The sequence below is a fragment of the Paenibacillus sp. FSL R7-0128 genome, from assembly GCF_038002245.1.
In the GTDB taxonomy this organism is placed as follows: domain Bacteria; phylum Bacillota; class Bacilli; order Paenibacillales; family Paenibacillaceae; genus Paenibacillus_AQ; species Paenibacillus_AQ silagei.
Map to the genome: position 1 here is coordinate 922,744 of NZ_JBBOCD010000001.1, position 115,343 is coordinate 1,038,086.

Sequence of the window (115,343 nt, forward strand, 5' to 3'; positions counted from 1 at the left end):
ATCTGACTAAGCCCTTTGATCCGCTGGAGCTGACGGTCCGGGTCAGAGCCTTGCTGAAGCGCTCGGGAATCGGCAAGTCGCATACGATCCGTATCGGAGAGGTAACGCTGGACCGGCAGACCTACAAGGTGATGAACGGGACAGAAGCGCTGTCCCTGCCGCTTAAAGAGTTCGAGCTGCTGTATAAGCTGGCCGGAACACCGGGGCAGGTCTATACCCGCGAGCAGCTGATCGACCAGATCTGGGGCATTGATTACTCGGGGGATGACCGGACGATAGATGTACATATCAAGCGCCTGCGTGAACGGTTTGCGGCTTCGCCGGATTTTCGGATCGAGACGGTTCGCGGGCTGGGATACCGGATTGAGGTTACTGAATGATCAAGTCCTTATATACCCGTGTGGTCCTGACTTATCTGATCTCCGTAATTGGGGGGACAGTGATCTCCTTCAATCTGGCAATCTGGATATACAAAGATGAATTGAACGAGAACCTGCAGTTTCAATTGCTGCGCTTCGCACAAGATGTCGTACAGATCTATGATGCCTTTCCGCTGACGGAAGCTGACAAGTTCGTAAGCGGCATGAAGCAGCTTGAGACCTATCATGTGCGGATTTACGATGCGAACGGCGGGGTTCAGTCTTATGGCGGTCCAGAAGGAATGAAGCTGGAGACCGTGACTGAAGCGCAGGTGCAGCAGGTGCTGGCAGGCGGAATTGTGCAGGTCAATCCGTCAGGCATCTCCATCAGCCTGCTAGGGATGCAATTAACTACGGATACGGGAAAAAAAGCATTGTTCGTAGAGCCGGTCGGTCCCCCCTCCTCCGCTTTTGTGCTGAAATGGCTGGTGAATTTCGTGGTGTATTCGCTGGTCTCCGGGAGTCTCGTGATCTTGGTGGCGGCCATGTTCGTGGTCCGGCCGATTAAGAAGCTGACCAACGCGACGCGCAAGATCGCAGCCGGGGACTTCAACGTGAAGCTGAATATCAAGCAAAAGGGAGAGCTGGGCGCCCTCGCGCGCAGCTTCGAGGAGATGACGCATGATCTGCAGCAGCTGGAGCAGATGCGCCGTGACTTCGTGTCGAATGTATCTCATGAGGTGCAGTCGCCGCTGACCTCCATCTCCGGCTATGCCCTGGCGCTGAAGCAGATGAATATTCCTGAGAGCGAACGGGGCCGCTATATCGATATCATCATCGGGGAAGCCGAACGGATGTCCAAGATGAGCGACAGCCTGCTGAAGCTGAGTCTGCTTGAATCGCAGTCCCAGCAGCTCCGGTTCACCACCTTCAGCCTGGATGAACAGATCCGGCGCGTGATTGTTGCTCTTCAGCCGCAATGGTCGGCCCGGCGCATCAACTTCGATCTTCAGCTGACGGCTGCCACGCTCACGGCGGATTATGACCTGTTGAGCCAGGTATGGACGAACCTGCTGGGCAACAGCATTAAGTTCTCCGGGGATGGGGGAGTAATCAGTGTCCATACGAAGCAAGATAATAAAAGTGTAACGGTTCGTGTATCCGACACCGGCATCGGGATCGCTCCCGAGGACCAGAAGCGGATCTTCGAACGCTTCTTCAAGGCGGACCGCTCTCATAGCCGCAAGTATAACGGCAGCGGGATGGGGCTGGCCATCGTGAAGCAGATCGTCCTGCTTCATCAAGGCGACATCCGGGTCGAGAGTGAGCTAGGCGCAGGCACAAGCTTCATTGTAACGCTGCCGCTGAATACACCGGCAGATTAGATTATTACACCGTTCATCCTCCGTTCATATTACCGTCACGGAGAGTACATTTTCATTATATATACTATCCTTAGCACTTCATCAAGGCAGTACATCCGATTCATAAGGACAGGTGATTGTATAATGAAAAAAGGACTCAGAATCCTGCTTAAGTCTATAGCGGCATTGTTGATTGTGATCGTATTGTTTTTTGCCGTAGTATTTGTGGTCAATATCATCAGCAGCAAAGCGGAGCTGAAGAAGATTGATCAGTACGGGCAGCTTGTGCCAGTCGATGGCAAGAAGATGAATGTACTCATCCAGGGATCGGGTGAGGAGACCGTGGTGCTGCTGACGGGGTATGGCACCGGGGCACCGGCGCTTGATTTCAAACCGCTGGTAGACGAGCTGTCTCCTAACTACAAAGTAGTCGTGGTGGAGCCGTTCGGCTATGGCTTAAGTGACCGGACCGATAAGGAACGGACCTCGGACAATATCGTCAGTGAGATTCATGAAGCATTGCAGCAGCTTGGAATCAAGCGTTACACCCTCATGGGGCATTCCATCGCCGGAATCTACGGGCTGGATTATGTGAACAAGTATAAGGATGAAGTGACGGCCTTTGTGGGAATCGACAGCAGTGTGCCGAACCAAGGGGGCTTGGACGATGAAATACCGGTGGGAACGCTTAAGTTCCTCGACAAATCCGGCATTGTGAGATTGTTCCAAAAGATAGGCGGCGACCCGTATGCCGGGCTTTCGTTCGACGAGCATACCAAGCAGCAGATGAAGATGATCGCCACCAAGAACTCAAACAATGACACTGTCGTGAATGAGAGTAAGTATTTCAAGGAGAATTTCACAGCAGCCCAGGCGCTGACCTTCCCCAAAGAGCTTCCGCTGCTGCTCTTCGTACAGTCAAATAATACCGATGTTGAGGGCTGGATGCAGCTGCATGAGGAACAGGTGAAGGATTCCGTGTACGGTAAGCTGGTGCCGCTCAATGGCGGACATTATCTGCATCATACGCTGTCCAAAGAGATTGCCAAGGATTACAGAGAATTCATGGCAGGTGTGAAATGAGAGGAATCTGATTCCCGGCCAACTATCTGATACAATTGAACAAGAGCTCTTCGCAGCCGCAGGCTTCTATAATAGAAGCTTGCGGTTTGTTCCATTCCGGGGACACTCTGATTCAAACCTGAAGCACATGGGCTATTGTATATAGATTGCTATTACATAGGGAGGTATGCAAATGCTGAAATCATTACGGGCTATAGAGGCGTATCGTGAAGGAGAATGGCCTGCCGGAGAAGGCTATCCGTGGCTGGAGTACATCGTGCAGGCAGAGCAGACGATTGTGAACCTGGAGCGGGTAGAATCGCTGCAGTCGCTTGCGCAGCAGAATCCGGTGCTGGATTATGTAGAGCGGAGTCTGCGGGTGCTGGACAGTCTGCCGCTGTCGTATTGGATCAAGGAGCTGGCTGAGGAGACGCTGATCTGGTCGGAGACGGCTAAGGGCGGGACTCTCCGGCAGCGGCGGAGCTGGCAGGAAGAGGGTATTAATATTTTCGTTCATAATATCGGCTCCGCAGAATTGTACCGGAGGTATGCAGAAGGGATGAAGCAGGACGAGGCAGGCTCTGCGGAGAAGAGACGGGTCATACATACGCTGATCGAGACGCATGGGCTGATTGGACAGCAAATCCGCGGCGAGGTTCCGCCTTCCGTCAATCTTCCGTTGTCCGCACTGGTGGAGCAGGGACTGCTGGGCGCAGAGGAGCTGGAGCGGCTGCTGTTCGCACTGAATCACTGCATCATTGCTGCGGTATCCCCGGAGCTGTGGCAGGAGGTCCGCCTGCAGGTCATGGAGCTGATTGCTGTAATTGCTTCAGGGAATCTGCAGCCTGAAGTCCCGATGAAGGAACGTCTGCGGAGAATGCGCGCCGGGTCCATTGCGCAGGGGGAGGATTACGAGACGGAGTGGGACGGGTTGGTGCAGGAGGGCTTCCTCCCAGCTGCGCTGGAGCCGCTGCAGCCTGCCACCTTCTGGTATGTGGAATCGGCGCTCCAGACCTTCTCGCTGGAGCAGTTCCTGAAGGTCATGAGTCTGGTGGCCGGCAGCGGCCCGCTTCAGCTAAGCCATCTGAGCCATCTGAGCTTCGAGGCGGTCATGAACAGTATTCATTATGACTATAAGGGCAGCAAGAAGATCAACGTCTATAAGAAACGGATTATTGAGAAGTATCTCTCGGAGCTGGGCTGGGAGGAGATCTACAGCGGTGTGAAGCCTTCCGGCAGCAACCCGCATCTTACGCACAGGCTGCGGGGTAAGGAGCATCTGCCGGATACGCTGTTCTTCCAGTTCGAGTTCTCAGCGGCAGCGGAGAAGCTGATTGAGTTCTGTATGGAGGCCGAGAAGTCAGCGCTGTATGAACGGGCGGTCCTGCTGCTGTTCGACCTGTTCGATCTGCGGCGGGATGCTTTCGACCGCTTCCACAATGAGGATACGTACTTAAGCCAGATGAATGATACAGCTGACTATAAGGCAGTGATTCTGGACTACGTTACCGGAGGGAAGGTGCTGGACATCGGCCCCGGCGGCGGGGTGCTGCTCGATCTGATTGAGGAGCGGATGCCGGAGGTGGTGCCAGTGGGGATTGATATCGCAAGCAATGTGATCGAAGCGCTGCGGCAGCGCAAGCAGCGGGAGGACCGCCGCTGGGAGGTGCTCCAGGGCGATGCGCTGAACCTGAAGGATTACGTGGAGCCGGGCACGGTGGACACGGTGATTTTCTCATCGATTCTGCATGAGCTATACTCCTATGTGCCGCTGGACGGCCGGAAGTTCAATCATGGCACGGTGGCGGCAGCGCTGACCAGTGCCTTCGATGTACTGGCAGATGGCGGGACGATCATTATCCGCGACGGGATTATGAGCGAGCCGGAGGAGGAGCGGCGCAGAGTGCGGTTCCTGGAGGCGGACGGGATGGCGTGGCTGGAGCGGTACGCGAAGGATTTTGCCGGACGGAATATCCGTTATGAACAGCTGGGCGAATACGAGGTTCTGATGCCGGTAAACGATGCGATGGAATTCCTCTATACCTACACCTGGGGGGAGGAAGCCTACATTCATGAGGTTCAGGAACAGTTCGGCTACTTCACACCTTCGCAGTACACCGCATTCATTCAGCAGACGCTGGGGGACCGGGCCAAGATAGAGGTCTTGCGTCATTACCTGCAGGAGGGCTACACGGAGGCGCTGGAGAACAGAGTGGTTATGATGGACGATAACGGGCAGGCGGTGCCTTTGCCGGACAGCACCTGCTTTATTGTAATTCGTAAAGACGGTGGGAGGAATTCCGTGCTTGCTGGCAGGTAATGGGGATGTAGTGTTAAGTAACTTGCCTATACTCTAATGCTCAACGTTTGGCTATTGCACTTTGTGCAATAGATGTCTCTGAAATCGACGGGAAAGTAGCTTCTATTGCACTCTATACAATAGAATTCGCCGGAAATGGCCTTCTGGAGCCTAAATCCAGTAATCTACTGTATGAAATACAATAGAATGCGTTCTAGGGCAATATAGAGCGGAATCTATTGCAGAAAATGCAATCAGGGAACACAAGAACACAACGGAGTGGCCATCGCCGCGTCCACTCCAGTGCTGAAACCCATCTTATGTAATTAAAAGGCTGTCCCGCGTAGTCATATTCATGACTTATGGGACAGCCTTTTGAGTTATAAAGTATGGTTATACTTTGAACTTGCTCGGCGTTATTTAAGCGTGATGATCAGCTCGCTGATTTTGCCGCCTTGTACCTTGAATTCATGGGTGAACTGCTGCGGGGCGGGAACACGGTTCTTATTGAACTCCCCCTCCATCTCAGCGGTCACTGCAATGCGGCCCTGGATTTCTTCAATTTCCATAATAGTAAAGCGGACCTTAGCAGAGAATAGCTCGGATTCTGCCCAAGCCGCTATAGCCTCTGTGCCTTCGGCCGACTTCCCGTTATCCTTCACGGTAGCGCCGGGTGCGAACAATTCGATCAGAGCGTCAGGCTGGTATTGGTTCACTGCATTGTAGAAGTCCTGTACCTCAATTGGCAAGGTTACATGCTGATTCATGAATATCTGCCTCCTGTAAGTAGATTAGTGGGGAACGGCATGTCCACCGGAATGAGCCATTAGGCCACCGCTGAAGCGGCAGGTGCCGTGGTCATCCATACCCTAACTTAAACGTATCCGGGCAACCGTAAGCAGGAAAAAAGAATGGGGCGGGGTCCAGCCTACGGATAAAGCTGGTTCTGCCCGGTGAAGGGACTGGCGTCCTTTCGGAATTCTGAGGGCGAGCAGTTCATGACTTTGCGGAACACTTTGATGAAGTAGCTGACGTTGTCGAAGCCGACATCCATGGCAATATCGGAGATTTTGCGGTCTCCCTGCTTCAGCAGGGCTGCGGCCTGGCGGACCCGGTAGGAGTTGATGTAATCGACGGGCGTCTTGCGGGTCATGCTTTTGAAAAAACGGCAGAATTGCCCCTCGCTCATCGGAATCAGCCCCGACAGGTCACGGGTACGTATCGGCTCCTGGTAGTTGTCCTGGATATAGAGAATTACCCGCTTCAGGCGGTCAATCTTCGTGGGCTCCGCGCCTTCGGACTGGCTGTGGTTGACGAAGCGCCCCGGCTGCGCAATCTGCGAGAGCATAATCAGCAGGGTTCCTTTCATAAAAGCTTCGAATCCGGGCATTTGTTGCTCATACGCGTTCATCATCCGGTTCAGATGCTCCAGCAGCTCCGCCAGCCAGGGAACAGAAGGGGTGAGGTGGCGCGGAAAGCTCTGGCGTTTCTCCTGAAGCGGCAGAATAACACTCTGCTGGATGGTATCATATTGGGCGCTGGCCAGCAGGTCGGGGTGGAAGACAAGGGCGCAGAAGCGGCAGGGGGTCTCCGTAAGCGCGTATGCGGCATGGATATCCCCGGATTCAATGAACACGGCCTCACCGGGGCGAAGCGTGAAATAGTCGGTGTCCACCTGAAACAGAATCTCGCCTTCCAGCAGCAGGAAGAACTCGGCTTCCTCATGCCAGTGAGTGTCCAGGACATGTGCTCCGGCGGGAAGGTCGATCCAGTAGGCGGCCAGGGGGAACATGACATCCCCGTGTTCGCGGTCTTCTTTGAGCAAGCGCTGCGAGGTGCGGTCCATTAGGGGCCTCCTTGTCTGATGGCGTCAAAATAATGTTATAAATGAGCTATATATTATTAGTTTTGAGCTTTTATTATCGGTATAATGCAACTATATACACCAAATCGAAGGGTGGCAAGTGCACATATGAAATTTACAGACGGCTTATGGCTGGTTCGTGACGGAATTACAATCAATGGTGCAGTGCAGAACTATGTGGTAGAAAAAACGGAGGAAGGCCTGACCGCCATCACGCAGACGACTCCCATCACGGGACGTTCGGCGACACTCAACTCCACACTGCTGACGGTGAAATTCCATTCCCCGCTTCCGGGCGTGGTAGGCGTCAAAATTATTCATAACGACGGCGTGATTCCACGCGGACCTTCGTTTGAGCTGACAGAGGGAACCGGCGATCATGTGGAAATCGAGGAGACAGAGGCGCAGACGGTGCTGATCAGCGGCGGACTCCGCGTGGTCATCAACAAGGGCACACACTGGTCTGTGGACTTCTACCGCGGCGACGAGCGAATTACCGGCAGCGGTTACAAGTCAATGGCCTACATCACGGATCAGGACGGCAACACCTTCATGCGTGAAGAGCTGGACTTAGGCGTCGGCGAATTCGTGTATGGTCTGGGCGAACGCTTTACGGCTTTTGTCAAAAATGGCCAGGTGGTGGATCTGTGGAACAAAGACGGCGGTACAAGCTCCGAGCAGGCGTACAAAAACGTTCCGTTCTATGTGACGAGCAAGGGGTACGGTGTATTTGTGAATCAGCCGGAGCTGGTATCGTATGAGATTGCGTCTGAGAAGGTGAAGAAGGCCCAGTTCAGCGTAGCCGGAGAGAGCCTGGAATACTTCGTGATTGAGGGGCCGACGATTAAAGAGGTCATCACGAAATACACCTCCCTGACCGGCAAGCCTGCGCTGCCTCCGGCCTGGACCTTCGGCCTGTGGCTGACGACTTCGTTCACTACAGACTACGATGAAGCTACGGTGAACTCCTTCGTGGAAGGGATGGCGGAGCGCGATCTGCCGCTGCATGTGTTCCACTTCGACTGCTTCTGGATGCGCGAATATCAATGGACCGATTTCCAGTGGGATTCCCGTGTGTTCCCGGACCCGGTGGGCATGCTGAAGCGTCTGCATGACAAGGGGCTGAAGATCTGCGTATGGATCAACTCCTATATCGGACAGCGCTCCCCGTTGTTTGAAGAAGGCCGGAAGAATGGTTATCTGCTCAAAAAAGCCAACGGCGACGTCTATCAGACCGACCTCTGGCAAGCGGGTATGGGACTGGTCGACTTCACGAACCCTGCGGCTTGTGAATGGTATGCCGGTTACCTGCGTGACCTGGTGGATATGGGCGTAGACAGCTTCAAGACCGACTTCGGCGAACGGATTCCGACCGATGTGGTATACTTTGACGGCTCCGACCCTTACAAGATGCATAACTATTATACCCAGTTGTATAACAAGGTTGTATTCGAGGTGCTGGAAGAGAAGCTCGGCAAAAATGAAGCTGCCGTGTTCGCACGCTCCGCTACCGCTGGCGGCCAGCAGTTCCCGGTTCACTGGGGCGGCGATTGCTATGCCGACTATGAATCCATGGCAGAGAGCCTGCGCGGCGGCCTGTCGCTCGGCCTATCCGGCTTCGGCTTCTGGAGTCATGATATCGGCGGGTTCGAGAACACCGCTCCGGCGCATGTGTTCAAGCGCTGGCTGGCCTTCGGCCTGCTCTCCAGCCACAGCCGCCTGCACGGCAGCACCTCGTACCGTGTGCCTTGGGCGTATGACGATGAAGCCGTGGACGTTACCCGCTTCTTCACCAAGCTCAAGTGCAGCCTGATGCCGTACCTGTATGATGTAGCCGGACAGGCACATGAGCAGGGCTGGGCCTCGATGCGGGCCATGGTGATGGAGTTCCCGGAAGATCCGACCTGTGAGGTGCTGGACCGCCAGTACATGCTGGGCGATTCCCTGCTGGTCGCTCCGATCTTCCAGGAGAACGGCGAAGTGAAGTATTACCTGCCGGCCGGCCGTTGGACACACCTGTTAAGCGGTGAGACCGTACAGGGCGGAGCATGGCGCAAAGAGAAGCATGACTTCTTCAGTCTGCCGCTGTTCGTGCGTCAGAATTCCCTGCTTGCTGTGGGCAGCGAGGATAGCCGTCCGGATTATGATTTTGCCGACGGCGTGAAGTTCGGCCTGTACTCCCTGGAGGACGGGAAGTCTGCTGCGGCGACTGTGCGCGATATCCACGGCGCTCCTGAGCTGAAGGTAGAAGCTGTACGCAGCGGCAGTGCTGTAAAGGTAACTGTCGAAGGCAGCGGCAAAGCATTCACCCTGGCGGTGAAGGATCTCGGCGCTATCGCCTCCGTGGAAGGTGCGGAGCAGGTAGATGAGACTACAGTGAAAGTGGGCGCCGGTGAGAAGTCCGTAACGTTCACGATTACGCTGAAATAAGTGAACTATAGACGGAATTAACACACACGCAAGACTGAATTAACACATCCGCACGACTGAATTAACATAACTATAGACCGAATCAACACATCCGCACGACTGAATTAACATAACTATAGACGGAATCAACACATCCGCACGACTGAATTAACATAACTATAGACGGAATTAACACACGCAAGACGGAATTAACACAACTATAGACCGAATTAACACACCTGCACGCTGGCTTAGCCTATGGCTGTGCCCTTAAGTAACCAAGCTCTCTGATGACAGGGGACATTCGTCTCCTGGATCGGGGAGCTTTTTGGGGATTGGCGGCGGTGGGGGAGGATTGTTGCGCGCAATGGCGGACAATGGGCTAGATGTTGCAAGAAATACAACAATCCCCTCAGCAGGAGCAGGGCTATGGCGAATTGTTGTCAAAAATGCAGCATTTCAGCTTCCCTGAGCGAATCAGCGGCGAAATTCCTGCATTTGGTGCAACATTGCACCGAAATAGCGAGTTTCACAGGCAGCAGTGTTGCAGATAGTGCAACATTAGTGGTTTCGAACGAGCGCCAAAGGATTGCCAAAGGATTGCCAAAGGAGTGCTGAAGGAGTGCTGAAGGAGTTGCCCCAAGTTACTGTTAAGTTACTCGTATAGCGTCAGCCGTACCAGCCGCCGCAGCCCATCAGCCAGAGAAACAGCACCAGAATAAAGGAGTCGATGACTATGAACAATATTGAGGATAGCGGGACAGTGAACACTGGAGAGGAGGACTGGGGGAAGATGAGCAGTGTGGAAGAGAGTATCGGGAAGGCAGACTGCTCTAAGGAGAACGAGGAGAACAGTTCAAGCGGAGTGCTGAGCCAGCCGGAGTTCAGCTCGGCCACCGCGCTATCTACAGCCGCCAACTACATTATGAACGCGCCGGAGCCGTTCACCCATACGTACCGCACCTATATCCGGTTGCGGGAGAACGGGAGCCTGACGCTGAAGTTCTGGCACAGCAATGCTGTGGATTCGACCTGGGACCTGGGCGCGGATGCCATAGCCAGTGAACCGGGCGGCGAGTGGAGCATCGAGGCGGCATATCTCGCCGATGGCGGAGCGGCGCCGGACGGCAGCATTGTGCCGGGCTCGCAGGTGCCGGTTACCTTTGGCGGCGAATTGTCGCGGCGAGTGGAGCCGGGTGAGCAGTTCTGGAGCGACGAAGCGCTTCTGGAGCTGCCGGAGAATCACTTGTTGGCCTTCACCTGGACCTTGAAAACGGCTGGCGCAGGCAAGTCATTCCCCTTCAATGTGGAGGGAATGCTGGTCTCCGGCTACGATGCGCCGGGCACTTTGGCAGCTCAGGAGTCTGCGGCTGATTTCAGCGAATCGGACAAGCTGCAGGTCCTCCCAAGCTTCCTGGGCTACAAGAAGGATGTAACGAAGAAGCTGGTTTTTCTGGGTGACTCGATCACGCAAGGGGTGCGGACCGCTAAGGATCAATACACACACTGGGCGGCAAGAATTGCAGAGGGGCTGGGTATAGAGTATGGAGTGTGGAATATCGGCTCCGGCTGGGGCCGGGCCTACGATGTAGCCACGGACGGTCCCTGGTTGCATAAGGCACAGCAAGGTGATGAGGTGCTGATCGTGCTCGGCGTGAATGATCTGGATATCGGCCAGCGCACGGCAGAGGAATTGCTGGGGGACGTGGCGTACATCATCTCCCGGATCAAGGAAGCACAACCGGAGGCAGCGGTAATTCTCAGCACCGTGCCACCTTTCAATTTCGATGGCGAGCGTGAGACCCATTGGCGTAAAGTGAATGAATGTATCCGCATGAGTCCTCCGGCCGGAGTGGACCGCGTATTCGACATGGCCGCCGTCCTCTCAGTTCCGGCTCCTGCAGATTATCGGATCAAGCCGGAGTATATGAGCGACGAGTTCGACCCGCATCCGAACGGTGCGGCGGGCAAGGCAGTGGCGGCGGCTTTTCTGGCGTGGTACAGAGGTTAACGAAATTTAACAGCAAACGGACGCCAGCAGTTAGTAGAGCATCAGAATTAAACAAGTGAGTTCATTCCATAAATGAGGTAAGGGATGAAGCTACGAATGAGGTAAGGGATGAAGCTGCGTTCGTAGCGAAAAAACAGGGATAAGTGTATTCTGTGCAACTAAAAACAGTGAAACGGATGGACTTCCTCTTCTAATTGTATTTTGTGCAACTAGATTTGCCCGGATGGACGAAAATCCAGGTGTAGGGGCATTTTAATTGCACGAACTACATCTAAACGGAGATTTGACGGCACATCGGACGATTTAGTTGTACGAATTACAATTAAGCCTTCCCCCTTGCCCCCTAATTGGGGTGAAGTAACCACTCAGCAAGCCATTAGTTAAAGTGAATTTCACACGTTTAGAGCTGATGAGCTATTAGTAGAGCATCAGCTCTTCATCTGTGGATGGGTGAAGAGCCATGGAGGACTAAAAGGGTGAAGTAACCGGAGCAAATGTAGGCGAAAAACCGAACACAATGCACCGTCGCGAGGGAACACGGCCGAATGTAGGCGAAAAACCGAACACAATGCGCCGTCGTGAGGGAACACGGCCGAATGTAGGCGAAAAACCGAACACAATGCACCGCGGCGAGGGAACACGGCCGAATGTAGGCGAAAAAACGAACACATTCTCCCCCAGTAATCAGCATTCACATACCACCCAGACGGAGCTTAATGCTCCGCCTGATCCCGGTAGTCTTTCGGCGAATGGCCGGTGTGCTTCTTGAAAACCTTGCTGAAGTATTTGACGTCGTGGAAGCCGACCATTTCCGAGATCTGGGCTAGCTTGAGGCCCGGATTCTGCATCAGCAGCTTGGCCTTCTCGATGCGGACGCTGACAATGTAGTCGGAGAAGTTGATGCCGTATTCCTGCTTGAACCGGCGTGAGACATACTCGCGGCTGACCTGGAATTTGCCCGCCACCTCTTGTAGGGAGAGGTCGGAGGGGTAATTCTGCTCAATGTATTTTACGATCTCCGTCATCGGGTTCCGCTCTTTCTGCTGTCTGTCCGTGAGCGCCCGGGATAACTGCTGCATGAAGGCCAGGGACCAGTCGCGCCAGGCGAACAGCGAGAAGGAATATCCGCTGGGCTGCGGAGAGGGGTTCTGCTGGTCCCCTTGCTCAAGCTCAGCCAGCACGTTAGCCGCCTGGCTGCCAAGCGCTTCCCGGACCAGCCGGGAGCGAAGCAGCAGCGCATCGGCCTTCCAGTCGTTCAGCATCTGCGGGGTAACCACCCCCGGCGGCTCAGCTCCTGGGTCCAGTGCTGCGCTGCTGCGGTCAGGGCTTCGGCCGTCCCGCTGATGACTGCCATCCGCCAGTCCTCCTGGACATCGGCGAAGCTCAGCGGGACTGCGGTCTCCCGTTTATCGCGCCGCTTCCCGCCGGGTATCGTCCCCGGCTCCCTGCCCGTCACTGCGCCAGCACCATTGCCAGTCACCCACCCCGGCCCCGCACCTGCACCTGACTTCCGGCCAGTCACCTCGCCCGTTCCCGAGCCAGTCAATCCGCCTGTCGCCGCACCCGCACCTGACTTCCGGCCAGTCACCTCGCCCGTTCCCGAGCCAGTCAATCCGCCTGTCGCCACACCCGCACCTGACTTCCGGCCAGTCACCTCGCCCGTTCCCGAGCCAGTCAATCCGCCTGTCGCCGCACCCGCACCTGACTTCCGGCCTGTCACCTCGCCCGTTCCCGAGCCAGTCACTCCGCCTGTCACCGCACCCAAGCCTGGCTTCCCGCCCGTCATCACACCCACATCAGTCTCCCCGCCTGCCACCGAGCCCGCTCCCATGCTTGTCCCCGCGCCCGGCAGCGCCTCCGCACCCGCAAAATGGCAGTAATCCTCATGCCTGAGCAGATTCCGCAGCAGCAGGGCTTCGGCGGCTTCGGCGCGTCCCGCCGGCAGATGCGCGGGGAAAGCGCCCGGCGTGCTGATTCCGAAATGCATGCGGAATTGCAGCGTCAGGAAGATGCCCTGATTCATCCGGCTAATCAGCGAAGTGACGGATTCATGCGGCTCCCAGAGCAGGATGGCAATCTCCGGCGGCCCGCCCCAATAGCGGAAGGCGATGCCCGTGCCCTGCTGCTGCAAAAATTCGTTGCAGATGTTCACGATGGCATAGTAGAGCAGCTCGCTGTCACCGCCGAAGCGCCGCAGCAGCGGATTGTTGCCGCTGTCCGTCTGCACAAGGAGCAGACGCGAAATCTTAATGTCCGGCGGAATGATGCCGTCATGGATCAGGCGGCGCAGCGAGGCCTCGGCATTCACCTTGTCGTCGATCAATGCGGACAGCAGCTTCTCCCCGAAGATCGGCTTGATCTCATTCAGCCGGAGGTTCTGGTGCTGGCGGTGGCTGCGTTCCGCCTCCTCGGCCCGCCAGGCGGATACTGCTTTGGAGACCGCGCTGTTAATCATATCCGGATCAATCGGCTTCAGGATATAATCGATGCCGCCATGGCGGACGGTCTGGCGGACGAAGTCGAAGTCATTATGCCCGCTGACCACAATGAACTTGGTGCTGCCTGCGAATTCATCCACCCAGGTCATCAGCTCCAGGCCGCTCCCGGACTCCATCATCATATCCATAATGACCAGCGCTGGCTTCTCCTGGCGGATTAGACCGATGGCCTCATTGCCGTTACCCGCCTCCAGAATCTCCTCAATCTGATGGGCCTCCCAGTCCACCAGCAGGCGGACGGCCTTCCGGACTCTTGCTTCGTCATCTACAATCAGTGCCTTCATACCTGTTCACTCTCCACTACAATATCGATTTCCAGGCGGATGATTACCCCGCCTGTCTTCAGATTATCCACGGTCAGCAGGGCGTTATCGCCGCAAACCAGCCGCAGCCTGGCCAGCACATTGCCGAGGCCGATGCCCGCGCCCGGTGCATCGCGTCTGCTGGGGCTGTCCTGTCCGGCATTCTGCAGGAGCTCCCGTTCTTCAACGGTGCTGGACTGCTCCAGCTCCTTGCGCAGCGCCTCCAGCCGTCCTGCGGGAATCGGGAGGCCGTTGTTGGCGATGCTGATCTCCATCCGCTCCGGGGTTAGCCCGGCCACGTTAATCTCCATGTATCCGTCCTGGCGGTCAAGCTGGAAGCCGTGCTTGAAGTAATTCTCCACAATCGGCTGCAGAATCATCTTGGGCATCAGCGCCTGAAGCAGCGGCTCCTCCACTTCACAGCGGAAGCTGAACTTGTTCTCAAAACGCTCCTTCTGCAGCTGGATATACGCTTTGACATGATCCAGCTCATTCTGGACCGTCACCACCTTCTCATCATTGTACATGCTGTAGCGCATCATTTTGGCCAGAGCCGAGAGCAGGCCGTAGATCTGCGGCACCTTCAGCTCCAAGGCCAGCGTACCGATAATCTGGAGAGTGTTGTTCAGAAAATGCGGATTAATCTGGGACTGGAGCGCCCTCAGCTCATTGGTCCGGCTCGCCAGCTCCAGTCTGTACTCCCGCAGAATGAGATTGTTGATCGTGTCCATCATACTGCGGAAATGCTCGGTGACCACCCCGATCTCATCGTTGCCCGCCGGGCGGATCTCAATGTTGAGATTCCCGGTCTGGACCTGATTCATATACCGGGTCAGCTGCTTGATCGGCGCGGTAATCCGGAAGGAGACGAGGATCGTCAGAACAATGATCGTCACCAGCAGCAGCGCCAGCAGCAGGAGGTTGATCGCGGCGGCCTCCTTGGCTTCGCGGAACAGATAGGAGACGGGAATCTGCTTGACGAGCGTCCAGCCGAGGCCGATGCTGTCGATCTTTTGATAGATGAATACAGAGCTGTCCTGTTCAAAATAACCCTGCAACTGCGTACTGTCCGCAATCTGAGTGTTATACCAATCAGCATTCAGCGGCTTGCCGAGCAGCCCGGAATCATGGCTGTAGACCAGCCTGCCGCTGCTGTCCACCAGGTAGAGCTTCTCCTGATCCTGCTCGTACAGCTGGTCCACAATCTCACTGAGGGCAGCCAGCTTCACATCAATTGACAGATAGCCTAGCGCCTGCGAGGTAGGGATACGCTCAATTCTGCGGTGCAGCGTAAAGACCGGCTCCGGTATAAACTGCGTTAATGGCAGCCTTAGCCCGTAAGCGTTGCTCAGATGTGTACTCTGCACGCTTACCGGTGAGCTTCCGCTCAGACTGGACTGGTGGTAGGGTGCATTAGCCAGCCAGCGCTTGGGTGTTGTATTGTCGGTAATCAGCGTAGCCTTCGAGTCTTTCACACTGTATAAGTACACCTGTGAGAGGTGGGGCAGCGAGGTGGAGATATAGCTGAGCGAGTTATAGATGGCAATATCGGAGGACAGATCGTCGTACCCGGCTTCCAGCAGCCGGTAGAAATCGCCGTCGGAATACACGTTCAGCGATAGACGGTTGATCTCCTGCAGCAGACTGTTAATGTTCTTGTAGCCCTGATAGAGCAGATTCTTGTTCTCATCGACCGCCCGGTCCCGCAGCGACTTGGTGGTGTGGGAATAGCTGACATACATCGTAGCCATAATGCAGATTAAGGTGGGCACAAGCAGGAAGACAATCAGCTTCGTGCGGATACTGGTCCATTTCATGGGGCGGGTCACATCCAGGTCAATATTTTACACCCTAAAGATCACTTGCGTAGGTGTAAGAGGCTCTGCAAAAAACAGATAATATCTTTAGATCATAAACAAGTGAGTGAGTAAAAGAAAGGGGGGCCATACATGCGCGGCAATAAATTGTCCCAATTCGGTCAGCAGGTATTTTTCGTTGGCCCGGCATTATTGTTTTTTACCTTGATCATGATTGTTCCGTTTCTGATGGGGATGTACTACTCCTTCACGGACTGGAACGGCGTATCCGGTAATGTAAGCTGGGTCGGCTTTGAGAATTTTAAAAGTATTTTTACAAATGATCACGATTTCTGGTCATCCTTCTGGTTTACCGTGAGATTCACCGTGCTGGGTGTGATCTTGACTAACATAGTAGGCTTCTTCCTGGCCTATCTATTGACCAAACCCTTGAAGACACGCAATATGCTCCGGACCATTTTTTTCATGCCGAATGTGATCGGGGGCCTGCTGCTCGGGTTCATCTGGCAGTTCATCTTCATCAAAGGCTTCGCCACTATGGGCGATCTTACAGGCCTGTCCTTCTTCAACCTTCCCTGGCTCGGGGATGCGACCACCGGCTTCTGGGCAATTGTCATGGTCTTCATCTGGCAGTCCTCCGGCTATCTGATGGTCATCTACATCGCTTCGCTCAGCAACGTCTCCAAAGAGGTGCTCGAAGCTGCCGAGATTGACGGCGCCTCCCGGATGCAGGTGCTGCGTAACATCATCCTTCCGCTGATTATGCCTGCGGTTACGATTGGACTGTTCCTGGCGATCTCCTGGTCCTTCAAGATGTTCGACCTGAATCTATCGCTGACCAAAGGCGGACCGTTCAAATCTACGGAATCTGTAGCGATGAACATCTATAACGAAGCCTTCCTGAACAACCGTTATGGTCTGGGTACGGCGAAGGCGCTGTTATTCTTCCTCATTGTAGCGCTGATCACTGTCATTCAGGTTCGTATAACGAAGAGTAAGGAGGTAGAAGCTTAATGAATGCCAAGACCAAAAGCAGATGGAATATCGGCATTGAAGTGATGATGATCCTTCTGGCGCTTCTGTTCCTCTCTCCGTTCTACTTCCTGTTGGCGAATTCGGTGAAATCCTTCGGCGAGATTCTGAGCGACGCGGCCAGCTGGCCGCAGACCTTCATGTGGTCGAACTATGTGAATGCCTGGAAGCTGGCCCGGTTCTCCGAGGCCTTCCGCAACTCGCTGATTATTACGATCATCAGTGTAGCGCTGATCTCGCTGTTCAGTGCGATGGCGGCGTACCGCATGGTGCGTGCCAATAACCGGTTCAACCAGATTCTGCTGCTGCTGATGGTAGCGGCGATGGTGGTTCCATTCCAGACGATTATGATTCCGATCCTGAAGGTAGTGAACGTCCTGGGCGTGAATAACTCCTTCACAGGTCTCATTATCTCCCATCTGGGTCTCAGCATTCCGATGGCGATCTTCCTGTTCCACGGCTTCATCAAGTCTGTGCCGCTGGAGATTGAAGAGGCGGCCACGGTGGATGGCTGTAACCCGATCTCCGCGTTCTTCCGGATTGTATTGCCGCTGCTCAAGCCGATGCTGATGACCATTATCGTGCTCAATGCGCTGGGAATCTGGAATGACTATCTGCTGCCGTCTCTGATTCTTCAAGCACCTGGACTGCGGACGATTCCGCTGGCGACCTTCTCGTTCTTCGGCCAGTATACGAAGCAGTGGGATATGGCGCTTCCGGCACTGACCATCGGGATTGCCCCGATCGTCATCTTCTATCTGTTCATGCAGCGTTACATTGTTGAGGGAATAGCGGCTGGCTCGGTGAAGGGTTAATTCACCGGGCTCCCGTTCCACATAAGAAGCAGTTAAATTATTCAAGGGGGAAATATCTAATGAAGAAGAAACATTCTGCACTGATGATGTCATCCGTAATGCTAATGTCAGTAGTGCTCGCGGCTTGTGGCGGCAATGCCGATAAGTCTGCCTCAAATAATGCTTCTAATGGAAGCGCTGGCAACAGCGGCGCTGTGAAGACGGTTAAGATTTTCCAGTTCAAGACCGAGATCGTGGAAGGCCTGAATGAGCTGAAGGTGGAATTCGAGAAAGAGCATCCTAACATCAAGCTGGATATCCAGACGGTGGGCGGCGGCGCAGACTATGGTGCAGCGCTGAAGACCAAATTCGCTTCCGGCGATGCTCCTGATATTTTCAGTAACGGCGGGTATGCTGAAATGGCACTGTGGCAAGACAAACTCGAAGACCTGTCCGACCAGCCTTGGGTGAAGGATCTGATTCCACTTGCAGCAGAACCTATGACCAAGGACGGCAAAACCTACGGGATGCCAATGAACCTTGAAGGAATCGGTTATGTATACAACAAGGACCTGTTCGCCAAGGCCGGGATTACAGAGACGCCAAAAACCATTTCCCAGCTTGAAGAAGCAGCTAAAAAGCTGCAGGCGATTGGCGTAACTCCGTTCGGCAACGCTTATCAGGAATGGTGGCTGCTGGGGATTCAGGGAATTAGCGTAGCTTTTGCACAGCAGGATAATGTCGATGAATTCATCAAGGGCCTGAACGACGGAACCGCATCCATCGTAGGGAATGAGAAGTTCAAGGATTGGAGCAATCTGTTGAACCTGACGGTAAAATACGGCCAGAAGAATCCGCTTACCACGGATGCTAACACTCACCTGGCGCTGTTCGCCAAGGGCGAAACGGCTATGATGCAGGAAGGCAACTGGGCACAGACGCTGGTAGATAACATTACGCCGGACATGAACATCGGGATGTTCCCGATGCCAATCAACGATGATGCGGCGATGAACGATAAGCTGTCGGTGGGTGTTCCGGCGAACCTGGTGGTGAACAAGGAATCCGGCTCCAAGGAAGAAGCGAAGACGTTCCTGAACTGGCTGGTCACTTCGGATATGGGGAAAGAGTATATCGTGAAGAAATGGAAGTTCATTCCTGCACTGTCCACCATTCCGGCAACCCCTGAGGATATCGGTCTGCTGGGTGCGGATGTCTGGAATTATGTAAAAGAAGGCAAGGTCTACGGGCTGCAGGCATCCAAATTCCCTGATGGCGTTACACAGGAATTCGCCAGCTCCATTCAGGAATTGATTGCCGGCAAAGTGGATGAAGCCGGCTGGGAGAAGGGCATGCAGGCTGCCTGGGATAAGCTGAAGAAATAATCTGAAAGGGAACAGATTGGATAGAGTGGCTTGGCCGGGACGCTCATGCCCATCTCAGTGAATGAGGTGAGGCGGGGCGTCCTTTATGGTTTTCGGCTAACTGGTGATTGAGGTATACTCGAATCAAAGTCTTGTACATTACGATAAGAGGGAGCTGGGCACAATTCGGGAGCGGAATGATTACAGCAACGTGCAAATCGGTGTCGACTATTATCCTGAGCATTGGGACGAGTCCATGTGGGAGAAGGATATCAAATTAATGAAGGAAACCGGGGTCAAGGTTGTCCGGGTAGCGGAATTTGCCTGGAGCCGGCTGGAACCTTCGGACGGCAGCTTTGACTTCGCCTGGTTGGACCGGGCGCTGGATTTGTTCCATGCGTACGGGATTCAGATTGTGATCGGGACGCCTACAGCAACACCGCCGCGCTGGCTGACCTCCGCTTACCCGGATGTGTTGCCTGTACTCGCGGACGGCGGCGTCTTCCATCCGGGCGTGCGCGGCCACCGCTGTTATAACAGCGCTTCCCTGCGGAAACATGGCGGCCGGATTATTGAGGCGCTTGCCCGCCAGTACAGCAGCCACCCTGCAGTTATCGGCTGGCAGACGGATAACGAATTCAGTATGCTGGATTGCCGCTGTGACAGCTGCAACCTGGCGTTCCGGGACTGGGTTCAGCAGAAGTACGGGACGCTGGAACGGCTTAATTCGGAGTGGGGAACCGTGGTCTGGAGCGGAAGCTACAGCAGCTGGAGTGAACTGACAGTTCCTTATGGCGCTTCACCTTTTCAGAACCCTTCGCTGCTGCTGGACTTCCAGCGGTTCCAATGGGATTCAGTAATTGCCTTCCAGAAGTCGCAGATTGATGTGCTGCGGGCGATCTGCCCACATCACTTTATCACCCATAACTTTCACAGTTATCCGCAGCGGCTGGACATGCACGGGCTGGCAGAGGAGCTGGATGTGGCGGCCTTCGATTACTATCCGAATCCTTCGCCTAAGAAACAGGCCACTGCACCATACAGCGGGGCCTTATCCTTGGATCTGACCCGCGGGATTAAACGCCGGGGCTTCTGGATCATGGAGCAGCTTAGCGGCCCTCCGGGCTGCTGGTTCCCGATGTGGCGTACTCCGTATCCCGGCCTGATCCGTGCATATGCCTGGCAGGCGATTGCCAGAGGTGCGGATACCGTGGTGCATTTCCGCTGGAGAAGCGCAGCCGCCGGAGCAGAGCAGTTCTGGCACGGCCTCATCGACCACAGCAATGTGCCCGGGCGGAGATTTGCCGAATTCGGGCAGCTGTGCAGTGAGGTGAATGCTCTGGCTCCGCTGTTGGAAGGGACTGGGGTCATGAGTCAGACGGCTATCCTGTATTCGCACGAGCAGTTGGCTGCGCTGCGGATTCAGCCCCAGGCGGAGGGGCTGGACTATTATGATAACATCAAGCAATATCACCGGGCGTTAACCAAGCGGGGCATCAGTTGTGATGTGGTGGACTGGCGTCAGCCGCTGGAGGGCTACAAGCTGGTTATCGTCCCGAGCCTGTACCTGCATGATGAAGAGGCGGCACAGGCGCTGGAATCCTTTGCGGAAGGCGGCGGCACAGTCATTCTGATGAGCCGAAGCGGTGTGAAGAACATGAATAATATCTGTGTAATGCAGCCTCTTCCCGGGCTGTTCTCACGTGCGGCCGGCATAACGGTGGAGGAGTATGATCCGGTTGGAGACGAGGTTCATACGCTCCGTGATGCTGAAGGGAATCTGTATGCATGCAGCCATTGGTGCGACATTCTTTGTCTGGAGGGAGCGGAGCCGATCGCCTGGTATGAAGATGATTACTATGCCGGAGTTCCTGCGGCTACACTTAACCGCTTCGGGGCGGGCAAGGTATATTATATCGGAACCGATCCCGGGGAGGATTATTGGCTGAAGCTTTTGGGTGATATCGCGCTGGACGCAGGGCTTGAGCAGTTCGCGGAATTACCGGAGGGCGTTCAGGCCTTCAAGCGTACAGGAGAGAACCGGGAGCTGCTGTTCCTGCTGAACCTCAGCCGGACGGCTCAGAGCATCCGGCTGGAGAAGCACTACCGCAGCGCGCTAACCGGCGATCTGGAGACTGGAACCGTCATGCTTCCGCCTTATGCTGTTCAGATTCTGCAAGCTGTAAGCTCTGGCCTGCAGGAAGCTGGAGTCAGGCAGTAGGGTGACGTCTCTTCTCCTGCAGACGGGAGGCCAGGGAGACCACAGGAGCTTTCGGCTGTGGCTTCCGTCTCTCGGCCTGCTGCTTCTGCGCCGCCATAAGCTCTTCTTGGCGGAACCGGCTTAGGAGGTCATGGACAGTTCTGATTTCACTTGTACCGATAGCTATTTCTATGCCATCCGGATTACCGGGCAGCTGGAACTTCCACTTTTTGTTTTCCACTGCTCTCACTCCTAGCCATTTTTTAGTCGGGGTCTCGCATTCCTGTTATATTTCCATCATAAACGGTGTATCGGATCATGTATAATGAAGGGAAATGATGGAGGCCATCACTGCGGCTGATGGGTGATCCGGGGGGAGCGATACGGCGTGGATACGGGTCTTCTCAAAGTATTTCTGGCGGTTGCCGAAGAAGGAAGTATCTCTAAGGCAGCCCAAAGCCTGAACTATGTGCAGTCCAATGTAACGGCAAGAATCCAGCAGCTGGAGCAGGAGCTGAAGACTCCGCTGTTCTACCGGCATAGCCGGGGAATTACCTTGACCTCGGCCGGACGGACGTTCATGGAGTATACGGTCAAGATTCTTAATCTGCTGGATGAGGCGAAGCTGGCGGTGCTGGATTCGCCAGTGCCCACAGGCTTGATTACCATCGGCTCGGATACGACGGCGGCAGTGCGGCTGCCTGCTATCCTGTCCACTTACCGAGGATGCTACCCGGAGGTGGAGGTGCAGCTGCAGGTCGGACGGGCGGGGGAGCTGATCGAGTCGGTTCTGCAGCATCAAGTCCAGGGGGCCTTTAAGGACGGGCCGGTGGAGCACCCGGAGATTGTCCAGGAGCTGCTCATCCACGAACGGATCGGGCTGGTGATTCCCGATAGTATGGATTATCAGGGCATCCTCTCTGTTCATGACAAGACCCTGCTGATGCTGAATGCAGAATGCCTGTACCGGAACAAGCTGGAGAGCTGGCTGGCGGAAGAGGGCGGACGGCTGGGTAAGATGATGGAGTTCGGGACGATGGAGGGATTACTCGGCTGTGTAAGGGCGGGAATAGGGTATGCGGTGCTGCCGTTATCCTATTTCACCCGGATGAATGTCACGGAGGGGATAAGGATCTATCCGTTTCCCGAGAAGTATGCGGAGGTGCCGACGGTATTCATCCGGCGGCGTGACCTCTATATGACGAGCGCGTTCCGGGAGTTCATCGAAGAGCTGAAGGCAGGGCTGCCGGAAGCGGTGAGCGGGACAGACAGGATGCAGAACGGCAGCGGTCCTGTGGAGTAACGGGCAGCAGTGAAGTCATAAACGTAGGATAAGATCCTATATTCGTGTCGCAAAAGACGGATACCCCACTTAGGTGGATGGTATCCGTCTCTGTATGTTCAGGAGTTAGTTAGTGCAGCTTCCTGAACTGCTCCGGCGTAACCGCCGACTGCTTACGGAAGGTGGCTACGAAATGGCTGACATCGCGGAAGCCGACCAGCTGCGAGATGGCCTTAACGGTAAGCTGGGGATTCGCAACCAGCAGCTCTTTGCTCTTGCGGATGCGCAGCCGGACGAAATAAGCATAAGGCGATAGCCCGAAGGTCTGCAGGAACAGGCTGTTCAGATATCTGCCGGACACCTCAAGCCGGGAGGCGAGATCACTGAGGCCTACCTCGGGATCACCATAATGGCTGTCCATCCATTTCAGCAGCGGCTGAAGCTTGTCCACATTGCGGGAGATGGCCGTGTTGTTATGCAACTGCCCGTATTTGTTCAGGGTCAGCAGGAAACGGTAGGCATCGCTGGATTCCCCGAGACTGAACATGTCATTCGAAGTATCGTGGCGGTCCAGCATCTCCTTCAGCATCGAGCTCAGCGGCGCCCCGCTCTCCCAGCGGTAGAACAGGCTGGTGTTCATCCCGAGCGAATCCAGAATATGCCGGGCTGAGGTCCCGCCGAAGGTGAGATAATAGGTGCGCCAAGTCTCTGAGGAGAGTGCTTCATAGCGGTGCGGTGTCCCCGGCATCAGCAGAATGCCGCTGCCCTCGGTGAGGGTGAGCTTCTTGTTGTCGAAGTGGATCATCCCGCTGCCATGCGCCGTCTGCAGCCAGTGATAGGTGTGATAGCCTTGCGGCCGGGAGACTTGTTCCTGATCAGGGTTATACCCCATACTGTCGAGGGTGATGGGGAGCAGCTGGCCGCTCTCCTGGGCGAATACGATTCTGCGGACGGTATCCAGTGACATTCCGGTTCATCTCCTGGTGTTCCATATTATTATATTTCAATTCATTAATATTATATTTATAGCGATTGAGGTAGCGATTAAAATAAGAATATACTTATACTATAAAGGATGTGCGTAGCGTGATCAACGAGAAATTACCTAAGATCTGGTACGGTGGAGATTATAACCCGGAGCAATGGGAGGCCCCGGTCTGGGCGGAGGACGAGCGGATGTTCAAGCTCGCGGGCATAGACGTAGCAACCATTAATGTGTTCTCCTGGGCGCTGATTCAGCCGTCTGAGGATACGTACGATTTCAGTGGTCTGGATGAGTTAATCGACCGCTTATATAAGAACGGCACATATGTATGTCTGGCTACGGGTACCGGGGCACATCCGGCGTGGATGGCTCACCGCTATCCGGAGGTAACCCGCGTGGATGTTCAGGGCCGGAAGCGTAAATTCGGCGGTCGCCACAACTCCAACCCGAACAGCGCAGTCTACCGCAAATACGCGGCCCTGCTGGCCGGTAAGCTGGCTGAGCGCTATAAGGATCACCCGGGCCTGGTGGCCTGGCATATCTCCAATGAATACGGCGGATATGATTATTCCGAGCAGTCCGAGGCGGCTTTCCGCGTATGGTTGAAGGAACGTTACGGAACGCTGGATGCGCTCAACAAAGCCTGGAACACCCGGTTCTGGGGCCATACCTTCTATGACTGGGAGGAAATCGTTGTTCCGAATGAACTCAGTGAAGAGTGGGGCGGCAACCGGACCAACTTCCAGGGAATCTCTCTGGACTACCGGAGATTCATGTCGGATAGCCTGCTGGAATGTTACATTCTCGAATATAAGGCAATCAAGGAGCACAGCCAGGATATTCCGGTTACAACCAACATGATGGGTTTCTACCCGGAGCTGGATTATTTCAAATGGGCGAAATATCTGGATGTAATCTCTTGGGACAACTATCCGTCCTTGGACACGCCGGTCAGCCATACGGCGATGACACATGATCTTATGCGCGGCCTGAAGAACGGCCAGCCGTTCATGCTGATGGAGCAGACGCCAAGCCAGCAGAACTGGCAGCCGTACAATTCCCTGAAGCGTCCCGGCGTCATGCGCCTCTGGAGCTATCAGGCGGTAGCGCGCGGTGCTGACACCGTGCTGTTCTTCCAGCTGCGGCGGTCCATCGGCGCTTGCGAGAAATACCACGGAGCGGTCATTGAGCATGTAGGGCATGAGCATACCCGCGTATTCCGCGAATGTGCTGAGCTGGGCCGGGAGCTGGAGAGCTTGGGCAGCGAGCTGCTGGATGCACGCAGTGCGGCGCAGATCGGGATTATCTACGACTGGGAGAACCGCTGGGCGCTTGATCTCTCCAGCGGCCCGTCTGTGGCGCTTGATTATGTGAATGAGGTCCACAAATATTATGACGCGCTATATCAGCAGAATATCGAAGCAGATATGATCGGCGTCGAAGAGAATCTATCGAAATACAAGATTGTCATTGCACCGGTGCTGTATATGGTGAAGCCGGGCTTCGCCGAGAAGGTCGAAGCTTTCGTCCAGGCAGGCGGCACCTTCATTACGACGTATTTCAGCGGGATTGTTAATGAGAATGATCTGGTTACGGTTGGCGGGTATCCGGGAGAGCTGCGTAAGGTGCTGGGGATCTGGGCCGAGGAGATCGATGCCCTGCTGCCGGGCATGAGCAATGAAATCGTAATGAATAAGGAATGGGGGGCTCTGAACCGTTCTTATGCCTGCGGCCTGCTCTGCGACCTGATTCATCCCGAAGGCGCAGAGGTGCTCGCTCAGTATGGTGCGGATTTCTATAAAGGTATGCCTGCCCTAACGGTGAACAGCTTCGGCGCTGGTAAGGCTTATTATGTGGCCACCAGCCCGGATGAGGCCTTCCTGCGCGGCTTCCTGGCTAACCTGTGCGCCGATAACGGCATTGCGCCGCTGGTCAGCGCGCCGGAAGGTATTGAGTCCGTTCAGCGTGTGAAGGACGGCGTATCCTATCTGTTCCTGCTGAACCATTCAGCAGAGGAGCTTCGTGCGGATATCGGTACCCTAGAGCGGACCGATCTGCTTACCGGGAAGAAATTCAGCGGCTCCACTCCAGTTCCCGGGCGCGGAGTGCTGATTCTCTCAGACAAGCAGTAAGGCACGACAAAGCTGTCCCGAAGGCCGTTCATTAGACACGGCTGCTGGGACAGCTTTTTTTTAAACAGATTCTTAACGGGATTACCCTATTGAGTGAAGGAGCCGAAGTCCGTAATCTTCAAATCAACCGTGACATGAATAGGAGTCCGGCTGAACACCTCGTCCCAATGATCCTCCAGCTTGTTCCATAAGGCGGGTTCCTGGATGCTGAGTCTGGTGGAGAATCCGCCCACATCTGCTTTGTAATCCGACTGCAGCTTGTGAAGCATACTCTTCATCATCCCCTCCAGCCGCTCCTTGAACAGCTTCTCTGCTTTTTGGGGAAGATGGGTGGCCGCAGGGTATTCCTCTACGTTCCAGGTTTCGCTTAGCCTTCCTTCCGTTACAAGCTTGACGTCGAAGGACAGCTCGCCGCCGTCTGCTTTGGCAGTGATTTTACTCTTCATGGACTTGAGTTCATAGGTAATCGGCTCATTGCTCCAGTCGTAGGTCTTGATGACCCCGCTTTGCCCCCCGTTGGTCAGCCAGCTCAGACATTCGGTTTCCTCCTGATTCAGCGGGCCCACCCAGTGCCCGGTATCTCCCTTGATCACTCCGGCTCCCGAGAATTCTACCTCCCCATTCGCCGTTACCAGGTTCTGCAGTGCATAACTGCGTTTGGAGTGCATATTGGCATCCATTTTCGATAAAATAACAGGGTCCAGCACCTTGCTGGTTCTCTTCTGATTGCGCAGCATATCTCTGATGTGAAAGGCAGGAATTTCATTTTTTTGCTTCGCGACCATAGTGTCTGCTGCGCGGCCTTGGCTTAAGAACACCATCGTGCTGGGACGGATATCATTATCCCGAAGGACGAAATCCATTAACTGGTTTATCCTCTGCTGCTTGAGCAGCTCACTGGAGATCACTATAACCTTGAGGTGGTGGCCGATGATCGGCCGTTCACGCAGAATCGAATATTGACGGAAGATCTCCAGCACAGAATCTCCGGTTCCGGTTACATTCATATAGGGTGGACTGCTGCCGCTGCTGCCGCCTTGTTTATCTGTCCCTCCCACGGAGTTAGCCGGAACCATCTGCACAGTGGCGGTGATTTTATTCTTTTTATAATAAGTAGCGCCCTTGTCCTCCAGCTCCTGTTCTGTGGGCGAGAACTCTCCGACATCCAGAGCCAGCCCTGCGTATAGGGCCAGATCCTCAATCTCTTTACTGCTCCAGCAGGAGGTCAGTGTGGCAAGGATTAGCAGACTGCACAGCACCACCAGGATTCGTCTACACATGCTGCTTCAGCCCCTTCACCCGGATGAGCCAGACGACAGAGAGCAGGACAGGCACCAGCAGGAACAGCACCAACCCCATCTTGCCTATGGTATCTCCGAGTGCGAACAGATCGCCTAAGGATTTGGGCAGCATCGCCGAGATGAACAGCAGCGGAACCAACGCATAAATAATCGGGTGCACCTTAAGCTTGAAGATCTGTGAGAGACCCAGCGTGGACTGGAAAAAGAAGCTGCTGAAGTTGCAGAACATCTGCATCAGCCAGATGACCATGAACGGGAATTCCAGACGCTCGAAGAAAAATCCCGGCACCTCGAAGCTGCGCAATAGATCAATAGTGGGCCAGGTGCTGGTGATGGCGGAATCAATAGAGATGCCTCCGATCACTATAATGATGGTCAGGAAATAGATGGACAGCAGGATGGCCACGCCGCCAAGCATAGCTTTGACAGCCTTTTTGGGGTCCTCCATGAATGCCACAAGCGTCATAGTGACTTCACAGCCGGTGAATACAAGCACGGTGGATTTGAGCCCGGCGAATACGGGGGACCATCCCTTGCCGAGTACAGGACGCAGATTATCGATATCGAACATCCGCAGGCTGAGCACGAAGGAGATGAGCAGAATCATAATGCTGATCGGAAAAACAATGGTGTAGACACGGGCAATAGAGTTGATGCCTCCGTATACGAGGTAGGTGCTCAGCCAGAGAAAAGGAAGGATTACTGCCCAGATCGGAGTCCCCTCCAGCAGGAAGAACAGGGTAACCTCGGCCAGTGTACGGATCTCAAAGCCGGCGATAATGATGAAATACAGGATTAACAGCATGGACAGAATCCCGCCGATGAACCGGCCGGTCAGCAGCCTTGAGTACTGAAAGACGGTTTTTCCCGGAAATTGCTGGCTGATCTTCACCATAAGGAGGACAACCAGCATCACAATGGCCCCGCCGAGCAGGGTGGAGATCCAGCCATCCGGAGTTCCGACACTCTTGCTTACGCTGCGCGGCAGTGTGAGCACACCCGCGCCCAGCAAGGTATTGTTCAGGAAAATGGCCGTTTGTGTAGCCGTGATTTTATCATCCGTGCGTATGAACATACTGCATTCCTCCTTATACCAGGCGCGGTCATGATCTTCGTTTACTCTGCTTAGTCTTCATCATTTTCGGTCTGCGCTTCATCAGTGCCATAGGAGCGCGCAGGAACAGATCCTTCCAGTCACTGAGCCGGAAAGGGGAGAGCGGGGTCAGATAAGGCACTCCGAAGCTCTTGAGCTTGGTCAGGTGGCAGCAGATCAGCAGGAAGAACAGAATGGTCCCGTACATTCCCAGCACCGAGGCGAACAGCATACCGGCGAAGCGCAGCATCCGCAGGGTGATCCCGGCGCTGTACATCGGAATGGAGAAGGAGGAGATGGCAGTTACGGCCACCGTAATGACCAGGAACGGGCTGACGATCCCCGCCTGAACCGCTGCATCGCCGATGATCAGACCGCCGACGATGCCCATCGCCGGACCGATCGGCTTCGGCAGCCGGATGCCCGCTTCCCTAAGAATCTCGATGGCGACCTCCAGAATCAGCACCTCTATCAGAGAGGGAAAGGGCACACCCTGCCGGGTCTTAATGATCGTGATCGCCAGCTCTGTAGGAATCAGCCCCGGATGAAAGGAGATGAAAGAGATGTACAGGGCTGGAGCCATCAGGGCAAAGAAGGATGCTCCAAAACGCAGCAGCCGCAGAAGTGTTCCCGGCAGCCAGCGCTCATAATAGTCTTCCGGCGACTGCAGCAGCATGCTGAAGGTTACCGGTGCGATTAGTACAAAGGGTGTGCCGTCCAGCAGGATGGCAACCCGTCCTTCCAGCAGGGCACTGATCACTCTGTCCGGCCGTTCTGTATTCTGTAGCTGCTGGAACGGACTGAGATAATTATCCTCAATCAGCTGCTCGATGTAGCCGGATTCGGCCAGGAAATCCATATCGATTTTGCAGATGCGGTTCTTAATCTCCTCCAGCAGGTCGGGATTGACGATATCCTTCATGTAGGCCACAACGATCTCCCTTTCAATAGCGGTCCCTGCCCGGAAGGATACCATCTCAAGCTGATCGCTAAGGCCCTGGCGGCGCAAAATAGAGGTATTCTCGCTGAGCACCTCCGTGAAGCCCAGTCTGGGGCCGCGGAGCAGCGCTTCGGAGACCGGCTCGTCCGCCTGGCGGCTGGGAGCACCGGGCATCTCGATCAGGAGCCCGCAGCGCAGCCCTTCGATCAGGAGGGCGGCATGGCCGAAGAGGACAGACTTATTGAAGTCTCTGATATGCTCTTCCTCTCTAAGCTCGCTGAAGGGAAGACGATGCCCGGCCATTTCAACAGAAGACTGCGGACCGGGAGGCATCTCATGCATCAGGTATTGCATAACTTCCATACTGAGCAGCCGGTCACTCTGCATGCCGTCGACATGGATGACGACTCCTTGTGCACCTGTTTTCGCATTTGTGAATGCTCTGAAATGGACATCGCTGTTGTTGCCGATGCCGGATTTAACCGCCTGCAGGTCGGCTTGGAGATCACCGGTAAACCGGGCGGAGGATTCCTCTGGAGCCAGCGGCGGCGGCCCCTGCGCAGGAACGGTTCTTGCGCCGTACCCGATCTGGCCGCGTCCGCTGCCTACCAGCTTGTAGAGCGATTTATAGAGATAGGCCAGGAGCAGCGGAACAAGCATAGCCACACCCGCTTGGGCGAAGATTGCCCAGCCGGGTATATAGGAAAGAATCATACCGAACAGTGTAATCATCCCCAGCTTTTGAATTTGGGTATAACGGAGTACGAGTTTTCATCTTCATGCAGTTTTCCAAACTTTATCTAAATTTACTCGTAATTACCGAAAATAATTTGGTACGGTGGGTCCGGCTTATATGCTCCCCGGGTCCGGCAGCCCTGCCACGCGAAATAAGATATAATGCATAAAGTACAGGTTGTCCCATACATTTCGGAATGAAGCAGTCAGGAGAGAGGCGCAGCACATGAAGACTTTACTGGTCACAGGCTACCGGGCCCATGAGCTCGGCATTTATGACAGCAAGCATCAGGGCATTCCCTATATCAAAAAAGCACTCGCGAACCGGATCATTCCGCTGGTGGAGGAGGGACTGGAATGGGTCATTACTCCCGGGCAATATGGCGTTGATCTGTGGGCCTGCGAGGTGGTGCTGGAGCTGAAGCAGCAATACCCCGGGCTGAAGCTGGGCATTATTACGGCCCATGCCTCACCGGAGGAGAAGTGGAAGGAAGAGAAGCAGAATGAATACCGCCGCATTGTAGCCGGTGCTGACTACTACGGAGCCGTTAGCAATGCTCCCTATGACGGGAGCTGGCAGTTCAAGGCCAGAGATGATCTGCTGCTGCGTAAAAGTGACGGGATTCTGTTGTTCTACGACGAGGATGCGGCGGAGAGCAGTGCGAAGTTCACCAAAGAGCGGGTCGTGAAGCTGCATGCCGAAGGCGATTATGAGCTGCATCTGATGCATGCAGAGGAGATTCAGAGCATTGCCGATGAAGAGAACCGGCATGACTATGATTGAGAAGGGGGTGCGCAGCTGCGGGCTGCGCACCTGGAGCCTGTCCCATGTTGGCCTGAAGCGGGATCAGATGAAGCTGCGGAGTGAAGGCGGCTTGCGTACCTTATAGTTCTGCTCATAGGCGTAAGCCAGTCTGATAAGCACCGGTTCTTCATAGGCCCGGGCGGAGAAGGTTACGCCGAAGGGGGCACCGGCTGAGGTATAGCCTGACGGCACCACGATCGACGGATATCCGGCTCTTGAGGTAATCCGTGCGCCGAAGTCAGCGGGGAACAGCAGGGCATCAAGCTGATGTTCGCGCATAGTAGCGTCAATCCCCAGCTCCTTGCAGAGTCTGAGATCCGTCATGCGGTCACGCAAATATTGCGGCTCGGTGAAGGTGCCGGAGGTTGTTAATTCGGCATCGAGCAGGGTCGCTTGCCCGAACTTCAGCGTCTGGACCGGATGGGCATGATTGAAATCAATAATATCCTTCAAGGTACGCATCGGTGCCCCCGGGCCCAGGCGGGCCAGGTAGGCGTTCAGCGAGGTTTTGAATTCATTCAGCACCACGGATGAATAGCTGATCTCCCGCGCCGTTGTAATCTCGGCCGGATCGATAATGGTCGCCCCGAGCTCCCGCATTCTCTCCACAGAGGCATTGAACAGCGCAAGCTGCTCCTCCGTCAGCTCCTCGAAGTAATAATCGCGTGGAATTCCGATTCTTGCTCCCCGCAGACCGTCTGCATCCAGGAAAACCGTATAATCCTCATGAACCTTACCTCTGTTCGTACCCATAGCCGCATCTCCGGCATCCTGACCGAGCAGAGCGTTTAGGAGAAGGACGGCATCCCGGACCGTTCGTGCCATAGGCCCGGCGGTATCCTGCGTGCTGGAGAGCGGCAGAATACCGGAGCGGCTGATCAGCCCCACCGTGGGCTTAATACCGATAATAGAGCCAAGATTGCCGGGATTGAGGATGGAGCCGGAGGTCTCTGTTCCAACGGAGACAGTGCAGAAATTACAGGCCACCGCTACCGCAGACCCGGCGCTGGAGCCGCCTGTCGGCGTGGAGATGTTATAGGGGTTAAGCACCTGCCCGCCCCGGGAGCTGTAGCCGGAGGGCATGCCATTCGTCATGAAGTTGGCGAATTCCGTCATATTAGCCTTGCCCATAATGATAGCTCCGGCCTCGCGCAGCCTGCTGACGATGAAGGCATCCTCTCCGGCAAAAGAGTCCGCCAACGCGAGCGAGCCCGCACTGGTATGCATGTTATCCCCGGTATTAATGTTATCCTTCAATAGCACCGGTATGCCGTGCAGCGGTCCGCGCGGACCCTGAAGCTGGCGCTCTACGTCCAGGGATTCAGCGATGAACAGCGCATCCGGATTAATCTCCAGCACGGAATTGACGGTCAGGCCGCTTTTGTCATGATCCGCTATGCGCTCAAGGTACATCAGGACTAATTGTCTGGAAGTGATCTCCCCGAAATCCAGAGCGGCTTGAATGTCAGACAGGGTAGCCTCTACGATTTCAAAACTCATGCGGGTCCACGCTTCTTTCCCTTTAGGATTTATATAGATTGTTCTTGTAAGTTTTTCGGACCAGGAATGCGTGACTCCAAAGAATGTTTGGCCCTCCGGCCGCTGTTGTCCCCAGATTTCTTAATTTACACCGCTGTATGCGGTAGAAATCCGGTGACAAAGGCGGACGCTAACGCTCCTACAGTTCCAAAATTCTCTTCCGTCACTTTCCTTGTCCTTGTGTTTCCAAATTCAATCTATATATTGGTTTCTCCATATATAAGCACAGTTTTGCCTGTCTTCATAGCATTCTTTTAACACCCGGACGACCATGACTTTGGATGTAACTTTTAAACGGCTGATTAAAAGGGGTGCTCCTGTGGTTAAATACATCACAAGATTTAACAATACTACTTGCTAACATCACTAGGAGGAATCGAACTTGAAGAAATGGACTACGATATTTATGGGTGTTATGCTGACTGTTGCCTTGGCTGGCTGCGGCAATAATGAGGAGCTCAAACCATCGGAGGGCGCTGCAACAGCTGCACCTGCAGGAAGCGCGGCTCCGGAAGCCTCCGCATCGGCAGCGCCTGCTGAACAGACATCAGACGGCGTTCCAACGGTGGATGAATTGATTCAGAAGTCGGTTGCCGCATCGGGTGATCTGAAGAGCTTCGCGATGGAATCGCAGGTGAAGCAGAAGATCAATGTGAAGACGGCACAAGGGGACAATGCGCAAGATACCGATATGACCACGAAATCCAAGTTCATTAAGGAGCCGCTGATGATGCATCAGGAGGTGCAGATGAAGACGGCCCAGGGCGACCAGAAGATTGAGCAGTATGTGACTAAGGACGGCTTCTATTCCCAGGTGAACGGGCAATGGATGAAGATGCCTGCTACGATGGGTGAACAGGTCCTAGCTGCTATGCAGCAGTCCGCGAACCCTGAGAAGCAATTGGAGCAATTCAAGGCGCTTACCGAGAAGACAAAAATCACCGAGGAAGGCGATAGTTATCTGTTGTCTGCCGAGGTATCCGGCGATGACGTCAAGGAGCTGGCGAAGTCTTATATGAACCAGGGCGGCAGTGCCGATCCTCAGATGGCTGCCATGATGGAGCAGATGAATATCAAGAGCATGAATATCGCCTATGCGGTGGATAAGAAGACCTATTTCCCAACCCGTACAGATGTAACCATGGTCATGGATATGACCAGCAATGACCAGACGATATCGATTGATATGGATATGAAGGCGGCTATCAGCGATCACAACAAGGTCGACGAGATCAAGGTTCCGCAGGAAGCACTGGACGCGAAGGAAGTTGAAATGCCAACAACCCCGGCAGCTCCTACAACTCCGTAACAGGCTTACCGGGCTGAATAGAAGTGCAACACATGGAAACGGCGCTGCTGTCCTGATTAGGACGGCAGCGCCGTTTTTGGCGTGAATTGTTTTGGAGGGTGGTTTTATAAATTAAACGAGTTGCTCAGCATACCAAAGGCTGCACCGGCAATGACGGAGGTGATCAGCTTGTAGAAAATATATCCGGTCACAATGTTGGCGATGGCAATCGGGTATAAGGTGTCAATGCCCCGGCTGCCGCCGGTGTTCAGCGGATATTGGAACAAAGCCGTATTCATGCTGATGAAGACGAACAGGAAGGACAACGCCACCAGTGTGGTCGAGAAGGAGTACAAGCTGACAAGTAGTGTGAGAATCGCCAGCACCAGCAGCGCCACGGCCGGAACGAGCAGCGTTCCCATCCGGGTAATCAGCAATTTAAAATCGAAGCTGACCTTCTCCAGCCGGAGAACGGCATAAGTGGCTCCGCAAGCAACGGCCAGGCCAACCGCCGTCAATAACAGCGGCTTCAGGAAGCCGGGGCCGAAGATGGCCGAGACATCCCATTTGATGAACAGGGTGAGGAAATATAAGGCCGTTAACAACGCCGTAAGGCCCATGGTGATCAGGCTGTTAATGAAATGGGCCACAGGAATTTCCCTCATTGTACTGTACGGGCGGGTAAGGGCTCTCAGGTAAAAGCTCCAATATTGCTTGCCTACTGCCTGTGCCTGCTGTACACGTTCATCCTTGAGCAGATTATTGAACTGCTCGGATACCTTACGCTGGGGCTGCGGTTGCCCAGGTTGGTTGTTAGGTCCCTCAGGATTCGTGAAGGGTGTTCCGCCTTCCGGGTTGTTCATTGTGATTCCTCCTTGTGAAATATATGGAAAATGCCACTGGCTTTAGTATAAGGGGACTCAACGGGAAATTCTATAAATTTGCCGGAATATGCAGAAATTCATGCGAAAAAGCCCGTAAATCGTCGATAAACGTCGATTTACGGGCCGGGACCCATTCTATTCCTGTAATTCGTCTGCCACCCGGGCAAATCCCTCTTCAGCGAGATATTCCTCCGCTTCAGCGACCGTCTCGAAGGCCATCTCAAGCTGTAGTCCGGCATAGAGATACCACAGATCCTCCTCAAATCTCAGGCTCAGCGTATGCCCGTCCTCATTCTTCCACAGCGACTGCGCTTCAGCTCCGCCCGTCTGCACTTTTTTCTTTCTTTTGGAAGGGGCAGGGGCCTCGGGAATGTACATCAAGAGAGAAGTGATAGACGCATCCAGCAGCTCGCGCAGCGCAGCCTCCGAATAATCGCGGATATTGACCAGTCCCTTATCATCCGTCTCATAGCCCCGCAGCAGCCCGGCATAGACGAAGCCGTTCCCGTTCGGGTGAATATGCGAAGCCACGGTCTTCTTGTCGTGACGGCTCTGCTCCAGGTGATAATTCACCCGTCCCAGTGAGACCTTCCGCGCCTCCAGCTGGGGATAGGAATCAAGAATAGCTATTTTCTGTTCAAAAGTAAGCATATACAGCCTCCGGTTCACTTGAAATATAAAAATGTATAGGTTTCACGCTATACATTATCTTTCTATTTCTCGCTGAAACGGTACCGTCCTTTAAAAGGACGGCAATACCGTTTCCACTTGTAGTCAGTTGATTATACCACGCAGCGGGGTGCTGGACTATAACGCGCTTCCCCGGTTCATTACTCTGCCAGCGGGAGCCGCAGCACGAAGGTGCAGCCCTGCGGCGGATTGCTGCCCAGCTCCAGGCTGCCGCCCATGGCTTCGGCCAGCAGTCTGCTGAAGGTCAGGCCCAGCCCGAGTCCGCGAAGCAGGCTCTGCTTGCCCGAGCTGCGGTAGAAGGCTTCGAAGATCCGTTCCCGGCTGTCCGGGTGGATGCCCGGCCCGTTATCTGTAACGGAGATTTCGGCCTGCCCCTGCGGCGTAGCCGTAAGTTCAAGCTTCAATTGGAGATTGCAGTCCGGCGTCTTCGCCTGCAGACTGTTGCCCAGCAGATTCACAATAATCTGCTGGATGCGCAGCGGGTCTCCCCGCAGCACAAGCGGGTTCTCCGGCAGCAGCAGGATGGGCTTATTAACCTCCCCGTTCTGGGTCAGCATCCATTGATAGAGGATTTCCTCCAGCAGCGGGGCCGCTTCGAGCTTATCATGACGGACGGCAACCATGCCCGCTGTCAGCCCATTGTAGTCCAGCAGATCGGCGACCATATGCTGCAGCCGCCCGGTCTCAAGCAGAGCGATATCGAGGAATTCATTGGCCTCCTCGCCTTCGACAACGCCCTCGCGTACCGCATGGAGCAGTCCTTTGATTGAGGTGACCGGCGTCTTCAGCTCATGGGACACGCCGGCCAGCATGATGGCCCGCGACTGCTCGAACTGCTGCAGCTTGCCCGCCATCTCCTGGAAGGAGACGAGCAGCTCGTGAATCTCACGTTCTTTGGCCCCGGTCTCAAGCGCGATATTATATTGGCCGCTGCTGATCTGCGCGGCGGCGGCGGCCACCCGCTGAACCGGCTTGGCCAGCTTGATCGACAAGAGATAGATCGTCAGCCAGCTTAGGATAATCAGGAAGACGATGATAATCGAGAAGAAGGTGATCTCCTCTGTCGGAATATGACGCAGGGAGCGCTTGGACTGCATAACCAGCACCTGCCCCAGCGTGCCCTGGTCCCCCTGGATCTGTGCGGCGGCGGCCTTGTATTCAGAGGTTCGCGAATCGGTCAGGCTATCATTGAGCTTGTGTCGCATTTCCTCGTCTGTCATCGGGGGCTGGGAGTATAACAATTCGCCTTCAGGTCCGGTGATGATTACGCACATCTCCTCAGTGACCTTGAAGAAGCGTTTGCGGTCCTCTACCAGCCTATTCAGGCCCCCGGTAATCGCTAATTGACCGTCTGTATCCACGCTCCGGTCAGCGATCTCCTGCGCCAGCAAGCCGGTCGTCTGCATCCGGTTGCTCATCGCCTCCTGCTGCATCCACCAGAGGGTGAACAGCGCCGTCACCAGCAGCCCGATGCTGATGATCAGCAGATACCGCAGCGTCCAGTAAGTGAGAATGGAGGTAGTCTTCTTTTTCCTGCTGCTGTTCTTCTTACTCTTATTTATGTTGTCCATAATTGATAACCTGTTCCTCTCAGTGTGCGGATCTCGCCCTCGTCCTCCGGCCAGTGCGAGAGCGCCTGGCGCAGTCTTTTGATTGAGAGATCGACCGCCCGGTCGCTTCCGTCATAATCCATCTCCCACACATGCTCCAGGAGCTGGTCGCGGGTGCAAATCTGGTTCGGCCGCTCCGCCAGGAACAGCAGCACCGACATGTCGCGCGGACTAAGGCTGACCTCTGCCCCGTTCAGGAAGATGCTGCGGGCCGAGAAGTCGATGAACAGGCTGCCGTAATGGCGCTTGCGGCTGCCGTCCGACCACTGCGAGGGGCGGCGCAGCACCGCCTTCACCCTTGCAACCACTTCCTCTGGGATGAAGGGTTTCGACATATAGTCATCCGCCCCTCCGTCCAGACCCGCCAGCCGGTCCTTGATCCCGTCGCGGGCGGTGAGCATGATGACCGGGCAGCTGCTCCGCTCACGGATGAGCTGCAGCAGCTCGAAGCCGTCCATCGCCGGCAGCATGATATCGAGCAGGACCAGCGAGGGAGGCGCCTCCTCGAAGGCGTCCAGAGCACTCCGGCCGTCTGCGGCCCGGGTGACGTGAAAGCCTGCTTTTCGCAGATAGGCACTAAGCACCCGGGCGATGGCTTCTTCATCCTCTACGATTAGTATCGATTGCATGAGCTTCAGTCCCTTAACTAAAATTACGACAATTCTAACACATTTGCAGGCTAGTATGCTTTGACTTATTCCCGACATATTGCTTTGGTAGAATGAGATTCAGCTGGAACGAGCAGAGACAGAAAATGGAATGGAGGAGATCGTATGAAGAAGAGAACAGTCGCTATAACCGCAGCCATTGTAATTATTGCAGGAGCCATCACTGCCTTCATCTTAGTGAATAACAGCCTTGGCAATAAGGTGGAGATTGAATCGGTGATTCCTGAGCAGGCGCAGAACAGCGGAGCGCAGAAGGAAGGAACTGCCGATGCGGCGGCGGCCGCTGCTGCTGTAACGCCGGAGCAGTTGAACGGAACCTGGAACATTGCAGAGCCGTCCAAGGTCTACTGGTCCGTGACCACATCCAAAGAAACGGTTAACTTCGTAGATCCTTCCGTGAAGGGTACCTGGAAGGTGAATCTGGAGGATGCCTCCGCGATGACCGGCGAAGGGTCGGTCGACATGAGCGCGCTTGATTCGGGAACCGCCCAGCGGGACGAGCATGTCAAGGGAGCGGACTTCTTGTCCGTAGCGGAGTTCCCGGAGGCCACCTTCACGGTGAAGTCCTTCTCGGAGATGCCAAAGGAATGGACAGAGGGGACGGCGGTGCCGGTACAACTGCAGGGGACGCTGACCGTGAAAGGCATCGAGAAGGAAGTGACGTTCGACTCGCAGGCCGCATATAGCGGCGGAGAGCTTAAGCTGTCGGGTACGACTACCGTAACCTTCGAGGATTTTGGCCTCAGCAATCCGCATTCCATCGTGCTCAGTACCGAGAACAATCTTGAGGTGCGCCTGGAGCTAGTGCTTAAGAAATAATATAGGGTTGGGGATGACCCTCCCCGTCTGCTGCGGATTCGCGGCTGGCGGGGAGGGTTTTTGCTGTGACTGGGGCTGGGGCCAAGGCGGTGGGCCAGATGCGGATGTATGCGAAAAAGCGAACACATTGGGCTGGCGCGGGGTGTACGGCCGGAATGTAATCGAAAAACCGATTACATTGGGCTGGCGCGGGGCCTATGGCCGAAATGTAATCGAAAAACCGATTACATTGGGCCGGCGCAGGGCGTATGGCTGGAATGTAATCAAAAAACCGATTACATTGGGCCGGCGCAGGGCGAATGGCTGGAATGTAATCGAAAAACCGATTACATTGGGCTGGCGCAGGGCGTATGGCTGGAATGTAATCGAAAAACCGATTACATTGGGCTGGAGCGGGGTGTATGGCCGAAATGTAATCGAAAAACCGATTACATTGGGCTGTCGCAGGGCGTATGGCTGGAATATAATCGAAAAACCGATTACATTGTGCTGGCGCGTGGTGCGTGCTCCACAGCCCGTGACTTTTTAGAGAAATCCTGCAAGATGTGCAACAATCTATCCATGCAAGCGGTCGGTGAGAGAAGACTCTCAGAACTGGCGAGGGGGAGGCTGAGCATCGCCATGAAAGCATCTTTCACCCGGTAGGGTGTTTTTTTGTGACGGTACAAATCCCCGCCTTCAGGTTAAGTATAAGAGATACATAATTATTCAATAGGACCATCAGGTAAGGAAGGGAGCTAAGATACATGGATCGTAAGGCCAAAACTATACTGCAAAAATCGTTCTGGAGCGCCAGCGGCTGGAAGGGGACATACGGGCCTTTTTCCGGTGAAGAGTTCGACTATGCGAAGAGCAAGGGGGTCATGTTCGATCCCCTCACGATCACCCATGATGAGCTGGTGGAGAAGCTGCGGGTGCTGCACAGCGGGAGTGTGACCCGGGAGAAGGTGGCGGCGGCTTTTCTGCATAGCCTATCTACCCGGAAGGTTCATCTGCGGAGCGCCTTGTCCAGTTGGGCTTTGACTTCGGAGCTGGCTGCACATGCCTACGCCCAGCCCCCCGCCGAGCAGCCAAGGTATAGCAGTTGTGCTGCTTGTGATGCCAGGCACCTGATGTCTGATCAGCAGTACAACGCTGTGGATCTGAATGTGCTCAATTTCGAGCGGGTCAAATGGGGCGGCATCCGCCTTAATAAGCTGCTGTATTGCTGGCTCGATCTGGAGCTGTTCAGCCGGGAAGAGGAGATGGAGGCTGCTCCGCAGGATCTTCGTATTTTGCAGGATATGGCCGAAGCCGTGAAGCTATGCGGCAGCAAGGATGGTGCACGGAAGCTGGAGAAGCATTGGAAGGATATATTCCCCTCGAACCGGCATGAACGGGATGTGGTGATGGAGATCTGGGGATATGCTGGAATTCTGGTTCCGCAGGAGGAGCCGCGCCAGGGGCGGGGCGGAGACAATGATTTCAACGCTGTAGCCAACTGGCGCGGGGAGGACGGTTATTCGAAGGAACGCCTGAATGTGTTGTTCGGGCTGTAATACACACTTGTCTGGAGCTGGAGGGTCCTGCCGGTCGGCGGACATATACACACCAGGGAGATTTTGATAGAATCAGAGGGACCTGAGCTTCATTACGAGGAGGATATTACTATGGCAGAAGATAACGCTTACACGATAAAATGGGGCATTCTCAGCACAGGCTGGATCGCCCATCAGTTCGCCACGGATCTGGCCCACGCCAGCAATGGGGTGGCCTATGCAGTCGGCTCGCGCTCGCAGGAGAGCGCGGATAAATTCGCAGCCGATCACGACATTCCTGTCGCATACGCCACCTACGAAGAGCTGGTGAACGATCCTGATGTGGATGCCATCTATATTGGCACACCGCATCCGTTCCACCGGGAGAATGCGTTGCTGGCTTTGCGGGCGGGCAAGGCTGTGCTGTGCGAGAAGCCTTTTACCGTGAATAGTGCTGAACTGGAGGAAGTCGTGGCCTATGCCCGGGAGCATAAGCTGTTCCTCATGGAAGCGATGTGGAGCCGGTATATCCCGGCACATGTGAAGGTGAGGGAATGGCTGGCCGCCGGGCGCATCGGCGAGGTGAAGCTAGTGAAGGCGGACCTTGGGTTCCGTTCTGACTGGAACCCGGAAGGGCGTCTGCTGAATCCTGTCCTTGGCGGCGGTGCGCTGCTGGATGTCGGCATCTATCCGGTCTCCTTCACCTCGATGGTTCTCGGACCTCATCCAGAGTCGATCGCCAGCACCGTTCATATCGGGGAGACCGGCGTGGATGAGCACTTCTCGCTGCTGCTGTCCTACGGGAATGGCGTATCTGCTTCACTCCATGCCGGCATCCGCCTGAATCTGGACGATGAAGCCCATATCTATGGAACGGAAGGTCGTATCGTGGTCAATGGCACCCTGGTTAATCCGAAATCGGCCGAGCTCTACTTGAATGGCGAATTGGCGGAGAGGTTCGAAGATGGCCGCGCTTCGGTCGGATACTGCTTCGAGGCGGAAGAGGTAGGCCGTTGTCTTCAGGCCGGGCTTACCGAGAGCCCGGTGATGACGCTGGATGAATCCGTAGCCCTGATGAAGCTGCTGGATGAAGTCCGGGCGCAGTGGGGACTGAAGTATCCCGGCGAATAAGTGCGGGCAGGAAGCTTCCGGGAAGGGGGAGACCAAGTGACATTGACTGATGACCGTTATCAGGGCTGCCTGCAGGGGCTGGCCGCCGGGGATGCGCTGGGCACAACTGTAGAATTCCAGGCACCCGGAACCTTCAAGCCAATGACAGATATTGTCGGCGGCGGGGTATTCGCTCTGCAGCCGGGTCAGTGGACGGATGATACCTCGATGGCGCTCTGCTTGGCGGAGAGCCTGCTTGCAGTTCAGGCCTTCGATCCGGCGGATCAGATGCAGCGTTATGTGAAGTGGTACCGCGAAGGCGCGCTTAGCAGCACCGGCCGATGCTTCGATATCGGCAACGCAACGCGCGAAGCGCTGCACCGGTATGAAGCCAGCGGGGAGGCGTACAGCGGTTCAGAGGACCCGTTCTCTGCCGGGAACGGGTCGATTATGCGTCTGGCTCCGGTGGTGATGTACTACGCGAAGCAGCCCGCTGAGGCGATCCGCTATGCAGCAATGAGTTCAAGAACCACGCACGGGGCCGCCGAGTGTCTGGCTGCCTGCCGTCTGCTCGCGGCATATATTCTAGCCGGGCTGCACGGCTGGAGCAAGCAGGAGATGCTGGCGCCGGATGCCTTCCGCGAATGGCTGGATGAAGATACGCTGACGCCGCATATGCTGAATATCAAGCAAGGCTCCTACAAGCTGAAGGAGCCGCCGCAAATTCAAGGCTCGGGCTATGTCGTAGAGTCGCTGGAAGCGGCGCTATGGGCATTCCATAAGTCGGACAGCTTCGCAGAGGGCGCGCTGCTTGCCGTGAATCTCGGCAATGACGCCGACACCACCGGCGCCATCTACGGCCAGATCGCCGGAGCCTACTATGGCCTCAGCGGCATTCCGGCCGACTGGAGCGGCAAGCTGGCGTTGCGCGGGCTGATCAGCGATTACGCGGGGCGGCTGTTTATGGAGCGGGTGAAGTAAGCGGAGGTAGTTAAGCTGCATGTAGCAGGCGGGGCGTATGAGTCACAGGGCACCCCGCCTGTTTGTTGTGCAGGATGATGCGGAGTTTCGTGTGTGAACTCATGTGAACTATAGAAGTAGGTTATTGCATTAACGCGGTAATGTGCGAGGCGACGTTTGAAAGACATTCTGAGATAAGTGTATTCTGCACAATTAAAAACCGTGAAAAGGCAAGCATTCCTCGCCTAACTGTAGTCTGTACAACTAAATTTGCCTGAATGGTTGAGAACTGGGGTATGGAGGTATTTTAGATGTACGAAATACAGCTAAACTGCGATTCGATGGTACATCAGACGTTTTAGTTGTACAGATTGCACTTAAACTAATCGCTTGTACCTTAATGGAGGCATGAACGATGATATCAGGCAGATTCTGCACCCATCGCCGACTTCTACGCTTGAATTGAAAGTAGCTGATTGTATTTCCTGCAATAGAAAACTCATATTTGACCATGAAATGAGATTCTATTGTATTTCGTACAGTGGAATGCTGCGTATTGGGCGAAATGAGGCCTTTATTCAAAATTCAATTGTACCGAATACAATAGATTCTATTTCGATGCCCTTTTTACAGCATTCCATTGTACAAAATACAGTTACTACTGTTCCAGCGCCTACAGCATATGAGCGCCCCTTCGCTGAAAGATTCCACCAGATTTTCATCGGGACAATCCCGGAAAAAAGGAATGCCCTTCTCCTTATCCGCATAGAATCCATCCCACCATGCCCCCTCGTCCCGGAAAAGAGCGTCCAGCATCCTCAGTGTGTCCTCATGGCTATAAATCGTTTCATCGTTCATTCTTCTCAAGGTCTCCCTTCCTGTTAGCTTGCGGTAAACCCAAAGTACGATTATGAGATAATCCAAACAGTAACTCTCCTAAATTATGTTATAATATTCCGGAAATATGTTCTGTGCGGTTGGTAGGAGGGAACGGAGATTCTATGAGGGGGAGGGAAGTGTGTGCTATGGACGGCAAGTCTATCCAGTCTGCTGCTGAAGCCGGACAACCGGCAGCGACATAGCGAATTACTTCAGGAAATTGGCAGCTATATCAGCACGCACATTCTAAATCACCCGCTGCTTGCGGAGGATTGCGGGCATATCAGCATCCTGCTGGATGGATCAACGGCCTTGGGAATTGTGGACGACAGCTCGGATATAGACCTGATCCTGGTCTGCCGGGATGAATGCTATGAGCCGATTACGAGCCGTTTTGAACGGGCAGAGTTGATCCCGGAGAGAAGCAGCTTGTTTGTAGATGTGCATCTGCCCAGCGGCAAAACAGGACACTACACCCTGCTCACATTATCGGAGCTGGAGCAGGCGCTGGAAAAAGGGCAACTGGACTGGCTGTGGAATGCATCGGTCTCCTGTCTCTATCATGACCCCCTGGACCTGAAGGCATCGTTCGCGCAAGCGGTTCCGCTGCCTTCAGACCTTCTGCTGAGCCTGCGGAAGAAGACATACATAGACCTTCGGAGTGCTGCCAAAAGCCTGGATAATCCCGTGCGCCGGGGAGAGACTTTTCCGATTCTTTTTCAGGCGGTGGAGGTGTTCAAGCAGGCCTTACGCTGTGCTATCACAGTGGAGGGCCACCCCTATCCGTATGATAAATGGCTTGTACAGGTAGCAGAGCACCTTCCAGTGGGGAAAAGGGTGCTTGATTGTATGAAGGACTTCCAGCGATATCTCAAAGAGGATCTGTCCTATGCGCCAATGTATCAGGAGGATAACAGCTTTGTGAAAATGGAGAAGCGGGTCCGCGGGGTGCTGCTGGAGGAATTCCGCCTGCGCGGCGTAGATGAGCCTTGGCTGGTGGAATGGTGGAAGTACTTTGAGGAATGAATGGAATAAGAAGTCACGCTGGCGCAGACAATCCGCGCTGCCGAAGTTCGTCTACCAGACGATGATCCGTAAATGAAATCTTCAAGTTGCATTCTCCTGCAAGGTACAGTCTATAGATGAAAGGGGCTCAACCCATGTCCAAGAGCTTTGAAGTAACCCTCCAAAAAGTAGTCGATCACTCGTACTCTATTGAGATCGGTGAGCATCTGTTTGCCTCATTAGTTCGCGATTTGCAGCAGGGGCTGATTGAGGGAGTCAGCAAATATGCTATTATTACAGACTCTACGGTGGAGCCGTTATATGGCCGTCCTTTACTAGAGCTGTTACGTCATGAGGGATTCCAAGTGGAATTGTTCTCCTTTCCGGCGGGCGAGAGCTCGAAGACCCGTGAGACCAAAGCGCTGCTGGAGGACCAAATGCTAAGCCAAGCCTACGGCAGAGACTGTTGTATTATCGCGGTAGGGGGCGGAGCGGTGACTGATCTGGCAGGGTTTCTGGCAGGGACCTTTGGCCGGGGAGTGCCTTCCCTGAATTATGCTACCACCTTGCTGGCAGCAGCAGATGCCTCCGTTGGCGGCAAAACAGGCGTGAACACACCCGTCGCCACCAACCTGATCGGCGTCTTTCACCAGCCCCGTAAAGTATACATAGATTTGGCCGCTTGGCGCACACTTCCATCCCGTGAATTCAGAAGCGGTCTGGCCGAGACCATCAAGCACGCTTGCATGAGTGATGAGGAGTTCTTCAGCTATCTGGAAGCGAATATGAACAGAATTATTATGGGAGAAGGGGAGCTGATCCTGGATGCCGGGGTATGCGAGCAACTTGCGCTGACGAATTGCCGGATCAAATATGAAGTGGTAGAGCAGGACGAGCATGAAAGTAATCTGCGGCAGATTCTGAATCTGGGGCATACGGCAGGCCGGGCGCTTGAGGCGCTCAGTGGTTACCGGCTGCTGCATGGCGAGGCAGTTGCAGTGGGGCTGGTCATCCAGGCGAAGCTGGGGGTGAAATTTGGTTATATGACGGAAGAGCAGGCTAACCGTGTGGTGGCTTTGCTGAAGAAGGCAGGCCTGCCAACAGAGCTTCCAGAGTACATTTCAAACCGGGCACTAGTGGACAAGATGTACACAGACAAAAAAGTACGCAATGGCCGCATCCGCGTCGTCTTTCAGGACGGTATCGGGAGGATGAAGCGTTTTGCCGACGGTTCTTATTCTGTTCCGGTTGAAGAATCGGCAGTCATGAAGCTGCTAGAGGAGCTTCGCGTGAACCCGGCGACTTAAATGTTATATATTCTACCATAATATATATTTTTCTTTTAATTATGTGATATTATCTTCCGTATTTTTATTGACAAGTCTTTATATTTATCTATAATGATGTATAAGCGGTGGGCACACAGGCGATATAGTTGCTTTCAAGTCATATTTCATAACATAATCTATTGCAGCAAAGGTGTGATCGCTAATGATCGCTTCCGCCGGACAATGGAAACAGGATATTCTACGGATTTACAACGAAATCAACAAGAAGCTGTTCAACGCCGGCGTTAAGCAGCAGAAGGTCGACTTCGTGGGCAACAAGATTATTATTTTATCCATTAATAGCCGGGTGCCCGTACTTAAGGTGCTGGATACCCATGATCCTGCGGCAAGCCGCCAGATGAATCTGGTGCTGCATGAAGTATTCAAAGGTGAGATCAAACAGGCATTTCTGGATGAATTTCAAGTCAATATTAAGGCCGTTCTTAAAGATTATGATGTGGAGACCGAGTATTCCGGTACGATCATAATTTTGGAGAAGGACCTTGAGCATTATCTGAACGCTACGTTGGAACTCTGATCTTTCGGAGAGCCGGCCTGCCGTCAGTTTTCGGACATTTCCCTGCGGGGCTGTGTCCAGAACTGGCGGCTTTTTGTTTATCGTAACTATGCTATTACTTTCTTAAGGAGCTGATTCTATGAAAACCAAAATTGAGATTGCCGGTGTCAGCAAGTGGTTCCGCCGTGACGGGCAGGAGATTATGGCCATGCAGGAGACGAATCTCTCCATAGAACAAGGCAGATTTGTCAGTATTATCGGCCCCAGCGGCTGCGGCAAGTCCACGTTGTTCAATATTATCGCGGGCCTGATTCCGCCCTCCACCGGCCGTGTGCTTGCAGACGGAGAGGATATCGTAGGGAAGACCGGATATGTCGGGTATATGCTGCAAAAGGATATGCTGCTGCCCTGGAGGACGATACTGGACAACATTATTCTGGGTATGGAGATCCGCGGGGTGCCGCGCAAGGAAGCGGTAGCCCGGGCCAAGCCCCTGATGGACCGCTATGGACTGAAGGGCTTCGACGGCCATTACCCGGCAGAGCTGTCCGGCGGGATGCGCCAGCGGGCAGCGCTGCTCCGTACGCTGCTGTATGAGCGCGATATTATTTTGCTGGACGAGCCCTTTGGCGCACTGGATGCCCAGACCCGGCTGACTATGCAGAACTGGCTGCTGGAGCTCTGGGAAGACTTCCGCAAGACAGTGTTATTCGTCACCCATGATATTGATGAAGCCATCTATCTGTCTGACGACATCTATGTCTTCTCCGGGCGGCCGGGACGGATCATCTCCAAGATTTCTGTAGATATGCCGCGTCCAAGACACCAGGAGGATACGGTATCTGCTTCATTCATGGAGCTGAAAGCCCATTTGCTGAATCTGCTGTCAAGCGGGGATCAGGAGCCAGCCACCCGTATCTCTTAGAACTCATAAACTGTTGAAGGAGAGGACAACCATGGAGAGTGTACACAAGAAAGGCTATGTCATTCACAAGCTGGAAGCTGCCCCGGTCTATTCAGTCAAGCCGGACAAAATGCAGAAAGTGCCGGTCATCATTGATGAAGAAGCCGCCAGACGGCGGACGCGGCGGATCATCGGGATTGGACGGCTGTCTGTGGCGCTGCTGATCGTGCTCTGCTGGGAGCTGTTCACCCGGATCGGCTGGATGGACCCGTACTACTGGAGCAGCCCGCTGCGGATTATGAGCACAACCTGGACTCAGATGACAGAGGGGACGCTGCTGGAGGATATCGCTTATACCTCAAGCTCGACGATTCTCGGCTTCATCGGCGGAACGCTGATTGGCTCGTTGCTCGGTCTGTCCTTCTGGTGGTCCCGCAAATTTGCCGGCATCAGTGAACCGTTCCTGATCTTGCTCAACGCCATGCCGAAGCTGGCGCTTGCCCCGGTGCTGGTGATTCTGCTGGGCATTGGTTTCTTCTCGAAGGTGGCGCTAGCTTTTGCCATGACTGTGGTTGTGGCGGCCTTGTCGGCGCATAGCGGCGTGCAGAGTGTGGACAAGGACATGGAGAAGCTGATGTATTCGCTCGGGGCGAAGCGGCATCAGGTATTTACCAAAGTGGTCATTCCCTGGGCGATGCCCTGGATGATCAGCAGTCTGCGGATTAATATTGCCCTCTCGCTGGCCGGTGCGATTGTCGGAGAATTCATTGCTTCGAGCCATGGTATAGGCCGCATGGTCATCTACGCCGGTACTATTCTCGATATTAATCTGGTCTGGGTAGGAGTTGTCGTTCTGTCTGCGCTGTCGATGGTCATGTATGCGGGAGTGGTGCTGCTGGAGAAGTGGTTGTCTAAGGGATATGGGATGAAAAAGGCTTAAGAAGCAGGCAATCATTTCAACAAGATAGAGGAGAGAAGCCAATGAAGAATGTTACTACAATGAAGCTGTCGGCCGTCCTGCTGGCCTCTGTAATTCTGCTGTCCGGCTGCGGTGGTAAAGGCAATGCTGAAGTTGAAGCAGCCGCTGCCGGGAACGGTACGGAGAAGCTGAAGAAGCTGGTTATCGCCGAGCCGCTGCATTATACAGGTTATTTGCCGCTGTATGTGGCGCAGCGTGAGGGGTATTTTGCCGAGGAGGGTCTTGAGGTGGAGATGCTTCAGGCTGCGGGCGGCACGCATGTCACCTCGGTGGTCAGTGGGGATGCCTGGGCGGTCATCGGCGGGCCGGAGTCCAATGCGTTGGCGAATATCGGCAACTCAGACCCGATTGTCTCGGTCAGCAATGTGGTGAACCGGGCGAATGTCTATCTGATGGCCAAAAAAGGGACAGCCCCGGCAGGCAGCTCAGATGAGGAATTGGCAGCCTTCCTGAAGGGCAAGAAGCTGAATGCCGGACGGCATGGCGGAACGCCGAACCTGCTGACCCAATATCTGCTGCTGGAGCTTGGGCTTGATCCGCAGAAGGATGTGCGGCTGCTGGAGCCTGCGGATGGCTCCACGGTGGTGGCGATGGTTCAACAGGGGGCGGCGGATATTGCGAACGGCGCGGAGCCGCAGATCAGTGACGGGATGAGCAAGGGAGTGTGGGATGAACCTTTTTACAAGTTCCATGATCTGGGTGACTATGCTTACTCGGTGCTGAGCGTGAAGAAGTCTACCCTGGAGAAGGACCCGGAAACGGTACAGAAGGCGGTGAATGCTGTCGTCAAGGCACTGAAGGTGATTCAGGAGGATAAAGAGCTGGCGATGCGTGTTCTTAAGGCGGAATTCCCTACGCTCTCCGATGCTGCTGCCCAAGCTGCGCTTGACCGGGCGTATGACGACCAGCTCTGGAGTCCGGATGGAGTGATCTCGCAGGAGGCGCTGGATAAGGATATGGATGTGATGATCAAGACCGGCATCTACAAAGGCAAGTATACCTATGATGAGCTGGTCGATATGCAGTTTGTGAACCAAACAGCAGCGAAGTAAGCTGAGACCCGCAGGTCTTCAAAAATGAAAGAGGTGACCAAAATGGAGTTAACTGCCGATCTGATTATCCCTGATAAAACGGCGCTTATTATAGTAGATGTTCAGAATGATTATTGTCATGAGGAAGGCGCGCTGGCTTCAGGAGGCAATGATGTATCCGCTGTGCGGGAGATGATGCCGCAGCTCCACGGGCTGATTACGGCGGGGAGAACACAGGGAGTGCCGATCATTTACATCCAGACCTATCATGAAAAAGCGACGGACTCTCCGGTCTGGACTTCCCGCTCCGGGCGCGGCTCGCTGGGCGTCTGCCGCCGGGGGAGCTGGGGGGCTGAATTCTACGAGGTATCCCCGCTTCCGGAGGAGATTATTGTCAATAAGCACCGGTACAGCGCTTTTATTAACACCCGGCTTGATTCGGTGCTGCGTTCGCTGCGGATCGAAACCCTGATTATGACTGGAGTGAGCACCAATGTCTGTGTGGAGTCGACCGCAAGGGACGGGTTCATGATGGATTATCAGATTGTGATGGTTCAGGACGCCTGCGCCTCTTATTCCCGGGCGGCGCATGACATGACGCTGGAAAATATGAAGGGATACTTCGGCGTGGTTGCTTCAGCCGCAGAGATTGAAGCGGGCTGGAAGATCTGGAACCAGCCTGTGCTGCAGCAGCTGTCATGAGCCTCACGATGCCGTCACCGGAACGGGCTGTGAACCTCACGGCGGTTAAGGTGGTCATCTGTCTCGGGGCGTTCCTGTCCAATCTGTCCGCCGGGATGTTCAATATATCGCTGGTTGATATCTCGGCTGATCTCCAGATTCCTGTGGCCTCAGCACAGTGGGTGGTCAGTATCTATCTGCTGGTTATTTCGGTGCTGTTGCCTGTAATGGGGAGACTGGGGGACAAGTTCGGCCGCCGTAAGGTGCATAATCTGGGGCTGTTCGCCTTCGCAGCAGGGGCGCTGGGCTGCGCGCTCGCCCAGAATGAAGCGATGCTGCTGGGCTTCAGAGTCTTGCAGGGAGCGGGAGCCTCCATGTATCAGGCAACCAACATGGCCTTGATCGTCTCGCTCTTCCCGGCGGAGCAGCGGGGTCGGGCGCTGGGGCTGATGAGCACCTTCGTGGCTGCGGGTTCGATGGCAGGTCCGGCCTTAGGCGGCTTCCTGATCCAGTGGTTTGCCTGGGAGAGCAACTTCTGGCTTCTGGCTGTTGTGGCGGCGGCTGTGGCTATGCTCGCGCATAGGCTGATTCCCCGGGATACAGAGACCGCCGGAGGCCGGATGAATCTGGCCGGAGCAGCCTGGATGGCTGTCTGTCTTACTTCGCTGATGGTGGCCTTCGATCTCGGCAGCCGCTCCTCATTCCTGTCTGTACCCGTACTGCTGCTGCTCGCGGTCTCGGTAGGGCTGGCAGCGGGTTATACAGGATATGCCCGTTTCGCTCAGCGCAACTCCCCGCCCGCGGAGAACGGCTTCAGCCTGTTTACGGACCGGAGCTTTGCCGCGGGTATCGTGATTACGGTTATCACGTATATGGCCGCTTTTGCCGCACAACTGGCGTTGCCTTCGCTGCTGCGCCTATCCGGAGCTGAGCCTGCGTGGGTGGGGCTGATCATGATCGGCTATCCGCTGGCGCTGGTGGTAACTGCCCCTGTCAGCGGGAGTATCGCAGACCGCAAAGGACCGCTCGGCATTCTGGCCGCCGGCCTGCTGCTGATGAGTGTCACGCTGCTGGCGCTGGGCCTTGGCTCCCCTGCTTTGAGAACAGGTGCGATGGTGCTGCCGGTCGTGCTGCTAGGCTGTGCTATGGGAATGATTACTTCGCCTAACACAAGCATCGTTATGGGTTTGGCGGCAAAATCGCAGCTTGGCCGGGTCAGCAGTATACTGGCCTTATCCCGCAACATCGGAATGATGTTCGGAACGGCGGCCGGCGGTCTGATGATCAGTGGGGGGAACAGGCCGAACGGAAGCTATGTGGCGGTGTTCGTAGCCTGTGCTGCGGCAGTAGGTCTGTCTTCCGTCTGGCCGCTGTATTCCTTCCGGCACAGCAGTAAGCGCAAAAGCGCGGAGCATCTGCACATACCGTAATAGAGTAGAGTTTCAGGTGAGTTGAATCCCGCTCCCTCCATTCTGGGTAATATAGAGAAAGAGAGCTTAGGAGGGACGACATGGGCAATCCGTTGAAGGAATTCAAGAGCAGCATCGATGGGCTGAAGCAGTCACTGGACGGGGTAAAGCAATCCGTCGATGGACTGAAGGCGCCGGTGGATGAGTTCAAAGCGAATATGCAGGAGACGGTGGAGGCGGCGAAGCTGCGGAGTGACGGAGTGAAGTCGGAGCTTGGGAGGATGAAGCAGTCGGTCAAGGACACTCAGGGTGCTTGGCGAGGTGAAGGAGACGCTGAGCGCATCGGCGGAGGTGCTGTCTACCCGGAAGCGGTATCTCCGGCTGTTCAGCCGTAAGAAGGGACGTCTGATGGCCGCTAAGGGCCGCCGTTCGTGAACGATAACCACGCATCTCCACGCGTCAAAAGAAAACGCAAGAGTCAGGGCGGCATACATCCTGTGTGACTCTTGCGTTTTTGTGTTCCGTTTTGGGATTTTCGGTCCATGCGGACTGGAAGGCCGCTATTTTTGCTATTTGCGCTATTCCGGTAATCTATCCGGACTCAGAGGTCCTTAACCAACCTGTATCGCCTCATTTTCAGCGTCACCGCACCTTTTAACGGCTTCTCAGCCCGTGGCGGGCAGAAAAATTGTCTTTTTGACCAAATAGAGTCCTCACAGTCCGCGGAGCATCCAGTTGTCCGCCATCACGCTACAATTACGCCACCACAACGACATCATTCCGCACACCGCACACTGCACATTATCCCACACACCGCTCCACCACACCATTCTTTGATGCCACTCTGAAACGGTGCAACACCCGGCGATGACACCGCAGCCATCCCTCAGTGACCTGTAATCTCTGTATTCCGCACATCAAGGCGGCGTCAGGCTTAAGCTCTGGGCCGAATCGACCACAAACACAGGCAACGTCTGCACCCCAAGCTCCGTCTCCACCTCTCCGAATTCATTCGCGAACTGGCCGCTGACTGCGGCAGATCCGGTCATTAGCGGCACCTCGCCCTGAAGCAGCAGCTCACGTCCATTCGAACGCGCAACTGCTCTTCCGGCAGCATCAAAGTAAATATCGCAGGACAGCATCACCTTCTCGTAAGGAAACAGCTCAAGCTGTGTAGCATCTATAGGGGTGTAAGTGAACTCCTGATAGAGTTCCGAGAATTCATATGCCCCGTTCACTTGGCGGAAAATACCTGTTCTGCCGGCAGCACCATCGGCCAGATCCGTGTTCATTACGCGGATGGAGCCATCCTCCGCCATCAGCTCATAGCTGCTGCCTGTGAAGCTGAACAGCAGGGAGATTCCTTCCGGCCGGATGGTATAGCCTGTGAAGATGCTGCGTCCGTCAGCCTCACCGCCGTTAGCTACAACTACGGGTACTTCGGAGTAAGCAGACAACGCTTCGTCAAAAGAAAGAGCGCTCAGCATCCCCGAACCCGGGATCACCTCCCCGGTCCGGGTGGAGACCGTGCCGTCCCCGCTCATCTCGGCGTAGACCAGCTTGCCGCCAGCGTCTACTCCGGCTACAGCCACCTTGGCCCCGTACTTGTCAGTGACGGAGGCTGTAAGGGAATAGCTGCCCGGCACTTCTCCGCCCGGCAGCAGCCGGAGCGGCTCGGCCATATTCCAGGCAAGCGTTGCGGCAGCAGTCTCTCCGGAGGTGTCCTGCACCGGGGCCAGCTCCGCATAGAGCCTGATGGCATCCGCATACCGGCCGCCGCGCACATGGCGCGCGCCCTCGCGGAGCAGCCGGGCGATGCTGTTGTCGATCAGCTTCAGCACCTTGGAGCTGGTAATGCCGGCTGATGCCGCATAGCTGCGGTAGCGGGCGGCATGTCCGGCGAAGGCTGCGGTGAGGTCACCGTCCAGATCCTTGTTCAGGATGAGCGAAGCGCTCTCCTGAACCTGCTTGCTAAGCCAGGGTGCGGTATAGCTATGATTCTTATAAGCTTCTTCCATAGAGAGGGCGCTCTCCAGCATAGGCCCGAAGCTTCCGGCTGCGGCCAGAGCCTTGAGCCTCGCGGTATCATGGGCCTTGAAGCTCGAAGCCAATAACTCCTCTTTGGCCGCCACCCCTCCGTAATAGTCTGCCGGAATCTGCAGCAGGCTCCATTTGAGATTGTCCGTACTGTCGCTGCCTGTCCCCGAATCTGCCCCCTTAGACGAATCTGCGGCGAGTCCGGCCACATACTCCTCCTTGAACAGCCGGAACCCGGCTGTCATCTTGTCTGAGAGGCCTGAATCTGCCGAGAGCTGTCGATAATAGGCTTCATAGGGACCGCCTGGCGTCATATACTTGCTCTTCAGGCTGAGCAGGGAGGCGTAGCTCTCCATAAGCCCTGCGAAATCCTTCACCGTCAGCTGGTCCTCCAGCGTTAAGGACAGTCTGCTCAGACTCGTGCGGATGCTCGTAATAGGAGCCAGCTCTGTCAGTTTCGCCGAAATTTCTTTCTCTTTATATAGAATCGAATGATTGGCCGCTGCAAGACGGTACTTGTTCTCGGCAGCAATAAGCTCCCCGGCAGCGTACAATTCTCCAGCTTCTTGTACATCCTGAAGCTTATTCTTAATCCCCAGCGCCTTCTGTCCCAGCGGGAGCAGCATCAAAATACACAGAATAATCATAATATTCCGCAGGGTTATAGCCCGTATGATCGTCATATAATATAGCCCCTTTATTGATAGATAAGGATTAGAGCGGCAGTCGGCTTCTAACCTTATACTTCAGGGTCCCAGCGGTACTTAAGCTCACGGATCTCCTCCACCTTGACATCCAGGCCGTTCCACGGCTCATAGGGATTCGCGGCAATCAGTCTGGATAAGCGCAGGAACCGGTCCTTGGGCAGCTCCTGCACATAGCGGCCGATCATGCCGGAGTAGAGCAGCGCGTATCGCTTCATGCGGACCGCAGCACTGGCAACGGCGGTCATAATGACCAGCCCTTCATCCATTTCGAGAATCTGCACCTCGTAATTCTTGACATAGCGCAGGGTGCGGTCTTTGATCAGCTCAGGGCGGACCCTGGCGATCTCGCCGATATATTCTGCCAGCAGCGGCTCGAAGTCCTTCAGCAGCAGCTGCTCCAGCTCCAGCGTCATGTCCTTGCGCAGCTGGAAGCCGTGCAGCAGGGCGACACGCTGACGGGAGATCCGGTCTCCGCGCAGCAGCACGGAGATCTCACGCAGCTTCTCATAAGCGAGCACATCATTCTCGCGCAGTACCGTCACGGCTTCCTGGCGGTTCAGCTCCAGATCCTCCTTGATGCTGAAAATATTACGGCCAAGCAGTTTGTTCAGCGCATACAAATTTTCGTTCTGCCGTACTTTCCGCTGCGTATAGTAGACCAGTCCGGCTATTACGAGACCGCCTGCGCCGCACAGCACCATCTGCTGCAGATTCTGTCCGAAATAGATTCCGGCCAGGGTCAGCAGGAGGATAACGAGCAGCCGGGTCTGGACCTTGCGCCCGGCCTGGGACACTGCATGCTTCTCCACCGGAGTCAGTGAGGCGCGGCCGCAGCGGGTGCAGCGTTCCTCGCCCAGCGCGGTGTAACGGTGACAGCGGCGGCAGATGCGCAGCTTCTCGAAGGAGTAACGGGGGGCTTTGAAGGGACGGAAGATGACGGGTTTCTTTTTACTCACGGGCCGTATCCCCTCCGTTCAATGCAGCCAGCAGGCGCTCGTCGATATCCTCACGGGTGAGCGGCTTCCGCTGGCGGGAAGCATATAGAATGATCTGAATCACAGCATAGAGAAACGTTATCCCGAGTATGGCGTATGTAATCATGGAACTCTTCCTTTCTGCTCTGGTTACGGTCTTTTAATCAAATATTCAGGATTACGGCGTATACTTAGAATAGTCTATCCGGCTCAGGATGGCGATTGCTACTAGCGGAAGTGCCGGTCCAGCGGTCACTATGTTGAAGTTTACAAGGTTTAATTATATCATAATGGCATGCTATTGACAGAATTTAGCTATGCGTTACGGATCTGCCATATCCGCCTAATTTCACACAAGAGGAGCCCTATTTATGCTTCGTAACGAACGTAATTTCAGTAAGGCCAAGAATAGACTGCAGCGCATATTGCCTGTATTGCTCATGATTCTATGTATCACTGTATCTCCATATGCTGCTTCGAGAGCCAGCGCGGCTTCGGCCGCACCCTCACATATTGACGCTGTGCTGCTGATCGATGTCAGCAACTCGATGAACAAGAGCGACAAGAACAAGATCGCCAATGAAGCGATGAAGATGTTCATAGATATGCTGTCCACCCAAGGCGATAAGGTAGGCATTGTGGCCTACACCGATAAGGTGCAGCGCGAGAAGGCGCTGCTTGGCATCAAATCCGCCGGCGACAAGGAGGATCTGAAGAATTTCATCGACGGGCTAAGCCGCGGACCTTACACGGACCTGGCGGTCGGGATGGAAGAAGCGGTGAAGGTGCTGGAGAACGGCAGCGATCCCGGCCATGAGCCGATGATCGTCATGCTGGCCGACGGCAACAATGACCTGAATGAAGCCAGCGGCCGGAAGCAGTCCGATTCCGACAAGGAGCTGAAGGCGGCAGTAGAGGCTGCCAAGCAGAAGGGGTATCCCGTATATACCATAGGGCTGAATGCGGACGGCAAGCTGAACAAGAATATTCTGGCCGGACTGTCCAGCGAGACAGGCGGCAAGGCGTTCACTACGAATTCCGCGGATGATCTGCCGCAGATTCTCAGCGAGATTTTTGCCAGCCACTTAAAGCTGAAGGTGGTGCCGGTGCCGTCCATTACGGCAAACGGCGATTATCAGGAAGTTACAGTAGGTGTGCCCAATGGCAGCGTGCTTGAAGCGAATATCTCGATCATGTCCTCGAAGCCGGTGACGGCGAAGCTCAGTAATCCTGCGGGGAAGGAAGTAGCGATTCCCTCCGATAAAGTGCTGTTATCCAAGTCGTCCAGCTATACGCTGATCAAGCTTCTGTCGCCGGAGGAGGGAGACTGGAAGCTCCAGGTCAAGGGTGTGCCGAAGGATAAGATCGATATTAATCTGGTATTCAACTACGATCTGGAGCTGAAGCTGGATGCTCTGCCCTCCAAGTCTTACGGCAAAGGTGATACGGTGGATATCTCCTCGCATCTGTTCAGCAATGGAACAGAGGTAACAGAGAGCAGCCTGTACCAGGATATGAAGGCCGTGCTGCTGGCTACAGATAAGGACACCGGCCAAGTGCAGGAGATTCCGCTGGATAACTCGGGTGCCGAGTTCAAGGGTGCTTTTGAAATCAAGGATAATCATGAATACGAGCTGAAGGTCCGGGCCGAAGAGAGCAGCTTCTATCGGGAGAGCGATGTGCTGACCATCAATGCCAAGACCGGAACGGTGGCGACCACCCCGCCGTCAGCAGGCACTCCTGCGGGCGAAGAGCCTGCTGAGGAGAAGACCTCGAACACGCTGTACTATATCATCGGCGGCATTGTGCTGCTGCTGGCTGCTGCAGCCGCATTCTGGCTGCTGCGCAGTAAGGCGAACCGGGGGTTCGTCGGACAACTGGTGGTGGAAGTGGTGGACGGCAACACCGGAGAGAAAACCTATCCGCAGTACAAGAAGCTCGCCGCCTTCCGCGGCAAGTTCACTCTTCACCAGCTCCTGCAGCTTGCTCCCGAACTTAAGGAGAGCGAAAAGCTGGTCTTTACCCCGGGAACCCATGACCGGCTTCTGCTGCGCGGAGGCGAAGGGATCTCGGTGGAACGCTCGGGGCGTGCTGCTGATCCCTCGCGGGGCCTGGAGATGAAGAGCGGGGACCGGGTAACGGTCTCTCTGCAGACGGTAGACAAGACGATTCTATTGGAATATTTGATCTGATAAGCAGGCTAAGTGTATGCTCCCGAAGCGATCATGCGAAGTGATTCGGGATGTGTAGGCTATCACAACTTTTGGGGGAGAACCTATGAAACCGGTAGTAAGAGAACATATTCAACAGCTGGATGTATCGCTTGGCGGAGGAATCGTCAGCGACAAGATCAGAGTGGATACCATCGACAACCCGATCCTCATTATCGGGCTTGGCGGCACGGGCATCGATGCCCTGCTGCGGCTCAAATACCAGATTAACCGCCGCTTCAAGCTGCCTGAAGATCCGTTGTCCAAGAAGAAACGGGATAAGCCCGACAACGTGGAGTTCCTGGCGTTCGAGACCAATGAACAGGACCGCGGCAAAAAATACAAGGGCATCGGCCTCGACCCGCAGAATGAATTCGTTCTGCTGGCCAATGCCGAGATCGGCGGACTGCTGCAGAACCGCAGCATCCTGGATTCTTACATTACAGACTGGCTGTCGCCGGAGCTGAGCATCACAGACGGGATGAACGGAGCCGCCGGGGTGCGTCAGGCCGGACGTCTGCTGCTGTTCACGAAGATTAACCAGGTGGTTGCCGCCATCGACAAGAAGATCAAGACGCTGTCTGTCGGCACCAGCAAGAAGCTCATGGTCTTCCTGCTTACCGGTCTGTCCGGCGGAACCGGCAGCGGGGCGTTCCTGGATATTGCCTACATCGTGCGCGGCATTATTGAGCGTGACTACGGCGCAGCCGGGATAGACCGTGTCAATACGCTGGGCTATCTGTTCACACCGGACGTCAATCTGTCCAACAAGAGCCTCAGCGAGCATACCCGCGAATATATCCGCAAGAACGGGTATGCCGCGCTCAAAGAGCTGGACTACTGGATGAACGTGGACAGCCGGGGCGAACGCTTCCGCCAGAAGTACGGCAATATTCTGAGCGTCAACTCGCCGCTGCCGCCGTTCAATCTCTGTCATCTCATCTCCGCAACGAATACGGAAGGCAAGCTGCTGGAGAACGCCTACGATTACTGCATGAACGTGACGGCTGAGAATATCACCAACTTCATGGCCAGTGAAGAGAAGGCCTCCGGCGAGGAGTTTGCCATCCATGACTATATCAGCAACATCCGCACGAACATTGCCCAGATGAACAAGACCTATCCTGCCAACTATGAATACAACATTATCGGGGCATCCTCGGCCGTGCTGCCGATTGAGGAAATGACAACTTACCTGGCTTACCGTCTCTTCGACAAAATGGACAAGATGTTCCATCACGCCCCGAATCAGGAGGATGTGGAGAAGATGGCGCGCAAGCTCGGCATCGATCTTGATACGATGATCAAGACGTTCGAGTCCCGTGTGCCGGAGCCGCTGCCGGGTTATCAGAACAGCGAGCGCCTCAGCCATGCCAATGTCGTCAAGAATCAGGTCGTCAGCATGGATACGGAGCTGGAGCAGAACTTCCTGGCCCGTGCGCGTGAGGAATATATCAAATCCAAGAAGCAGCTTCCGGGTGAGATTGCCGGACGGTTCGGCGAAGAGCTGGAGCGCATCTTCCTGCATCCTGAGCAGGGGCCGTTCTATGTGTCGCGGCTGCTGTACACCGAGAAGGGCTTCTGCATCCTGAAGCTGATCCAGTCTTATATTGAAGCGCTGCGCGAGAGTCTCTTGCGCCTGCCGCGTGATATTGAGACCGCACAGGAGAGTGCAGAGGATAAGCTGGGCGATGCGCGGAGCGCTTTTGTGTCCAAAGAGAAGAAGAAGAACGCCTATATTGAAGCCAAAATCAATGAATACTGGCTGCATGCCGATGTGGAGCGCACCGAGCAGATGATCCAGTTCTATGAGGATCTGTATGAGCTGCTGAATGAAGAGAACAGCCGGATCTACGGTGTGTTCACCGAGATTCTGACCGCGCTCAGCTCGATCTTCGAGAAGAACGGCGACATTCTGATTAACGGCGAAGAGCAGGCCGACCACAAGGGCAACAAAACCTACTATTGGAATATCGTCAACGTGCCGGATATCTCGGCGACCATCTCCAAAATCATGGACCAGAAGGACGGCGATGATCTGATCCGTGACTTCACACGTGAGATGCTGAAGCATTCCGGGCGCTGGGTAAGGGAGCAGGAGATTGATATTGTCCGCTCCATATCCGAGTTCCTCAGCGACAAGTTCGGGGACCTCATTACCCGTTCGATGGAGGATTTCCTGGTGATGAAATACGGGCGCGAGGAACCGCTGGATAAGTTCGTGGAGCGGATTATTGCCGGGCGTCTGGATGAGGATGCGGTGCCGATTTTCCACCTCAGCAACAGCTCCGGCAGTCTGCACTTCCCGTCCTGGGGCTTCGTCTCTGTGCCGGTGAAAGCGCCGGGGATTCTGAAGGGTGTGCGGAATTATCAGAACAATGCACTCGGTAAATCGCAGTTCACGATCAAGGAGAGCGAGGTCAAGAACCGGATTTTCTGGCTGAATACACGCAACGGGGTGCCGCTGTTCGTCTATACGCCGCTGCGGGTGTACGAGGAGAACTACGAGCGGACCATTCTCGACAAGGAAGGCATCGGCCGCCATCTGGTGATGACCGATAAGGACAACTGGACCTATCTGCCTTCGCCGATCCCGGAGAAGTCCTGGGGCGATACGTATGCGAATCCGCGGGTCCGTGAGTACAATGCCAGGGTGCGGGCAGATTTCGGCCGGGCGCTGGAGTCCGGTGTGATCATAGAGAAGGGTGTGGACGAGAACACCAGCAGCCGCTTCTCCGTGATCTTCACGAAGCCGCTGGATCTGGGCAAGCTGCTGGGTGCTTATGATCTGCAGCTGGATGCGCCGCGTCCGAATCTGGGTGAAGTGCGCAAGGCCGCTGAGGAGCTCAAAGCACTCCGCACAGCAGGTATTGAACGTGAAGCCGTGAAGGATATCTTCGGCAGTATTAATCTGGAGCTGGCCCAGGAGAACCTGATCCGTTCCCCACAGCTCATTGCCCGTGTCCGTGAGGAGCTGGCGAAATACGATGCGCTGGCGGCCAAATCTGCGGAACTGGAAGCGCTGGTGCATCAGCATCTGGATGAAGACAAATGGCTGGACCAGTTCATTGAGGCGCTGTACACCGATACCATTACCAAAAAAGGCGCGCTCTATGTCTATGACCGTGACGAGGACGAGGATGCCTGGGAGCCGTTCGCGAATCTGATGAAGGAACGCAGCTATGTGGAGTATGCCGTCTACCGCCATTTCCGTGAGCTGGATGAGAAAAGCCGCAGTCTCCTGCTCCGCAAGGCAGCGCGCCGGGCCGGAGAAATGACGGCAGCTGAAGATGTAACTCCGCTGCTGTATAAGCTGGAAGGGATGTATGTCTCGTTCCTGGAGGCACGTGACGCTCTGGAATATGAGCGGGTAGAGCATGCCAACGGAGATGAAATGTACGGCTTCTACAAGAGCCTGACCGGCAAGCTTGGCAGCATCCGCAGAAAGCTGAAGTAGGCCTATGATCAGAGATCAGGCCTTACAATATGCTGAGCAATACGCTGCCCAGGAGGAAGCACAGCATAATAAGGGGGATGGGCGCAGCAGTATCCATTACCCTGCGCTGTTCCTGTTTCTGGGCGATAAGGTGACCCCGGCCATCGGTCCGGTGCTGGAACGCTGTCAGCGTAAATGGGACAATGTAGGCGGCGTGATGGCACTGCATGCCGGTTCGCATAACGGCAGCGGCAGTACGCAGGAGAAGGAGGGGGTCAAGGGGCGGATCGGCAGCGGTAACAGCAGTGTCCATGAACGCGTGATGCACATGACCCTGCCGGATACGGCAGGGCGTGATCCGCGTACGGTCCGGCGTGAGCTGTACCGTGAATTTCATGAGGATAGCCAGTATTTAGCCGGAATGAACCGGACGCTGCGTCAGTTAAGCAACAGCATAGCGGATTACGGGCGGCTGTATTCTTCTTTTGACGTCATCCATCTGTCTGTCATTACACGGGTCGATGACCCGCAGAATGTGCTGATGCCGGAGATCGTGCTGCTGGCCCGCGCCATTCTCAGCCAGTCGTTCAAATCGGTACAGATTGATCTGTACGCGCTGATTAACGAACGTGAGCAGGGGGATAACTTCGGCTATTCCAGCTCGGTCGGGCTGGCTTGTCTGCGTGAGCTGGACGGGATGCAGGCGGCGGATTATGCCTTAAGCGCTCCGCTGCTGGTGACGGAGGAAGGGCTGTCCATTCCCGTGACGCATGGTCCTTCTCCGCTGTTCGATTTGGTCTATCTGCTCTCCGACAAGAATGAGCGCGGACTGATGTCGGTCCATGGCATGGACGACAATTACGAGATTATCGCCCACATCAGCCTGCTGAAGAACCGGGTCCGGCCTGCGGCCGATCAGGCCTCCGGGCACGGCGGCTACAATAATATGACGTTCAAAAGCGGCATCCGCGGCAGCACAGGCAGACAAGGCTATGCGTCTGCCGGCTTCTCGGCGGTGCGGCGGCCGAACCGCCAGATTGCACTGGCGGTGCTGTACCATGCACTGCATTATCTGTCCGGGCGGCTGCGTGCAGGCCATACCCGGAGTCTTAAGGAGCGGCAGGCGATGCTTGGCCTTGGAGCCGATACCCTGCGGGACCGCGCGGCGGAATTGCTGCCGGAGCAGTCCGCTCTCGCCGAGATGACCGGGCTGATGAGCCACGGGCGTCCGTCCTATTCACAGCTGCGGATGCTCTCGCTGCGCGAGGCTGAGGAGCTGCTGTTCGGGGAAGGGGCGCAGGCTTACTTCCGCAGTAATTTTGCGGAGGTGTCTGCTCGTAGAGCTGCCGGGATTGATCCGGCCCGGGAGTGGGCCGGAGTGCTGGCTGCCGAGGAGGCGGGAGCCTCCCCGGTCACCTTCTACCAGCTGGCGGAATGGACCAGTGAGAAGACAGGTGAGGGAGGCAGCGTCCTGCAGGCCTTGCGCCAGCATATGGGCGGACTACGTTCCGCTCTGCTCTCCGGTCAGGAGGAGCTGGAGCGGCTCTATGCGGAGAGCGTGGAGCGCCAGCCGTTCCAGCGGGTGCCGCTGCTGGACAAACGGACGGTGCGCAATTTCATTCATTACCTGTTCGAGTCTGTCTACGGCAAGAAGTATGAGCTTCTGCTGCTGGAGAGCGAGCTGGCCCTCTGTCTCCGCTATGACGCTGCACTGGAGCAGCTGCATGCAGATAGCAAGACCAAGGTTGCGAAGATGGAAGCACTGGAGGAAGAGCTGCAGAGTGTCGCTCTGGCCAGCATCGGCCGCAGCAAGGAGACGGTAGATCAGAATATTATGGAGTACTACCGCACGGTGACGGATGAGGTCATGAAGGACATCGAAAACCGGCGCGGGGCGGGGATCTTCTTCAGCGAGCGGTTCATGGGCAGTCTCTCCGGGCTGCTGGTGAACGGAGGCGGCCAGGCGTTGGCTGAGCGGCTGATCGGGCTGTGCCGCCGGGAGCTGCTTACGGCGGGTCCGTTCACGCTCCCGTTCGAGGAGGAACTGCTGCGGCGCGCTAATGTTGCAGCCGCTTACGAGAACCGGGATATCGTCTCCAAGGAGGAGCTGTTCAAGCAGCTCTACCGCAGTCTGGAGGAGGAGGCGGCGATGAATGTTCGCCTGTTCGAGTATACGCAGGAGCACCGGCATGAGGAGAAGTACTTCTTCGGTGACAGCTCCTCCGAATTCCTCCGCTACGCCTTCAGCGCGGACGAGACCACCCGCATCTACCGGCTCGGCTTCGTGCATGAGCAGCGCCGCAGCGGCGTGGAAAAGCTTAACCTGATGGGCGGCTTCCACCTGGAGGACCTGCTCTACTACCGCAACGGTAAGGTCTATTACGAGACTTATGCCGGCAACGGATACCAGCTCCACGGTCTGGAAGAAGAGCAGCTGCCGGAGATGCGATGAGTAGGGAATAGATGGGATGAGTGCTGATGAGCAGAGCCGGGATGAGATGAGCGGAGTGCTGTGAGCGGAGACTAGATTAGATTAGATGAGTGGAGTGCTGATGAGCGGACTAGATTAGATGAGTGCTATGACAAACTATTATATTAGGTCAGACTATCACAACCATATTAGGTCAGGCTAACACAACCGCAGGATCTATAGTCCACGCGAGTTCGGCGGCTGACCATGTGCTGCTGAGAGTGGGCTGGATGGCGGGATGAGAGGGATAAATCCCTTTGGTGCTGGTGGAAGTGGGCTGGACGGCGGGATGAGAGGGATAAATCCCATTAATGCTGGTGGAAATGGGCCGGATGGCGGGAAAGAGAGGGATAAATCCCTTTAATGCTGGTGGAAATGGGCCGGATGGCGGGAAAAAGAGGGATAAATCCCTTTAATGTTGCTGAAAGTGGGCTGGATGGTGGAAAGAGAGGGATAAATCCCTTTAATGTTGCTGAAAGTGGGCCGGATGGTGGAAATAGAGGGATAAATCCCTTTAATGTTGCTGAAAGTGGGCCGGATGGTGGAAAGAGAGGGATAAATCCCTTTAATGTTGCTGAAAGTGGGCCGGATGGTGGAAACAGAGGGATAAATCCCTCTGGTGCTGACGTGTGTAAGTAATAGTGATCTCGATTTCGCCGTACGCGCGCCAGATGAGCACTAGTGCCCCTGATTTCAGCGAAAGTGTGCAAAACCACCAAATGATGAGCACTAGTGCCCCTGATTTCAGCGAAAGTGCGCCAAACCAGCAAATGAGGAGCATTAGTGCCCCTGATTTCACCGAAAGTAGGCCGAACCACCAAATGAGGAGCACTAGTGCCCCTGATTTCAGCGAAAGTGCGCCAAACCAGCAAATGAGGAGTATTAGTGCTCCTGAATTCTCCCGAAAGTGCGCCGAACCAGCAAATGAGGAGCACTAATGCCCCTGATTACAGGGGTGCGGCCGAAATCCGAGGGCTCACCATAATAATGCCCATGCTCCGGGTCCCGGACGCGGGTACGGGCCTACACTAACAGGCTTTGTAGGACAATTCTCATTCATTCTGCTGCCGGATGTGCAATAGAATGGAATGGGGAAGCGTGTGTTGATCAAGCTTTTCCCGGAAAGGATGAAATGCAATGCAGCGAAAAATCAATCTGCTCCTGCTGCTGTTCAGTCTGCTCGGCGCGGGTGTAGCGTTCGTGCTCGGTGAGCTGCTGCTGGACCGCAGGCCGTATGATTTACCTCAGATGGTGCTGGTCGGCATCTATTTTGCCCTCTTGGCCTTATGTGTTGGAATAGGCGCTCTGGTGGCAGAGACCCTCTCGCCGAGGCTGAACGGACAGTCCTGGAAGCTGCGTTACCTGGGGACCTCGTGGAAAATGTTCCCGCTCATGGTCGTGCTGCTGCTTGGCGTGGGCACGCTGACCGAGTTCGTGTACGAGCTGAACTTCGGCGGCAGCAAGCCGGTTAAGAATGTCGTCATGGTGATTGACGATTCCGGCAGCATGATGCAGAGCGATCCGTCAGACCGGCGCTACGCGGCGGCCAAGAATCTGGTGCAGCAGCTCAAAAAAGACAACAAAGTCGCTGTAGTCACCTTCAGCAACGAGGCTTCCGTGGTCCAGCCGCTGCTCCCGCTCTCCAAAGCGGCGAACCGCGAGAAGGTCATGGAGGTCATCAGCAGTCTGAAGACGACCGAAGGCGGAACGAACATCAGCGGCGCGCTGGCCGAAGCGATGAAGGTGATTCATGAAGACGGCGCGGACCGCGGGGCGATGGTTATTCTTTTATCCGACGGCGTCAGCCAGTTCAATACCTCTACGGAGCTGACAGACTATGTGGCGCGGGGAATTAAAGTAAATACGATCGGGCTGGCCCTGGATGATCCGTCCGGCGCAAGTCTGCTGCAGAATATCGCCAGCGGCACCGGCGGACAGTATTATGATGTGGCCGATGCGAACCGGCTTGGCGATGTATTCCAGCAGATTTATGACCGTCTGGGCGACCGGACACTGCTGACCGAGCGCAGCGACCAGACCGCGGACAGCCCTTATTATGCTGTGGTGCGTGTGCTGGCCTTGATGCTGCTCGGCACGGCGCTGGGTCTGGGCCTTGGCATTGTGTTCGATAACCGCCATCTGGCCCGGAGCTTCAGTATCGGGGGCGCGGTATCGGGACTTGTGGCGGGGCTGATTCTGGAATCGGGCCTGAACGGCGACACGCTCTGGGACCCTATGACCCGGCTGCTGGCGCTGCTCGTTCTGGCGGCTATTCTCACCTTGTTCACATATATCGTGCCTGTAGGGGAAGGGCGCCTGTCGCGCCGGGGAAGAGCTGCCGGAGCTGGTAATGCGCCTGCTGACAGTATTCATTCACCCCGCCGTAACCGCGGCAGTAAAGGGTTCTAAGCCAGATGCAGGGAAAGGGGCAGGTTGCCATGAAGTACGCCGAGGCAGACGCTGGAGCACCGGTGATTACCGAAGTTGTATCCAGAGTGGAGGACCGGTTCTGTACGCTGCGCTGGCGCTGGCCGGACGGTGTACAGGCGGTATATATTCATAAGGCCTCTGCGGAGGCACCGGACAGTCATGAGCATCCGCCTCCGGGCATGAAGCTCTATACGCGTGAAGAGTACAAAGCGAATAACGGGTACCGGGACCGGCTGGACGAGATCGGGATGGTGGCTTATACCATTTACGTGCGGCTTAGCGGGAATGGGGAGACGCTGCTGGTCCGCCAGCAGGATGGCGGTAACCGGGCGCTCGTCAGCGCGGGTAAAGCGAGGATCTACTACGCGGTCCAGCACAAAAAAGGGTTATTCAGCAAGCTGAAAACCGTGCAGATGACGATTACTGCCGAGGTGCCGGTGCCGAAGGAAGTGCTCTGCTACGTCAAAAAGCGGGATGCGCACCCATCCTCCAAGGAGGACGGTGCAAGGTTCCCGTTCGTCCAGGACTTCGCTCCCGGGCGCAACCAGCTCCCGCCGATTGAGGTCGGCAAAGACGACTTTATCCGTATTTTTTTCACCGATGGGCCTAAATACGGGGCGTATTATGAGCTGGTTCCCGAGTGAGCGGGAGCAGCATACCGGGTGCTGACACAACCCTGAGGAGGATGAGAGATGTCTTTTTTTAGCCGTTTCATGAAGAAGAATCAGCCCGCAGCGAGGCCGCTGTATTACGATATTGTATGCCCGTTCTGCTTCACGCGCTTTGAGCCGGAGGAAGTGGTGTTCCGGGCCATGCACAGCCGTGAGGATGATGAGAATTATGCGCTCGGTGAGGATGATCTGCTGAATAAATACCGGGAGCGCTTCGGCCTCGATACGGTAGATGATATGGAAGCGGTTCTGCATCCGGCGGATATCCCGGAGGAGTACCATCATTATACCGACAACGTGCTGACCGGGCTCACCGACCGCTATGGAGTGATGACCCGCAGACGGCTCTGTCCGTCCTGTCATAACGAGCTGCCTGTAACAGCCGGCAAGGTGCCTAGCAATATTATCTCGATTATCGGAGCTTCCCAGGTCGGGAAGTCTGTCTATATGACCTCGCTGATCCATACGCTCCAGCATACAACGGCAGGGCATTTCGACGCAGCCTGTATGCCGCTGAATGCCGAGATCAGCCGCAAATTCCGCACCCTGTATGAGGAGCCGCTGTTCGAGCGGGGGGATCTTCTGGCGTCTACCCAGAAGGAGAAGATGCAGGAGCCGTTTATTTTCCAGTTCGTGTTCAAGGATGAGTCCAAGCCTCCGCTGACGCTGGTGTTCTTCGATGTGGCCGGTGAAGGCATGGTCGATCAAGATTATCTGGGCTTGCACGGCCAGCATATCAAGAACTCCGCAGGGATTCTGTTCATGGTCGATCCGCTGCAGATCCGTTCGGTCCGGGAGAAGATCCGCATTAACTTCGGTGACCGCCCGGGAGAGTGGGTATCGCAGTATGATGAGCCGCGTGATGTGGTGCTGACTATGTTCGGTGATTTCATCGCTTATCAGGAGAAGAGCAAGACCGAGATTCCGACCGCAGTCGTCCTGGCCAAAAGCGATATGCTCCACTCCCTCAAGGATGAGGATGGCGACTACATCAAGTCGAACAGCAATGTGTTCAACAACTATGTGCACCGCAAAACGCTGAACCTGAACGAGTTCCACAACATCGACGGTGAAATACGGCGCTTTATTGAGAAGGTGGACCGGCCGTTCAAGGATACGATGGATGTGTATTTTGCCAATACGGGATATTTCGCCGTGTCTGCGCTGGGCAGCAATCCGGTCAATCAGAAGGTGGAAGGCGTAGTCAGTCCGATCCGGGTCGATGAGCCGTTCATCTGGCTGCTGCACAAGCTGAATTATATTGAGGGGAGCGACGGGCCGTGAACAGATTCTCAGGGTCCATGATCACCCAGCAGATGTATACCCGCGAGCGCCGGGGCGTATACCGGTCTACAGAGGGCTTCGATACGGTAGCGAAATCGGAGAGTCTCGATAATAATTTTGTCAAAAAAATTCTGCATCCCTTCTGCCTCTACGATGCCCCGGCTGAGCTTACGGCACGCGGCGAGAAGGATGAGGAGCTGTATCCGGCTGCGCTGCATCTGTTCCATACGGAGAGCAACGAGACAGTGATCGGAGAGAGCCGTTATCTGGCGGCGGATTTCACGGGTCAGCGGAGCGCTTTTTTTGCCCATAATTTCGTGGTGCCGCCTATCCGCTCCGAAGAGATTGTCGAGGGGTATGGAAGCTGGCTGCATGCGGGGTTTGCCCGGAGCTATGAGGGAGAGCCTGGCGGAACCCTGCCTGAGCTGGATTCGATTCCTGTGGCAACCCGCGAGCTGGACGAGCCGTCTGATCCGCGTACGGTGCTGTCAGGTCTAGGATTCACAGAAGAGCTGTTCAAGGCCCTGCTGCAGGCGGTGATGCTGTCCGTAGCCGGGAAGAAGAAAATCTATGTAGCGCTGGATGTGCCGATCAGTGAGTTGTCGCAGCGTGCGGCCCGGCTGACGGAGGTTCTCTTCGCTGCGCTGCCGTATGACTTCCGCCGCAGGCTGGGAGTGATCACGTATGCCAAGGAGCCGCAGAGCCGCAAATACATTCACCTGACCTTCGTGGAGAAGGGCTCTCTGCGTCCGGGCGACCGCAATATTGAGAAGGATTATATCTTCGATCTGGCCGGCGCAAGGTTCCTGAATACCGACTTCGGCGAGTCGCGGCAGATCTATGCCGATCTGGCCTGGAAGACGCTGGTGGAGAAGGGCGGAAGCCTCCGTGATTTCGCTAAGTTTGCCGACAGCCTGCTGCTCGGGGAGAGTGCGGAGCGTAAGCTGTCGCTGGCGCTCTACAATGAGCTGGCGGTCTTTTATGAAATCGAGCAAGGTAATGAAGCCCTATATACAGACAACAAGAACGCTATACTCGGCGGCCTGCTGTCCTATCTGAAGCCGGAGGGGAAGCTGGATTCGCGGGTGCGGCTGAATGATATGTTCCTGGAGCGGTTCGACCGCGAATATGATCTGATCCGTAAGAAGGGGATTCCGTCAACGGAGATCCTGGAACAGTTCAAGGCGTATTACGCGCTGCCGGGCCATAATTACCGGGTGAAGATCGTCGATTACTTCATCAACGGGATGCTGAACTGCCAGTCCGGGGGCCGGGAGGATGTGCTGGCGGCGGCTTACGGGATTATTGAGAGCGATGCGGAGCTTAGTGAGGCGTTCTTCAAAAAAGTGCTGTCCCAATCTCTCTTCCGCAGGGCGCTGTTCGAGCCGTATCTGGAATCCCGGCTGGCTGCCGCTGCCGGAACGGCGGATATCCTCCGCCTCGTGGGCCACTTCGGCCGGAGTCTTCCGGAGGTGCTTCAGCAGGCAGCGGTACGGGATACCTTCAAGGAATATCTGCTGGAGAAGCTGCAGCGGGAATCCGATCCGGTAGCGGCGGTAACGGCTGTTCATGAAGCGGTCCAGCAGGCAGAGAAGCAGCGCCGCAGAGGCGGCGTATACCCGGAGGCCTTGTCCGTTATGGAGGAGCTCGGCACGGTTGCTGACCGCTTCCTGCTGAACCGGCTCTCGCTGGACGAGCTGACGATGGAGCAGCTGCTGGAGATCTCGTTCCTGCGTTACCGGGATACGGCAGATTGGCAGCCGCCGCTCGATGCGATTGCGAAGCGCAAATCGAATGCGCTACGCGCAGCCTACCGCTGGTTCGGGGAGGAGTCGCCGGACGAGGAGATTTTTGCCGGACTGACGCCGCGTGAGCTGGACGATGTACAACTGCTCGGTGCGCGGTGGCTGAAGGAAGCGCGGAGCCTGGAGCCGTTCGACCGGCTGCCGCTGGCCTTTTATCACAGCAGTGAACGTGAAGGCGGGCCGCTGGATTATGATGCGCTGCTGGATCTGGTGGTCCGCAAGGCGGGCAATGATAAGGAGACGGTGTACCGGTTCCTGGACTGGTCACAGCATAGCTGGCTGTTCGCAAGCTCTGGCAAGAAGCTGTGGCCGAATTACAAGCGGGCCGTGCTGAGATACTTCCTGGAGAGCGACCGCGAGGCGTTCAAGAACCGGGAATTCCGCAAAAACCATCTCGACACAGCAACGCCTGCTATGCAGACTGTCTACAATGAAGCCCGCGCCCAGCTGGCTTCGCCGCTGGCGCGGTGGGTCAGCCGCAGCCGATTTCAAATCCTGATCTCAGGGAGCATCCTCGGGATCATTCTGATTGCGGCGGTTATCCTGCTGAGCCAGCTAGGGGGACGCGGCAAGGATACAGCTGCGCCGGTGGCCAGCCCCAGCCCGCTTCCGGCAGTGACCGGACAAGCCGCTGTAGCGGCCCCGGTCTCTGTCCGGCTTGTCGGCGGTGACGCGGGGACTGACGGGAATAGTAGCGGTGATGAGGGAAGCGGAGAAGCGGGTAAGAATAACGGCGTTAAGCTGTTGTTCAGCTTCACTGATGCTGCGGAATGCTCCGCCTTCAAGCCGGAGCGGATCGGCGTGGAGTCCGCCAGCGGCGTTACGGACTACGAGGTTAAGGCAACGGTTAGCAGTTGCCAGGGTGAAGCAGGCGCCGGAGTGGATGGCGATGCGAAGAGTGAAGCAGGAGCCGGAGTGGACGGCGATGCGAAGGGTGAGACAGGCGCCGGAGTGGACGGCGGTGCGAAGGGTGAAGCAGGCGCCGGAGTAGACGGCGGTGCGAAGGGTGAGGCAGGCGCTGGAGTAGACGGCGGTGCGAAGGGTGAGGCAGGCGCCGGAGTAGAAGGCGATGCGAAGGGTGAGGCAGGAGCCGGAGTAGACAGCGATGCGAAGGGTGAGGCAGGAGCCGGAGTAGACGGCGATGCGAAGGGTGAGGCAGGCGCCGGAGTAGACAGCGGCGCGGATAGTGGAGCTGCCGCCTCTCCAGCGGCGGCGGGGACTCCTCCGTCACGCGTCTACGAGGTGACGGTGGAGCTATCAGCAGGCGCGAAGCTGGCAGCAGGTGATATGATCACCGCCGGAAGATACTCGCTGAAGCTGGCGGCAGATCCGGGCAGCGCCCCGGAGGCCACAGCTACAGCCGCGCCTAGTGCGGAGCCGTCCGCTTCCGCAAGCCCGGAAGCGGACACGGACGCGGAATAACACAGCGGCAACAAGCAGGCTGCGTAAGCTTTTAACTAACGCGATCGGATAATGCAATCGACTGCCGCAATTGATTGCCGCTACCGACCAACACAATCGACTAATGCTACCGACTGATGCAATCGACCAACACAATCGACTAATGCTACCGACTCACTCAACTGACTGACGCTACCGAGTGTCGCTTTTAACTAACGCTATCTAGTAACGCTCCTTAGTCACTCAGCCGACTTATACAACTAACTGATGGTTTTGACTCGATACCAAGTGATGGTACTGAGTAGCATTGCTTACAGTGATAGGTGTACTCTATACAACTAAAAACAGTAAAAAGGAAGGCACACCTCTCCTAACTGTATTCTATACAACTAAATTTGCCCGAATGGGCCAAAAAGCGGATACGGAAGCATTTTAGATGCACGAAATACAGCTAAAAGTACATTTGTCAGTAAATCAGACGATTTAGTTGTACAGATTGCATTTAAGCATAACGTTTGGAGCTAGAACAGTACCTTAGTTAGTCGGGGTACGGCAGCTCCCCAGCAAGCTAGGGGATTAAATGAATGCTGATTAGTTAGGACCTGATGATCGACTTGCGGTAGCTGATCTGCTGTGGGCGCATACAGCGCGGCATGGTGGGCTGGTCAGAGCCTGGTGCATACTACTTTATGTAGTACAATGATTTGCGCTTCGGCAGGCTGATACGAGCATAAAGTAATTAGTTAAGTGTGTTAGTGTCCGAATGAAGCTGCTCGATTGCACTTTGTACACTAGAATGAGGCATATCGAGCCTAATATGGTGTTCTGTTGTATTCGGTACATTAGATTTTGGGAATTTGGCCCGGCGGAGGGTTATTTGCCACAATCGATTGTATAAAATGCAGCAGAATGCGTTATCGGCCGCTTTTACACGAATTCTAATGTACATAATACAATCGCCTGCTGCCGCTGTCTCCGCTAGTACCGCCAACGCCTTAATTAACAGCAGAAGAGTCACTCCATAGTCCTGAATAGTACGATGTGCCGGGGAAGCGGGCATGTGCTGTTCAGGATTTTTGTGCAGAATGAGCGGGACTCGAGTGGATGGAATAGAAATAGCTTGTCTATAGACATACAGGGGAATAGTAGATATGATTGTTTCAGAATATTAAAATTTAATAAGCTTTGGGAAAAGGTGCAGATTGCCTCAGAGGCCGTGCGCTGTCGCTAGCAGATGCTGGCAGGGCTATGTCTAATAGAGGAATCTGCTTAAAAGGGAAGCCCGGTGCAAGTCCGGCGCGGTCCCGCCACTGTAAATACGGAGCAACTCCTGAGGAGCCACTGTCCTGCTAACGGGATGGGAAGGCGGGGGAAGCGGTGAAGTATGAGCCAGGAGACCTGCCTTTTTCGTTGTTGTTTCTATTCTTCGGGGGTAAGAATGTGAAAGCAGATGCTGATATTGGCGAGGGCTGTATATGCTGTATTGTATGTAGTGTGGGAGAGTAATCGGCTCCTTCAGCCGCCCTGTATTGTATTCTTCCCCGGCCGCCCTGCACAGGGCGGTCTTTAGGTTGCCGCTCTATCTGCGGAGGAAGCAGGATTCATCCATTCTATTTCAGGAAAGAGGTTAGTTATGAAGAACCATTCTCTATCATCCAGGTTCACACGGCTGGGACTTGCTGTCATTATGCTGTTCGCACTGCTGGGAGCAGCCGTAGCCCCGGCAGGACAAGCTGCTGCTGCACAGGCAGGCGGGACTTCCGCACCCGCGGTATCCGCTCTGCCCGCAAGTGAGGCAGCCAGCGTAACTGCTGCGGTCTATGCCACTGCGGAGTTCATGCTGAAGAACGGAGTCCAGTCGGACTGGCAGGCGATTGGCCTTGCGCAAGCAGGCTACAAGGTTCCTGCCAGCTATCTGAAGGCGCTTGAAGGCAAGGTGGCTGAGGCTAAGGGTGTTTTTGCCAGAGCTACGGACTATGCCCGGATCACGCTCGCCGTTAAGGCACTTGGCGGCGACCCGGCGAATGTGGCAGGCTATAACCTGATTGAGAAGCTCTACAATCACGATGCAATTACCGGCCAGACGCTGAATAATCCGGTCTATGCACTGCTCGCTCTGGATTCCGGCAGCTATACAATCCCGGCAAATGCGAAATGGACACAGTCTAAGCTGCTGGCAGAGATTCTGGCGAAGCAGAACCCGGACGGAGGCTTTACTCTGACCACGGGTGCGAGTGATCCGGATATGACAGCGATGGTGCTGAACGCACTGGCTGGACATAAGCAGGAAGCGGCAGTGAATGCTGCCGGTCAGCGGGCGGCAGCCTGGCTGGCTAAGGCACAGGATAAGAACGGAGGATATGGCGACAGCAGCGAGAGTGTAGCTCAGGCCATCATCGGTCTGTCTGCCTTCGGCATTGATCCGGCGGGAGCAGAGTATACCAAAGGCCAAATCAATCTGGTCAGCAAGCTGCTGAGCTTCAGCGCTACAGGCGGCGGGTTCGCCCACACTGCGGGCGGCAGCTCCAATCCGCTCTCTACAGAGCAGGCACTGGAGGCTTTGGTAGCGTACAAGCTGTTTGGAACAGGCGGTAAGCTCTTTGATTTTAGCGGCACACCAGTGAAGAATCCTCAGGTAAGTGTCTCGGTTACAGTTGAAGGTCCGAATGGAACATTGGCTGAGGGCAGCGTATACGCCGGAAATGTGCTTACGGCACTGGATAAGACAGCAGCAGCCAAGCGCCTGGCTCTGGTCAATGAAGCAGGCAATTATGTGACGGGGATCGGCGGCGTGATTGCGGGTACTTTTGGCGGATATGATGGCTGGATGTATGTAGTCGCACGCGGCGGAGCATGGATCTATCCAAGTGTAGGGATGGGCGACTTCGCGCTGGAGGAGAATGACCGCGTTGTGATCTATTATGGCGGGGACAACACGCAGGTGGTTGATGCCGTAACCGTGACTCCCGGACAGCCGCAGCCTGGACAAGATCTGAAGGTGCAGGTAACCCAGAAGCAATGGGTCTGGAATGAGGCGACCTTCACCTCCGATCCGGTAACCTCACCGGCAGCAGGCGTACAGGTAACCATCGGCGGCAAAACAGCAGTTACAGATGCTGCGGGCGTGGCTGTTGTGGCCGGAGGACTGCCAGCAAATAAATATACCCTGACGGTTACGGGATATCTGAAGGATAAAACCCCGGCCATCGTGCGTCATACGGTCCCGGTAACGGTGGCTTCTGCGGCGGCGGACCGTCCGGCTTTTGGTGATGTGAAGTCGATCTCGCCTTGGGCGCTGGAGTCGGTATACACGGCGTATGACCGCAAGCTGATGAACGGTGTGAGTGAGAACAGCCTGCTGTTTGCACCGAAAAAGAATATTACCCGTGCTGAATTTGCAGCGCTGCTGCTGCGGTTAACCGGGAACGAGCCGTCTGCGGCGTCTTCTGCTGGGGCCTTCAGTGATGTTAAGGCCGGTACATGGTATTATGGAACAGTGAACCGGGCGAAGGAGCTAGGAATCATCAGCGGCGTAAGCGCCAAAACGTTCAACCCGGACGGGCTGGTTACGCGCCAGGATATGGCTGTGATGATGGTTAGAGCTTTTAAGCTGGATGCTACATCAGCCGGAGCAGGAGCAGGGGCTGGTAAATTCAGCGATGAAGATAAGATTAGCGACTATGCATTGTCCGCTGTCCGTACGGTGACGGGACTTGGATATATGAGCGGTACCGGCGGCGCATTCGAGCCTACTGCTGTGGTAACCCGTGAGATGGCTGCTGCTGTAGCGGTTAGATTGCCATAGTTGAGTAAGAGTAGGGGATGGTATAGTTTAGTTGAAATTTCCATTCCGCTGCAGGATGGGTGCTGTACGCTGGGGCGGACAATAAGTGGATAAATGACATCTAATTTGGCAGGATTTGCTGCAAAGCGGGAGTTAGTTGGAAAAACAACACTTATTCACGCCCGAAGCTCCCGTATGATGGGTTGTGGGCAGAATTAGATGCCTGAAATCCAACTAATTTCTATACAGGTGCGTAACAAGAATAATTAAGTGTAGAAAATCTAACTAACGCCCCCGTGCCGATGAGTAGTTGAGGCGTATAGGGTTGTTGAAGCGTTGCAGGCCCATTAGACAGGCGATTTTGCTTGGAATTAGTTCGGATATGTCTTGAAAAGTAAGCATAAGGTGTATGAAGGAACGGGGAACAGGCTGACTGGCCCCCGTTCTTTTCCCTTTTTGTGGAGGTGTGCAGGTAATGTTCTATCTAGTCAAAAGAGGCCGGGGAAGGCTGGCTCCGCTGCTTCTCCTGCTGATGGTATTGCTGCTCCCCGGCTGCTCCTCTGGGCAGCCGGATCAGGCAGGCGGCGGCCCGCAGCCGCCCGCCGGGACCCCGGCCGCGCAGACGCTGCGGCCTGGAGACGAAGCGGCTCCGCTGCCGGGAGCCGCTGAGGGCACTGCCGTACCATCCGCCCCTGCGGAAGGTACGGCAGCTCCGGCGTCGCCAGCCGCAGCGGCGACGCAGCCATCGGCGGGCGCGAGCGAGCCCGCCAAGCCGGCGTCGCCAGGCGCAGCGGCGACGCAGCCTTCGGCGGGCGCGAGCGAGCCCGCTAAGTCCCCGGCGTCGCCAGGCGCAGCGGCGACGCAGCCTTCGGCGGGCGCGAGCGAGCCCGCCAAGCCTGCGTCGCCAGGCGCCGCGGCGACGCAGCCATCGGCGGGCGCAAGCAAGCCCGCCAAGTCCCCGGCGGCCACACCCAAGCCGCCGACCCCCGCGCCCGCTCCGGCGGCTACGGCCAAGCCGCCAGCCGCCACGCCCAAGCCGGACAACGTAGTCACCCTCTCCATCACCGGAGATGAGGAGCATGGCGTGATTCTGGCTGCTGCCCAGTACGAGATCAAGAAGGGCGAGAGTGTGCTGGACCTGCTGAAGCGGATTACACGGGCGCAGAAGATCCAGATGGAATATCAGGGCAGCAAGGCGTTTGCTTACGTGGAAGGTATAGATAATTTGTACGAAGGTGATCACGGGGCAGAGAGCGGCTGGATGTACAAGGTGAATGGAGAATTTCCGTCCAAGGCTGCGGGTAGCTGGAGCGTCGAGCCCGGGGATACCATCGAGTGGCTGTATACGCTTGATCTAGGCAAAGACCTGGGGGCCAAAGCACCATGAGCAGCGGCTTCCGTTCCATGCATCCTGTAGTAGCCCTGCTGTATTATGCAGGGCTGCTGCTGTTCGCCCTGCTGGTCTTCCATCCGTTATTTCTGGCTACAGAGATAGCCGGACTGCTGGCACTGCTGCTGTTGCAGGGCCAAGGGCGGCTGCTGTTGCGCAGCTTGCCTTTTATGCTGCTGATGGCAGCTTCCGTGGCCTTGCTGAACCCGCTGTTCTCGCATAGAGGGGCGCATATTCTGTTCTACTGGCTGGATCAGCCTATTACATTGGAGGCTGTGCTGTACGGGCTGATGATGATGACTATGCTGCTTACTATTTTTATCTGGTTTATATCCTACAATTACACGGTGACTACAGATAAGTTCATGTACCTGTTCGCGGCGGCTGCGCCGAGAACGGCGCTGCTGACGCTGATGGCCATCCGGTTCGTGCCGCTGTTCCAGCGGCGGCTGCGCCAGATTACGCTGATCCAGCGTCTGCGCGGGGTAGATACCGGTACGGGAAGCCTCAAGAAAAGAATGACAGATGGAATGACGCTGCTCAAGGTGCTGCTGACCTGGTCGCTGGAAGAAGCCCTCCAGACTGGAGACTCCATGACAGCGCGTGGTTACGGCAGCACCAAACGTAGCACTTACACGATATACAAGGCCGATTTGCAGGATAAGCTGGTGATGCTGCTGTTAACCGTTAGCGGTGTGGTTACGCTGCTGTTCTGGGTGCAGGGCTACGGCAAGCTGGAGATCTATCCCCGGATGAGACCAGCGGACTTCGGCTGGCAGGAGGCCGTCATGTACGGGAGCTTCTGCCTGTTCGTGCTGATTCCTGCGGGACTGGAAGGAAAGGAGAAATGGTTATGGAGATCCTCAAAGCACAGCAATTATCCTTCCGATACCCTGAAGAAGACAGGGACACGCTCCATGAGCTATCGTTCGTCATAGAAGAGGGGGAATTTGTCGTGCTCTGCGGCCCGTCCGGCAGCGGCAAAACCACCCTGCTGCGTCATCTGAAGCGGGAGCTCACTCCGGTGGGTTCATCCAGCGGAACCTTGACCTACAAAGGGCAGCCTCTGTCCGGGCTTCCGGCAGCGGTGGCCGCCGGGGAGATCGGGATGGTCTTCCAGAACCCGGATGCACAGATCGTGATGGATACGGTCTGGCATGAGCTGGCCTTCTCCATGGAGAACCTGGGGCTGCCGCCTGCTGTCATGCGGACCCGGCTGGCGGAGATTTGCGGCTTGTTCGGGCTGGAGCCGCTGCTCTACCGTCCGGTTCATGAGCTGTCAGGCGGACAAAAGCAGCTCATGAACCTGGCCTCAGTGCTGCTGCTTCAGCCCAAGGTGCTGCTGCTGGATGAGCCAACCTCCCAGCTTGATCCTGTTGCTGCGCGGGAATTCATTATGGCGCTGCAGCGGCTTAACGAGGAAATGGCGGTCACAGTGATCATCAGCGAGCACCGGCTGGAGGAGGTGCTGCCGCTGGCCGATCGGGTGCTGATGCTGGAAGACGGTAAGCTGCTGGCCGATGCCGCCCCCCGCCTGTTCGCCCGGCAGACCGGCAGCGGAGCCTTGACTTCCGCTGGGCGTTACTTGCCAGCCGCCTCACGCCTGTACTTGTCGCTTGCTCCGGAAGCGGATTCCGCTGCGCCGGAGAATATTCCGCTGACCGTGCGTGAGGGCAGACGCTGGATACATTCCCTGATGGCAGGAACGGACGCTGCCGCAGGCGCTGAACTGGTTAATAACTTGAATAGTCCCGCCGCAGCGTCTCTCCTCACCTGCCGCGAAGTAACCTTCCGGTATGAGAAGGAGGGTCGGGAGGTCCTGAGGAAGCTCACGCTGACGCTTAAGCAGGGGGAGCTCCTGGCAGTCATGGGCGGAAACGGTGCGGGCAAGTCCACCCTGCTGCATGTGCTGAACGGGCTGATGAAGCCGCAGCGCGGCAAGATAGAGCTGGCCAAGGGCAAGACTACCGGTCTGCTGGCGCAGAATCCGCTGCTCTATTTCAGCTATGATACGGTGGCTGAGGAACTGCAGCATATGGGGAGCTACGCCGGGTTATCGCCTGAAGCAGCAGCAAGCGAGATTGAGGTTTTGCTTGAGGTATTCCAGCTCCGGGAGGTGCTGCAGAGTCATCCGCATGATCTCAGCGGAGGGCAGCAGCAGCAGACCGCGCTTGCCATGATGCTGCTGATGAAGCCGGATATTCTGCTGCTGGACGAGCCCACCAAGGGACTTGATCCGGCCGCCAAAGACAGGCTGGCCGCCCTGCTTCAGCAATTGCGCGGGCAGGGGATAAGTATCCTTATCGTAACGCATGATGTAGAGTTCGCGGCTAAGCATGCTTCGCGCTGCGCTCTCCTGTTTGACGGGGGGATTACGGCGGAAGGCACACCGGCGGAGTTCTTCAGCAGCAACTACTTCTATACCACGGCAGTCAACCGGATGGTGCGGGACTGGCTGCCGCAGGCATTGACAATAGAGGATGTGATTCGCACATGGCCCGCTTCCGCATACCGCTGCTAATTGCCCTGGGACTCTTCATCGCGGGGCTTGCGCTTACCGCAGCATTCACTGACCGGCATTATGTGCTGCTTAGCGTGGTGCTGCTGCTGGCAGCTCTCCTGCCGCTGTTCATCCGTCTGGAGCGCCGACCGCTCCAGTCCCGTGAACTTGTGCTGCTAGCGGTGTTGTCCGCTATTGCAGCTGTCAGCCGGATTCCTTTTGCCGCATTACCGGGGGTAAAGCCTGTGTCGGCCGTTGTCATCCTCTCCGCTTATGTCTTCGGGGCAGAGGCGGGATTCGTTATCGGAGCAGTCGCTGCGCTGGTCTCCAATATTTACTTCGGGCAAGGGCCCTGGACGCCATGGCAGATGTTCGCCTGGGGGATGACCGGACTTACAGCCGGGTGGCTACGGAGGAGCTGGCTATTGCGCCGGCGGGCCGGGCTGCTGGTTTTTGGCTTCATCTGGGGGTTCCTGTTCGGCTGGATTATGAATATCTGGGTCCTGCTAAGTCTGCCGGATGCCTTTAGCTGGCGGCTGGTTGCCGTTACGTTTGCCGCAAGCTTTTATTTCGATCTGGCCCATGCCTTGTCGAATGTATTCTTCTTAGCGGTGCTGGCCGGAGGCTGGACCAAGGTGCTGCAGAGATTCCGCAAGAAATATGGCTTGCTTCAAGAGTGAATAGAACTATAATTAATGGATAACGCTCTACCAAAACGATAATTTTCTTCTTTTTTCGACAAATTTCTTAGCAGGGCCATCAACAATTCGATGTTATTCTCCGATAAGTAAGGTTACAGCTAGATATCGAGAAGGCGGGATAACAGGAAATGAGACATCTGAAGATTAAGCATAAAATGATTGTACTGATCGCGGTGGTTATCCTGCTGCTGATCGGGATCGGAACAACAGGGATCCTGACGACAACCAGAATGGCTGACAGGTCTGAAGAGACATACAGGCAGAATCTGCAGCCGATTTATTTCGTAACGGAGATCCGCGGGAATAACCGGGCGATTGAGTCTTTTCTGCTGGAGGATCTGATTACAACGGATGACGCGAAGAAGCAGGAGCTGAAGGCGAGAATTCAGGAGAATATCCAGACGAACAATGAGCTGATGGCCGAACTGAGGAAGATTGAATTTAACAATGACAAGATTGCAGCCTATGTGAACGAATATACCCTGCTGCTGCCGGATTACCGCTCACAGCGTGACAATATTATCCATTTGGCCGATAACGATCTTAACGACGAAGGGTATCAGGTGTTCACGGGCCGGACCTTTAACGAGCTGCGTGACAAAATGGTCCGGCTGCTAGAAGAGACAGCGACGTTATTCATTCAGGATGCGTCTGCCCATAATACACGGACGGCTGACAGTGCCAAGAGCTCTGTTACGTTAAGCAGCGTTCTGATTGCGCTGGCCTTGCTGCTCAGTATTGTCCTGAGTGTGATCATCACCAGATTGATTACGAGACCGCTGAAGGAATTGCAGGGGCTGATGAAGCGGGCGGAAGAAGGGGACCTGACGGCCTCTGCCGCTTACCGGTCCAAGGATGAGATCGGCCAGATTAATACATCGTTCAATACCATGCTGGACGGGTTGAAAAATATGATGCGCGGCGTCTCGGAGAGTGCCGAGATTCTCTCGGCCTCCTCCCAGCAGATGAGCGCCAGTGCCGACCAGACCGCGCACGCCTCACAGATGATCGCTGAGACCTCAGGCGAGATCGCAGCCGGATTCGATGTGCAGGCGGAGAGCATTACCCTTACTACACAGTCTGTACGGACGATGTCCTATGAGATTGCCGAAGCCCGGTATAGCGGACAAGAAATGACCCGCCTGATGGAGCAGGCTGCCTCCTCCACGGAACGCGGTGTAGATGCAGTAGAACAGATTCTGGCCCAGATGCGGGAGATTGACTCCAGTGTCTCGGCGAGCCGCCAGATTGTCGGCAACCTGGGTAGCCTGTCCGAAGAGATTAACACCATCATTACAACCATTAATGAGATTGCGACCCAGACCAATCTGTTGTCCCTGAATGCTTCCATCGAAGCCGCCCGGGCAGGCGAGCATGGCCGTGGCTTCGCTGTAGTTGCCGGTGAGATCCGCAAGCTGGCGGAAGCTACCGGAACAAGCTCGCTGCAGATTACAGAGATCATTAACCATATCCGTCAGCAGACCGCCAGTGCTGTAGAATCGATGGAGCAAGGCTCCGGGATTGTCTCTCACGGTGTAGCACAGAGTGAGGTGGTATCCGAAGCCTTTACGGCGATCCAGACCTCCATTCAGGCCGCCAGTGAGCAGACAGAGCAGATTACACAGGTCATCGGCCATGTCGCGCAGGAATCGGAGGAAGTGGCCAGATCCATGTCAACGGTGAATGAAATCTCACGCAAAGGCGCCGCAGACGTTCAGGGCACCAGTGAAGCAAGCCTGGAGCAGCTGACCGCGATGGGAGAGATGTCCTCCTCTGCACAGTATCTGGCTACCCTGGCCGAGGACCTGCAGAAGCATCTGGCCCGGTTCCGGCTGTAACGGCTATAATAGACATCAGCCCGGCCCGATTCGGCCGAGGAACCCTGGAGATTCCCGGGCATCTTCGGCGGAGCCGGGCTTTTGAACGTATTATTATTAATCTCAAGGAGGCGGTCTCTATAATGAACACCCGAACATGGAAGCTGGCGATAGTTCCAGCCTTGTTAATGACACTTGCAGCTTGTAGCTCGAATCAGGCTAGTGCTCCGGCGGTTAGCCCCAGCCCACAGCCAACAGCGGCTCCTGTAGAAGCTTCTGCCCAGCCTACGGAAGGGCCAAAGGTTACACCGGCACCTGCTGAAGCTGCTGGGGTAACGGTAGGGGAAAGTAAACAGTATGAGAAAATAGCAATTTCCGACTGGAAGGACGATAGAACCGTTGTCGTGTCCAAGCAGAACGATAAGCTGGGGCCGATCAGCTCAGGAGAGCTGAAGGGTTCCTATCCGCAGAGCCTGTATTTCTTCCATCCGGATACCGGCGAATACGAAATGATTACAGAGAAGGCGAACATGATGCTGGGGGATGCCAAGCTATCCGCCAATCAGTTATTTCTGCTCTATAGTGAATTCTCCCTGGGTGATCCAGTCTACAATGTAATGGACCTGGGGTCCAAGAAGACGTTCACCATCAAGGGCGATGCCATTGCCGGAGCGATGGGGGCCGAGTGGGCGGATAAGGATACGGTAGTGGGTCCTGCATACAGCGGCGGTGCTTACACAGCGACGGCTACCTCAATGAAGATTGCCCCGGTGGAGGGACTAGGCGGGGAAGGTCTGATTGTTGTAAGACAAATCAAGGATAAGATCTATTACACCAGTAATTCGAAGGACTCACTGCATAGCTTGGACCTGAATACTAAGGTGAAGGCTGACTTGAATATTCCGGGTACCAGCAGCGTAATCCCTTCACCTGACGAAGAACAAATGCTGATCCTGCAATATAAGGAGACTACCCAGTCGCTGCTGCTCAGCGGCACAGACGGTAAGAATCCGCGGACCCTGGTGGAAGGCGCCGAGCTTGGGGCCGTCTCCTGGTCCCCGGATCAGCGGCTGATTGCCTATAGTGTAACTATTGAGGAGAACGGGACAACGAATAATACCTTATATGTCTACGATCTGTCTTCTGACAAGTCCGTCCAGATTGCGGAGAGCAATGGAACGATGACCACCTCATGGAGCCCCTCGGGCAAGCAGCTTGCGTATACAGAGCGGGATGACAGCGGGAGCAGCAGCAGTATAGTCCAGTTAAAGTAGAACAACAACATGATGGCAATCTTTAAAATTCAAAAAAGCGGTCCGCACCGGTAAATTTACCGGATACGGACCGCTTTTATTATAGATTACTAGAAGGAGCATAATGCTCCTCTGCTTCTTACATGCTAAGCATACCAGCCCCATACGAAGATGAACAGGGTGCCGAAGATGGTGACCAGAGCCACGAACATGGCGTATGCGATGTTGATATACAGTTCTTTTTTGGAATCGGCCGATTCTCCGATGTGCATGAACACAAACAGCTGCAAGGAGGCCTGGATCAGCGCTGTAACCAGCAGCACCACCATATTGGCACTGGAGGACAGGTCTCCGTAAATTACAATCAGTGCAGCGGCAGAGAGGACCAGAGAGGCTACATAACCCATCACATGCTTAATAGGGAATAGTTGCTTCATCATGTCACATCAGTCCTTTCAGGTAGACGAAGCTGAAGATAAAGATCCAGACCACGTCTAAGAAGTGCCAGAACAAGGAGAAGATGAACGTTTTGTTGGCGGTAGCGGGAGTAATGCCGCGCTTCCACAGCTGAATCATAATGCCAATTCCCCACAGCAGACCGAAGCTGACGTGAAGACCATGCGTTCCCAGTAGTATGAACAGACTGGAGAGGAAGCCGCTGGTCTGCAGCGTAGCTCCTTCATGTACATAAGTGAAGAACTCGTCGATTTCAATACCGACAAAAGCCAGACCCATCACCAGCGTAATCGCCATGAAGACCATCATGGCTTTCTTGTAGCCGTGCCGCATGGCATGGACAGCCAGACCGATGGTGAAGGAGCTCGACAGCAGGAGGAAGGTCTCCATCAGCACCGGGCCGATCTCGAACAGCTCGCTGCCGCTTGGTCCGCTGGCATAGCGGTTAACCATTACGAAATATACAGTGAACAGCGTAGCGAAGAGAGGGATCTCGGCTCCGAGAAAGACCCAGAAGCCGAAGATCTTGTTACTGTTCTCTTCCGTTGAATATTCGAGCGGCTTGGACGCATCTATTTTCATACAGTCTCACCCCGCATCAGTTTCTTTTCTGTAGCTGCAATCTCTTCTACAGGAATGTAGTAGCCCTGGTCCTTATCGAAGGACATGAAGGCCAGCACAACCAGGATTCCAATCCCCGAGACAATCGCCGGAATCCACATGCTGAAGACCAGGAAGAAGCCGAGGAAGAAGAAGACTACACCCAATATGAACGGCTTGCCGGTGTTGCTAGGCATATGAATCTTGGTGTATTTGGTCTCTGTGTACAGCGGAATATTATCGTGCTTCGCAGACCATAGAGCATCGCGCGTCTCAACCTTAGGCACAATCGCAAAGTTGTAGAGCGGGATCGGGCTGTGTGTAGCCCATTCGAGCGTCCGGCCATCCCAAGGATCGTTGGTTGTATCTCTCGGCATGTAACGGGTACTCCAGTAAATATTGTAGACCAGGATCACGAAGCCGATCGCGAGTCCGACGGCCCCGACGAAGCTCAGCATATTGAGCGGACCAAAGCCTGATTCCTTAGAATAAGTATACAGACGGCGTGTCATTCCCATCAGTCCCAGGAAGAACATTGGGAAGAAGGTTACGTTAAAGGAAATGATGATCCACCAGAAGGCATGCTTGCCCAGCCGTTCGTTCAGGCGGAAGCCGAACACTTTCGGGAACCAATAGTGGAAGCCGGCGATGACGGCGAACACGGCACCCGGAATCAGCACGTAGTGGAAATGCGCCACCAGGAACATCGTGTTGTGATACTGGTAATCGGCGCTGGCCATTGCCAGCATGACGCCCGTTACCCCGCCGATCGTGAAGATCGGGATAAAGGCCAGTGTGTACAGCATCGGGGTCGTGAAGGTAATCCTGCCCTTTCGCAGGGTGAATAGCCAGTTGAATATTTTGACCCCGGTAGGTACTGCTATGGCCATCGTTGTGATTGAGAAGAAGCTGTTGACCATGGCACCTTGACCCATTGTATAGAAATGGTGCGCCCATACAAGGAAGGACAGGAGCGAGATGATCAGCATGCTGAATACCATGGAGGTATAGCCGTACAGGTTCTTCTTCGAGAAGGTGGCGATAATCTCACTATAAATACCGAAGGCCGGAAGAATAACGATATAGACCTCCGGATGTCCCCAGACCCAGAACAGGTTGGCCCAGAGCATATCCATCCCGCCGTTGGCCATCGTGAAGAACTGGGAGCCGAAGAGGCGGTCGAACATCATCATCGCCAGCGCTACGGTAAGAACCGGGAAGGCGAAGACAATGATAACGTTGGTGATAAGTACGGACCAGGTGAACATCGGCATCTTCATCAGCGTCATGCCTGGTGCGCGCATTTTGAGAATCGTTACGATAAAGTTAACCCCGGTGATCAGCGTACCGATACCGGATATTTGCAGGGCCAGAGAGTAATAGTTGTTCCCTACGGTCGGGCTGAATTCAAGACTCGCCAGCGGGAAGTAGGCTGACCAGCCCGCATCCGGCGAGCCGCCGATGACGAAGGAAATGTTCAGCAGCATGGCGCCCATGAAGAAGAGCCAGAAGCTGACCGCGTTCAGCCGCGGGAAGGCAACGTCCCGTGCGCCGATCTGCAGCGGAATGATTACGTTCATCAGACCGATGATAAAAGGCATGGCCATGAAGAGAATCATGATCAGACCATGGGTGGTGAAGACCTCATTGTAATGCTGCGCATCGAGGAATTTCATTTCCGGCGCAGCCGTCTGCAGACGCATCATCATCGCATCTACACCGCCGCGGAACAGCATCAGCAGCGCCGCGAGGATGTACATGATCCCGATTTTTTTGTGGTCAACCGTGGTCAGCCATTCGCGCCACAGATAGCCCCATTTCTTGAAATAGGTAAGCCCTACGAGAATCCCGATGGTTGCCAGTGCAATACTGATCATGGCCCCGTATATCAAGGGTTCGCCGTGAACCTTAAATTTGTCCAAATCCATTAGGGTAGCTCCTTTCAGTGTGTTGCATTAAGCTCTTCAGAGAGCTAGTGTCCTTCATGTGTGCTTTCATCGACAGGGGAGCTTGGCAGCGGCTGATCGACTTCCGGATCAGGCTTGCTGTCGAATTCCGTTCCGCTGGACGGCTCGGGAGACGGATGAATTTCCTTGTTATCCTGATGCTCCGGATTGCCGTTGTCCATATCCATTTCCTTGCCGCCGCCGCTCATATGATCTCCGTGATTTCCCGGAGGAGGGCTGAACTCCAGATGGGTGGAGGAATACGTTTTGCGTCCGAGGTAATCCGTGGCCAGCAGGCCTTTGAATTCTTCCTCCGTCAGCTTAGGTGCAGTTTCCTTCACTTCCTTCACCCAGTCCTCGTAACCTTTGTTACTCAGAACAAGTGCTTCGAATTCCATGTGGGCGAAGCCTTTACCGCTGAAGTTAGCATTCTTTCCGATATAAGAGCCTTCCGTATCAGCGGAGAGATGAAGCGTTGTCAGCATGTCGCTCATGGCGTACTTTTGACCGGCAAGCTGTGGAATCCAAAGACTGGTAATGGTGCCGAATGAGTACATTCTGAATTCTACCGCACGATGCACCGGCATATTCACGTAGTTCACCGTCTCGATCCCTTCCTCAGGGTAGCTGAAATGCCATTTCCAGTTGGAGGAGGAAGCATAGATGACCAGCGGAGTCTGATCTTTATAATCCGCAGCCACATTCTCCACTTCGTTTGTCGTCTTGACGGTTACAACAGACAGGAAGGCTACGATAATGATCGGGATAATAATCCAGATCGCCTCAAGGACTACATTGCCTTCCTCGTGCTTTGGAATGTAACCCTCATTACTCTTCTTCGCACGGTATTTCACCAATACAAAGATGTATAGGATGTAGACAACTGCCAGAACACCAAGCATTACAATAATTGAGAGGATAATGGTGTCAGATAACGTTCTGGCAGACGGCCCCTTCGGGTTCAGAACAGCGATCGAGCTGCATCCCGGCAGGAGAAGGATCAGGCTTAGAAACAGAGCGTATAACGGTCCCTTTTTTTTCATATAGAACTCCTTCCTTCAATACTACTTTTCATTCGCCGTTCATTAACGGAAGTACATTGATCTGTATCTATAGTAAGAACTACTTACCCATAATGCAAAATACATATTTTGTATAAATATATAAAATAGACCTTAAAAATGGCGAACAAGTTAAATATGTGTGATCAAATTGTTACAACTCCCTAAGGGTATGATAAAGATCACTGTAGTGGCGCACTTTAGCTAATTTTAAGGTTGTTCAATTTTTGTTCAAAATTCCGATATTGTTATTAAATTTGTCACAATTATTCTGTGCCAAAAACCGCTGATTTAACCGTGTAACGCCTGCTGTGACAGCATTCGACGAGAATTGCGTGCTTTCTGAAAATAATGGCGAACCCTCATTTATCATTGCATAAGAGTAACAATTTCTTAGCTTGCGGTTACAATCTCTCAAATTACGTTGAAAGTATATATGATAAAGTGATAGACAAATATACATAGATTGGAGACTGCTGCTGTGCGCATCAAGAAAATTCTGCTCTTATTCATGTCTTTATTCCTAATTATGGGGCTTGTGCAGGTCCCGGCTAACGCTAAAGGTAATAGCACTATTCTTAAACTCGGAGTCAACGATAAATTAAGCAAGGTTGAAGCTGTATCCGTAAAAGGCACCTATTATGTACCGCTGCGCGCGCTTGCGGATGAGCTGAAATGGACCCTTACCGGCCTGACGGACGGGATTCACGTAGCCGGCGGGACAGGTTCGCTTACCCTGCTGAGCAAGGACGGAGGTGCGGTACTGAAGGATGGGACTGCCGTGCCTATGAGCACTTTCGTACAGGACGGCAAACTCATGGCTCCGCTGAAGCTCAGCGGTTACCTCGGGTATAGCATTTCCTATGCGGGAGATAAATATTTACTTCGTGTGAAGGACGGCTCGGCGCAGCTTACCGATGCAGCCTTCACCGATAAATATGCTGCCGAGCTGAAGCCGGAGGCTCCGGTAGCTCCAACGAATCCAGCGACTCCGGTTACACCAACTGAGCCGGGCAAGCCGGGCCGGACCGTATACCTGACCTTCGACGATGGCCCGTCAGCCACGACTGGCGACCTGCTGGACATCCTCCGTAAATATGACGTACAGGCAACCTTCTTCATGCTGGGGAACAACATGAATCAGCATCCCGCCCAGGTGAAGCGGACTGCGAAAGAAGGCCATGGCTTAGCGCTGCATGGCGTGACCCACCGCCAGGAGAAGTTCTATGCTTCACCGGCAGCGGCGCTTGCCGAGATGTCGGGGGCCAATGCGACACTGAAGAAGCTGACGGGAGCCAGCACCACCTTGATCCGTACGCCATACGGAAGCAAGCCGTATTTCACCAAGTCCTTCAGGGATAAAGTCCTGACGCAGGGATATCATCTCTGGGACTGGAACGTGGATTCCTATGACTGGAAATACAAACAGAACAGCGACAGAATCTATAACACCGTGATGGATCAGGTGAACAAGCTGAAGGCGTCCAAGACCAATCCGGTCATTCTGATGCATGACCAGAAGGCTACACTCAAGGTGCTGCCGCGTATTCTGGAGAAGCTGAAGAAGGATGGTTATACCTTCAAGCTCATTACGAAGGATATGGAGCCGCTCAATTTCTGGAAGGATAAACGCTGATCCGTAAGGGTTAATAGAGAAGAGCAAGCTGCAGGGTAACCTGCGGGCTTGCTCTTTTTTTGGCGAGAATCTATATGTTGTGGGGTTATTTGGCGTGCAGAGGTATAGAGAAATCACTGGTTCTGTCTACTTGTACAGATATTGCACCAGCATATGAACCAGCTCTGACTTCAGCCGGTCCACGGTGATCCGCTGGGGGGAGAAGGAGATGAAGTCGACAATAGCGCTCACAGACTCAAACACAATGATCGAAGCTGCCTCCGTATCCCCGGTCTTCAGCTCGTCTTGCCCCATCTGGAGATAGGTAAGCGTTTTGAGTCGGCCGGTCTCGTACTGGGCATCCATCAACTGTTTGATGGCCTCATCGCTGTGATACATAATGCTTAGATCCTTATGGTATCCGATAAAAGCCTTATGCGAGAGCAGAAGCGTGTCTATCAGATGCAGGATCAGGTCCGTACGTTCAATCGTATTGAAATTAATTTCTGACATTGAATCATCGATTCTGGCGAGCAGCTCATCCCCGTACATGTGGAGCACCTCAATGAATACGGCTCTTTTATCCACGAAATAGGAGTAGAAGCTCCCGGTCGAGACCCCGGCGGCGGCTGCAATCTCCTTGGTATTCGTCTGATAGAAGCCCTTGTCCGAGAATAGCTTCATCGCGGCCCGGATAATGGCTTCCTTGGTTCGTATACTGCGCTCCTGCTGCGGAGTTCTAATTTTGTCCTCTGTTCCACCCATATCGTAAGATCCCCCTCATAGTACAGATTTTAGTGGAGCGGTTTTGTGCTGTCAATAAAAGTTGAACCAAAGTTCATTTTTTTAATTGACAAATATGAACTTTGGTTCATATAATCTGAAATATGAACTTTATTTCATATTTCAGGAGATGATCAAGATGGGGATTGGAATGCGCAGAGCTTTATCCTTTACGGCGATTGTGCTGGGCTTTTTCATGGCGCTGCTGGATACGACCATTATTAATATTGCCCTGCCGGAGATGACCCGCCAGTTCGGGGGAAGTGTGTCGCAGGTATCCTGGGTGATGAACGGCTATAACCTGGCATTTGCCGTGTTCATCCTGACTGCCTCGCGTCTGGCCGACCAATTCGGACGGAAGAAGGTGTTTCTCATTGGCGTGGGGCTGTTCACACTGAGTTCCCTGCTGGCCGGACTCTCCACTTCCCTTGGCATGCTGATTCTGTTCAGGGTTATTCAAGGCTTGGCGGGAGCCGTTATTGTGCCGGTTACGATTCCGCTGAGCACCACCACCTTTCCCAAAGAAATGCACGGACTGATTATAGGCATATGGGGGGCCGTCTCGGGAGTGGCTGCTGCAAGCGGTCCGGCGCTTGGCGGAATATTGACACAGAAGCTGAGCTGGGAGTGGATTTTTTTTGTGAACGTACCGCTTGGGCTGCTGAGCATAGGGCTGACCGCTATATTCATTCAGGAATCACGGGATGATTCAGCAGGGCGATCCATAGATTACGGCGGAATCCTGGGGATAACGGTAGGGATGTTCTGCATTACATATGCTCTGATTAAAGTGCAGGATTACGGCTGGAGCTCGCGCCCGTTCCTGGGTCTGACGGCTGTGGGGCTGCTCTTTCTGGTGATCTTTTTTCTTACGCAGTATAAGGGGAAAGAACCGATGCTGCCTCTGTCCCTGCTGAAGATCAGAGCCTTCAACAGTAACTCGGTATCGATGATCGTGCTGGGGGCGGCGCTGATGAATATTTCGCTGCTGACCTCCTTTTACCTGACCCGGGTGATGGGGGTATCGGAGCTGAAGGCAGGGCTTGTCCTCTCAACCATGGCCTTAGGCTCCATCGCCAGCTCGGCTGTATCCGGGCCGCTGTCTGCGAAATATGGCAGCAGTCTGTTCGCCGTAGCGGGAATGGTGATGATTGGCGCTGCCACCTATTCCATGAGCGGGCTTGAGGCTGATTCTACGCTGGGTGCGGTGATGCTACGGCTTGCACTGACCGGCTTCGGCGTGGGGCTCTCAATGGCTCCTGTGATGTCATCGGCGATCCGGGTTGTTCCTGAAGACAAGGTCGGCATCGCCTCGGGGGTGACGAATATGGCGAAGGCGCTGGGAAGTGTGCTCGGTGTGGCCATCATCGTCACTGTGCTCCAGCACAATACAACCCGGGAGCTGAGCGCGGCGAATTCCGCAGGCACAGAGGCGGGGGCCGGGGTAATAAGACAACAGCAGGCGGCTGTGGATGCGTTCAGTCAGACCTATAAGTTCGCAGGCTACCTGCTGCTCCCGGGTATAGGCGCTGCCCTGTTCAGCGATGAACGCAGACAGCGGCGGAGCAGCAGTGTCCATGTTCAATAGAATAGTCCCACTAAGCAATCATAACCCCCAACTGTCCAACAGGCAGGGTGGGGGTTATTTGCGTGACATGCTGAAACTCTATAAGACACACTAAAGAATAACAAAAAGCAAAAAGAAGCGGGGGGAGAATTTGGAACTGGAGGAGCGGTAGCGTCCGCCTGAAAGCTTTCCACAGGAAAGCTCGCATCGGAAGCATAGGCTTAGTTTGGATTTCTACCGCGAAGAGCGGTTCGATCAAGAAATCGAAATACAACAGCGGCCGGAAGTCCAAATGTTCACCGCAGCGACGACCAGGCTTTGAATTCTAATCTTAAGTGCGTCTTTTATAGACAAAGTAAAAGTTAATGATTGACATTAATCCTCAACTGTATTAATAATAGTAGTACAGTTAACACAGTTGAACAGCCGGATCATAGATCCGAAGAAAGGAGGACTGTCATGTTCGAACTGGATGTGCGCAGCCGCAAGCCGATCTATGAGCAGCTCACCGACAAGGTCAAAGAGATGATTATGCATGGTATTCTGCGGGCGGATGAACAGCTGCCCTCGGTGAGGACTTTATCCTCGCAGCTCACAGTGAACCCGAATACGATCCAGAAGGCTTACAGGGAGCTGGAGCGGGAAGGGTACATCTATTCACAGCAGGGCAAGGGCAACTTCGTGGCCCCGCTGCAGCAGGGGCAGAATGAGAGCAAACGGGCGGAGCTGAAGGAAGAGCTGCTGCGTCTGATGGCAGAGGCGGTATACCTTGGTTTTACGGAAAGTGAAATGAGTGCGCTGTACCGCCAGGCGCTGGATAAGAGAAGAGAGGAGAACAGCCATGATTGAGATTCGCGGAGTCAGCAAGATTTTTCAGGAGGAAAAGGCTGTTGATAACATCTCGCTGACTGTACATAAAGGCGCTATTTACGGATTGCTGGGATCGAATGGGGCGGGCAAAACAACGCTGCTGAAGACGCTCGCCGGTATTTATCGTCCTGAGGCGGGGAGTGTCAAGCTCGCCGGGCAGCCGGTGTATGAGTCGCCGGAGGTGAAGCGCAGAATGATCTTCATGCCGGATAGTCCGTATTTCTTCGCGCAGGCAACCATTAAGAGTATGGCGGCATTCTACCGCTCTATATATCCGGGCTGGAGCCAGAAAAGGTACGAGGAGCTTGGGACGATGTTCCGGCTCGACACCCGGCGCAAGCTCAGCCGTTTCTCCAAGGGGATGCAACGCCAGGCTGCTGTCTGGCTGGCCCTCAGCTGCAAGCCGGATGTGCTGATCATGGACGAGCCCATCGACGGGCTGGACCCGGTGATGCGCCGGCAGATCAAGAATCTCCTGTTCCAGGAGGTCGCCGAGCGGGAGCTGACGGTGCTGATCTCCTCGCATAACCTGCGGGAGATTGAGGATTTATGCGACCATGTCGGCATTATGCATGAGGGACGGATGCTGGTCGAGAAGGATCTGGATGATCTGAAGGCGGACACGCATAAGATTCAGGTGGCTTTCCGCGACGAACGCCATGCGGCCGCACTGGATGCCAAGCTGCAGATTCTCCACCGGGAGCAGCGGGGAAGTGTCAGCCTGTATATTGTAAAAGGGGACCGGGAGCGGATCAGCCAGGCTTTTCATGTCTACGAGCCTTATGTATTTGATCTGCTGCCGCTGACGCTGGAGGAAATCTTTATTTATGAAATGGGGGATGCCGGTTATGACGCGCAGCCGATTATTCTTTAACAGCAGCATTATCCGCCAGAACCTGCGCCAGCATGGCTGGATTGGAATTTTATATACATTGCTCTTGTTGTTTGTTCTCCCGCTGGAGATGTTCATGGAGAGCAATCCGCTTGCGGAGCCAAATACAGTAGACAATCTGTTCAATATCGGTGGTGCGGATATCGCACCGTTCCTTATCGCTTTTCCGGTTGTGGCCGGATTGTTCCTGTTCCGTTATCTGCAGTCCAAAATGCCTTCGGATCTGTGGCACAGCCTCCCGCTGCGCCGCTCGCACCTGCTGGCTTCCCATACGGTAAGCGGATTGATCCTGCTGCTTGTGCCGGTCTGGCTTACGGCTGCGGTTACAGCTATCGTCCGCCCGCTGGACGGCAATATGTATATCTATCAAGGCGCGGATGTCTGGGAGTGGTGCCTGGTTATCAGTGTGCTGACGCTGTTTCTGTATGTCTTTACTATCTTTGTAGGTATTTGCACAGGACAGACCATTCTGCAGGGAATAGTGGTCTTCATTCTGTTAATTCTTCCAGCAGCACTGCTGCAATTTACCGACATGCACTTGAACAGATATCTGTACGGGTATCCGGAAGGGTCTAGCTTGTGGGGGACCCTGATAAACTGGGCGCCGTTACTGCGTATTATGAATATCTCCTATGAGCCTCTTAGTAATAAAGAGATATGGAGCTATATCCTCTTGTCTGCTGTGTTCATGGTATTGTCATTCGTGCTGTACCGTAAGCGCCACAGCGAAAAAGCCACTCAGGCGATGGCCTTCACCTACTTCAATCCGCTATTCAAAGGCGGTGTAATGCTCTGCAGCATGCTGCTGGCGAGCAGCTACTTCGGTAGCATCAGGCAGCAGCCCGGCTGGATTATCGGCAGCGCCATTGCCGGAGGGGTGATCGGCTATATCGTAGTTGAAATGATTCTCCGCAAAACCTGGCATATTCTGAACCGCAGAATGCCGCTGGAATTCGTGGTGTACGGTGTACTGCTGGGCCTGCTGCTCTATGTTCCCGTGTCCGAATTAACGGGTTATGAGAACCGGGTTCCGCGAAATGATAAAGTAACCGAAGTATTTGCCGGAGGGAATTACGGGGAATTAACCCGGAATCCGCAAGGAATCACTACCCGGGAAGAACGGGAGGATGAGATATTCTCCGCAGACCGGAAATACATCGAGGCTGTAACCGCCTTGCATCATGCTGTCGTAGCTTCGAAGCCGGACCAGCAGCATAATACCCGTCGGTATGATTATCGCGAGAGCAAGCGTTTCACGTTTGCTTACCGGCTGGAGAGCGGGCGGAAGCTGATGCGGACCTACATTATTCCGGCAGCGGGCTTTGAGCCGGAGCTGAAGGCGGTCATGGAGCATGCGGAATACAAACGTGACCGGTATCTTCTGTCCCGGATGGACGAGAACGTAGAGAGCTTCAGGCTAAGCAATTTGAACAAGGTCATAAGTATTTCTGACCCGCAGGATGTACAGGAGTTCAACGAAATTCTGAAACGGGAAATTCTTAATATGTCCTATGAAGATGAGGTCTCTGATCAACGGGCGAGAGCATCCATCAATTTGGTCTACAAGCCGGATTCGACCGATTATCAGCTATTCTATACGTATGAATGGCTTCCTTCCTTCAAGGAGATGACCGCTTGGCTGGAACAGAAGGGCTATGCCGGTAAAATCAAGCTTACCGCAGCAGATGTTTTGTCCGCAGAAATGTTCCGGGATATACACCAGAGTGCAATCCCTCAGGGTTTGATTTACGATCCTGACACCCGTCTGGAGTTGGCCCGCAGCGAGAAGCGGTCAGCGGTGGTTACAGATAAGACTCTGATTGATAGTATTCTGGAGCACCGGCGCGATTTCACCCGCGAAGAGGGCAGATATGTAGTGAAGATCGAGTATAAGGGCGGGACAGTTAATTACATTTCGCTGCATGAGCAAGATGTGGCACCGGCGCTTAAGGCCCTTCTTCCTTAGGTCATTGTCATACTATGTTAATCCTAGTCAGATTTAAGGCCCCCGCTCACGGAAATATTTCCTGTGCGGGGGCTTTGCTCTGCCGCATCCATGACGGCAGAAGAGGTTACAGCTGCTTCCGTTGCAAAATCTATTATTCGGATAGCGGTAGCAAGAGCGTCTGAGTGTCTTAACCTGCCTGCTTGGGTTATGCTTATATTATAGCAAGTAAGGGTTCAAATGGACCTGCCAGCTACGACAGCTAAGGAGGGAAGCCTTATGGAAGAGGTACGGGATCATCTGGATCATGGACTCCAGATTGTCTTCATCGGGTTCAACCCCAGCATCCGCTCCGGCGAGCTGGGTCATCATTATGCCAATCCGCGCAATAACTTCTGGCGCATACTGCATAAGTCCGGGCTGACGCCGCGGTTATACGAGGCCTCCCAGGACGGGGAACTGCTGAAGCTGGGATACGGCTTCACCAACATCGTTGCCCGCCCCACCGTAGGCGCTGAAGATATCACCCGGGAGGAGTACGCCAGGGGCCGTGAACTCCTGCGGGCCAAGCTGGAGGAATACCGCCCGGAGATTGCCTGCTTTGTCGGCAAGGGCGTGTACACAGAATTCAGCCGCAGAACTACAGCCTCATGGGGCTTCCAGGAAGGCATTGCTCCGGTGGTGGACGGAGTCCGCGAGTTCGTCGCCCCTTCCTCCAGCGGCCTGGTCCGCATGCCGATGCCAGAGATCATCGGAATCTACTCGCAGCTGCGTGACTTTACGGAGGAGCAGGAGCCTTAAGGCCGGAGAAGCCCGGCATATGGGTACGTGGGCTCGATGTATGTTAAAAACCGAACACAAAATAGGGACGGATGGGGGTGCGCGGCCCAATGTATGCCAAAAACCGAATACACTGGGCAGTACGGAGGCGCGTGGACCAGATATAGGCGAAAAACCGACCACATTGGGCAGTACGGAGGCGCGTGGACCAGATATAGGCGAAAAACCGACCACATTGGGCGTGACGGAGGCGCGTGGACCAGATATAGGCGAAAAACCGACCACATTGGGCGTGACGGAGGCGCGTGGACCAGATATAGGCGAAAAACCGACCACATTGGGCAGTACGGAGACACGTGGACCAAATATAGGCGAAAAACCGACCACATTGGGCAGTACGGAGGCGCCCGGTCCAAATGTAGGCAAAAAACCGAACACATTGGGCAGTACGGAGGCGCGTGGACCAAATATAGGCGAAAAACCGAACACATTGGGCAGGCGCCAAGGCGCGAGCTTGCGTAGGCAGGGTCTTTATTTCGTATACCGCTTAAACAGCGGAGAGGACGGAACGACCCGCGGAAAAGCGATAGCGTTCGCCTTTGTCTCCGGATTTTTACCGATTAGGGAAATAAATAAAATCTGGAGACAACAGCGATTGTAACAACGGTCCGTTCGTGGAGCGTCCACCCAAGCGTCTACGCTGATCCTGCTCACAAGTAAACGCCCAAGTAACCGTTTCATGTGTAACAACGGTCCGTTCGCGGAGTGTCCACCCAAAGCGCCTACGATGATCCTACTCCAAGTAAAAGGTTCTCCCAAGTAACCAATTCCGTTCACTCAGCGTCCACCCAAACTAAAAAGGCTGCCCCATCAGCCATTTCATGACCTTTGGGAGCAGCCCTTTTCATAATAGCAATAGCAGCCTGCCTACGTCTGGATCAGCAGCAGGATAATGGACGACAGGGAGAGGCAAATGCTGGCCAGATAGAGCACGCCGACCACTTGTCTCTGGTTCAGACCAGCCTTGAGCAGACGGTAATGAACCTGAGTGGCGTCCGCCTGATAGATGGCTTGTCCCTTCAGGAAGCGCCGGATGACGACAAAAATATTGTCGAAGATCGGTACGCCCAGCGCGAGAATCGGAATGAACAACGACAACACCGTTGCCTGCTTGAAGGCGCCGTCCAGCGCAATCACTGCCAGAATGAAGCCGAGGAAGGTGGCGCCGGCATCGCCCATGAAGATTTTGGCCGGAGCCCTGTTGAAGCGCAAGTACGCCAGGGTAACCCCGATCAGCGAAACTGCCATGAAGGCTGAAGTGGATTGGCCCATCGTAAGTGCGACTACGAACAGGGTTACTGCTGAGATCGCTGTAAGTCCGCCGGCCAGACCGTCCATGCCGTCCGAGAAATTAATGACCGTAGTGACGCCGAAGATCCAGATGATCGTCAGCAGGAACTGCAAAATGAACGGCAGTGAGATATAATCACCTGAGAACGGATTAATGAAGCCGGTAAACGCATTGCCGGAAAAGAACACCAGAACGGCGGCGGCAATCTGTACGATGAATTTGGGCAGGGCCGGGAAATCCTTGCCTTTGGTTTTGTACCAGTCATCGATGGTTCCTATAGTCAGCAGAAGCACACCGCCAATGAACAGGGCGAGCGTCTCCAGGGTGAATTCACGTGCGAAGAGCAGATATGTAATGAAAAAACCTACGAATATGGCATAGCTTGCCGTTAGCGGGATGGGTTCCCTATGGATTTTGCGTTCAACATCTTCCCTCGGCCTGTCCACGAAATCCAGCCGGAAAGCGAGCCTGCCCAGAGGAGGAATCAGCAGATAAACGATAAAAAATGACACGAGAAAAGCTAAACCGTATAAAATGACAATCACCCCGTTGATTTTTTTAAGGCCTATCCCAAATTATATCGCAGAAGGATGTATGTTGTCGAACTACATAAGCGAGATGGAGGAAAAGATGAAATACGAATGTATCCTATTTGATGCTGATGATACACTGTTCGATTATGGAATGGCCGAGAGCCACGCCTTGAGCCATGCCTTTGCCCACTTCGGGCTGCCGACAGGCGCGCAGGAGTATGCAGCCAGCTACCAGGAGATTAACCATGCCTTATGGAAGGATTTCGAGCAAGGCTTAATCACCTCTGCCGCCCTGCGGGTGGAACGGTTCAACCGCCTGTTTGCCGCCCGTCAGCTCACCTTCAAGCCGGAGGAATTCAGTGAAGCGTACCTGCGCTTTCTCGGGGAGGGTACCTTCCTGATTCAGGGGGCTGCCGAGCTCTGCGGTGAGCTTACCGGGTGCCGGCTGGCAGTGATTACGAACGGAATCAGCGATGTGCAGCATGCCCGGATTAAGGGTTCCCCGCTCAGCGAGGTATTCGAGGCGGTGATTGTATCGGAGGAGACGGGCTACCAGAAGCCGGAGACGGGGATTTTTGATTATGCTTTTGCTAAGCTTAAGCTGTCCGATAGACGCAAGGTGCTAATCGTCGGAGACTCCCTGACCTCGGATATCCGGGGCGGGAACAACTATGGCATCGATACATGCTGGTTCAATCCGCTGGGCAAGTCCGGTGATCCTGAGAACCTTCCTACCTATGAAATCCGCAGTCTGGACGAGCTGGTGGAGATCGTGAACCGCGCGTAAGCGGAATAAACGGCGGCAGGCAGGTTGAAAGTTTCGCTTCCGTGTTAAATATATAGGGACGCAAAGTTTCTACTATTTTAACAACAACATACGGGAGAGGATATTATGAAAAAAAAATGGCTGATTGCCGCGGTGGTCACCGGCATGACGGTAACAGGCTCGGCAGGAGTGTATGCGGGCACCAAGCTGCAGCAGATTAAGGCTTATCTGAACCATAGCCTGGGTATTGTGGTGGATGGTAATCCTTTTTGGATGAAAGACGGCAACGGCAAAACCCTGACTCCAATTACCTATGAAGGTCTCACCTACCTGCCGGTCCAATCGATCGCCACGGTGCTGAAGGTGCCTATCAATTATGACTCGGTCAACTATAAAGTGAGAATTGGAGAAGGCAGCGCAAATATTCCTGCTCCGACTCCTGCACCGGGAACCTCTACCGGCGGGGGGAATACAACTCCTGCTCCAGTAGTGGAGGGAACGGCCAGACCGGTTAATCTGCCTAAGGATTTTCCGATTCCCCAGGACGCCCTAATTGCGATTACTCTGGATACGGATGCTAACGGCCAGAAGAAGGTGGCGTTCACGTATTCCACGCAGGAGACACTGGAGATCATGGGCTTCGTGTACAGTGAATATGCGCGGATTAAAAATCTGGATAATGCCTCGGAGTCGGTATCCGCCAGCAATGTAAAAATTTCGGGCAGACTCGGCGGGACAAGTCCTGTATCCATTACAGGCAAAGCTTCCACGGCCCGGCCCGGCTTCAACCTCTTCACGATCACCTGGTCGGAGAGCTGATCTGAGCCAGTACAGTTAAGCTGCTATGCAGGCTTGGCTAACCTAAAAAGAAACTCCGGCTTGTAAGTCAGCCGGAGTTTCTTCATGTGCAATTCAGCTGAACTAATTCACTAAGTCAATAACGTTAGACTTGCGGGCGGGTGTCCAGCGGCTTCAGGTGGGCCTCAATCTGTTCGCGCTTTGCTTCCAGGAACGGCGGCAGGGCCAGCGCCTCGCCCAGATGCTCGACTTCCTCATCTGTGGCGAAGCCCGGTCCGTCCGTTGCCAGCTCGAACAGAATACCGTTCGGCTCGCGGAAGTACAGGGAGCGGAAGTAGAAGCGGTCCACAAAGCCCGAGTTCGGGAGCTGTACGCTGCGGATGCGTTCAATCCACTGCTTCAGCTCCTCTTCGTTATCGACACGGAAGGCTACATGATGCACGCCGCCCCGTCCCAGGCGCTCCTGCGGAAGATCGCTGCGCTCCTCCAGATGGATCTCCGTACCGGAGCCGCCTTCACCGGTCTCGAACACGAGGATATCCGGCTGGCCCGCTACCGGAGAAGGATAACTGCCTGCGCGGCGGAAGCCGAGCAGGTCCTCCAGAATCAGGGCCGTATGCTCAGCGGTCTCGACGGTCAGATGTGCCGGTCCCAGTCCGACAATGGCATACTCGGCAGGAACCGGGCTCTTGGCCCACGGCTTGCCGCCGGGCATGCCCTCGTTATGCTCATCTGAGACGAGGATGAGGCGCTGGCCCTCATGGTCGGTGAAGGCCAGCGTCTTCCGGCCGCCGCGCTCGGTGATTTCCTCATGCTCTACACCGAACACCGTGAAGCGCTGTGTCCAGAAGAGCAGGGCATCATCCCCGGGAACACGCAGGGAGAGTGCGGAGATGCTGTTGTTGCCGTCGCGGTTACGCCCTGCGTTAGGCAGCTCGAAGAAGGTAAGCTCCGTGCCGGGATTCCCGGTCTCATCCCCGTAGAACAGGTGATAGACAGATACATCATCCTGGTTGACGGTCTTCTTAATCAAGCGGAGTCCGAGCACTTCTGTATAGAATTTGTAGTTTTCCGGTGCTTTTGCGGTAATGGCAGATACATGGTGAAGTCCTTTTAATGTTAAACTCATGGGAATACCTCCTGAAATTTAGGTTGTTGGTTATATAAAAGCCGCAAATTACTTATTAATATTAAGTTACTATAATTTTAATAGTAAATGAGTAATTTTGCAAGGTGTATTTCAAGGATGGTATTTATTATTCAGGAAAGCGGGGTTAATCATGCACACCAGATCAAGTCTGATGAAGCAACTGGAGAGGATGGGGATCGATCCGCAGGGGACACTGCTGGTCCATTCCTCGCTCAAAAGCATCGGTGAAGTGGAAGGGGGAGCGGATACCGTACTGGATGTTCTCTCTGAATATATGAAGGAGGGACTGCTGGTCCTGCCCACGCATACCTGGTCTTATATCGACGGGCAGAATCCGCGCTTCTCTGTGCTGGAGTCGCCCGCCTGCGTAGGGATTCTGCCGGAGCTGTTCCGCAAGCGGCCGGGCGTGATCCGTTCCTGGCATCCTACGCATTCGGTGGCGGCGCTAGGCAGGGATGCGGCGGTGTTCACGGCCGGAGATGAGCGCTGGGATACGCCCTGTGCACGCGGTTCGGTCTATGGCAAGCTGCTGGACCGGGAAGCGGAGATTATGCTGCTTGGTGTGGATCTGCGGAGAAATACATTCATTCACGGCATTGAAGAGTGGGTGGATATTCCCGGCCGGATGACGGACGGGCATGAGGCGCTCTGTACCGTGACGCCTGAAGGCAGGGAGATCGCGGTGCCTTCGCGCAGACACTGCGGACTGTCCTGGTCGCAGCATTTCTGGAAGGTGGAATCCGTGCTGGAGGACGGCGGGGCGCTGCGCAGGGGCAGCTTCGGCGATGCGGCGGTTATGCTCTGCGGCACTGTAGAGACTACGCGTATCTTGAGTGATATGCTCAGAGAGAACCCGGATCTGTTCTCGGATAACGAGCCTTTATACGGGGAGAATGCGCCTGAGGCGCTGCCGAAGACGAAGCGGGGTCAACCTGTAGAGGCAGTGCAGGAGCATACCAAGAGTTAACCCAGGCCGGATATTTACGGGTCTCTGGCAGGTTTCTATCAATGTATGGTATATTATTCTCACAAAAACATAGTAAGGAGATTGGAAATGACAAAAACTTTGATCTTTGGTCACAAAAACCCGGATACAGATACGATCTGCTCGGCCATTGCTTATGCGGCACTGAAGAAGGAACTGGGCTGGGATGCTGAGCCGGTCCGGCTTGGAGACATCAGCGGAGAGACTCAGTTCGCCCTCGATCACTTCGGGGTAGAAGCGCCGCGTCTGGTGGAGAACGTTGCTGCAGAAGCTGAACAAGTGATTCTGGTTGACCATAATGAACGCCAGCAAAGTGCGAATGATATCGATCAGGTCCGTGTGGTTGAGGTGATTGATCATCACCGGATTGCGAACTTCGAGACTGCTTATCCGCTATATTACCGGGCTGAGCCAGTCGGCTGTACGGCTACCATTCTGAACAAGCTGTACAAAGAGAATGGCGTGGCCATTCCCAAGAACATCGCCGGTCTGATGCTGTCCGCTATCATTTCCGATTCCTTGCTGTTCAAATCGCCGACCTGCACGGAGCAGGATGTGGCTGCTGCGCGTGAGCTGGCCGTCATTGCCGGAGTGGATGCCGAGAGCTATGGCCTGGACATGCTCAAAGCCGGTGCAGACCTGAGCGACAAGAGCATTGCCCAACTGATCTCTCTGGATGCCAAGGAATTCAAAATGGGTGAATATAAGGTGGAGATTGCCCAGGTTAACGCTGTGGATGTGAATGATGTCCTGTCCAAGCAGCCGGAGCTGGAAGCGGCGCTTACCGCGATTATTGATGACAAGGGACTGGATCTGTTCCTGTTCGTGGTTACCGACATCCTGAACAACGATTCTGTGGGCCTCGCCCTGGGACGCGTAGCCGGCGCTGTGGAGCAGGCTTACAATGTGAAGCTGGATGATAACAAGGCTGTGCTGAAGGGTGTAGTGTCCCGTAAATCTCAGATTGTACCGGTTCTTACCGAGACGATCGCCAAGCTGTAATTGCTGCTTCCGGGTGTGCCCGGAGTAAGAAGGTTGTCCCGTGACCGGCTGTGCCTTTTCCTCAGGAAAAAAGTACAGCCGGTTTTATTTTACAATTCACAGCAACTCCTTGCCGCCTGAAGGGTATAAACAGCATAGGACATTATAGAGGGGGACGGGAATAATGGGGAAGATGCGCAAGCTGGCGATTTCAACAATGTGCCTGATGATGGTCTCGGGAGGAGGCCTGCTGTATGCTGCTGCCGGCAAAACAGATCTCTCATTCTATGTAAATAATATGCTGCTTAAGCAGTCTGCACTATCCTCGGATGGCGGGGTCTATGTGCCTGTGGAACAGCTTTCCGAGAATATGCAGGCGATTGTATCGGTGGACGACTCAGCAGGGACGGTCAAGATCTACAAGCCTAATGTGAATACGGTGCTGCTGGATGAGTCGGGCAAGATTTTCGGCAAAGTCAGAATGGACACCAGCAATACCTTCTCTGCCCTGGTGCAGGTGGATGATCTCAAAACAGATATCTCCGATCTGAAAATCACCATTACAGACCCGGCAGGCAAGACGGATGTTGTGGATAACCAGCCGATTACAGAGAAGAAGGACAGCTTCTGGTTCAAATCGGCAGCGTATAATTATAAGGTTACCGACAAAGGGAACTACATGATCCAGGTGTATTTTAAGGATGCTGCGTCCAAGAAATGGTTCATCGTTTCTGAACTGCAGATATCGACCACTTCATAATAAACCTCAGGAGGCGGTTCCATTGATTACAATCTATCCTGCTGCGTCTGCGCACCAGTTCGATCACGGCTGGCTGAAGGGCAGTCATGTATTCTCCTTCGGGGATTTCTATGATCCGGACAATACGGCCTTTGGGCCGATGCGCGTCTGTAACGATGATACGATCGCTCCGGGAAAAGGCTTCGGCGCCCATCCGCACAGTGACATGGAGATTGTCTCGATTGTGCTGTCCGGCGTGCTTCGTCATGAGGACAACCTCGGCAATGTCGCGCAGACGTCCTTCGGCGGCATCCAGCGGATGTCGGCAGGGACCGGCGCGATTCATACGGAGCATAACCCTTCGGACAGTGAGCCGGTCCGCCTGCTTCAGCTATGGTTCATGCCCAAGGCCCGGGGGACGGCTCCCTCTTATGCAACCGGACGCTTCGATCCGGCCAAGCTTGAAGGAAGGCTGCTTCCGGTAGTAGCCTCCGAAGCCTCTGACGAAATTGTCGGTATAGCCCAGGACATGACCATTTATCTCGGGAAGGCCGAGGCGGGAGGGCAACTGGATTTCCGGCAGGAGCCGGGGCGGCGCAGCTTTGTATATCTGGTTGAAGGGCAGCTTACCCTGAACGGGGATGATGTGCTGAAGCCGGGTGATTCGGCAAGAATCGAGGACATAGCGCAGCTGGAGCTGAAGGCTGATGAGAATATACTGGTCATGGTGATTGATCTGCCGTAATGAGCGGCGGGATTCAGACATGAAGGAGGAGCTTGAATGGCAGAACAGGAGAGAGTGCTGGTGAAGCATTCCGTAACCGGACGCATGCTTGTGAACAGCATGGAGGGAGTAGGGTATACCTTCGATAAGCAGGGCGGGCTGACCTTAATCACTCTGACGGATGTGGCTGCAGATAAGGGCGCTGCGGTGGTGGAGCTGAAGGCGGAGCTTAATGTATTCCGCTTCGAGGAGCCTGCGGACGGGCCGGTCATCAAGCATTGGTACTACGTTGGAGATCAGCCTGTAACCTATGATGCGGACTCCGGGCGCTTAACGATAGCCGTGCAGTCCGAAATCGAATACCGGCCAGATCAATACTGGGCCTGATGGGGATAGAATTGTGAGAAATGTAGCAGTGCTCACCATGGATAATAAGGAAAATAGAACCAGGAATAATTTTGCATGAATGAAAGGCGGAGACCCATGGGAGCACTGCACATGAATACGGCAGCGATGAATTATGGAAGCAGGGAATCTTATTTTGACGGGAAGCTTATTGAGTACATTGGGTGGTGCCTCGCTGGCTGGCTGGTTACGGTCTGTACCTTCGGCATCTGCTATCCCTGGTCTGTGGTCATGCTCTACCGCTGGAAGGTCGAGCATACCGTGGTGGAAGGGCAGCGCCTGCGGTTCGACGGTACAGCCGTCAGCCTGTTCGGACAATGGATCAAGTGGTTCCTGCTGACGGTGATTACGATTGGGATCTACGGCTTCTGGGTGGTTATTAAGCTGGAGCAGTGGAGAACGAAGCACACCCACTTCCAATAAGAAGCTGCATGCTTCGAGTATACGCAGGATGCGAAGAAGAGCCATTCTCCGGTTATGGAGGATGGCTCTTTTGCATGGATTTTGGAGCAAGACTAATCTGTGCAACCGGCTTGCAGGCTGCTTATTGTACTTTTTGCGGCTCGGGATAAGTAACCCCAAGGGTATCAACGGTGACCTTCTTCATTACCGGCGGCTGATCCGGACGGTCATTCTTGCCACGCGGCAGACTGACGATCGCCTGGACCGCTTCGAGTCCTTCGGTAACCTTGCCGAAGGCGGCGTAATCGCCGTCCAGGCTTGGATAAGCAGCGGCCATAATGAAGAACTGGGAGCCTGCAGAGTTCATATCCTTGCTTCTCGCCATGGACAACACGCCTTCTGTATGCAACAGATTGTTGGTGAAGCCGTTGTTATTGAATTCTCCGGCAATGCTGTAGTCTGGTCCGCCCATTCCTGTGCCATCCGGGTCCCCGCCCTGGATCATGAAGCCCGGAATGACCCGGTGGAAGATGGTTCCGTCGTAGAAGCCCTTCTGGATCAATGAAATGAAGTTGTTGACCGTATTGGGGGCAACCTCGGGATACAGCTCGGCCTTAATAACAGCGCCGTTATCCATCTCGATCGTAACCACCGGATGGCTGGCTGTGGCTGAACGCACGCCTTCTGTAGCGGCGGCGCTCTCCTGCGGTGCTGCTGTAGCCTCACTGCCTGCTCCGGAGCTGCTGTTACCATTACCGGCGGCATTATTATTCACTGGCTTATTGCCGCAGCCCGCCAGAATGACGAGCATCAGGCACATCACCGCAAGCAGGATGACGGGTTTTCTTGTGATAGACTTCACTTCAGTATCTCTCCTTTTATCCTTTTGTCCTTAAATAATCTGGTGCATTCACCTCTGTATCATACCTTCTTTGTCCTGCTTCTGGCAAAGCCTGCTTCCGCGCCCTGCCGGATTCCGCTACTTTGGTGCGGGCTGCTCCTTGGCGGAAGCGAGCGTCGTTCCTTCGGGAACCGGCAGTAAGGCGCTTTTGGAGACGCCGATAAGCTGGGAGCTGTAGATCCCGCTGTGCCCGGAGAACAGATAACTGATGATGCAGGCGATGAACATATAGACCGCTCCGCCGGAGCCGAACAGCTCGATGCCCATTATGAAGCAGGCAAGCGGTGTATTGGTTGCTCCGCAGAAGACAGCGATGAAGCCAAGTGAGGCCAGAAAAGGCCCATATAGATGAAGCACTCCGGCCAGGCTGCTCCCCAAGGAAGCTCCAATCGCGAATAGCGGCGTCACTTCGCCGCCCTGGAAGCCGGTCCCCAGGGTGAAGGCGGTGAAGATCAGCTTCCACAGAAAGGCGAAGGGCGATACGCCGTCTTCGAAGGAGCTGCTGATCAGCGGAAGGCCCAGCCCCAGATAGTCCCGGGAACCTGCTATGTAGACCAGGGCGATAATGATCAGCCCGCCGGCGGCGCTTTTGAGCATGGGATTACGGATTAGGGCGGTGAAGGTCCGCTTCAGATAATGGGTAAGCTCACTGAACAGCAGGCTGCACAGGCCGAAGAGGATGGAGGCGAATATAACCTTGACCAGCACCAGCGCATCCATAGCGGGGAAGACATCCACCTGATAGTGGATATGGTGAACGCCCCACAAGCGGGAGGCTACCAGATCACCGGTGAAGCTGGCGGCAAAACAGGGCAGCAGCGCCTTATGGCTGATCAGCCCGATGGCGATGACCTCCAGGCCGAACACCGTTCCGGCCAGCGGAGTGCCGAAGATGGAGCCGAAGCCGCCGCTGATGCCGCACATCAGCAGGATTCGGCGGTCCAGCGGACCGATTCTGAGCCAGCGTCCGAGTGCGTCGGCCAGACTGCCGCCCATCTGCACAGCCGTGCCTTCGCGTCCGGCCGAGCCGCCGAAGAGATGGGTAATCAGTGTCCCGCCAAGGACCAGCGGGGCCATGCGCAGCGGAATCGCTTCATTGCCCTGGCGGATCTGCTCCAGGATCAGATTGTTACCCTTCAGGCTGCTCTTGCCGTAACGCATATACATTCCGCTGACGAGCGCGCCTCCCGCGGGAAGCAGGAAGAGCAGCCAGGCATGCTCCAGCCTTACCTGGGTGACTGCGTTCAGACTGGCCAGGAACAAGGCCGAGGCACTTCCTGCCAGCAGCCCGACCAGTCCCCCCAGGATCACCCATTTGACGAATGTACTCCAGAGCGCAAGCTGGCTCTGGCGCGCTGCAAGTGCTGCCCACCGTTCATACTTCCTCTTCATTATAGCTAACGCCCCCCCGACCCGAAATAAATACTACCCTGAAATCAAAACAAACTCCTACCAGCGTAGTTAATCACTGGTAGGAGTCATTAGCCCCGAAGGGCGGTTATGGCGAACTCCATCGCCGCAACTGAATGAAACTATCGTATGCCGAATGTCTCCAAAAGTCAATATGAACCTGGACCTTGGGTGAACGCCCCGGCAGGACCGCTTAGCCGTGTCTACTCGTCACCGTTCGAGCCGTTCAGCACATCGGTTCCGGGCATAGCATCCGGGTCCGGGGAGGCCGGGTCAATGCTACTGCCGGGAACCAGCTCATCCGCATCCGGGACATCCTCCAACGGAGCGGCTTCCTCCGCTTCTCCTGCCACCTCTTCCTCCGTATCCGCATAATCAATGACGCTGCCGGTTAATCCGGCTGCACCGGCCGTGTATATAGCATCCGACTCCAGCAGCTCATCCCGCTGCGGACCGGGGGTGGCGGAAGAGGGAGCGGGGCGGTCTGCGCGCGGTCCAAGACCGGCGTCCGGCACATTCAGGCCGATATCGGCTGCTAGAATAGGATCGCTCTCCAGCGCCGGATCCGAGCCGTCATCCACTACACCGTCGAAATCGATCGGTGTGAAGTGAGCAGGGTCATGACTGGCCAGTGCAGATTCCAGCGGACGGTTCCCGGCGCCTACAGTTTCCTCACTGGGGCTTGGCTCAGTAATCGTGCCAAGCGGACGCAATTCTTCCAGCGGGATATCCTGCTCCGGGGAGACACCGCCCATTTTGGTATAGCGCTCATATGCAAAGTCGGCTTCCGTCTTATTGAATTCGTTACCCATCGTGAATCAGCTCCCTTGTCCCTTGTTGTAAGTCTTCTTCATCTTATAGTACAACTATACCCGATTAAGCAGCGGCGAATCTGCCCGGCATCCAGGCTGCCCATCTGATTAATATATTCATTTCTCCGGCAGAATAACCGGAATAGATGAATTAACCGAGCCGTTTCGAGGTTATTTGCAGTCTGATGGCAGGTATTGTGCAAACGTTGTCGAAAATAAGAATCATATGGACTATATAAATACAACTAAGGATTCACTGAGGTGCCACAATGAAGTTAGCATCAACCAAAACAGCCGCAGTCTTTATTATGCTGCTGCTTGTAATAACCATCATTCCGGCGGGGATCGCCATAGAATGGGATGCACATACAGAAGCGGAAATTCCGGCCTGGGAGCTGAAGTGGGAAACGGCCGGGAATAGCGGCATAGAAGCTGTAATGGCAGGGCCAGCCGCCGGATGGACATGGGTGCGGGCCAGGGAGGCCAGGCCCCTTGCGCCACCAGGCACCCCTTCCGTCTGGATGCGGATTACCTTGCCCCCTGCGGGAGCAACTCCCGCTATTCTGATCGATAGAGTATTTGGCGACAACCTGAAAGCATATATAGACAACCGGCTAATCTACGATTCCAGCGGGGATGTGGAATATAGCGGCAACAAGGTGCTGATTCCATTACCGGCACAAGACAGTGCACAGCCGCTCTATCTGTGGAATGCGGGCAGCGGGGAGTTTGGAATCGAGGGGGACATAAGGGTCGGCAGCTATAATCAGCTGCTGTCCTTTTATGTGAAGCAGGATCTGGTGGACGTTGTGCTCGGAGCCGCCATGATCTTCATGGCCGGAGCGTTATTGATCTGCCTGCTGTTCCTTAAGCCCGAATTTTTCTACAGCGGTTTCTTTCTGGCCCTTGTCATCCTGTCCTTTGGAGTGTTGCTGCTGACGTACTCCCCGTTTCTAACGCTGTTTCTAAGCCGGGGAGATCGTCTGAGGCAGATCAGCTTCGATTTGGCCCTGTTCACCATTATGCCGGCGTTCACGCTTTATTTTGAGCAGCTATTCGGACCGGGCAAGCGGGGATTCACTACCCGGGTGCGTAAATTTCAGCTGGCCTATTCCCTGTTCTGTACCGCAGCGCTTATTCTGAATGCCGCAGTGTCCTTCCGGCTGGATGCGCTGTATTCTATTCTGACTATTAACGCAACCGGTGTACTAATGATGGCCCAGCTTATCTACCTGCTGTATCTGGCATTTTCTTATGCCCGCAGAGGCAATTCAGATGCCACCCTGTTCACGGGCGGCTTCTCTGTATTTGCCGTGGTCTCGGTGGCGGAGCTGCTGCGTTACTTCATTTCAATGGAGAGGTATCATCTGTACTGGTGGAAATGGGGCATGGTGGTATTCATTCTTTCCCTGATTGCTATTCTGGGGAAACGGTTTGCGGGAAGCCATGAGAAGGCGCTGGAATACGCCAGGGAGCTGGAGAAGTTCAATAATGAGCTGCAGCGTTCGGAGAAAATGGAGATTATCAGTGAGCTGGCCGCCTCGGTAGCCCATGAGGTGCGTAATCCGCTCCAGGTCACACGCGGGTTCCTGCAGATTCTGGGGGAGCGCTCCGGCAACAAGGAGAAGGAATATCTGAAGATGGCTGTGGGAGAGCTGGACCGGGCCTCGGTAATCATTACTGATTTCCTTACCTTTGCCAAGCCGGGCTTGGATATCGTGGATGTATTCGAAGTCTCGGGGGAGCTGAAGCATGTGTCGGGAATCCTGCTGCCGCTGGCTAATCTGCAGGGAGGTTCGATAGAGCTGCGTCTGCAGCAGGAGCTTCAAGTGACGGGCAGCCCGGCCAAATTCAAACAGGCGTTCATTAATCTGATCAAGAACAGCATTGAGTCACTGCAGGAGGAGGGGGAGGTTGTCGTAACAGCCTGGAGGACAGGCAACTGGGTAATCATCAGCGTGAAGGATAACGGCGAGGGAATGAAGGTTAGCGAACTGGCCCGTCTGGGCGAGCCGTATTACTCCAATAAGACCAAGGGGACGGGGCTCGGCCTCATGGTCACCTTCCGTATTATTGAAGCGATGAACGGCACGATTGAGTTCCACAGCCGCAAGGGCGAAGGAACCGAGGTGCTTATTAAATTGCCGGCCTCCAGCATGAATTAGAAATTTTTTTTGTTTATTCCGTTTTTTTGAAGGGATGGGCAGAGCATGGGGCGAAATATTAACACTACAGAACTTTGCTTCTAAAACTTTCCTCTGAGGTGCTTGCATGTCTTTGATGGTCAAAAGTTTACATACAGCGTTAGTATTGTTTCTGCTTTGCCTAACCTGCGGAAGCCTCCTGGTATCCGCGCAAAGCGCTTCCCCCGCCGGTGAGATCAGACATTGGCAGATGAAGTGGCAGGAGGGGACGGATGATGACGGACTCCAGGCTCCGGTAACGGAAGACCAAGGGTGGATCGATGTGGAGGCGAAGGCCGAGATGCCGCACAAGCCTTCCGGGGTATCCTCCGCCTGGACCAAGATTACTTTGCCCTCCTATCATTACGTGTCCCCCTCGGTCTATATTCAGACGATCTATGCGCTGCATGTGAAGGTGTATGTGGAGGACCGGCTGGTTTTTGAAGGGGACCGCGGCTTCATTATGGATAACTATTCCTTGCTTGTGCCTCTGGATATGCGGGATAACGGAAAGACGCTCTATATCTGGACGCAGACGCTCCAGGACCGGATCGGAATCAAAGAGCAGGTTGTGCTCGGTGAGCACAGTCTTCTAATCAAGGACTATATTAAGAACGGACTCATAGATGTGATTCTGGGCGGTGCTTTTATCTTCGTGGCAGCGGTGCTGTTTGTATGCGCATTTTTCCTGAACAAGGAGTATTTCCCCGTGACGTCTTCGCTGTCTGTTGTTATCGCCTCTACCGGTGTGCTGTCTGTGACCTACTCTCCCTTCACGTATACCTTCTACAGCTATTTGGGCGGGCTCAGTGTATTTTTGTTCGATGTGGCGCTGTTGTCCCTGTTACCCGCACTGACCTTCCTGTTCGAGAAAATATTCGGCGTGGGCAAATACGGCATCATCCGCAGGTTCCGCAAATTCCAGATGGTCTATTCCTTATTCTGCTGTGTCCTCCTCATTATAAATGCACTCTCCGGGGGCCGGTATCTGAAATTCTATTATTTCATCTCCACCAATATTGTCGGCATTATTATGATTCTTCAATTCATTCTGCTGATCGGTTGCGTCATCGTGTTCTCCCTGAAGCGCAATAAGGATGCGATCATCTTCGCCTGCGGCTTCGGTACGGCTGCCCTTACCGGGGTGTTGGAGCTGATGTGGTATTATTTCAAACGCGGAAATTATGATCTCTTCTACTGGAAGTGGGCGCTGGTTGTGTTCATTCTCTCGCTGATTGTAATTCTGGGACGGCGGCTGGCGCAGAACCACAGCCAAGTGGTGAAATATTCGCAGGAGCTGGAGCTGTTCAACAACGAACTGCAGCGTTCAGAGAAAATGGAGATTATCAGCGAATTGGCAGCATCGGTAGCCCATGAGGTGCGTAACCCGCTCCAGGTGACCCGGGGGTTTCTCCAGCTGCTCAGCGAGAAGTCGAGCGGGGACGAGCAGAAATACCTGTCCATGGCGCTCAGTGAGCTGGACCGGGCGGCGAGTATTATCACCGATTTTCTGACCTTTGCCAAGCCGGAATTTGAACAGGTCTCCCTGCTCTATGTGAATGAAGAGTTCATGCATATCCAGAGCATCCTGCTGCCTTTATGCCATTTGAACGGGGGCAAAATGATTCTGGAGGTGGAAGACGGCCTGCGGGTCAAAGGGAATTCCTCGAAGTTCAAGCAAGCGATGATTAATATCATCAAGAACAGCATTGAATCCCTGGGGGAGGAAGGCACGATTCATCTGCTGGCGTACAGCCGGGGGGATAAGGTGCATATTCATATTAAGGATAACGGGGCAGGAATGGAACCGGCCGTGCTTAGCCGTCTGGGCGAGCCGTATTTCTCCTCCAACAAGACGAAGGGCACGGGGCTCGGGCTGATGGTTACCTTCCGTATTATTGAAGCGATGGAGGGCGAAATTCGTTTTATGAGCAAAAAAGGAGCCGGAACCGAGTCCATCACCATTCTGCCGCGTGCAGAAGGGCCGGACGATTCCAACTCCCGATAATAGGTTGACTTGAATATGCTACCAGGTTCCCATTGGGGTGATACGTGTCTTCATTACATCGGAAGAAGGGCTTGGGGGAATGACCAGGTAGAATTCATTAGAGCCTTCCTCTACGGTCTTCAGTGTAATGTTGTCAGGAAGGTTGATGCCCAGCGCTTCCTGGAGCGCTGCCTTCGGATCTGCAAGCAGTCTTTGTTTGAAAGCCGGATCTTCCCACGCCTTCTGAATCACCTGATTCTTAAGAACTCCTACTGACAATACAATCACCCTTTCAAATTGGTTATAATTGCCTTTTTAGTATAGCATAGGCCATTATATAATTCTATTGCTATTTGAATAAATTATGAGAGATTCGAGTGCGAAGACAGCCAGTAATCCAGCCCCCCGCCCAGCAGCAATTGCTTCTGCGCTTCAATGGCTGCGGCGATTTGCTGCAGGTTCTGCACGAGCACGAGATGGAAGGACACCAGCAAGGGCAGCTGTAAGCTGGCCTCCTCCAGGATGAGTTGGTTGGCTTGGGCAGTCGCAGCATATCCGGTAAGTCCGCCTGCTACATAGATGAAGTCCTTCACTGTTGATTCGGTCAGTGGTTCTCCTGCGGCCATCCCGGTACTGGAGCGTACCAGTGACAACAGGCAGTTATAGCTGCTGTCCTCCAGATCCTGCTCCCAATCTTCGTAGTCGTCGAGCAACTGCAGGGTCAACAGCACAGTGTGGATCATCTCTTCGGCCTCGGGAATGGAGGAGGACTGGCCGGAGAGCAGCAGTGCGGCCGTGCTGCTGAGCTTAAGCGGGCTGGCCTTATGGGAGATACGGATGCGGTCATTCAGGAAGTAATCGCTGCCGGCTTCACCGCTCACGCTGTCTGCCCACTCGCTGATGTAACGGCTGAAGCAGGGCCAGAAGGGAGAGTCCGCCGGGAACAGCGGAAGGTAGGTAGCCAGAAACTCGACATAGAGCAGATTGGCAAGTGGCAGCGCTTCCGCAGCCGAGGCCTCCGGGCTGTCTATCAGATCATCCTGGAGGAAGAAGTAGAGCATGAGGAAGATGTTACCTGCGGACATCCTGCGGGCCACTTCAGGACTCAGGCCACAAGGGTCCTGGAGCCAGAAGGGCAGCAGGTAACAGATGTAATTCTTGTGGCTGTCCGGGTGGAACACGTTGAACTGATTGAGATACGACAGGCCGCGGGCATTAAGCGGCTCTGGAAACGCAGAGATCACCCTGCGGTTCTCCTCAAAGACCACACGGAGCTCGTCCTCATAAGCATGAAGCCAATCCATAGGCATATCTCCTGTCAATTATGTATTTTATTTAAAATATTAGGTAAAAAGTGGTTATATGATCACATTATAATCCTGCGAATGACCTATTTCAATCCAAATTTTGTTGCTGTGCAGCGCAGGATCGCCGGGACGAGCAGGAGTGTACCTGATTTCACCGGTTGATGGCTAATGTATGCGTATTAAACCGACCACAATGGGACCCGGGGGCAGCACGTAGGCCAAATGTAATCGAAAAACCGACCATATTGAGCCTGACGGAGGCGTGTGGTCCCAATGTAATCGAAAAACCGACCATATTGGGCCTGACGGAGGCGTGTGGCCCGAATGTATGCGGAAAAACATTCTTTCAAAATCTTTCTATATCACAAAAAAACCTCCCTTTGGGAAATGGAGCTTCTGCACAACCATTTCAAAGGAGAGGTTTCTATTGTACGTTCTAGTGTGTTCTTCCGTAGTGTAATTTACCGAACTGCCTCTGCATCCAGCTTTGCGGCAAGTGCGGTATATTCCCCGCGCAGGCGGACCAGCTTCGAGACACTGCGCTCCAGGCCGCCCGGCCGGTTGCGCCGGGTCCAGAGCTGGCGGTACTGGTGGAGCAGCAGATCCAGGTCATGGATCTGCGCCTGTACCAGCGCTGCCTGGGGCTGCGAATCTGCGGCGGCGAGCTGCTGCTTAAGCCGGGTAAGCTGCACGGCATGCTTTACGAAGTGAATGCCGCTGCGCAGTTCTTCTATGACCAATCCGGCGTCGCTGCATTCCAGAACGGGCTGCTCAAGCCTGGCTTCAAGGCCAAGAATGTATTGCTCCAGCTGGTCGAGCTGTTCTACAGGCAGCTTCACAGCCAGCTGCACATGCTCCAGATGGCTGCGCAGCAGCATAGACATCTCCGTGTCATTCGGGCGGACCGTGCCCGACTCCAGCTTGTAGTAGTTGCCCAGATCCAGCAACAATTGCCCGATGGTTCCTGAGCGGTCTTGGAAGACCGCCGTGTTCAGATAATGCGCCACATCCGCCTCCAGATTCCCCTCTACATTCCAGGCAAGCGCTGCCCCGTAGGCGAATCCGGCATAGCTGACCGGCAAATGCTGCCAGTGGCCGAAATCGCCCCAGTCGGTTATCAGGTAGCCGACAGCGCCGTTTCTCTTGCCATGCAACGCAGCGCTGCGCAGATTGGCGAGCATGTTGTCGGTCCTGCCGGTGAGCGAGTTCCAGGAACTGGTTCCCGGACAGACATAGAACGGGATGCCTGCCTCCTTGAATTTGCGGGTATCCGCTTCAAAAGGATGAGCCGCGCTGTATCCCCACTCCATGGCGATGATATCCTTCGGCAGCCGTGGGATCAGCTCGGGATGCTGGATGATGATATCGCCCCAGAATTGCATGGTTTTGCCGCGCTGTTTGACCAGTCCGTGAATCTTCTGCAGGAAGGAGAGATACAGCTCGCCTTTGCCGGAAGACTCCGCCAGCGCCTGGCTTGCGCCAAGTCCCAGTTCATAAGTCTCATCACAGCCGACATTGAACATCTCTGAGCTGAAGTAGGGAAGGAGGTCATCGTACATCGTGCCCAGGAGCTGCAATACCTCAGGGTCTTCTGTATGGAAGGTTCCGGGATGCATAAATAATCCTTCCGGGTATAAATCGCTATCATACATCTGATCCGGGAGCATGAAGCCTGCGGGGATCTCTGCCAGATGGTTGAACTCCGGCCGGGTCAGCCAGCCTTCCATATGGCCGAAGCTGTTTTGATTAGGCACCAGCTCAATGTACCGCTCGCGGCAGTAGGCATCCAGCAGCAGGATTTCATCGCCGGTAACCGGAGTTTCCAGCTCCCATACCTGCGGGAAAGACTCATAAGCAAACGGAGCTCCTTCTATATATAGCTGCAGCTGATTCAGCTTGAGGTCCGCCATGAGATCAATGATCCGGTACAGGGTATCCAGCGTGGGGATTTTGTTGCGGCTGATATCAAGCATGAGCCCTCTGGCCGCGAAATCCGGCTGATCGCGGATATGCAGATAAGGCAGTGTCCGGCCGTACTGCTGCAGGAGCTGCTTCAGCGTCACGGCTGCATAATAAGCGCCTTGCGGGGAACCGTAAGCGGCAATTAGGCCTTCTTCGTTAATGTGCAGCTCATAAGCTCCTTCTGTAAGCTGTGCGTTATAGCGGAAGGTGCAAGCCGGAACTGTGGCAGACCGCTGCCCTATGGACAGAGGCAGACTGAGACGGACCACCTCGGAAGCGGTCTGTTGAAGCCTGCGGGCTGCGGGAAGGGCGGACAACTGGTCCTCACCGGTCAGCACAATGCTGCCCCGGGATGGAAGGTGGAACTGTCCTGCGGATACCGTGAGCATATGCGGCCGGGGAAAAAGCTGTAAGTGAACAACATCAGACATAGCGTGGACACCTCTTATTCATGTAGAATATGATCATCTTCATTATCAACATATCACTCCTGAACACATGGAGGAATGCAGTGTATGCCCAAGCTCATGGATTATATGATCAGCCCGTATCCAGTAAGAATTATTGATCCGAAGGTGGAGGCCGCCAGGCTGCGCCTGAAGTCGATCCGTGTCGGGCAAGCCGGCCATCTGCCGGGAAGAACGCTGTTTCGTTCGGGCGTCACCTTTGAACACTGGGCACTTGTATATATAGTCGCAGGAGGCGGAACTTATACGGAGAACGGAGGACCAGAGCAGCAGGTCCATGAGGGAAGCCTGTTTTTTTTCAGACCCGGTTATAGCTACAGCTTCGGACCGCCCCCAGGCGGGTATTGGGATGAATATTATATTAATTTCAGCGGAAGCCGTGTCACCGAATGGCTGGAAGCCGGAATGATTGCGGGTGGAGAGGTAACCCGGGGGGATAAGGCGGAAGGGCTGAAAGCGTCCTTTGAAAAGGTTCTGGCGTACATGGCCGGAGATGTTCCCGGTGATGCGGACCGGGCTGCGCTGCTGCTGGAGGAGATGCTGCTGGAATGCTCGCTGCAGCTCCAGGGCAGCCGCCGCCCGTGGCAGCAGGAAGCCATGCCGCTGATCCGGGAGGCGCTGAATGCCTGCATCTATGAGCAGCCGGATCTGCCGGGGATGGCCGAGCGCCTGCACCTGTCCATGTCTACACTCCGCCGCACCGTGCGGCGGAGCAGCGGGTATCCCCTGCATGAATATATCCACCGGCTGAAGATGGCTGAGGCCAAGCATTTGCTGCTGAATACCTCCCTGCAGGTGCAGGAGATAGCGGGAATGCTTCATTATAGGGATAGTTTTTATTTTTCAAGGCTATTCAAGAAATATATGGGCCTCTCCCCGCAGACCTGCCGCAATCATCTGTGACATAATAAACGACATAATTCTACTTTTTATCTTAAAAGAGCCTCGGAATAATGTCGTTTTTTGCAGATTTTTGTTGACACGCAGAAAAAAACAGTGCTATGCTCTAGATAATATTAGCAGTTCTAGAATAGTTCTTCTAGACTATGCCGGAGATGAGACTATTGAGAGAGTATTACTGCATCAGTTGCCGCAGTCTCCATAAGGTGGTAGGACCTAATCATACCTTGCGTATTTTGTCCACCGGGTATCATATCGTTGGCGAACAGCGCTATCAAATTTGTATATGTAATAATGCCAAGCTGGAGCAAGCTGTGACGGCGGTGACTGAATAGACTGTGCCGGGTGTACTCACCGGATAACCGAAGACTTCTCTTTTGAAGAGCCTGTCCCTGGAGGGAGAGGCTCTTTGTCATGCCCGAAGCCGGACTGGATAATTTTGCATACGCTATCATTCGAGGAGCTGGATAGAGTTGGTTAATTTTTCATGAAAAAAGAATAATTATACCCATTTTATTTTCAAAGTAAACGCTATCATTAGAAATCGAAACTTGTTATTGTGATTTTTCTCATGTATGATGCTTTTAAACATAGCTTAGAATAAACTCGAATTTTCCACAAACTGGAGAATAGGGTGGTGGGATGAACATTAAATTAACAGTCGAAGACCGTACGATCGCCTTTTTCAGAATCTTTTCTTTGTCCCTCACATCGTTTATGTACCTCATG

Annotated in this window: 92 protein-coding genes and 2 riboswitches (1 of these 94 running past the window's edge); of the genes, 60 read left to right on the plus strand and 32 right to left on the minus strand. The window is 54.6% G+C overall.

Features of this window, described 5'->3' with window-relative positions; genetic code table 11:
• From NST26_RS03820 to NST26_RS03835, 4 genes are all read left to right on the plus strand, one after another.
• Positions 1-380: the 3' portion of a response regulator transcription factor gene (locus NST26_RS03820; protein WP_036731256.1), read on the plus strand. It extends 295 nt beyond the left edge of the window; only the last 380 of its 675 coding nucleotides appear in the window; the start codon falls outside the window, past its left edge; it ends in the stop codon at positions 378-380.
• Positions 377-1,744 carry a sensor histidine kinase gene (locus NST26_RS03825; RefSeq protein ID WP_340978586.1) on the plus strand — a complete coding sequence of 456 codons (1,368 nt, stop codon included), beginning with the start codon at positions 377-379 and terminating at the stop codon, positions 1,742-1,744. The genes NST26_RS03820 and NST26_RS03825 overlap by 4 nt, the downstream gene beginning before the upstream one ends.
• Positions 1,745-1,867: 123 nt before the next feature.
• Complete coding sequence (locus tag NST26_RS03830) at positions 1,868-2,806, plus strand: alpha/beta hydrolase (protein ID WP_339253735.1); 939 nt, start codon at positions 1,868-1,870, stop codon at positions 2,804-2,806.
• 172 nt (positions 2,807-2,978) lie between these two features.
• Positions 2,979-5,105, plus strand: a complete 2,127-nt coding sequence (locus tag NST26_RS03835) for a class I SAM-dependent methyltransferase (protein WP_340978589.1) — start codon at positions 2,979-2,981, stop codon at positions 5,103-5,105.
• A gap of 395 nt (positions 5,106-5,500) precedes the next feature.
• Here the strand turns inward: NST26_RS03835 and NST26_RS03840 are convergent, their stop codons facing one another.
• Together NST26_RS03840 and NST26_RS03845 are read right to left on the minus strand one after the other, a co-directional pair.
• On the minus strand, positions 5,501-5,851 hold the full coding sequence (locus NST26_RS03840; RefSeq protein WP_339253739.1) for a nuclear transport factor 2 family protein: 351 nt from the start codon (positions 5,849-5,851) through the stop codon (positions 5,501-5,503).
• A gap of 161 nt (positions 5,852-6,012) precedes the next feature.
• On the minus strand, positions 6,013-6,930 hold the full coding sequence (locus NST26_RS03845; protein WP_340978590.1) for an AraC family transcriptional regulator: 918 nt from the start codon (positions 6,928-6,930) through the stop codon (positions 6,013-6,015).
• Between the two features lie 126 nt (positions 6,931-7,056).
• Between NST26_RS03845 and yicI the strand changes: the two genes are divergently transcribed.
• Both yicI and NST26_RS03855 read left to right on the plus strand, forming a co-directional pair.
• Positions 7,057-9,378 carry an alpha-xylosidase gene (gene yicI, locus NST26_RS03850; protein WP_340978591.1) on the plus strand — a complete coding sequence of 774 codons (2,322 nt, stop codon included), beginning with the start codon at positions 7,057-7,059 and terminating at the stop codon, positions 9,376-9,378.
• Positions 9,379-10,093: 715 nt separating this feature from the next.
• A complete protein-coding gene (locus NST26_RS03855) occupies positions 10,094-11,368 on the plus strand; it encodes an SGNH/GDSL hydrolase family protein (RefSeq protein WP_340978592.1) in 1,275 nt (424 codons plus the stop codon).
• A 713-nt stretch (positions 11,369-12,081) separates the two neighbouring features.
• Here NST26_RS03855 and NST26_RS03860 read toward each other — a convergent pair.
• From NST26_RS03860 to NST26_RS03870, 3 genes are read right to left on the minus strand one after another with little or no spacing between them, the layout of a single operon-like run.
• Entirely contained in the window at positions 12,082-12,630 is a 549-nt protein-coding gene (locus NST26_RS03860; protein ID WP_340978594.1) for an AraC family transcriptional regulator, read from the minus strand.
• Positions 12,624-14,150, minus strand: coding sequence for a response regulator (locus NST26_RS03865; RefSeq protein ID WP_340978595.1), 1,527 nt, complete (start codon positions 14,148-14,150; stop codon positions 12,624-12,626). The genes NST26_RS03860 and NST26_RS03865 overlap by 7 nt, the downstream gene beginning before the upstream one ends.
• Positions 14,147-15,985, minus strand: coding sequence for a sensor histidine kinase (locus tag NST26_RS03870; protein WP_340978596.1), 1,839 nt, complete (start codon positions 15,983-15,985; stop codon positions 14,147-14,149). The genes NST26_RS03865 and NST26_RS03870 overlap by 4 nt, the downstream gene beginning before the upstream one ends.
• Before the next feature lie 132 nt (positions 15,986-16,117).
• Here NST26_RS03870 and NST26_RS03875 point away from each other — a divergent pair, with 132 nt between their 5' ends.
• The 4 genes from NST26_RS03875 to NST26_RS03890 all read left to right on the plus strand — a co-directional run bounded on the left by NST26_RS03875 (position 16,118) and on the right by NST26_RS03890 (position 21,396).
• Positions 16,118-16,999: a carbohydrate ABC transporter permease gene (locus NST26_RS03875; RefSeq protein ID WP_076078881.1), complete on the plus strand. Its 882-nt coding sequence runs from the start codon at positions 16,118-16,120 to the stop codon at positions 16,997-16,999.
• Complete coding sequence (locus tag NST26_RS03880) at positions 16,999-17,832, plus strand: carbohydrate ABC transporter permease (RefSeq protein WP_209877114.1); 834 nt, start codon at positions 16,999-17,001, stop codon at positions 17,830-17,832. The genes NST26_RS03875 and NST26_RS03880 overlap by 1 nt, the downstream gene beginning before the upstream one ends.
• 59 nt (positions 17,833-17,891) lie before the next feature.
• Positions 17,892-19,196, plus strand: a complete 1,305-nt coding sequence (locus tag NST26_RS03885) for an ABC transporter substrate-binding protein (protein WP_036731279.1) — start codon at positions 17,892-17,894, stop codon at positions 19,194-19,196.
• Positions 19,197-19,299: 103 nt separating this feature from the next.
• Positions 19,300-21,396, plus strand: coding sequence for a beta-galactosidase (locus tag NST26_RS03890; RefSeq protein ID WP_340978598.1), 2,097 nt, complete (start codon positions 19,300-19,302; stop codon positions 21,394-21,396).
• Here the strand turns inward: NST26_RS03890 and NST26_RS03895 are convergent.
• On the minus strand, positions 21,386-21,616 hold the full coding sequence (locus NST26_RS03895) for a hypothetical protein (protein ID WP_036731282.1): 231 nt from the start codon (positions 21,614-21,616) through the stop codon (positions 21,386-21,388). The two genes, NST26_RS03890 and NST26_RS03895, sit on opposite strands and share 11 nt — an antisense overlap.
• A gap of 147 nt (positions 21,617-21,763) precedes the next feature.
• Here NST26_RS03895 and NST26_RS03900 point away from each other — a divergent pair, with 147 nt between their 5' ends.
• A complete protein-coding gene (locus tag NST26_RS03900; protein ID WP_340978599.1) occupies positions 21,764-22,678 on the plus strand; it encodes a LysR family transcriptional regulator in 915 nt (304 codons plus the stop codon).
• Between the two features lie 109 nt (positions 22,679-22,787).
• Here the strand turns inward: NST26_RS03900 and NST26_RS03905 are convergent, their stop codons facing one another.
• On the minus strand, positions 22,788-23,624 hold the full coding sequence (locus tag NST26_RS03905) for an AraC family transcriptional regulator (protein WP_209877119.1): 837 nt from the start codon (positions 23,622-23,624) through the stop codon (positions 22,788-22,790).
• A gap of 119 nt (positions 23,625-23,743) precedes the next feature.
• On the opposite strand from NST26_RS03905, the gene NST26_RS03910 reads away from it, so the two are divergent.
• Positions 23,744-25,774, plus strand: a complete 2,031-nt coding sequence (locus NST26_RS03910) for a beta-galactosidase (protein WP_340978600.1) — start codon at positions 23,744-23,746, stop codon at positions 25,772-25,774.
• An 86-nt stretch (positions 25,775-25,860) separates the two neighbouring features.
• Here NST26_RS03910 and NST26_RS03915 read toward each other — a convergent pair whose 3' ends face one another.
• The 3 genes from NST26_RS03915 to NST26_RS03925 are packed head-to-tail and all read right to left on the minus strand — an operon-like array spanning position 25,861 to position 29,831.
• On the minus strand, positions 25,861-27,054 hold the full coding sequence (locus tag NST26_RS03915) for a Ger(x)C family spore germination protein (protein WP_340978601.1): 1,194 nt from the start codon (positions 27,052-27,054) through the stop codon (positions 25,861-25,863).
• On the minus strand, positions 27,047-28,150 hold the full coding sequence (locus NST26_RS03920; RefSeq protein ID WP_340978602.1) for a GerAB/ArcD/ProY family transporter: 1,104 nt from the start codon (positions 28,148-28,150) through the stop codon (positions 27,047-27,049). Before NST26_RS03920 ends, NST26_RS03915 begins: the two co-directional genes overlap by 8 nt.
• A 28-nt stretch (positions 28,151-28,178) precedes the next feature.
• The gene (locus NST26_RS03925) at positions 28,179-29,831 is read right to left on the minus strand and encodes a spore germination protein (protein ID WP_340980792.1); all 1,653 of its coding nucleotides are present in this window, start codon (positions 29,829-29,831) and stop codon (positions 28,179-28,181) included.
• 238 nt (positions 29,832-30,069) lie between these two features.
• Here NST26_RS03925 and NST26_RS03930 point away from each other — a divergent pair, with 238 nt between their 5' ends.
• Positions 30,070-30,627, plus strand: coding sequence for a DUF1273 domain-containing protein (locus NST26_RS03930; RefSeq protein WP_036731292.1), 558 nt, complete (start codon positions 30,070-30,072; stop codon positions 30,625-30,627).
• A gap of 63 nt (positions 30,628-30,690) precedes the next feature.
• Here NST26_RS03930 and NST26_RS03935 read toward each other — a convergent pair whose 3' ends face one another.
• Entirely contained in the window at positions 30,691-32,148 is a 1,458-nt protein-coding gene (locus tag NST26_RS03935) for an amidase family protein (RefSeq protein WP_340978605.1), read from the minus strand.
• A 421-nt stretch (positions 32,149-32,569) separates the two neighbouring features.
• Between NST26_RS03935 and NST26_RS03940 the strand changes: the two genes are divergently transcribed.
• Complete coding sequence (locus NST26_RS03940; protein ID WP_340978606.1) at positions 32,570-33,496, plus strand: DUF6612 family protein; 927 nt, start codon at positions 32,570-32,572, stop codon at positions 33,494-33,496.
• Positions 33,497-33,600: 104 nt separating this feature from the next.
• On the opposite strand, the gene NST26_RS03945 is transcribed toward NST26_RS03940, so the two are convergent.
• The 4 genes from NST26_RS03945 to NST26_RS03960 all read right to left on the minus strand — a co-directional run bounded on the left by NST26_RS03945 (position 33,601) and on the right by NST26_RS03960 (position 37,288).
• Entirely contained in the window at positions 33,601-34,338 is a 738-nt protein-coding gene (locus NST26_RS03945; RefSeq protein WP_340978607.1) for a hypothetical protein, read from the minus strand.
• A 156-nt stretch (positions 34,339-34,494) separates the two neighbouring features.
• The gene (locus NST26_RS03950) at positions 34,495-35,010 is read right to left on the minus strand and encodes a hypothetical protein (RefSeq protein ID WP_340978609.1); all 516 of its coding nucleotides are present in this window, start codon (positions 35,008-35,010) and stop codon (positions 34,495-34,497) included.
• Between the two features lie 179 nt (positions 35,011-35,189).
• On the minus strand, positions 35,190-36,620 hold the full coding sequence (locus NST26_RS03955) for a HAMP domain-containing sensor histidine kinase (protein ID WP_340978610.1): 1,431 nt from the start codon (positions 36,618-36,620) through the stop codon (positions 35,190-35,192).
• A complete protein-coding gene (locus NST26_RS03960; protein WP_339253781.1) occupies positions 36,608-37,288 on the minus strand; it encodes a response regulator transcription factor in 681 nt (226 codons plus the stop codon). The genes NST26_RS03955 and NST26_RS03960 overlap by 13 nt, the downstream gene beginning before the upstream one ends.
• 144 nt (positions 37,289-37,432) lie before the next feature.
• On the opposite strand from NST26_RS03960, the gene NST26_RS03965 reads away from it, so the two are divergent.
• The 5 genes from NST26_RS03965 (at position 37,433) to NST26_RS03985 (ending at position 41,754) form a co-directional block, all read left to right on the plus strand.
• Entirely contained in the window at positions 37,433-38,146 is a 714-nt protein-coding gene (locus NST26_RS03965) for a YceI family protein (protein WP_339253783.1), read from the plus strand.
• 108 nt (positions 38,147-38,254) lie between these two features.
• Complete coding sequence (locus NST26_RS03970; protein ID WP_340978611.1) at positions 38,255-38,791, plus strand: hypothetical protein; 537 nt, start codon at positions 38,255-38,257, stop codon at positions 38,789-38,791.
• A gap of 101 nt (positions 38,792-38,892) precedes the next feature.
• Entirely contained in the window at positions 38,893-39,684 is a 792-nt protein-coding gene (locus tag NST26_RS03975) for a hypothetical protein (RefSeq protein WP_339253787.1), read from the plus strand.
• A 111-nt stretch (positions 39,685-39,795) separates the two neighbouring features.
• Positions 39,796-40,794 carry a Gfo/Idh/MocA family protein gene (locus tag NST26_RS03980; protein WP_340978613.1) on the plus strand — a complete coding sequence of 333 codons (999 nt, stop codon included), beginning with the start codon at positions 39,796-39,798 and terminating at the stop codon, positions 40,792-40,794.
• 36 nt (positions 40,795-40,830) lie between these two features.
• Positions 40,831-41,754, plus strand: a complete 924-nt coding sequence (locus NST26_RS03985; RefSeq protein WP_340978614.1) for an ADP-ribosylglycohydrolase family protein — start codon at positions 40,831-40,833, stop codon at positions 41,752-41,754.
• 606 nt (positions 41,755-42,360) lie between these two features.
• Here NST26_RS03985 and NST26_RS03990 read toward each other — a convergent pair.
• Complete coding sequence (locus NST26_RS03990) at positions 42,361-42,591, minus strand: hypothetical protein (protein WP_340978615.1); 231 nt, start codon at positions 42,589-42,591, stop codon at positions 42,361-42,363.
• A 162-nt stretch (positions 42,592-42,753) separates the two neighbouring features.
• Between NST26_RS03990 and NST26_RS03995 the strand changes: the two genes are divergently transcribed.
• The 9 genes from NST26_RS03995 (at position 42,754) to NST26_RS04035 (ending at position 50,861) form a co-directional block, all read left to right on the plus strand.
• Positions 42,754-43,638, plus strand: a complete 885-nt coding sequence (locus NST26_RS03995; RefSeq protein WP_340978616.1) for a hypothetical protein — start codon at positions 42,754-42,756, stop codon at positions 43,636-43,638.
• A gap of 134 nt (positions 43,639-43,772) precedes the next feature.
• Positions 43,773-44,924, plus strand: coding sequence for a 3-dehydroquinate synthase (aroB, locus tag NST26_RS04000; protein WP_340978617.1), 1,152 nt, complete (start codon positions 43,773-43,775; stop codon positions 44,922-44,924).
• A 184-nt stretch (positions 44,925-45,108) separates the two neighbouring features.
• Positions 45,109-45,483 (plus strand): Na-translocating system protein MpsC family protein, encoded by a 375-nt coding sequence (locus NST26_RS04005; RefSeq protein WP_340978618.1) that lies wholly within the window; start codon positions 45,109-45,111, stop codon positions 45,481-45,483.
• A gap of 118 nt (positions 45,484-45,601) precedes the next feature.
• Positions 45,602-46,387, plus strand: a complete 786-nt coding sequence (locus NST26_RS04010) for an ABC transporter ATP-binding protein (RefSeq protein ID WP_036731326.1) — start codon at positions 45,602-45,604, stop codon at positions 46,385-46,387.
• Positions 46,388-46,496: 109 nt separating this feature from the next.
• A complete protein-coding gene (locus NST26_RS04015; protein WP_445323361.1) occupies positions 46,497-47,306 on the plus strand; it encodes an ABC transporter permease in 810 nt (269 codons plus the stop codon).
• A 41-nt stretch (positions 47,307-47,347) separates the two neighbouring features.
• Positions 47,348-48,397, plus strand: a complete 1,050-nt coding sequence (locus NST26_RS04020) for an ABC transporter substrate-binding protein (RefSeq protein WP_340978622.1) — start codon at positions 47,348-47,350, stop codon at positions 48,395-48,397.
• Positions 48,398-48,439: 42 nt separating this feature from the next.
• Positions 48,440-49,078, plus strand: coding sequence for a cysteine hydrolase family protein (locus NST26_RS04025; protein ID WP_340978623.1), 639 nt, complete (start codon positions 48,440-48,442; stop codon positions 49,076-49,078).
• Positions 49,075-50,487 (plus strand): MFS transporter, encoded by a 1,413-nt coding sequence (locus tag NST26_RS04030; RefSeq protein ID WP_340978624.1) that lies wholly within the window; start codon positions 49,075-49,077, stop codon positions 50,485-50,487. The genes NST26_RS04025 and NST26_RS04030 overlap by 4 nt, the downstream gene beginning before the upstream one ends.
• A gap of 80 nt (positions 50,488-50,567) precedes the next feature.
• Positions 50,568-50,861: a hypothetical protein gene (locus NST26_RS04035; protein ID WP_340978625.1), complete on the plus strand. Its 294-nt coding sequence runs from the start codon at positions 50,568-50,570 to the stop codon at positions 50,859-50,861.
• Between the two features lie 522 nt (positions 50,862-51,383).
• Here the strand turns inward: NST26_RS04035 and NST26_RS04040 are convergent.
• Genes NST26_RS04040 through NST26_RS04050 form a run of 3 tightly spaced genes read right to left on the minus strand, consistent with a single transcriptional unit; the run spans position 51,384 to position 54,311 of the window.
• Positions 51,384-53,186 (minus strand): hypothetical protein, encoded by a 1,803-nt coding sequence (locus tag NST26_RS04040; protein ID WP_340978627.1) that lies wholly within the window; start codon positions 53,184-53,186, stop codon positions 51,384-51,386.
• A gap of 56 nt (positions 53,187-53,242) precedes the next feature.
• Positions 53,243-54,166 (minus strand): hypothetical protein, encoded by a 924-nt coding sequence (locus NST26_RS04045; RefSeq protein WP_340978629.1) that lies wholly within the window; start codon positions 54,164-54,166, stop codon positions 53,243-53,245.
• The gene (locus NST26_RS04050; protein WP_155991665.1) at positions 54,159-54,311 is read right to left on the minus strand and encodes a hypothetical protein; all 153 of its coding nucleotides are present in this window, start codon (positions 54,309-54,311) and stop codon (positions 54,159-54,161) included. The genes NST26_RS04045 and NST26_RS04050 overlap by 8 nt, the downstream gene beginning before the upstream one ends.
• A gap of 244 nt (positions 54,312-54,555) precedes the next feature.
• Between NST26_RS04050 and NST26_RS04055 the strand changes: the two genes are divergently transcribed.
• The 15 genes from NST26_RS04055 (at position 54,556) to NST26_RS04125 (ending at position 81,357) form a co-directional block, all read left to right on the plus strand.
• Positions 54,556-56,376, plus strand: coding sequence for a vWA domain-containing protein (locus NST26_RS04055; RefSeq protein ID WP_340978630.1), 1,821 nt, complete (start codon positions 54,556-54,558; stop codon positions 56,374-56,376).
• A gap of 85 nt (positions 56,377-56,461) precedes the next feature.
• Positions 56,462-59,851, plus strand: coding sequence for a tubulin-like doman-containing protein (locus NST26_RS04060; RefSeq protein ID WP_339253814.1), 3,390 nt, complete (start codon positions 56,462-56,464; stop codon positions 59,849-59,851).
• Positions 59,852-59,855: 4 nt separating this feature from the next.
• On the plus strand, positions 59,856-62,282 hold the full coding sequence (locus NST26_RS04065; RefSeq protein WP_340955846.1) for a transcription initiation factor TFIID: 2,427 nt from the start codon (positions 59,856-59,858) through the stop codon (positions 62,280-62,282).
• Positions 62,283-62,684: 402 nt separating this feature from the next.
• Positions 62,685-62,939 (plus strand): hypothetical protein, encoded by a 255-nt coding sequence (locus NST26_RS04070; RefSeq protein ID WP_340955844.1) that lies wholly within the window; start codon positions 62,685-62,687, stop codon positions 62,937-62,939.
• Positions 62,940-63,437: 498 nt separating this feature from the next.
• Positions 63,438-64,709: a vWA domain-containing protein gene (locus tag NST26_RS04075; protein WP_340955841.1), complete on the plus strand. Its 1,272-nt coding sequence runs from the start codon at positions 63,438-63,440 to the stop codon at positions 64,707-64,709.
• 29 nt (positions 64,710-64,738) lie between these two features.
• Complete coding sequence (locus NST26_RS04080; RefSeq protein ID WP_340943941.1) at positions 64,739-65,374, plus strand: beta-mannanase; 636 nt, start codon at positions 64,739-64,741, stop codon at positions 65,372-65,374.
• A gap of 48 nt (positions 65,375-65,422) precedes the next feature.
• Positions 65,423-66,685, plus strand: coding sequence for a hypothetical protein (locus tag NST26_RS04085; RefSeq protein ID WP_209877174.1), 1,263 nt, complete (start codon positions 65,423-65,425; stop codon positions 66,683-66,685).
• The gene (locus tag NST26_RS04090) at positions 66,682-69,912 is read left to right on the plus strand and encodes a GAP1-N2 domain-containing protein (RefSeq protein WP_340955839.1); all 3,231 of its coding nucleotides are present in this window, start codon (positions 66,682-66,684) and stop codon (positions 69,910-69,912) included. Before NST26_RS04085 ends, NST26_RS04090 begins: the two co-directional genes overlap by 4 nt.
• A 1,205-nt stretch (positions 69,913-71,117) precedes the next feature.
• Positions 71,118-71,311, plus strand: a riboswitch (cobalamin riboswitch).
• Between the two features lie 213 nt (positions 71,312-71,524).
• Complete coding sequence (locus tag NST26_RS04095) at positions 71,525-73,696, plus strand: S-layer homology domain-containing protein (RefSeq protein ID WP_340955837.1); 2,172 nt, start codon at positions 71,525-71,527, stop codon at positions 73,694-73,696.
• A gap of 454 nt (positions 73,697-74,150) precedes the next feature.
• Positions 74,151-75,062, plus strand: coding sequence for a DUF4430 domain-containing protein (locus NST26_RS04100; protein WP_340978631.1), 912 nt, complete (start codon positions 74,151-74,153; stop codon positions 75,060-75,062).
• The gene (locus tag NST26_RS04105) at positions 75,059-76,003 is read left to right on the plus strand and encodes an energy-coupling factor transporter transmembrane component T (protein WP_340978632.1); all 945 of its coding nucleotides are present in this window, start codon (positions 75,059-75,061) and stop codon (positions 76,001-76,003) included. Before NST26_RS04100 ends, NST26_RS04105 begins: the two co-directional genes overlap by 4 nt.
• On the plus strand, positions 75,919-77,586 hold the full coding sequence (locus NST26_RS04110; protein WP_340978633.1) for an ABC transporter ATP-binding protein: 1,668 nt from the start codon (positions 75,919-75,921) through the stop codon (positions 77,584-77,586). Before NST26_RS04105 ends, NST26_RS04110 begins: the two co-directional genes overlap by 85 nt.
• Positions 77,559-78,245 (plus strand): ECF transporter S component, encoded by a 687-nt coding sequence (locus NST26_RS04115; RefSeq protein ID WP_339312897.1) that lies wholly within the window; start codon positions 77,559-77,561, stop codon positions 78,243-78,245. The genes NST26_RS04110 and NST26_RS04115 overlap by 28 nt, the downstream gene beginning before the upstream one ends.
• 149 nt (positions 78,246-78,394) lie before the next feature.
• Complete coding sequence (locus tag NST26_RS04120; protein WP_340978634.1) at positions 78,395-80,104, plus strand: methyl-accepting chemotaxis protein; 1,710 nt, start codon at positions 78,395-78,397, stop codon at positions 80,102-80,104.
• A 122-nt stretch (positions 80,105-80,226) separates the two neighbouring features.
• Positions 80,227-81,357: a TolB family protein gene (locus NST26_RS04125; RefSeq protein ID WP_340955824.1), complete on the plus strand. Its 1,131-nt coding sequence runs from the start codon at positions 80,227-80,229 to the stop codon at positions 81,355-81,357.
• A gap of 125 nt (positions 81,358-81,482) precedes the next feature.
• On the opposite strand, the gene qoxD is transcribed toward NST26_RS04125, so the two are convergent.
• Genes qoxD through qoxA form a run of 4 tightly spaced genes read right to left on the minus strand, consistent with a single transcriptional unit; the run spans position 81,483 to position 85,381 of the window.
• Positions 81,483-81,776: a cytochrome aa3 quinol oxidase subunit IV gene (qoxD, locus tag NST26_RS04130; protein WP_036731442.1), complete on the minus strand. Its 294-nt coding sequence runs from the start codon at positions 81,774-81,776 to the stop codon at positions 81,483-81,485.
• 1 nt (position 81,777) lies between these two features.
• The gene (gene qoxC, locus NST26_RS04135) at positions 81,778-82,374 is read right to left on the minus strand and encodes a cytochrome aa3 quinol oxidase subunit III (protein ID WP_036693560.1); all 597 of its coding nucleotides are present in this window, start codon (positions 82,372-82,374) and stop codon (positions 81,778-81,780) included.
• Positions 82,371-84,320 (minus strand): cytochrome aa3 quinol oxidase subunit I, encoded by a 1,950-nt coding sequence (gene qoxB / locus NST26_RS04140; protein WP_036731445.1) that lies wholly within the window; start codon positions 84,318-84,320, stop codon positions 82,371-82,373. The genes qoxC and qoxB overlap by 4 nt, the downstream gene beginning before the upstream one ends.
• Before the next feature lie 44 nt (positions 84,321-84,364).
• Entirely contained in the window at positions 84,365-85,381 is a 1,017-nt protein-coding gene (gene qoxA / locus NST26_RS04145; RefSeq protein WP_076078945.1) for a cytochrome aa3 quinol oxidase subunit II, read from the minus strand.
• 499 nt (positions 85,382-85,880) lie between these two features.
• On the opposite strand from qoxA, the gene NST26_RS04150 reads away from it, so the two are divergent.
• Positions 85,881-87,035: a polysaccharide deacetylase family protein gene (locus NST26_RS04150; RefSeq protein ID WP_340955820.1), complete on the plus strand. Its 1,155-nt coding sequence runs from the start codon at positions 85,881-85,883 to the stop codon at positions 87,033-87,035.
• Between the two features lie 126 nt (positions 87,036-87,161).
• On the opposite strand, the gene NST26_RS04155 is transcribed toward NST26_RS04150, so the two are convergent.
• Complete coding sequence (locus tag NST26_RS04155) at positions 87,162-87,779, minus strand: TetR/AcrR family transcriptional regulator (RefSeq protein WP_036731451.1); 618 nt, start codon at positions 87,777-87,779, stop codon at positions 87,162-87,164.
• 157 nt (positions 87,780-87,936) lie between these two features.
• On the opposite strand from NST26_RS04155, the gene NST26_RS04160 reads away from it, so the two are divergent.
• The 5 genes from NST26_RS04160 to NST26_RS04180 all read left to right on the plus strand — a co-directional run bounded on the left by NST26_RS04160 (position 87,937) and on the right by NST26_RS04180 (position 93,872).
• Positions 87,937-89,385, plus strand: a complete 1,449-nt coding sequence (locus NST26_RS04160; RefSeq protein ID WP_235192053.1) for an MFS transporter — start codon at positions 87,937-87,939, stop codon at positions 89,383-89,385.
• Between the two features lie 438 nt (positions 89,386-89,823).
• Positions 89,824-90,213 carry a GntR family transcriptional regulator gene (locus tag NST26_RS04165; protein WP_209877193.1) on the plus strand — a complete coding sequence of 130 codons (390 nt, stop codon included), beginning with the start codon at positions 89,824-89,826 and terminating at the stop codon, positions 90,211-90,213.
• Positions 90,206-91,108 (plus strand): ABC transporter ATP-binding protein, encoded by a 903-nt coding sequence (locus tag NST26_RS04170; protein ID WP_036731456.1) that lies wholly within the window; start codon positions 90,206-90,208, stop codon positions 91,106-91,108. Before NST26_RS04165 ends, NST26_RS04170 begins: the two co-directional genes overlap by 8 nt.
• Positions 91,062-93,092 carry a YrzE family protein gene (locus NST26_RS04175; protein WP_340955814.1) on the plus strand — a complete coding sequence of 677 codons (2,031 nt, stop codon included), beginning with the start codon at positions 91,062-91,064 and terminating at the stop codon, positions 93,090-93,092. Before NST26_RS04170 ends, NST26_RS04175 begins: the two co-directional genes overlap by 47 nt.
• A gap of 258 nt (positions 93,093-93,350) precedes the next feature.
• Complete coding sequence (locus NST26_RS04180; protein WP_339253844.1) at positions 93,351-93,872, plus strand: mismatch-specific DNA-glycosylase; 522 nt, start codon at positions 93,351-93,353, stop codon at positions 93,870-93,872.
• Between the two features lie 906 nt (positions 93,873-94,778).
• Here the strand turns inward: NST26_RS04180 and NST26_RS04185 are convergent.
• On the minus strand, positions 94,779-95,738 hold the full coding sequence (locus NST26_RS04185; RefSeq protein WP_445323362.1) for an MraY family glycosyltransferase: 960 nt from the start codon (positions 95,736-95,738) through the stop codon (positions 94,779-94,781).
• A gap of 94 nt (positions 95,739-95,832) precedes the next feature.
• On the opposite strand from NST26_RS04185, the gene NST26_RS04190 reads away from it, so the two are divergent.
• Both NST26_RS04190 and NST26_RS04195 read left to right on the plus strand, forming a co-directional pair.
• Positions 95,833-96,522, plus strand: a complete 690-nt coding sequence (locus NST26_RS04190; RefSeq protein WP_340955810.1) for a YjjG family noncanonical pyrimidine nucleotidase — start codon at positions 95,833-95,835, stop codon at positions 96,520-96,522.
• A 105-nt stretch (positions 96,523-96,627) separates the two neighbouring features.
• Positions 96,628-97,320, plus strand: coding sequence for a hypothetical protein (locus tag NST26_RS04195; RefSeq protein ID WP_076078959.1), 693 nt, complete (start codon positions 96,628-96,630; stop codon positions 97,318-97,320).
• Between the two features lie 124 nt (positions 97,321-97,444).
• Here the strand turns inward: NST26_RS04195 and NST26_RS04200 are convergent, their stop codons facing one another.
• On the minus strand, positions 97,445-98,428 hold the full coding sequence (locus NST26_RS04200; RefSeq protein ID WP_340955808.1) for a ring-cleaving dioxygenase: 984 nt from the start codon (positions 98,426-98,428) through the stop codon (positions 97,445-97,447).
• A gap of 151 nt (positions 98,429-98,579) precedes the next feature.
• Here NST26_RS04200 and NST26_RS04205 point away from each other — a divergent pair, with 151 nt between their 5' ends.
• The 6 genes from NST26_RS04205 (at position 98,580) to NST26_RS04230 (ending at position 102,706) form a co-directional block, all read left to right on the plus strand.
• Positions 98,580-99,416 carry an AAC(3) family N-acetyltransferase gene (locus tag NST26_RS04205; protein ID WP_083684953.1) on the plus strand — a complete coding sequence of 279 codons (837 nt, stop codon included), beginning with the start codon at positions 98,580-98,582 and terminating at the stop codon, positions 99,414-99,416.
• An 87-nt stretch (positions 99,417-99,503) separates the two neighbouring features.
• The gene (locus NST26_RS04210) at positions 99,504-100,436 is read left to right on the plus strand and encodes a manganese-dependent inorganic pyrophosphatase (protein ID WP_036723453.1); all 933 of its coding nucleotides are present in this window, start codon (positions 99,504-99,506) and stop codon (positions 100,434-100,436) included.
• 163 nt (positions 100,437-100,599) lie between these two features.
• Positions 100,600-101,175, plus strand: coding sequence for a hypothetical protein (locus NST26_RS04215; protein WP_036723452.1), 576 nt, complete (start codon positions 100,600-100,602; stop codon positions 101,173-101,175).
• 22 nt (positions 101,176-101,197) lie between these two features.
• Positions 101,198-101,899, plus strand: a complete 702-nt coding sequence (locus NST26_RS04220) for a pirin family protein (protein ID WP_340955803.1) — start codon at positions 101,198-101,200, stop codon at positions 101,897-101,899.
• A gap of 36 nt (positions 101,900-101,935) precedes the next feature.
• Positions 101,936-102,265, plus strand: coding sequence for a hypothetical protein (locus tag NST26_RS04225; protein ID WP_209877215.1), 330 nt, complete (start codon positions 101,936-101,938; stop codon positions 102,263-102,265).
• Positions 102,266-102,361: 96 nt separating this feature from the next.
• On the plus strand, positions 102,362-102,706 hold the full coding sequence (locus NST26_RS04230; RefSeq protein ID WP_036723447.1) for a DUF898 family protein: 345 nt from the start codon (positions 102,362-102,364) through the stop codon (positions 102,704-102,706).
• Between the two features lie 121 nt (positions 102,707-102,827).
• On the opposite strand, the gene NST26_RS04235 is transcribed toward NST26_RS04230, so the two are convergent.
• The 3 genes from NST26_RS04235 to NST26_RS04245 form a co-directional block, all read right to left on the minus strand.
• Positions 102,828-103,505, minus strand: a complete 678-nt coding sequence (locus NST26_RS04235) for a peptidylprolyl isomerase (RefSeq protein WP_340980795.1) — start codon at positions 103,503-103,505, stop codon at positions 102,828-102,830.
• A 159-nt stretch (positions 103,506-103,664) separates the two neighbouring features.
• Positions 103,665-104,978, minus strand: a complete 1,314-nt coding sequence (locus NST26_RS04240) for a voltage-gated chloride channel family protein (protein WP_036723444.1) — start codon at positions 104,976-104,978, stop codon at positions 103,665-103,667.
• 73 nt (positions 104,979-105,051) lie between these two features.
• A riboswitch (Fluoride riboswitch) is annotated at positions 105,052-105,113 on the minus strand.
• Between the two features lie 86 nt (positions 105,114-105,199).
• Entirely contained in the window at positions 105,200-105,808 is a 609-nt protein-coding gene (locus NST26_RS04245; RefSeq protein ID WP_036723443.1) for a hypothetical protein, read from the minus strand.
• 269 nt (positions 105,809-106,077) lie between these two features.
• On the opposite strand from NST26_RS04245, the gene NST26_RS04250 reads away from it, so the two are divergent.
• Positions 106,078-107,973 (plus strand): ATP-binding protein, encoded by a 1,896-nt coding sequence (locus tag NST26_RS04250; protein WP_340978637.1) that lies wholly within the window; start codon positions 106,078-106,080, stop codon positions 107,971-107,973.
• A gap of 229 nt (positions 107,974-108,202) precedes the next feature.
• A complete protein-coding gene (locus NST26_RS04255; protein ID WP_340978638.1) occupies positions 108,203-109,999 on the plus strand; it encodes an ATP-binding protein in 1,797 nt (598 codons plus the stop codon).
• Between the two features lie 18 nt (positions 110,000-110,017).
• Here NST26_RS04255 and NST26_RS04260 read toward each other — a convergent pair whose 3' ends face one another.
• From NST26_RS04260 to NST26_RS04270, 3 genes are all read right to left on the minus strand, one after another.
• Positions 110,018-110,266, minus strand: a complete 249-nt coding sequence (locus NST26_RS04260; protein WP_372238068.1) for an NHLP leader peptide family RiPP precursor — start codon at positions 110,264-110,266, stop codon at positions 110,018-110,020.
• A gap of 74 nt (positions 110,267-110,340) precedes the next feature.
• Positions 110,341-111,282 (minus strand): hypothetical protein, encoded by a 942-nt coding sequence (locus NST26_RS04265; protein WP_036723438.1) that lies wholly within the window; start codon positions 111,280-111,282, stop codon positions 110,341-110,343.
• A 464-nt stretch (positions 111,283-111,746) separates the two neighbouring features.
• Positions 111,747-113,678, minus strand: coding sequence for a beta-N-acetylhexosaminidase (locus NST26_RS04270; protein WP_340978639.1), 1,932 nt, complete (start codon positions 113,676-113,678; stop codon positions 111,747-111,749).
• Positions 113,679-113,762: 84 nt separating this feature from the next.
• Between NST26_RS04270 and NST26_RS04275 the strand changes: the two genes are divergently transcribed.
• Complete coding sequence (locus NST26_RS04275) at positions 113,763-114,617, plus strand: helix-turn-helix transcriptional regulator (protein WP_076078980.1); 855 nt, start codon at positions 113,763-113,765, stop codon at positions 114,615-114,617.
• Positions 114,618-115,343 lie beyond the last annotated feature (726 nt).

Excerpts from the sequence above, each read along its gene's own strand:
- NST26_RS04230 (WP_036723447.1), top strand. The coding sequence starts at position 102,362 with ATGGGAGCACTGCACATGAATACGGCAGCGATGAATTATGGAAGCAGG.
- NST26_RS04195 (WP_076078959.1), top strand. The coding sequence starts at position 96,628 with ATGAAAAAAAAATGGCTGATTGCCGCGGTGGTCACCGGCATGACGGTA.
- NST26_RS04060 (WP_339253814.1), top strand. The coding sequence starts at position 56,462 with ATGAAACCGGTAGTAAGAGAACATATTCAACAGCTGGATGTATCGCTT.
- NST26_RS04125 (WP_340955824.1), top strand. The coding sequence starts at position 80,227 with ATGAACACCCGAACATGGAAGCTGGCGATAGTTCCAGCCTTGTTAATG.
- NST26_RS03950 (WP_340978609.1), bottom strand. The coding sequence starts at position 35,010 with ATGCTTACTTTTGAACAGAAAATAGCTATTCTTGATTCCTATCCCCAG.
- NST26_RS04180 (WP_339253844.1), top strand. The coding sequence starts at position 93,351 with ATGGAAGAGGTACGGGATCATCTGGATCATGGACTCCAGATTGTCTTC.
- NST26_RS04265 (WP_036723438.1), bottom strand. The coding sequence starts at position 111,282 with ATGGATTGGCTTCATGCTTATGAGGACGAGCTCCGTGTGGTCTTTGAG.
- NST26_RS04175 (WP_340955814.1), top strand. The coding sequence starts at position 91,062 with ATGAAATGGGGGATGCCGGTTATGACGCGCAGCCGATTATTCTTTAAC.
- NST26_RS04255 (WP_340978638.1), top strand. The coding sequence starts at position 108,203 with ATGAAGTGGCAGGAGGGGACGGATGATGACGGACTCCAGGCTCCGGTA.
- NST26_RS04205 (WP_083684953.1), top strand. The coding sequence starts at position 98,580 with ATGCACACCAGATCAAGTCTGATGAAGCAACTGGAGAGGATGGGGATC.
- NST26_RS04120 (WP_340978634.1), top strand. The coding sequence starts at position 78,395 with ATGAGACATCTGAAGATTAAGCATAAAATGATTGTACTGATCGCGGTG.
- NST26_RS04200 (WP_340955808.1), bottom strand. The coding sequence starts at position 98,428 with ATGAGTTTAACATTAAAAGGACTTCACCATGTATCTGCCATTACCGCA.
- NST26_RS03835 (WP_340978589.1), top strand. The coding sequence starts at position 2,979 with ATGCTGAAATCATTACGGGCTATAGAGGCGTATCGTGAAGGAGAATGG.
- NST26_RS04215 (WP_036723452.1), top strand. The coding sequence starts at position 100,600 with ATGGGGAAGATGCGCAAGCTGGCGATTTCAACAATGTGCCTGATGATG.
- NST26_RS04065 (WP_340955846.1), top strand. The coding sequence starts at position 59,856 with ATGATCAGAGATCAGGCCTTACAATATGCTGAGCAATACGCTGCCCAG.
- NST26_RS04170 (WP_036731456.1), top strand. The coding sequence starts at position 90,206 with ATGATTGAGATTCGCGGAGTCAGCAAGATTTTTCAGGAGGAAAAGGCT.
- NST26_RS04085 (WP_209877174.1), top strand. The coding sequence starts at position 65,423 with ATGTCTTTTTTTAGCCGTTTCATGAAGAAGAATCAGCCCGCAGCGAGG.
- NST26_RS04080 (WP_340943941.1), top strand. The coding sequence starts at position 64,739 with ATGAAGTACGCCGAGGCAGACGCTGGAGCACCGGTGATTACCGAAGTT.
- NST26_RS04040 (WP_340978627.1), bottom strand. The coding sequence starts at position 53,186 with ATGACGATCATACGGGCTATAACCCTGCGGAATATTATGATTATTCTG.
- NST26_RS04165 (WP_209877193.1), top strand. The coding sequence starts at position 89,824 with ATGTTCGAACTGGATGTGCGCAGCCGCAAGCCGATCTATGAGCAGCTC.
- NST26_RS03840 (WP_339253739.1), bottom strand. The coding sequence starts at position 5,851 with ATGAATCAGCATGTAACCTTGCCAATTGAGGTACAGGACTTCTACAAT.
- qoxC (WP_036693560.1), bottom strand. The coding sequence starts at position 82,374 with ATGAAAATAGATGCGTCCAAGCCGCTCGAATATTCAACGGAAGAGAAC.
- NST26_RS03905 (WP_209877119.1), bottom strand. The coding sequence starts at position 23,624 with ATGTCACTGGATACCGTCCGCAGAATCGTATTCGCCCAGGAGAGCGGC.
- NST26_RS03920 (WP_340978602.1), bottom strand. The coding sequence starts at position 28,150 with ATGTTCATACGCACGGATGATAAAATCACGGCTACACAAACGGCCATT.
- NST26_RS03945 (WP_340978607.1), bottom strand. The coding sequence starts at position 34,338 with ATGAACAACCCGGAAGGCGGAACACCCTTCACGAATCCTGAGGGACCT.
- NST26_RS03885 (WP_036731279.1), top strand. The coding sequence starts at position 17,892 with ATGAAGAAGAAACATTCTGCACTGATGATGTCATCCGTAATGCTAATG.
- NST26_RS03965 (WP_339253783.1), top strand. The coding sequence starts at position 37,433 with ATGAAGAAGAGAACAGTCGCTATAACCGCAGCCATTGTAATTATTGCA.
- NST26_RS03855 (WP_340978592.1), top strand. The coding sequence starts at position 10,094 with ATGAACAATATTGAGGATAGCGGGACAGTGAACACTGGAGAGGAGGAC.
- NST26_RS03915 (WP_340978601.1), bottom strand. The coding sequence starts at position 27,054 with ATGTGTAGACGAATCCTGGTGGTGCTGTGCAGTCTGCTAATCCTTGCC.
- NST26_RS04225 (WP_209877215.1), top strand. The coding sequence starts at position 101,936 with ATGGCAGAACAGGAGAGAGTGCTGGTGAAGCATTCCGTAACCGGACGC.
- NST26_RS03960 (WP_339253781.1), bottom strand. The coding sequence starts at position 37,288 with ATGCAATCGATACTAATCGTAGAGGATGAAGAAGCCATCGCCCGGGTG.
- NST26_RS04100 (WP_340978631.1), top strand. The coding sequence starts at position 74,151 with ATGTTCTATCTAGTCAAAAGAGGCCGGGGAAGGCTGGCTCCGCTGCTT.
- NST26_RS03860 (WP_340978594.1), bottom strand. The coding sequence starts at position 12,630 with ATGCTGAACGACTGGAAGGCCGATGCGCTGCTGCTTCGCTCCCGGCTG.
- NST26_RS04035 (WP_340978625.1), top strand. The coding sequence starts at position 50,568 with ATGGGCAATCCGTTGAAGGAATTCAAGAGCAGCATCGATGGGCTGAAG.
- aroB (WP_340978617.1), top strand. The coding sequence starts at position 43,773 with ATGTCCAAGAGCTTTGAAGTAACCCTCCAAAAAGTAGTCGATCACTCG.
- NST26_RS03830 (WP_339253735.1), top strand. The coding sequence starts at position 1,868 with ATGAAAAAAGGACTCAGAATCCTGCTTAAGTCTATAGCGGCATTGTTG.
- NST26_RS04095 (WP_340955837.1), top strand. The coding sequence starts at position 71,525 with ATGAAGAACCATTCTCTATCATCCAGGTTCACACGGCTGGGACTTGCT.
- NST26_RS04050 (WP_155991665.1), bottom strand. The coding sequence starts at position 54,311 with ATGATTACATACGCCATACTCGGGATAACGTTTCTCTATGCTGTGATT.
- NST26_RS04250 (WP_340978637.1), top strand. The coding sequence starts at position 106,078 with ATGAAGTTAGCATCAACCAAAACAGCCGCAGTCTTTATTATGCTGCTG.
- NST26_RS04075 (WP_340955841.1), top strand. The coding sequence starts at position 63,438 with ATGCAGCGAAAAATCAATCTGCTCCTGCTGCTGTTCAGTCTGCTCGGC.
- NST26_RS04055 (WP_340978630.1), top strand. The coding sequence starts at position 54,556 with ATGCTTCGTAACGAACGTAATTTCAGTAAGGCCAAGAATAGACTGCAG.
- NST26_RS03935 (WP_340978605.1), bottom strand. The coding sequence starts at position 32,148 with ATGAGTTTTGAAATCGTAGAGGCTACCCTGTCTGACATTCAAGCCGCT.
- NST26_RS04115 (WP_339312897.1), top strand. The coding sequence starts at position 77,559 with ATGGCCCGCTTCCGCATACCGCTGCTAATTGCCCTGGGACTCTTCATC.
- NST26_RS04240 (WP_036723444.1), bottom strand. The coding sequence starts at position 104,978 with ATGAAGAGGAAGTATGAACGGTGGGCAGCACTTGCAGCGCGCCAGAGC.
- NST26_RS04025 (WP_340978623.1), top strand. The coding sequence starts at position 48,440 with ATGGAGTTAACTGCCGATCTGATTATCCCTGATAAAACGGCGCTTATT.
- NST26_RS04270 (WP_340978639.1), bottom strand. The coding sequence starts at position 113,678 with ATGTCTGATGTTGTTCACTTACAGCTTTTTCCCCGGCCGCATATGCTC.
- NST26_RS03865 (WP_340978595.1), bottom strand. The coding sequence starts at position 14,150 with ATGAAGGCACTGATTGTAGATGACGAAGCAAGAGTCCGGAAGGCCGTC.
- NST26_RS03875 (WP_076078881.1), top strand. The coding sequence starts at position 16,118 with ATGCGCGGCAATAAATTGTCCCAATTCGGTCAGCAGGTATTTTTCGTT.
- NST26_RS04070 (WP_340955844.1), top strand. The coding sequence starts at position 62,685 with ATGGCGGGAAAAAGAGGGATAAATCCCTTTAATGTTGCTGAAAGTGGG.
- NST26_RS04020 (WP_340978622.1), top strand. The coding sequence starts at position 47,348 with ATGAAGAATGTTACTACAATGAAGCTGTCGGCCGTCCTGCTGGCCTCT.
- NST26_RS03975 (WP_339253787.1), top strand. The coding sequence starts at position 38,893 with ATGGATCGTAAGGCCAAAACTATACTGCAAAAATCGTTCTGGAGCGCC.
- NST26_RS04245 (WP_036723443.1), bottom strand. The coding sequence starts at position 105,808 with ATGGGTAACGAATTCAATAAGACGGAAGCCGACTTTGCATATGAGCGC.
- qoxA (WP_076078945.1), bottom strand. The coding sequence starts at position 85,381 with ATGAAAAAAAAGGGACCGTTATACGCTCTGTTTCTAAGCCTGATCCTT.
- NST26_RS04190 (WP_340955810.1), top strand. The coding sequence starts at position 95,833 with ATGAAATACGAATGTATCCTATTTGATGCTGATGATACACTGTTCGAT.
- NST26_RS04160 (WP_235192053.1), top strand. The coding sequence starts at position 87,937 with ATGGGGATTGGAATGCGCAGAGCTTTATCCTTTACGGCGATTGTGCTG.
- NST26_RS03955 (WP_340978610.1), bottom strand. The coding sequence starts at position 36,620 with ATGGACAACATAAATAAGAGTAAGAAGAACAGCAGCAGGAAAAAGAAG.
- NST26_RS03990 (WP_340978615.1), bottom strand. The coding sequence starts at position 42,591 with ATGAACGATGAAACGATTTATAGCCATGAGGACACACTGAGGATGCTG.
- NST26_RS03825 (WP_340978586.1), top strand. The coding sequence starts at position 377 with ATGATCAAGTCCTTATATACCCGTGTGGTCCTGACTTATCTGATCTCC.
- NST26_RS04275 (WP_076078980.1), top strand. The coding sequence starts at position 113,763 with ATGCCCAAGCTCATGGATTATATGATCAGCCCGTATCCAGTAAGAATT.
- qoxB (WP_036731445.1), bottom strand. The coding sequence starts at position 84,320 with ATGGATTTGGACAAATTTAAGGTTCACGGCGAACCCTTGATATACGGG.
- NST26_RS03970 (WP_340978611.1), top strand. The coding sequence starts at position 38,255 with ATGCGAAAAAGCGAACACATTGGGCTGGCGCGGGGTGTACGGCCGGAA.
- NST26_RS04105 (WP_340978632.1), top strand. The coding sequence starts at position 75,059 with ATGAGCAGCGGCTTCCGTTCCATGCATCCTGTAGTAGCCCTGCTGTAT.
- NST26_RS03880 (WP_209877114.1), top strand. The coding sequence starts at position 16,999 with ATGAATGCCAAGACCAAAAGCAGATGGAATATCGGCATTGAAGTGATG.
- qoxD (WP_036731442.1), bottom strand. The coding sequence starts at position 81,776 with ATGATGAAGCAACTATTCCCTATTAAGCATGTGATGGGTTATGTAGCC.
- NST26_RS03930 (WP_036731292.1), top strand. The coding sequence starts at position 30,070 with ATGAAGACTTTACTGGTCACAGGCTACCGGGCCCATGAGCTCGGCATT.
- NST26_RS04210 (WP_036723453.1), top strand. The coding sequence starts at position 99,504 with ATGACAAAAACTTTGATCTTTGGTCACAAAAACCCGGATACAGATACG.
- yicI (WP_340978591.1), top strand. The coding sequence starts at position 7,057 with ATGAAATTTACAGACGGCTTATGGCTGGTTCGTGACGGAATTACAATC.
- NST26_RS04005 (WP_340978618.1), top strand. The coding sequence starts at position 45,109 with ATGATCGCTTCCGCCGGACAATGGAAACAGGATATTCTACGGATTTAC.
- NST26_RS04030 (WP_340978624.1), top strand. The coding sequence starts at position 49,075 with ATGAGCCTCACGATGCCGTCACCGGAACGGGCTGTGAACCTCACGGCG.
- NST26_RS04235 (WP_340980795.1), bottom strand. The coding sequence starts at position 103,505 with ATGTGCCTGATGCTCGTCATTCTGGCGGGCTGCGGCAATAAGCCAGTG.
- NST26_RS04010 (WP_036731326.1), top strand. The coding sequence starts at position 45,602 with ATGAAAACCAAAATTGAGATTGCCGGTGTCAGCAAGTGGTTCCGCCGT.
- NST26_RS04015 (WP_445323361.1), top strand. The coding sequence starts at position 46,497 with ATGCAGAAAGTGCCGGTCATCATTGATGAAGAAGCCGCCAGACGGCGG.
- NST26_RS04110 (WP_340978633.1), top strand. The coding sequence starts at position 75,919 with ATGGAGATCCTCAAAGCACAGCAATTATCCTTCCGATACCCTGAAGAA.
- NST26_RS04155 (WP_036731451.1), bottom strand. The coding sequence starts at position 87,779 with ATGGGTGGAACAGAGGACAAAATTAGAACTCCGCAGCAGGAGCGCAGT.
- NST26_RS03870 (WP_340978596.1), bottom strand. The coding sequence starts at position 15,985 with ATGAAATGGACCAGTATCCGCACGAAGCTGATTGTCTTCCTGCTTGTG.
- NST26_RS03980 (WP_340978613.1), top strand. The coding sequence starts at position 39,796 with ATGGCAGAAGATAACGCTTACACGATAAAATGGGGCATTCTCAGCACA.
- NST26_RS03845 (WP_340978590.1), bottom strand. The coding sequence starts at position 6,930 with ATGGACCGCACCTCGCAGCGCTTGCTCAAAGAAGACCGCGAACACGGG.